Raw genomic sequence first — 115,343 nt, 5'->3', positions numbered from 1 at the left:
AAATTCATGGACGAACTGGTCGCCCGCTCGTCGCTGGTTATCGCGCTCTACGGGCGCTCGGGCGTTTCAAGCTGCGGCCACAACGATCATGCCGACCTGCTCGATGCACTGGAGGCGAAGGATGCGGCAAAGGCCCGTGCCTTGATGCTGCAGCACCTCGATCACATCGAGGCCGATCTCGACCTTCGCATGAAGGAAGGATTGGCGCTGAAGGATGCACTGGCACTTTGAGCGGCCACCATCCCCGCCTTTCAGACGGGGATAAGCGCCATGTCGCACTTCAGGCTGCGTAACGGCTGAGTGCCAGATCGTGCGTGTCTATCTCGGGCTTGTTCCCGCTGATGAGATCGGCAAGCACACGGGCCGAGCCGCAGGACATGGTCCAGCCAAGCGTACCGTGGCCGGTGTTGAGATAAAGATTGCTGTAGCGGGTGGAGCCGATGACAGGCGTACCATCCGGCGTCATCGGGCGCAGGCCGCACCAGAATTTCGCCTGGCTCTGGTCACCTGCGCCGCCGAACAGGTCTTCCACCGAATGGGCCAGAGTTTCCTGTCTTGCTGCGGGCAGATCCTTGCTGAAACCGGCGATTTCCGCCATGCCACCGGCGCGGATGCGCGAGCCGAGCCGGGTGATCGCCACCTTGAACGTTTCGTCCATCACGGTCGAAACGGGCGCGCGTTCCTCCTTCACGATCGGAACCGTGATGGAGTAGCCCTTGACCGGGTAAACCGGCAGGGTAAGGCCGAGCTGGCGGACGAATTGCGGGGAATAGCTGCCCAGTGCGGCGACGAAAATATCGGCTTCCACCAGCCCCTTGGTGGTCTCCACGGCCTTGATACGGCCTGCCTCTACGATGGGGCGCATGATGCCGGTATCGTAGATGAAGGTGACTCCCGCCTCTTCAGCCATGCGCGCAAGTTCGGTGGTGAACATGAAGCAGTCGCCGGTTTCATCACCGGGCAGGCGCAGGCCGCCGACGATCTTTTCCCTGGAAGGAGAAAGGCCGGGCTCGATGGCGGCGCAGCCTTCGCGGTCGAGAATTTCGAAAGGCACGCCACCTGCCGTCAGCACGTCCACATCCTTGCCGATGGCGTCGAACTGCTTCTGGGTGCGGAAAACCTCCAGTGTGCCCTGCATGCGCTGGTCGTATTCTATCCCGGTTTCGTCGCGCAGCGCCATCAGGCAATCGCGGCTATATTCGGCAATGCGCACCATGCGGCTCTTGTTGATGGCATAACGCGCCGATGTGCAATTGCGCAGCATCTGGCTCATCCAGCGCCACGCCGCCGGATCGGCGGTCGGGCGGATGATGAGCGGGGCATGCTTCATGAACAGCCATTTCATGGCCTTCATCGGAATGCCGGGCGCGGCCCATGGCGAGGAATAGCCGGGGGAAACCTCGCCGGCATTGGCAAAGCTGGTTTCAAGTGCTGCCGCCGGCTGGCGGTCGATCACCGTCACCTTGTGTCCGGCTTTGGCCAGATACCAGGCGGAGGTCACGCCGACGACGCCGGCTCCGAGGATAGTGACGTTCATGATCGTCTCACTTATGGCTGACAGATGTTGAAGCGACGGCCGGGGTTTCGCCCGGCTGAATATAATTGCGGCGGTAACGGCGTCCGAGGCCGGTCAGGATTTCATAGGCGATCGTGCCCGCATCCTCGGCAATGTCTTCCAGCGTCTGGTCAGGCCCGATCATCTGCACGAAGCTGCCTTGCGTCAATGTTCCCAAGGGCAGGGCGGATATGTCGAGAATGATGCTGTCCATTGAAACTCGACCAGCAATGGGCAGGCGAACGCCATTGTACCATGCCGCACCGCGATTGCTGAGCGATCGCGGCAGGCCATCGGCATAACCAGCCGCGATCGTCGCAAGCCGCGTCGGCCCGGCCGCTTCGAAAGAGCCACCATAACCGACCAGCGATCCGGCGGGAACTTCGCGGGTCTGAATAACGGCGACATCAAGCCGGACGACCGGTTTCATCGGGTTGGGACGGGTAACGGAGGGCGCGCCGCCATAAAGCGCAATGCCGGGGCGTAGCAGGGAGTTGTGATAGTCGTTGCCCAGAAAGATGCCGCCGGAATTGGAAAAACAGACGGATACATCAGGAAAAGCTGCAGCGGCTTTTCGCATCACAGAGAGTTGGGCGGCATTGGAGAGGTGATCCGGCTCGTCGGCGCAGGCGAGGTGGCTCATCACGAAGGCGATGTCGATACCATCAAGCAGTTGCGGCCGGGAGGCGAGGACTTCAAGCTCCTCGGGAGAGAGGCCGAGACGGCACATGCCGGTATCGATCTGCACTGCGGCGGGTAACGTGTTGCCAAGATTTTTGGCGTGGGCCGCCCATTGGGCGATCTGCTCGAGCGAATTCAGAACCGGTGTGACGGCCATGGCCGCGCAGGAGGTTTCGTTACCGGGCTGAAGCCCGTTGAGGACGAAAATCCGCGCTTCCGCTGAAAGACGCAGCCGGAGCGCCAGCGCTTCATCGATATGGGCGACGAAGAAATTCCGGCAGCCCGCTTCAAACAGCACCTGCGAGACGATATCCGCGCCGAGGCCGTATGCGTCAGCCTTGACGACCGCTGCCGTCTGCGATGTGGGTGCCATTGCCGCAAGCGCGAGATAATTATCGCGCAATGCGCCAAGATCGATGGTCAGATGGCCGCTTGCACCACCCGCTGCCTGCTGGCGGCTGATCTGCATGTCCATGGTCGTTCACCCTCATTTTTATCATATGAGAGTATTGCAACGATTGTCGAATTTCTTGGCTATTGTTCGAATAAGATGCGATAAAAATCAAATCTACGCAACTTTCATTGTCATATTGGAATTTTCTATGTCGTCACTCGACGCGACCGACCGGCACATCATCCGCCTGCTCCGGCTCAATGCCCGCATCAGCAATGCGAAACTTGCTGCGGAAGTCGGCCTTTCGGCCTCCGCCTGCCTTCGCCGGGTCGATATTCTGGAACGGGAGGGTATCATCCGGGGCTACACGGCGCTGACCAGCGGCCTTGCCGGCGGCGAGGTGATCTCGGTCATCGTGCAGATCACGCTCGACCGCCAGACGGAGGATTTTCTCAACAGGTTTGAGAACGCGGTGCGGCGTTATCCAGAAATCCGCGAATGTTACCTGATGACGGGCGGGTCGGATTATTTCCTGCGATGTGAGGCGGAAAGTGCGGGCGATTTCGAGCGCATCCATAAGGAGATTCTGTCGAAGCTGCCGGGTGTTTCGCGGATTCATTCGAGTTTTGCGATCAGGAATGTGCTGGCGACGCCGAAGGCGCGGTGAAGGCGGATGCGCAGAGCGTGGGGCTCACCCCCCTCTGTCCTGCCGGACATCTCCCCCTCAAGGGGGGAGATCGGGTGAGGTTTTCGCCTCGGTCCCCATTAACGTCGGTATCGCGATCTCGTCCGCCAACTAAAACGCCCGGGGCAGGCCACTTGTCGATCTCCCCCCTTGAGGGGGAGATGTCCGGCAGGACAGAGGGGGTAAGCCCTACGCTCCACTCTAACCTTCACCCCCACCATCGATAAAAATGATGCACCGGTCCCCGACCGTGCCCGACGGCAAGCCCCCGACCAGCGTCAAGCGCTCCATTCAGATAGTCCTTCGCAAGACCAACCGCCTCCGCCAGGTTATGCCCCATGGCCAGATGCGCGGTGATCGCCGCCGCCAGCGTGCAGCCGGTCCCATGGTCGTTTTTCGTGTCCACTCGCATAGCGGAAAGCGCCTGCACGGTGCCGTCTGCAAACAGATAATCCGTACTCTGCGGCCCGTCGCCATGGCCGCCCTTGATGAGCACGGCTTTCGCGCCCGCCTTCAGGATCATCTCGGCCTGACGGGTGATCTCCGCCTCGGTGTCTGCAATCGGCAACCCGGTGAGAAGCGCTGCTTCAGGCAGGTTCGGCGTGACGATGGTGGCGAGCGGCAGCAGGTCGCGCTGCAGTGTCTCGATCGCATCCGCATGCAACAGACGGTCGCCGGAGGTCGCAACCATCACGGGGTCGAGCACCACCGGCTGGGGCTGCTGCCGAAGCCTTGCAGCTATGGCCGCGATGGTTTCGATCCGCGATACCATGCCGATCTTCACCGCATTGACGGCAAGATCGGAAAAAACAGCGTCCATCTGCGCGACGATGGTGGCGACGGAAATATCCTCCACTGCCGTCACACCTTTGGTGTTCTGGGCGGTGATGGCGGTGATGACGCTGGCGGCATAGGCGCCGAGTGCCGAAAAAGTCTTGATGTCGGCCTGAATGCCCGCGCCGCCGCCGCTGTCTGAGCCGGCGATGGTCAATGCGATTGCTGTCATGACTGTCTCGCTTTCAGCGCTGCATCGACTGCCGCGCGGAAGTCCCTGGTTGTGCTGGCAATATCGCCTGCGCGGAAGATTGCAGAAATGACGGCGACACCATCCGCACCGGCAGCGATGACGTTCGGCACGCGGGCAAGATCGATACCGGCGATGGCGCCCACCGGCATGCCCGGCCGCAATTCGCGGAGCAGAGTGCGGAGCGTCGTAAAGCCGTCAAGGCCGACAGGCTTGTCTGGATTTACCTTGGAAACGGTTTCGAACACGCCACCAATGCAGGCGTAATCGGCGGGCATGGAGGCCGCCCGCTCGGCATCGGCGCGGTTCTTGACGGTGAGGCCGATGATCGCCTTATCTCCAAGGATGCGTCTGGCGGTTTTGGCATCCATATCATCGGCGCCGAGATGCACCCCGTCCGCGCCAGAGGCGAGCGCCACATCCACCCGGTCGTTGATGACCAGCGGCACGCCCGTGCCGGCAATGGCTTCGCGAATTGCGCTGGCGTTTTCGATCATCTCCCGCGTGGAGGCGTGTTTGTCGCGATATTGCAGAATGGTCGCGCCGTTGAGTGTGGCCGCCAGAGCAAGCTCGCCCAAGGGCGCAACATCGCCGAGGCTCGCATCGACCAGCGCGTTGAGACGGTAATCAACCTTGTTCATGCTCAATCCTCGCATGGTTTCTTATGTCTTCGCCGGAAATTTCTGAAAGAACATCCAGAAATGCCGGCTCGAATGTGCCGGGACCTTTGGCGTTTTTCGCTGCCAGTTCGGCTGCGACACCCGTGATGGCGAGGGCGGCGGCGGCGGCCGTCAGTGCGTCTTTTTCCACCGCCATGAAGGCGGCGATGACGCCACCCGATAGGCAACCCGTGCCTGTCACCTTCGCCATCCACGGGTGACCGTTGACGATTCTGACGCTCCTTGTGGCATCGCGCAGGTTATCGACAGGTCCGGTCTCTATCCTGATGGCGTTCGGAACAGCACCGATCAGGCTCATCTCAGCGCTGTTGCCGCGCACGATGGTGGGTCCAAGCGAGATCAGGTCACGCGCGAACGCCAGTCGCGATGGCGAATAGTCGCAATGCACGGGGTCCAGAATCCACGGCTTGCCAGTCGCGCGGGCGATCTCGACGGCAAATCGAATGACTTTTCGCCGGTCGGCGTCGAGCGTGCCGAGATTGATCGTCACCGCATCGGCTTTCGTGACGAAAGCACCGATTTCTTCGAGTGAGGTTGTCATCGAGGGTATGCCGCCGACAACGGTAATGCCGTCCGCGGTGAATTTCTGTACCACTGTGTTCATCAGGCAATGCACGCGCGGGCGCGTCTGCCTTACCCTTTCGAGGATCTCTGCGGCCTTCGCCGCAGTCGGAAAACTGTTTGCCATGGTTATTGCAACTCCACGGCAATGTCTTCCGCCGCCGGCGCCTGCTTGATCAGTTGCATGTCTTGCATGAAGGTGCCGAAGCGTGTGTAGCGGGCGCGATCGAGTGCGGCTGGACGTTTGGCGAAACGCGGCAGCGTATCGAAAAACGCCTGTTTGTTCAGCGCGTCGTCAAGGTTCGGATAGGCCTTGATGAAAAGCTGCCAGGATTCTTGCGGGTGGTTGGTGATGAAAATCGCCGCCTGCTCAACGGCCGAGAGAAAACGCGGCAGGCGGCTATCTTTCACGAGATCTCGATGGGTGACGAATATGAGCTCGTCATAGGCGGGCACGCCATGTTCCTCGGGGAAGAACGAGCGGCCTTCGTGGCCTTCAAGCTTCATCTGCGTCAGTTCGAAATTGCGGAAACCGCCAAGCGTGGCATCGACCTTGCCGGCGATCAGGGATGGCGAGAGTGAGAAATTGACGTTGACCAGTTCAACATCGTCCTTTGTCAGTCCCTCCTTCTCCAGCATGCGCTTCAGCATCGCATCCTCGAAACCGGAAACCGAGAAGCCGACCTTCTTGCCTTTCAGGTCCTTCAGGCTCTTGATCGGCCCGTCGGCCAGAACGGTGACGGTGTTCAGCGGGGTTTCCACCAGCGTGCCGAAACGGACGAGCGGCAGCCCTGCATCGTGGTCGAGATAGAGGTTCGGCTGATAGTGTACACCGATATCGGCCTGCTTTGCCGAGACCAGACGCGGTACGGCGGATGGGTCTGCGGGCGGAACCAGCTCAACGTCCAGCCCGGCATCTGCGAACAGGCCGCGTTCCTTGGCGATCACCATCGGAGCGTGGTCCGGGTTCACGAACCATTCCAGCAACACGGTAAGCTTGTCGGCCGCCTGCGATTGCACGGGCGCAAACACGCTTGCTGCCGCGACGACGAGGGAAAGAAGAGTTCGTTTCATGGTGCCGAAAGTCTCCGCAAATATTTGAAAGGAATGACGTGGTCTGTTTCTTTGGCCCAGGGGGCGAGGTTGGCCGTTGCCCGGTCGACGACAAGCCGCAGCAGCACCGCCATGACGGCGAGAATAGTCATGGCGGCGAACATTGTGTCGGTCTGCATGCGGGCATTGGACTGGATCATGACAAAACCGAGCCCGGCGGAGGCGCCCACCCATTCGCCAATGACCGCGCCGAGCGGGGCGAGCGGAGCTGCGACCCTCAGCCCGGAAATGAGTGCGGGAAGCGCCAGCGGCACACGCAGCCGGGTGAGGATTTGCCAGTGGCTCGCCTCCGTCAGCGAGGCGGCATCGAGGATTGTCCGATCCGTGCGGTTGAGGCCGTCGGTGAAGGCTGAAGCGACGGGAAAAAAGATGATGATCGCCGTCATGACAACTTTCGAGGCCATGCCGAAACCGAACCAGAGTACGAGAATAGGGGCCAGCACGAAGACCGGAAATGCCTGCAACACGAGAACCATGGGCCAGACGAGGCGGCCAAAACGCGGGACGGCGGCAATCGTAAAGGCAACGAGAATGCCGGCGGCAATGCCAGCCGCAAGCCCGACAGCCATTTCACCTGATGTCACCATGGCCTGTCCGAACAGGAAGGCTGGCTGGCGCAGGAGTGCTGCGGCAACATCGGCGGGCGAGGGCAGGATGTAGCGGGGCGGTGCAAACAGCCAGATGCCCAGCTGCCAGACAATCAGAATAAGAACGACGCCCTTCAGCGCATGGGAGGCACGCATCGGCCGGGACTCAGACGCAGCCGTACCGTATACGAAGGGAAGGATGTTTCATCATCATCGTTCGGTCTCCAGCTGTGGCGATCACGGAGATCCGGGCAAAGCGGAGAAGAGAAAGGGCAGTAACGCAAACGCGCTACAGTTTCCGTTCCTACGCCGGCATGACCCGGATCAGGTTCAAGGGTCCGGCTCATCGCCATCTCAGCACCGTCAGGTGCTCCCCTCGGAAGAGACTGTTTTGCTAGGAGGGTTTTGAAGTAATGTCAACTTTGAAAGTTAACGAGAATATTGGCGAATTTGCCGCGAACATATTAGTTATTGATTATATTAAGTTTATCAAAAATTAGTTATTTATTGAAACCGCTTTTCAATTCCGCTGTATTAGCTTCAGCTCCCAGATTGGTTGGGGGCGAACTTGAAAAACTTCTGGCGAGAGAAATCTGGAAATTTTGGCATTCTGACCGCGCTGCTCATGGTGCCTCTGTGCGGGGCTGCCGGTATGGCGCTCGATATTACGCGCGGCATGTCGGTCAAAGCCGATCTGCAGCAGGCAGCGGATTCCGCGGCTCTGGCGGCAGTCGCCGATATGTCCGCAAGTGTTCAGGCGGCAAAGAAGATGTCGGGGGACGGTGTCATTCCCGTCGGCAATGAAGAAGCCCGGGCATTCTTCGATGGCAATCAGCGCGGCGACGCGGACTACACCATTACCTCGGTCGATGTTTCGGTGATCAAGCACGGCAATGTGGTCGAGTCGTCCGTCAGCTTCAAGGCGTCGGTCAGCACGACCCTCTCAGGGCTTCTGGGGAAGGATTTCGTTTCGGTTGCCGGCACGGCCACGGCCAAATACGAAACGGAAACCTTCAGCGATTTCTATCTTCTGCTTGATAATACGCCCTCCATGGGAGTGGGCGCGACACCCACGGATGTTGCCACCCTGGTTGCGAATACTGGCGATAAATGCGCTTTTGCCTGCCACATCGTGAAGGACGGCGTGGCAGACCCGAACAGCTATTACTTCAAGGCCAAGAAACTCGGGGTTACGACGCGTATCGACGTGGTTGCCAAGGCAACCGCCAGCCTGATGGACACGGCAAAGTCCACGCGCAAAAGCAGCAATCAATATCGCATGGCCGTCTATACCTTCGGGGAACGGGCGGAAGATACCAAGCTGCTTGAGGTCGTTTCGCTGACATCGGATCTGGACGCAGCAAAGAAAAAAGCTGGTGAAATCAACCTGATGTCAATCCCCTATCAGGGATACAACAACGACCAGCAAACAGATTTCGACCGGGCACTGATCCAGATTGGAGATAAGGTCGGCAGTTCGGGCACGGGCGCAAGCTCGGCGAACCCGGATAAGGTTATTTTCTTTGTTTCAGACGGGGTGGGCGACAGTTACAAGCCGTCCTCCTGTACGAAAAAACTGACGGGAGGCCGCTGTCAGGAGCCGATCGACATCAAAGACTGTACGAAACTGAAGGAAAAGGGTTTTCGTATCGCGGTGCTTTATACCACCTATCTGCCGCTGCCGACGAATGACTGGTATAATAGCTGGATCAAGCCCTTTCAGGCGGAAATTGGCTCACGCATGCAGAGCTGCGCTTCCCCGGGTCTGTACTTCGAAGTCAGCCCGTCCCAGGGCATCAGCGACGCGATGACGGTGCTGTTCAAGAAAGCCATTACATCACCACGCCTGACGGGCTGATGGCCGTCTAGCTAGGCCTGTTAAAGCATCGGTTGAACGCCGCAATATCTGCGGCGTTTTTTGGAAATGGCCGGAAGGTGATGCTTCAAGCGATATTACGAAGCCGTTCAAATAACGCAGTAAAGCGCGTTTCAGCGCGGTAGAACACAGCCGGCTGGCCTATCGGAGCCTCCACGGTGATCTCGTGCCCGCCAAAATACCGCGCGCCACTCCAAAGATGCATCCATTCCCCATCGCCCGGAAGGTAAAGCGTGCGCTGCGTCTCCCCCGCCTTCCACACTGGTGCGACCAGCATGTCGGCCCCGTAGAGATAGCTGTCCTGAATGGCATAGGTCTGCCGGTCGTTCTCGTGATGCAGGAAAAGCGGGCGCTGTACCGGCAGGCCGTTTTCGGCCGCTTCAGTGGAAAGCGATTTCAGATAGGGGGCGAGTGCGACATAGATTGCCGTCATGCGGGCAAAATGGCCAAGAACGGTCTCGTCCTGATCGATCTGGAGATTGTCGCGCGGGCGATTGCCCTCATGGGTTCGCATGACAGGAGTAAAGGCTGCCATCTCCGTCCAGCGCATGATGAGTTCCGGGGTTCTGACATTGCCGAACAGGCTGGTATAACCGCCAATATCGGAATGGTGATAGGCATTACCGAGAAGACCGGAGGACAGCGCACCGCATATGACAGTGACGAGACCGTCATGGCGGGAGAAATCGACGGACTGGTCACCGCCCCACAGCAGCGGGCAGTGGGCTTGCACACCGGTAAAGCCCGCGCGCATGAAGAACAGCGCTTCGCCGGTTTTGCCGCGGCTTTCAACGGCCTTGGCGTTGACCTCTGCCCAGAGCGTCGGCCAGGCATTGTGCATCAGCTTGGCGTCGATGCCGTTCGATAGCGTGATGTCGATCGGCAGATATTCGCCGAAATCGGCCATCCAGCCGGAAAGGCCGAAATCAAGCATGTTCTTGCCGATGATCTCTTCGGAAAACCACTCGGCTGCGGCCGGATTGGTGAAATCGACCACGCCACAATCGAACTCGCCGAAATCCACGAGCGCCGTCTTGCCGTCCGCGCCGGTGGCGAAATAACCGGCCGCCTCCGCCTCCGGAAAAAGCGGGCCGTCGACGCAGAGATAGGGGTTCACGTATCCCAGAAAACGAATGCCCTGATCGGCAAGCTCGGCGATCTTCTGACGCAGATGCGGATAACGCGCCTCATTGGCCTGCCAGTCCCAGAATAGCCGGGCGCCGAAGGATGTCTGGCGAAGCCCCACCCAGTCCTCGCACCACAGGCCGGAGACCTTGGTTCCGGCAGCGCGGATTTTTTCCAGCCGGGCAAAGGAGTTGGCGCCATCCTTTAACCCGATGATCGCGCCGCTATAGACCCACCCCGGTAGTTCCGGCTGGCGTCCGAACCGCAGCGAGAGGGCGGAAACGATATCGGTGAAACGATCGCCAGTGAAAAACTCGATCCTTTCGGGGATCGCCCAGATCTCGACTTCGTGGAAATCTTCGTTGCGGAAATCGAAGACCGAATAGGCGCTGGTTTCCACATGCAGCGCATATTTGCGCGACGACAGATAGGTCGGCTGCGGGTAATTGGTGTTGTAATAATCGCCACCCGCCTTGCCGCTGACGTCAGCCTTGAAGGTGATTTCAGCGGTCTTGTCGCGGCCGACACCGGGTTCGGAGGTCCAGAGCGGAAAGCGGCGGCCGCGCATGTCGAAATAGGACATCTGTTCGCCACCGCCCCAGACATGTTCGTCCTCATCTGCGACGATCCGCAGCCACAGCCGATTGATGGTTTCATCCAGCGTCGTGACCCTGATGGCATTTCCATCCAGGGCCAGATGAAGGCGCGCGGCCTGCCCGGGTGCGGAAGACAGCGTAACGCTGTCGCCACTGACTTCGGCGTGGCGGAGCGCAGTTCGTTCGATGACATAGTCCTCGATATCGAAATTGCCGCGATACATATCCATCCGCTCCTTGCCCAAACCGGCGAAGAAAGCCGGGTTCTCAGGCGAATGAGAAAGAATGGTGTGGCTGCCAATCGCAAGCGTGAAGCCGTCTCTGGTCTTTTCGAATTGCATGACTGTACCTGTTTAACCCTTGAGACCGCCGGCGGTGAGACCGGAGACGACGCGCTCCTGAAAGATGACGATCAGGATCGCAACCGGGACGATGCCGACCACCAGCGCCGCCGAGATGACGGGCCAGGGGAAAGCGAACTCACCCTGGTAAAGCTGGATGCCGACCGGCAGCGTGCGCAGTGCCGGATTGGAATTGAAGGAGAGCGCCAGCAGGAATTCGTCCCAGGCGTTCACGAAAGCGAGAATACCGGCGGTGAAGACACCCGGCGCGCATAGCGGCACGACAACCTTGAACAGCGCACCGATGCGGGTGCAGCCATCAATCATGGCGGCGTTTTCCAGATCGCGCGGGATGCTTTCGAAGAAGGACACCAGCATCAGCGTGCAGACCGGCAGGGAGAGCACGGTGTAAGGCAGTATAAGAGCGGTCCAGCTATTGAGCAGGTTGAGCGCACGCATGATCTCGAACAGAGGCACCAGCAGCGTTACCAGCGGGAATGTAGAAACGGCGATGATGAGCGAGAGGATCAGCGCCCGGTACTTGAGATCGAGCCGCGCCAGCGCATAGGCTGCCAGCACCGAAATCAGAATTGTGAGTGCCGTGGAAAGCAGCGCGACCATGAAGCTGTTGAACAGGAAGAGGTGCAGCGGCTGGTCGGAAAAGGCCTGCATGTAATTGGCGAGCGTCGGCGCATGCGGAAACCATGTGATCGGTTTCACCGTCAGTTCCGCTTCGGTTTTCAGCGAGGTGAACAGGGTCCATATTGCCGGAAACAGGCCGTTGACCAGCAATATGGAGGCCGCAATGAAGCGCAGCGGCTTGCCGGAGAAGAAGGAAGACAGACCGGAGGAGGTCGCAACGGTGCTCATGGGATCAGTCCTTCGTCCTGATAATGCGGAGATAAACGGCGGTGACGCACATGGAGAGCGCAAACATCATGACCGCCAGTGCCGAACCGTAACCGAGATCGAGGAAGGAAACGGTGTTCTGGTGAATGTACATGGCGAGCGTCGTGGTTGATGTGCCGGGGCCGCCGCCGGTCATCATGTATGGAATATCAAAAGTCTGCAGCGCCGTAATCGTACGGAAGATGAGAGCAACGACGATCGAGGGTTTTAGGAGCGGTAGCGTGATCTCGAAGAACTGCCTGAGCTTGCCGGCGCCATCCACATCGGCGGCTTCATAAAGCGAGCGCGGAATGGTTTGCAGCCCTGCAAGGATCATCAGTGCCATGAAGGAGGAGGTCTTCCAGATGATGGTCAGGCAGATGGCTGCGAAGGCCCAGTTCGGCGAGTTGAACCAGATGATGCCTTCAAAGCCCAGCCGGTTCAGCACATCGTTGACCACGCCGTATTCGTAGTGGAAAAACCACGCGAAGATGAGGCCGGCGAACGACAGAGGCAGCGCCCAAGGGATGAGCAGCGACAGGCGCATCGGCCATTGCATCGAAAACGGCAGGTTGGCGAGGAGCGCAAGGCCCAGGCCCATGAACAGCGCTCCCGGCACCGTTATCAGCGTTATCAGCACCGTATTCCAGGTCGTTTCCCAGAAAATCGGGTCATCGAGCATCGCCGTGTAGTTTTCAAAGCCGATGAATTCCGCCGGCAGGCCTGATGTCAGCGAAAGGCTGAAAAACGAGGTGTAGACGAGACGCGCCACCGGATAGACGATGATAAGCGAAAGAAGAATGGCTGCAGGCGCCAGCAAAAGCACGGCAAGCGACCGGTCACCGAGATCGAGCCACCGCGTCCAGCGCGGCTGCGGTTTCTCGTCCACCCTGACCATTGTTCTCTCCGGCATCGTCACGTCTGCCACTCCCGCAACTGAATTCACGTCATCGTCTCCCGATCAGACCGGTTAAGTCCCGGCCCGTTTGTCGCGCCGTTCAGGCGATTTTCACTGGTTCGGCCAAACAGGCCGGCAACGGCATGTCCTGCATGCCGCCCCCGGCCACAGGGCTTAGCGCAATACGCGGCGCAGACGGCTTTCCATCTGCTTTGCGCCGTCTTCCGGCGACATCACGCCCGCAAGCACGCCATTGACGGTGGTGCGGATCGTTTCGCTGACCTCGTTGTAACGCGGTGTAACCGGACGGGCCTTTGCCGTTTCAACAACCGGTAGAGCATCCGCAAACCAAGGGATGGACTTGGTCACATCAGCATCCTTGTAGAGCGAGGCATAGGTGGGCAGCAGCGCGGCATTGATGGCTATGAACTTCGAAACATCCTGGCTGGACAGATATTCCACCAGTTTCTTGGCTTCGTCCTGCTGCTTGGAATAGGCGGAAACGCCGAATTCCCAGCCGCCGAGGCACGTCGTCTGCTCTCCGCCCTTGACGGCCGGCAACCGGGCGACGCCAACCTTGTCGTTCACTTGGGATTCCTTGCCCTGAAAATGGGTCCAGGCGTAGGACCAGTTGACGGCGAAGAGAACCTTGCCCGCCTGGAATTCCTTACGCGTGTCGTCGGTCGCCACTTCGGAAATGTTCTTCTTGGAAATGCCTTCGTCGACGAAGCTCTTCCAGAGCTTCAGCGAATCCACGGCCGCCTGATTGTCGAAATTCAGCTTGCCGTTTTTAACCAGCGACTTGCCTTCGCTCCAGTAGGGCAGCAGGAACGTGCATACCGCACCTTCGATGGCCTTACCCTGGAAGGAGAGGCCCTGAAGTTCGGGGTTCTTTTCGCCCTCCATCACCTTTTTTGAGGCTTCCTTCAGCTCATCCCAGGTGGTCGGCGGCTGGATGCCGTATTTGTCCAGCAAGTCCTTGCGATAGTAGAGGAACATGGAATCGGCGAACGCCGGCAGCGCCACGATCTTGCCGTTCACGGTGTTTGCTTCTGCATAGGTCGGCAGGTAGGCGGACAAGTCCTTGCCGGAGAAATCGCTGGTCCAGCCAGCGGTTGCGAATTGTGCGGGACGGATGACATCGAGCATCAGCACGTCAAGGCTCGAATCCTTGGCAGACATGACGGTGTTGAGATATTGCGCCTGCATTTCGGAGGTGTTACCGCCGGTCTCGATCACGACTTTCACGCCCGGCGTCTTCGCCTCATATTGATCGAGCGCCTTGCGCCACACGTCGGGTTGATGCTGGCTGGAAACGAAGATTTTGAGTTCGGCGTCGGCAAAGGCCTGTCCCGAAAAGCTGAGCATCGTTGCGCAGAGCGCCGCTCCCGTAAGGGCTTTGAATTTCATATTTTCCTCCCGTTATTGAAATCTTGAAGCCGGGCCGGTGGCGGCCCGATCCTGTCACTGAATGGAGCGTTCCGTCGTCACGTCGAACAGGTGCACCTTCGATGGGTCGAGGCCGATCTTCAGTTCCTCATTCGGAGCCGGTTTCATCTCTGGCGGCATTCTCGCCGTCAGCGCCGCATCACCGAGGGTGAAATGCACCAGCGTATCAGACCCCAAAGGCTCCACCACCTGCACCTTGACGGAGAGCTGTGTGTCAAATCCCCCGGCAGGACCGAAATGTTCAGGGCGAATGCCGACGATGACCTCCCGTCCATCGAGCGCCGTTTCACGGGACGGTCTGATTGCTGCCAGTGGAAGAGAGTTGCCGTCCGTAAATGTCAGCCTGTCGCCGGTCACTCTGGCGCGGGCGAAATTCATGGCAGGCGCACCGACGAAACCGCCGACGAACACGCTTTCCGGACGGTTATAGACCTCGTCCGGCGTGCCCACCTGCTCGATATCGCCGCCGCGCAGAATGACGATGCGGTCAGCCAGCGTCATCGCCTCCACCTGATCATGCGTCACGTAGATGATGGTGGTGCCCAGCTGCTGGTGCAGGCGCTTGATTTCCGTGCGAACCTGTCCGCGCAGTTTTGCGTCGAGGTTGGAAAGCGGCTCGTCGAACAGGAACACCTGCGGGCGGCGCACGATGGCGCGGCCCATGGCCACGCGCTGGCGCTGGCCGCCGGAAAGCTGGCCCGGCCGACGGTCCAGCAGATGGCTGATGCCCAGCATATTCGCTGCCTCATCAATGCTGGCATTGGCCTGCGAGGCGCTGACACCACGTACCTTCAGGCTGAAACCCATGTTTTCACGCACCGTCTTGTGCGGGTAAAGCGCGTAGTCCTGAAACACCATGGCGATGTCACGCTCGCGCGGCGGCAGTTTGTTGACAACGCGGTCGCCGATCATCACCTCACCGCCGCTGATGCTTTCCAGCCCGGCGACCATGCGCAACGTCGTGGATTTTCCGCAGCCTGAGGGGCCGACGAAAACCACGAATTCACCATCGTTGATTTCAAGGTCGATACCCTTGACGATGCGCAGGGCACCGTAACTCTTGTCCAGCTTGCGCAGGCTGACTGAAGCCATCTTTTCCTCCTCACGTCCGGGGCGTCCAAAATCCGATGAACGCAAACCCGGCATCAAACTTCAAATCCACGCATCGCTTTTCGAAAAAATCATCCCGATCGTCCGGCGATATCGTGGGACGGCCAAACGCCTGTCTCCCTAGGCCCGTGATATTACCTTTCGTCAAAAGGAAATCAATAGTGTATCAATTTTATTTCTGACAGAAATCAAAAACCGCCAAAGCTTTGATTTGTAGAAATATTTCAACGAAAACCCCTGCGTGGCAGGTCTCGGCTTCCTTGCCTGTGGTCAATTTTCTCTGTCCAAGTGGATCACGCGAATTTCGTGCGTTTTCAACGTATGCGTGAAACGTACCGTGCGACGGTGTGGTCGAACCATGTCCATGAGACTTCAGCCACGGCTCCGTCCTGACCCTGGCTCAGGCGAAGGACACGCGGCACCGACGCGCCGGGTTTCTGGCCGAATTGTGCAGGCGCCCATTCTGGCACTTCCCCGAGGTCGATGCGGTCTTCTGCCTTCGATATCCAGAGATTGAGGCGGGTGCGATAATAGAGATAGAGCGATTCCGACAGGTTCTCGATGGTAATCGTGTCGACATAGGAACCGTCTAGCCAGATCTCCTCGATTGCCGCCGGTTTCCCCGCGATACGCCTCAGGCGGCGGATGCGGTGGCCTTCCGGCGATGTGCCAAAGGCGGGCAGGGTGGATGGCTTGGCAAGGCGCGCAACATCCAGCACCTCCGCCGTTGGCAGGCCACCGCCCTCGATCATCTCCAGCCGGAAGAAGGCATAAACGCTCTGGGGATCGCTGACCGCGCGGATATAATTGCCGGAACCCTGCACACGCTCCAGCAGTCCACGCTCCTGCAACTCCGCAAGCGCCTTGCGAAGCGTGCCGACAGCAATGCCGAGATCGGCTGCCATATCCCTTTCGGGAGCAAGCTTTTCACCATCTGTCAGACGGCCCGCAGCGACTTCGCGCACCAGCATTTCGGCGATCTGCAAATACATAGGCAGGCTGCCGCCCGTGTGTTTCATGATTCTATCCCCTCCGCAAAACAAAAATTGATACATCATTGATTTACATATTTCTTGATGTTATGCAAGAAAAACGAGAGCGGCCTTGAGGAGGAATTGCATGACCGTCGTACCCGTTACATCCGCTGATCTCGATGCTGCCGAGGTCTCCTGGTTTTCTGCCCTTTGTTCCGATGATTACGCCTATCTGGGCGTGCCGGATGGCAGCCTGCGCTCCAGCTTCGAACATTGCTCGGATATCGTCAAAAAGGCCGAGGAACTCGGTTTTCGCAACATTCTCTGCCCCTCTTCCTATCAGGTCGGCCAGGACACGTTGAGCTTCGTGGCGGGTTGCGCTCCGATCAGTGACCGCATCAATTTTCTTGCTGCAATCCGTTGCGGCGAAATGCAGCCGATCATGCTGGCGCGTACGGTGGCGACGCTCGATCACATGCTGAAGGGCCGCCTGACGCTCAACGTCATCAGCTCCGATTTTCCCGGCGAGGTGGCTGACAGCGCGTTTCGCTACAAACGCAGCCATGAAGTCGTGCAGATTTTGCGCCAGGCCTGGACCCGTGACACGATTGACCATGACGGCGAGATATACCAATTCAAGGGTGTCTCCACCGAGCCTGCACGTCCGTACCAGCAGAATGGCGGTCCGCTGCTCTATTTCGGCGGTTATTCGCCGGATGCGCTGGAGCTGTGCGGCGCGCAATGCGACGTGTATCTGATGTGGCCCGAAACGAAAGACCAGCTCGCAGACCGCATGCGCGCTGCCCATGAGCGTGCCGCAGCCCATGGCCGCACGCTGGATTACGGCCTGCGAGTCCACATGGTCGTGCGCGATACCGAACAGGAAGCGCGTGAATATGCCGAGCATCTGGTTTCGAAGCTCGACGACGAATATGGCCAGCTGATCCGCAACCGCGCCCACGACAGCGGCTCACTCGGTGTATCGCATCAGGCGCGGGCCCGGGAACTGGCCGACAAGTTCGGTTATGTCGAACCCAACCTGTGGACCGGCATCGGCCGGGCGCGCTCCGGCTGTGGTGCAGCGCTCGTCGGCTCTACCGACAAGGTCCTTTCGGCGCTGGAGGAATACCAGAAAATGGGTATTCGCGCCTTCATCCTCTCGGGTTATCCGCATCTCGACGAGGCTGAACACTTCGGAACCAAGGTCCTGCCGCAAATGAAAACCTGCTCCCTGCCGCATGCATACGGCCGGGTGCCTTCTGAAACACCTGCCACGCCGCTGGGCAACGGGGAACGCCACTGATGGAACGTATCGCTCTTTCTGAAAACCTGGAACTTAGCCGCATCGTTTACGGCATGTGGCGCATCGGCGACGATGCTGATACTTCGCCTTCCCATGTACAGGCAAAGATCGAAGCCTGCCTGGCGCAGGGCATCACCACCATGGATCAGGCTGATATATATGGTGGATACACGGCGGAAGCCATTCTGGGTGCCGGCCTCAAGGCAGCTCCATCCCTTCGCGACAAGATCGAGATCGTGACGAAATGCGGCATCGTGGCGCCAGCCGGGCGTCACTCAGCCGCCCGCGTCAAGCATTACGATACCACGGCTGGCCATATCAACGCTTCAGTCGAGGCCTCCTTGCGTGACATGGGCACAGATCGTGTCGATCTGTTGCTGATCCACCGGCCCGATCCGTTGATCGATCCCGAAGAAACCGGCAAGGCGCTCGATGCACTGGTAGCTTCCGGCAAGGTCAAGGCCGTGGGCGTTTCCAATTTCCGCCCGTGGGATTTCGCCCTGCTGCAATCGGCTATGAGCAATAGGCTGGTTACGAACCAGATCGAAATGAGCTTGCTTGCTACCGATAGCTTCACCAATGGCGATCTGGCCTTCCTGCAGGAAAAGCGCGTTTCACCGATGGCATGGTCGCCGCTTGGCGGCGGTTCGCTGTTTTCCGGTGCGCATGGTGGAACCATGGCTGCCCTGCAGCGCATCGGCAACGAGCAGGGCGTCGATGCCACTGCCGTTGCCATCGCCTGGCTGCTGCGGCATCCGGCAAAGATCGTGCCCGTGCTCGGCACCAACAATATTCAGCGCATAAAAACGGCGGCCGATGCCCTGCGCGTCACCATCGACCGCCAGACCTGGTTTGAGCTTTACACACTTGCAATTGGAAGCGAGGTGCCGTGATGACAGTCGCAGAAGCGATCAAAATGCCGAATGAGCACGTATTTGTTCCCGGCGGCGAAAACAGCCGCAGCTTTCGCAATGCGCTCGGCGCTTTCACCACCGGCGTAACGGTGGTGACGGCAACGACGCCCGAAGGGCCGATCGGTATGACGGTCAACAGCTTCGCGTCGGTATCGCTCGATCCGCCGCTGGTGCTGTGGTCGCCTGCCAAAAATTCATCGCGCTATCCGGCCTTCAGCGGCGCAACGCATTTCGCCATCCATGTGCTGAGCGCAGATCAGGACGTGCTGAGCGCCCGCTTCACCCGCAACGGCCGCGCATTTGACGATCTTGACTGGGAAATCAACGACGAGGGCGTTCCGGTCATTCCGGGCACGCTCGCCCGTTTCGAATGCCGGCAGGCGGCAGCCCACGATGCGGGCGATCACACCATCATCGTCGGCGAAGTGCTGCGTGCCGCCCACCGCGATGGCGATCCCCTGTGCTTTTCAGGCGGAGCCTTCGGGCGGTTTTCAAAGCAGTAGGCAGAACGGGATTTTCCCGTTCGATCTCGGTAGAGATTTACTCCAGCCATCTGTTGCTTATTTAACGGAGCGCGCCTGTCGTGCTCCGTTTTTGTTTCGTCTGTCAGTAAAAACCACGCTTTGCGCTGTTCATACTGGAAATCATCTTTCAAACTGGCGTAGTTGATCTGATTCACAAAATGATTCGCTCGATCAAAGGAAGACCGCACGTCGCGCGGGTTAGGGAGACTGAATGTCCGCTTGTTTCTGCCATGTTTCGGAAGGGGAAACCTGTCCGACAGCAGAAATGTGCGCAGCAGCGCCAAGCAGGTTTTTCCCTGGTGGGGCAACGGGGCTTCTTGTCCTCATATCCTCACTTTTCACCGCGCCGGTTGTCGTCGCCGACACCTTGCAGTGGACAGGCTCTGACGGCGAAGACTGGGTTACCGCCTCGAACTGGGGTCCATCGCAACGTGTTCCCAATGCCGGCGATGAGGCGATCATCAATTCTTACGGTCCGATCATCAACATAGGAACAACCGCTGAAGTGCAGCAACTGGCGATAGGCAATGCTGCGGGCGCCGGCACGCTGGTGGTTCAGGGCGGCTTGCAGACGAAATCCGTCATTCTCGGAACGGCCAGCGGAGCGACCGGCTCCGCCACATTCAGCGGCGCAAACTGGGCGAATGAAAGTACCATCATTGTTGGTGGCGACGGCACGGCCACCCTTCTTCTGTCACACGGCACGACGGCATCGTCGGAAAACATCCATGTTGGCAAAAGCGGGACGGGAAGCGGCTCCGTCAAGCTCGACAACGCATCTACACTGAGGATCGCCGATACGGTTCTTGTGGGTTACAGCGATCCGCTATCTTCCGCAACTGGCGGAAACGGCTATCTGGATGTGCTTGGCGCCAGCGCGCTGCAAAGCGCCAAAGGCCTGCTGGCCAAAGATGCCACTACCGCAGGGACGGCCCTGGTGTCGGGTGCGGGCAGCCGCTGGACCATGTCGTCGGACCTCGTTGTTGGTGGTGCGGGCGTTGGCACGCTCACCATCACCGGCGGCGGCACGGTCACCAGCCGGACGACCACGGTCATCGCCGATCTGGCTTCTGCGGACGGAAGTTCCGTGACGGTAAGCCGTCTGGGCTCCGCGCTGCAAAGCGGCGGATCGCTCGTCGTTGGCAATTCGGGAGCTGCAACGCTTCTCGTAGAGGCCGCAGGGACCGTAACCAGTGGCGAGGCCATTGTCGGCCGCCATTCGGCAAGTGAGGCGACTGTCACCGGCGACGGCTCGAACTGGAGGACCGGCGACCTGCAGGTCGGCGGCGATGTCGCCGATCCGGGCGGTGCCGCCGGCAATGGTAAGCTCAACGTTATGGCGGGTGGCTCCGTTGATAGTACGACGGCGCGGCTTGGCGTTGTGGCGGGTGCAACGGGCGCTGCCGCCGTGGATGGGCAGGGCTCGGTCTGGACAGTCAACCGTGGCGATCTCGAGGTGGGTGTGAGTGGCACGGGTTCGCTGGCGGTTACGGGCGGCGGCCTTGTCGATGCAGCGAATATTATCATCGGAGCAAATGCCGGTGGTACCGGTTCCGCCCGGGTATCCGGTGCCGGCAGCAAATTGCAAAGCCGCGCCGATCTCAATGTCGGCCTTGACGGCAACGGTTCCATGACCGTCGAGGCCGGTGGCACGGTGGAAAGCCGCGACGGCTATGTTGCGGCCCATGGCGGTTCCACTTCCACCGTAACGGTGGCGGGCAACGGATCGAGCTGGGCGATGACCGGAACGTTTTTTGTCGGATACGGAGGCGGGACTACAGGAAATGTGTCTGTCAGCGCCGGCGGCGGTATCAAAGCTGCCAAGGTGATGCTCGGTGATCTTGCCGGTTCCTCCGGCACGATGACGATCACAGGATCGGGTTCGAACGTCACCGCTTATATCGACAACGGCGTTGTGAACTCCGGCTCCGTCGATGTGGGTTTTGAAGGTTCCGGAAGCTTGACCGTTACGAACGGCGGATCACTTGATGCCTATGATCTCTATGCGGGCAGTGCGGCGGGATCGAATGGAAACGTTCTGGTAAGCGGTGTGGGATCGCGCGTTGCGGTTGGCAATCTCATGGTCGTCGGCGATGCCGGAAACGGTTCCGTTGAGATAACCGGCGGAGCCTCGCTGGCTGCGCCCACTATTCTCATTGCCGCATCGGCGGGTTCCACAGGCGTGCTCAACATCGGAGCTGCCGCGGGCCAAACCGCCCGCTCAGCCGGTGCGTTAGAAGCGCGCACGATTGCTTTCGGTGCAGGCAACGGCAGCATCGTCTTCAACCATTCCGAGACCGGCTATATACTCTCAGCCGATATTTCAGGTGCGGGCAAAGTCGTTGCCGAAGCTGGCGTCACAACGCTTGGCGGCAATAACAGCTATTCCGGCGGCACCACGATTTCCTCCGGCACGCTGAAAGGCAACTCAAAAAGTTTCGGCTCGGGCGGCATCGCCAATGATGCGCAACTCGTTGTCGATGGTGCCGGCACGCTTTCCAATGCCATCAGCGGTACTGGCACCTTTGAAAAGACGGGCGATGGCAATCTGGTCTTGACCGGAAATAGTACCTATACGGGCACCACTGCGGTTTCCTCTGGAAAGCTCAGCGTCAATGGCTGGCTTGCAAGCGCTGTTTCGGTCGGTACCGGCGCGACACTTGGCGGCTCCGGCACCATCGGCGGCCTGACCGTCGGCTCGGGTGGCACGCTCGCGCCCGGCAATTCGATCGGCACGCTGGCTTCCACGGGCAGCGCAACATTTGCTAGTGGCTCTCGCTATGAGGTTGAAATCGACGCCGCCGGCAATTCCGACAGGCTTGCCGTGACCGGAACCATCACCATCGACAATGATGTCAGTCTTGTCGTTACGTCGCTGGCGAACCAAACTGCCTATAGCCTCAGCACCCGCTACACGATCCTGACGGCAACGGGTGGAATTACCGGTACGTTTTCAAGTGTCGGCGAAAATTTCGCCTATCTGACCGCAATGGTAGCCCGGAGTGCTGACGACGGCAGCACCTATCTTTCCTTCGCCCGGGCATCACCGGATGCCGGCTTTCTGGCCGCTGAAACATCGACGGCCAATGCGCGCGGGGCCGCCAACGCCATAGAGGCGCTTGGGGAAAGCTCGCCGCTCTACGAGGCGGCCGTGTTTCTGCAACAGGGCGAAACCCAATCCGCCTTCGCGCAGCTTGCCGGGGAAATTCATCCCTCGCTTGCCATGGCTTTGATCAACCGCAGCCAACTCACCCGCGATGTCATTCTCAACCGGCTGCGCAGTGCTTTCGAAGGTGTCGATGCGCGCCCGATCCTACCGGTCGCCTATGCTGAAGGCGGATCAAACCCGTTTGACATTGACGAGGGTTCACTCACGTTCTGGTCCAGTGGTTTCGGCTCTCGCGGCCGCACCGATGGTGATGGAAACGGCGCATCGGCCGACATGAAGGGCGGCGGCGTCCTCTTTGGTATTGACGGAGATTTGGCTGATGGCTGGCGTGCCGGGGTGGCCGCCGGATACGGCCGCGATGTGATCAGCCAGGGTTCTCCTGCGGCATCTGCTGACGTGGACGGCTACTATGTGGCGGGTTATGCGGGCAAAACAATTGGCCCTGCATCCCTGCGTCTTGGTGCAACCCACGCCTTTCAGGATGTCGAAACGCGCCGGGCGGTTTCCTTTTCAACATTGAAGGAGGACCTAACCGCTGGTTACGACGCTTCCACCACGCAGGTCTTTGCCGAAGCCGCCTGGCGGTTCGATTTCGATCTCACCCATATCGAGCCTTACGCCAATATCGCTTACGTGAATACGCGGACGGATGCTTTCCGGGAGATGGGCGGTATCGCCGCCGTCTCTTCGGGTGCCGTCAGCCACGACGAGTTTTATTCGACGCTCGGGGCGCGCATCAGCCGTGACATTGCGTTGGAGGGGATGCTTGGACGCGCGATGCTCGATATCGGGTGGCGTCATGCCTATGGCGATCCGATGATGGAGAGTGCACTGTTCTACGATGGTGGCAGTGCGTTTTCTGTGACAAGTGCTGCCATGGCGCGCGACGTGGCATTGATCAATCTGGGGCTTAGCTACAATCTCAACCCATCCGCGACCTTGACATTCCGTTACGGCGCGGTTTTTGGCGCGGGTCTTCTGGATCAATCTGCTTCAGCCCAACTTGGAGTTCGTTTCTGATGAAGCGCAGTCAAAACACGCTTTGGAAAACGGCTCTCACGGTGTTCCTGTCCGCCGGTTTGGTGGCGGGCGGTGCTCCCGCGCAAGATGCAGAAAAAAAGGCGGACGCGCCGTTGCGTGAGGTTCACGGGAGTTGGCAGCTTGCTTGCGTCGCGCCTGCGAAAAAAGATGATAATGACGCCAGTAAGCCGGTGGCGGAGACGGAAAAACCGCTCTGCGCCATCGCTCAGGTCCAGCTTGAGGAGAAGACACGCAAACTGGTCGTCTCCGTCGAGTTCCGGCTTGATGATGTCGGGACGCCGGGTAAGCTTTCCGGCACCGTGGTCATGCCTTTCGGCCTTGCCGTCACAAAGCTGTTTTCGGTAAAATCCGGAAATGTGCGGTTGCAGGAAGTTCAGGTCAGCACGTGTCTGCCCGTGGGCTGCATCGTTTCCTTCACGCCGTTCGTCGAACTTGTAACCGCGCTGAAGGCCGGACAAACCCTGACAATAGAGGCCCCCGATCTGCAGGGCCGAACGGTTTCGTTCCAGTTGCAGGGACAGGGATTTTCCGAGGCACTGGAGCGCCTCGGAAGCTTGCATTAGAGCATTTCCGGTAGAAACCGCATCGCGGTTTGTGTCCGGAAATGCGTATCTACGATCTATGCCGCGACGGAATCGGGTTCGCTGGCACTTTCCGGCTTTTGCGGTTCCGCGTGTTTTTTAGCCGATGTCTTGCGCGAAAACAGCCCGGTGAGGTAGGTACCCAACCTGTCCATTTCCACGAAGATGACCGGGGTGATGAACAGCGTCAGCAATTGCGAGACGATGAGACCACCGACCACGGCAACACCAAGTGGCTGGCGCAGTTCCGAGCTGGCGCCTGAGCCGAGGGCGATGGGCAGGGCGCCCAGCAGCGCGCAGAAGGTCGTCATCATGATCGGCCGGAAACGGCGCACGCAGGCTTCGTGGATGGCGCTGGTGGGCGGTTCGGCCTTTTCGCGGATCAGTTCCACCGCAACGTCGATCATCATGATCGCGTTTTTCTTGACGATGCCGATCAGCATCAACAGCCCGATCAGCGCAATGATCGAGAAATCCATGCCCATCACCTTCAGCGCCACCAGCGCGCCAAAAGCCGCCGCCGGCAGACCGGAAAGGATGGTCAGCGGGTGGATGAAGCTTTCGTAAAGCACACCCAGCACCACATAGATGGTCAACACCGCCGCAAGAATGAGGATGCCGGTATTGCCCTGGCTCTGCTGGAATATTGCCGCCGTGCCGCCATAGCTGGTGAACACGTCCTGCGGCAGGCCGATGGTGGTTTTGATCTGGTCAATACGGCTCGTCGCATCCGAAAGCGCCACGCCATCCGGCAGGTTGAAAGAGACGGTCGTAGAAACGAGCTGGCCCGTCTGGTTGATGGTCACCGGCGCCTGCGTGCGGGTGAGGGTGGCGAAGTTGGAAAGCGGAACCAGAACACCCGATTTTGCCGAGAGAATGTTGATGTCGCTCAGGAAATCGTCATTCCACTGTTTCGAGCTGTCGAATTCGACGATCACATCATAGCTATCACCGGTCGACTGGATTTGCGCCGCCGTATAACCGCCGAACGACATTTCCAGCGTCTTGCGCAATTGGTCGTTGGTAATGCCGAAGGCGGCTGCCTTTTCCGGGTCGACCGAAATCGTCGCCGCAATTGCGCCGTTCTGAGCGTCGGAATTGACGGCGGCGAATGTGCGGTCGCGGCGCATCGCCTCCATCAGCTTGTTCGACCATTCATTGGTCGCGTCGGCGTTCAGGCCCTGAATGACGAGTTGGTATTGGCTGGCGGAGCTGCGCCCGCCCAAACGTAAGCTTTGCTGGGGATTGATATAGGTGCGGATGCCCGCCACCTTCGATGTCGCCTGGCCAAGTTCCGCCAATACCTGGCTTAGCGGTGCACGCTCTTCCTTCGGCTTCAGCTCCACGAACATCGAGCCGTTATTCAGCGGGTTGCGGGAATTGCCGCCGACTGTAGAGGTCACATGCACCACGGCCGGGTTCTTGCGGATCTGATCGGCCACCTGCGCCTGAAGATCGCGCATCGCGGTATAGGAAATGTCCTCACGCGCCTGCGTCGACACGGAAAGGCGACCGATATCTTCCTGCGGGAAGAAGCTGGAAGGCAAAGTCTCGAACAGATAAAGCGATGCTGCAACCGACGCCAGGAATGCGCCCAGAACCACGCGGCGATGGGAAAGGCACCAGCCGACGGCCTTGCCATAGAGGCGAAGCGTGCGCTCGAAGCCGGCGTCGAACCAACGGATGATGGCCGGCGGTCTGGAGGAATGACCCGAAAGCCTTGAGGCGAGCATGGGCGTGACAGTCAGCGAAACCAGCGCCGACGCCATGATTGCCAGCGTTACCACCATGCCGAATTCGTTAAACAGCCTGCCGATCACTCCGCCCATCAGCAGAATGGGAATGAACACTGCAACCAGTGAGATGGACATGGACAGAATGGTGCCGCTGACTTCCGCGGCGCCCTGAAGGGCCGCCTCGCGCATTGTCAGGCCTTTTTCTTCGTGCAGTCGCAGGATGTTTTCCAGCATGACGATCGCATCGTCCACCACAAGTCCGACCGACAATGTCAGTCCGAGTAGCGAGATATTGTCGATACTGTACCCCAGAACATACATGGCCCCGAAGGCGGTAATCAGTGATAGCGGCACGGCAAGGCCCGGAATAATGGTCGCCGTCAGATGCCCGGTGAAGAGATAGATAACCGCGACCACCAGCCCGATGGTGAGGAGCAGCGTGAACTGTACGTCGGCAATCGCGTCCTTGATCGCGGTCGAGGCGTCATTCATGACGTTGATATTGACCGATGGCGGCAATTGCTGGCGCAGCGCAGGTAACTTGGCCCGGATGGCATCCACCACATCAACGGTGTTGGCGTCCGGCTGGCGCTGCACGGCAAGAACGATCGCCTGTTCGCCATCGAACCAACTGCCGGCATTGGGGTTGTCGATACTGTCGGTGACATTGGCGATATCGTCGAGATGGATGGAAGCACCGTTGCTTGTCGCCACCACCAGCGAGCGGAAGGCCGCCGCATCGGTGCGCTGGGTGTCTGCCTCTATCGTCAGGCGCTGGTTGTCGTTCTGCAACGCGCCCACGGGCACCTGATTGTTCGCCTGCGCGATGGCGGTTGTGACGGTATCGACGCCAAGCCCTCTTGCCTGAAGCTGCGAGGGATCGAGGCCAATGCGCACGGCATAGGTCTGCGCGCCGTAGATACTCACCTGCGCGACACCGGAAATGGTTGAAAGCAGCGGCGAGATGATATTCTCGGCGATTTCATCCACCTTGCTGGTCGGCATCTCCTTGCTGTTGATGGCAAGCAGCAGTACCGGCGCATCGGCCGGGTTGGTCTTGCGGTAACTCGGCGTTGTCGTCATGTTGCTTGGCAACTGCCGCTGTGCGCGCGAGATCGCCGCCTGAACATCTGCTGCCGCTGCGTCGATGTCACGGTTGAGATCGAATTGCAGCACGATGGAGCTGTTGCCCAGAGTGTTGGTGGCGCTGATTTCGCTGACACCCGGAATGGTCTCGAACTGCTTCACCAGCGGCGTGGTGACTGAGGTGGCCATGGTTTGCGGCGAGGCGCCCGACAGCGACGACGAAACGCTGATCGTCGGAAAATCGACTTTCGGCAGCGCAGCGACGGGCAACAGGCGGAAACCGGCAAGCCCGGCGAGCACGAGGCCGATGGCGAGAAGGGTGGTTGCGACGGGTCGGTTGATGCAGAAATTCGGGATCATGGGTTACCCACCTGTTCCTGCTGCGAAATATTGGCGGCCAGATTGGCGGCCGCGCCGCCCTTGTCCGAGAATTGCTCGACCACCTGTTGACCGTCGGCAAGTCCCGACTGGCCTTCGATGATCACATGCTCGCCGCCGGTGAGGCCGCTGGCAATGGCTGTCATATCGCCGTTGGAGCGGGCAACCTCCACGGTCGTCATATGAACACGGTGGTTGTCATCGACGGTGTAGACGAAATTACCCTTCGGCCCCGGCCGCACGGCAACCGTCGGCACGACGATCATCTCCGCGTCGGAGACGAAATGAGCCGTGACGTTGACGGACTGGCCGGGCCACAACAGCCCGCGATCGTTCTTGAATTCCGCTTTGGCAAGTACGGTACCGGACGTTTGGTCTACGACGTTGTCGTAAAAACGCAGCATGCCGCTCATGGGCTCGCCGCCGGTTGCCGCCGGGTCTACATCGACCGCCGTGTCCTTCTGAACGCCTTCGCGCAATTGCGGCAGGTAGCGCTGCGACAGGCGAAAACTGACAGAGATGGGATCGTATTTCGTGATCGTCACAATATTGATGCCAGCGCTGAGATAGGCACCGGGGCTGACGGTAACATCGCCCAGTCGCCCATCGAAGGGCGCACGGATCTCCATATGTTCGAGCGTTACCTGGTCGGAAGCAAGCGTCGCCTTGTCGGCATCGATTTTTGCGGCGGCGCTGTCCCTGGCTGCCCTTGCCTGATCCAGCACCTGCTGGGACTCTGCGCTCTGCTTGACCAGATTGGCGGCGCGCTGGAAGGCGGCTTCCGTCTGTTCCAGCGTTGCCTGATCGGCAGCGATATTGGCCTTGTCCTTGTCGACGGCTGCGCGGGCGATACGGTCATCCATCTTGAGGATCAGATCACCCGCCTTGATATGCTGGCCGTCCCTCGCGGAGATTTCCGTGACGAGACCGGCCTGAAGCGGCGCTATATTGGTGATGTCGGCGGCAACCGCCCATCCCGTCGCCGTAGCGTCCATTGGCAACGTCGCCTTGTTGACGGCGATGGTGCTGACGGTAGGCGGCCCGCCATTGCGCCGCCCGCCACCTTGCCTCTGGCCTGTCTGCTGGCCGGCTTGACCGTTCTGCGACGTCTGGCCCTTCTTGCCGGCAGATCCATCGGCCGTTGCCGTTTCTGCATGTGGCGAAACGCTGGCGAATTGTTTGAGATAGGGAATTCGATCAAGGGGCAGGCGATCTTTAAAATACCACGCGCCGGCGGCTGCGATGGCGAGAACGCTGAGGGCGGTCCAGAAACGTTTCATCTGACGGTTCCGCAAAATGAGAGCAATACATGTTTCCCGAACATGTTCGGTAAGCCCTGGGAGCAGCTTTAGCTCCCACAAGACACCCAATGCGCTGCAAAATCACCTTAAACTTTTGTAATGGCAGCGACGATGTCTGCCGTCATGTTGCCTTGCGAAACAAGGGTTGTGGCGGTTTTGGGCATGTGCCCGTCGCCGGGCTCGATGCACGGAACTTGACCCCAATCGTGACCAAAATAAAAAGCCGCCTCGTTTCCGGGGCGGCTTTGAACAGGAGCGGCGAGTTGCCGAGGGTCAGAACGCCCGGATGGCGTTGCGCGTCGCAAGCACATCCTCGGAGACGTTGCCGGCCGTTGCGGGAACGGAGCCGACGAGGTCCAGGAACTTGTAAAGTTCGGTTGCCTGCGAGTTGGTGACGTAGATGATATCGCGATCCTGCATCGGGAATTTCGTGGTGGCAAAGAAGGTTGAAGGATCGCGCAGGTTGGCGCGGAAGATGACCGGAACTTCCTGTCCCGGGAACTTCGACATGTCGATGCCAAGCTTCACGAGAAGATCGCGTTTGACGGTACGATAGACATAGACCTGCGCAGGGTCTGCGCGGGAGTCAAGCAATCCGCCCGCCTTGCCCAGTGCATCCGAGAGCTTCAGCGCGGCGTCCTCAAATTCGAAACGACCATTGAGGCCGGAGGCGCCGAAAGCGAGATAGGTGCGGCGTTCACGCTCCACCATGACCGTGTCGCCCGGAACCACATAGATGTTCTCGGAAGGCGTGCTGACAAGGTGATTGTAGTTGACGCGCGCGGTCTTGCCGCGACGGATCAGCGTGACATAGGATTCGATATTTGGGGCGCTGAGGCCTTTTGCATAGGAGATGACGTCGAGAACGCGGTCACCCGCTTCTGAAAGCTGGACCTTCGTCGGCTCCTTGACGTCGCCAAGCACCGATGCCTGTGCGGAGCGGCTGGAAATCTTGGTGATGAGGACCTGCGGTTCGATGGCCCGGTTGGCCAGACGCTCCTCGATCTCGCTCTGCACATCCTCGACATTGCGGCCTGTTGCGCGGATCTTGCCGGCATAGGGAACGCTGATATTGCCTTCCCGGTCTACCGTCTGGTTCGGCAGGCTGATGAAGTTGCCGGGACGGCTGCCCGCATCGTTTGGAATGAAAAGTCCGCCCGCCTGGCTTTCGAAGATTGCGACCTGCACCACGTCACCAACGCCCATCGGCAACGCCGGAACACCACCCTTGCCGCCGCCGAAACTGCCGAGCAGGGTAGCGGTGGTGGTATCGCCGACATAGTTCAGGACGGAACTGTTGATATCGATGAGAGCGTAGTCAACGCCCGCAGTTTTCTTTTTGTCCTTGGAACTGAATTTCACTGAAGCGTTGGATTCGATTGTTGCCGCATCGGGGCCTGATGCCGCGGTCACGGTGCACCCCGCAAGTGCTGCGGAGGCAAGCAGAATCGAAACATTCAATAAACGCATTTGGTCCTCAAAATAAATTTCGTCCGAAAAAAGAAACAAACCGGACATCGTATAGTTTTATAAAAATCGGCACTTCATATTTGACACCGGTAAATCAAATCTCAACCGGGCATTACATCCGTTCAGCAGAATCGTGTCACGAAATGTCTACGCTGGCATCAGGCTTATTGCCTAACTTAAGGCGATGCTTCAAGTTAAGTCGTCGCTCGATTGCGCCGGAAAATCCGTAACATTCACAATCTTCACGAACCCGAATGGCGTCAGTATCATCGTTCTTCTATATTCAATCGGACGGCATAATCACTGCGATTACCGCATAGCGCTAGTGCAGTTTTGTCACGCTTGCCCAGTTTCTTTCATGTTTGACTTAAAAACACGATAATTGGTTGTTTTAAAGTATCTTTTCCCCGCATCAGCGGCCGATCCTCAGTCTCCCCGGCTGGCCTGCGGCGCTGGTTTCACGCTTGCGGTGGGCGGAGGCCGGTAGCGCCAGCCACTCTTGGATCCCTAAGCGGATAGCGGCCATCTGTACGATGGCCGGTATGGCAACGCCGATAACGGTCGTGATCGCTAGCAAGCTCGCCATATCCGTGACGTGGAAAAGCTTCACCGCGACAGCTCGGCCAAAGCCTATAGCGATGATGTGCATGACATACACGCCGACGGATAACTGGCCGAGTGTCTTGAGCATCGACGAAATCGCGCTTTCGCGAATAACAAGCGCCTGCGAAATTGCGATAATCAGGAATATGCCGAGAATTGCGGATGGGAAAGGAAGCCGTTCGGGAATTTCGGTTTGCCACGAGAAATAGGTGGAAATCGCAAAGGCGACGAGAAGCGCGAGAAATGAGTGTACCGTGTATCGCCTCTGCCAAAAACCATATTGCTTGGCAACAGTGCCAAGTGTGAAATAGACGAGCCCATATGCGATATCCAACGGAACAGACTGGCTGTGCAGATAAAAAAGCGTGAAGAGGGCAAGCGCAAATGCCATGCGGACAATCGGAGGCACCTGAACGAAAATATATGATGCAAGTTGGCAGAAAAACAATGCGTAGAGAAACCAGAAGGGGCTGATCGGGTTCCACAGGATTTCGAGGACACGGGTGAAATCTATGGTCGTGTTAGTGAGACCAAAACGCCCCATAGCCACCATCAGACTGCCATGCAGAATTGACCAGAACAGATAAGGGTAAGCGATATTCTTTCCGAGTTTGGTAAGAAAATCTGTCGGGTCGACATTTTTTTCGGAGAAAAAAAGTCCAGACACGAAGAAAAAAAACGGCATATGGAAGGTGTAAATCGTATAGTCAATAAAGCCCATAAGGCTGAAGTGCGTCGGCATACCGGAAATACTCAAACCTCTTTCCGTGTGACCAAAGACAACCATAATTATGCCGAGACCCTTGGCTATATCATAGCTGTGATCACGCAACGCCTTATCTTTCATGAAAACACCTAATGTAAATTTTAAAATTATTTATAATTCAGTGAAATATTTAGTTGATGTGGATACAAAATTTATTATGAAATACTAATCGTGTATCGGAAGTATTGAATGAGATTAAAAATCTGCCTATTGTGGCAGCTGTATAAATATGCTTAATATTAAAAACTTGAAGATTCGTATTTGCCGAGTCCCGATCCTGGTGTTGTTATACGCTCCCTGAAGCGTAGCAGAAGTACGGGTAAAATTGCTTCTACCATCTGGACGTCGCGAATGTCCGATATGGTTTTGGCCAGTTCGTTATAAATAAGCGCGGCCTCCGTTATTGTAGACCGTGTAGGCGACTTTTGGCGACACTCCGCGAAGATCGTCTCGACCCGGTCGCTGATTTTTTGCAGCAGGGCAACGTCGTAGGCAAGCGTAGGTGCCGCTGGCGCCGTGTCAAACATGTCGCCCATACCGGCCACGAGCCAACTTATATTGATGCCGAACCGCTCACGATAGAGAGCCAAAACGCCAGCGTCGGGAATACGGTCGCCCCGTTCATAGTAACCAAGCATTGCAACTGTCAGGCCTAGTGCCTCAGCAAATGGCTCACGCTCGTCGAATTTTAGTGCTTCGCGGACCTCGGTCAGCCGTTTTCCCAACGGCGTCTTTGGCTCGACGCGTTTCCTGCTCATAATTCCGCATAAATATCACGATTTGGTATTTACTAGATACCAATTTGTGATATTCCTCTGTTTGTACAAAGACCAAATCACTCATGAGGTAGGCCGGTCAGGGCCGCCTCGCTCACAACGAGGAATCATTATGCACGGCGACTGCATTGCGGACAAGGCGACGGCGAGCCTGCGCTGGATAAGAGAAGGCCGGTGACGCCACTTGCTTTACCTATGGGTGTCTCTGTCGACGTCAACAGAGTATATCCAATATGGATATATTCGACCTTGAAAATTGCATGTCAGGCTCGTTCAGCCAGCGCGAAATTCACGGTATCGGCAAATTCTCGCAGGAAGCGTTCACTTGAAAAGCGGGCGGCGTTGTCGACACAGGCGTTCTTGTCGAAACTGTCGGAGTTATCGACAAACTCCTGCACCGCAGCGCAGATGGCTTCAGGCGTTTGCTCGCGGAAATAAAGACCGGTCGGCTGATTGGAGGCGCCGAGAGGAACAACGGTCTCTAGTACACCGCCTTTTCCATAGGCGATGACGGGTGTTCCCAGCGCTTGCGATTCAACCGGGACGATGCCGAAATCGTCTTCGGCGGCAAATACGAATGCCTTGGCTTCCGCCATGTATTTGTGAAGCTCGTCATTGCCGACGAAACCGAGGATCTCGACATTGGGAGTGGCGATTTCCTTGATGCGTTTCATGTCCGGGCCGTCGCCGATGACGACCAGTCGTCTGTCGGGCATTTTTGCAAAGGCTTCTACGATGAGGTGGACCTTCTTGTAAGGCACCAGCCGCGAAGCCGTGACGAAATAATCGCCTTTCAGGTCGGAAGGGGAGAGATGGGAAGTATCCACGGGCGGATAAATAACCGTAGAGTCGCGTCCGTAGCATTTGCGAACCCGGCTGCGAATGAATTTGGAATTGACCGTCATGAGATCGACGCCATTGGCGGTGCGGATGTCCCACATGCGAATATAGTGAAGAACGGCACGGGCGATCCACGAGGCGAAACCGCGACTAAGCTTCGATTCTTTCAGGTACTGGTGCTGGAGATCCCACGCGTAACGGATGGGGCTGTGAATATAGGAGACGTGAAACTGGCCGGGTCCGGTGATGACGCCCTTGGCGACGGCGTAGCTTGAGGAAATCACCAGATCGTAGCCGCTGAGATCAAATTGTTCGACGGCCAGCGGCATCAGCGGCAGATAGGAGCGATATTTTTTACGAGCGAAAGGCAGTTTCTGGATGAAGGAGGTGTTGACGGGCCTGCCACCGAGAAAGCCCCGGTCTCGATCGCTCATGAAATCGACAAGGCAATAGAGATCCGCGTCAGGATAGATCTCAAGAAGGTTGTGAAGCACTTTTTCGGCCCCACCTCTGTCGGTGAGCCAGTCATGCACGATTGCCGTCTTCATGATTTCCTCAATAATTTCAACGTAATAAAAATTTATAACCCGCCTTGGAATAAAGCTCGGCGGTTTAGAATATCTGGTCTGTCTGCAGCCCTTAAAAACACGGCTGGGAAGGCGAATAACGTAACGATTAATAAGAATGCGAGATTATGTCTGTCGTAATCTGGTCTTGGTCTGATCCTCAATAGCACTTTGTTCGCAAATGCGAAATATCAAAGCCTCTTAATTCCTCCTCTTCGTTTTCCAGTTGAAAGCCAGCCGTAGTTTCCGCAGTTTCGGCTGGCAGCAGCGGTGTTTACCGCGCGCCGTGGTTCGGGCGAAATAGCCTGTTTTCCATCGACTGATGTTCCGTTTCCGCCTCTTGCGAAGGCCCGTCTTCCATTTCGCCTGTCTTGGAAACCCTTCCTCGCTCCGCATTGTCATTGACAAGGCGTCTTATCGAGTTATTCTGTTATAAAGATTGATATAACATAATAATGGAACTCATAAGATCGGAACCAAGAGCTGGGAGCTTAACAATGAGACGTAAACTTGCATTTCTCGCCACTGCCGCTTTGATGCTAGCGCCGGGCGTGATGATGGCTGCGGAAAAGGGCGGTGTCATCAATGTCGCCACGATCGGCGAGCCGCCGACACTCGATCCCATGGCCTCGACGGCCGATCTCGTCGGCATTGTCACGCAACATATTTTTGAAACGCTCTACACCTTCGACAAGGGGTGGAAGGTGACGCCGCTTCTGGCGGAAAGCCTGCCTGACATCAGTGCGGACGGCAAAACCTACACGATCAAGCTGCGGAAGGGCATCAAGTTCCATGACGGCAGCGATATGACCTCGGAAGATGTCGTCGCCTCGCTTGGCCGCTGGATGAAGATCGCATCACGCGGAAAACAGGTCGCCGGTTTCATCGACAATATCTCCGCGCCTGATGCCGAGACGGTGACAATCACCCTCAAGCAGCCCTATGCGCCGCTGACCTCGCTGCTTGCTTTCAACAACTCCGCAGCCATCATTCTGCCCGCTGAAAAGCAGGCTGAGCCGATGACAGAATTTGTCGGCACCGGCCCTTATATGTTGAAGGAACGCAAGGCGGACCAATATATCCAGCTCGTCCGTTTCGACGGCTACAAGTCTCGTGACGGTGAAAGTGACGGATATGGCGGTGCGCGCCATCAGTATCTCGATGAAATCCGTTTCGTTCCGGTTCCCGATCCGAATACCCGTGTAGAGGCCGCTGTTTCCGGCCAGTATGACTACGTCGATTCCATTCCGGTGGAATCCTTCGCCAAGGTGAAGTCCTCCTCGGCCTCGCAGCCGTTGATGCTGAAGCCCTTCGGTTATCCGGTCTTTGTATTCAATACCAAGGAAGGTTTGTCTTCCAAGCTGGAGGTCCGCAAGGCGGTGACCGAAGCGTTGAACATGGAGGACATGCTGGCGGCGGCGTTCGGCAGCACGGATTTCTATGCGCTTGATGGCGCCTACTATCCGTCCAATTTCTCCTGGCATTCGGAAGAGGGCGTCGAAGGCAATTATAATGTCGGCAACCCGGAGGCCGCAGCCGAAAAGCTGAAGGCCGCCGGATATAATGGCGAGCCGTTGCGCATCCTCACCAGCCGTCAGTATGAGTTCCACTACAAAATGGCGCAGGTGGCAGCGGAGTATCTGAAGCTTGCCGGTTTCAAGGTGGATATGCAGGTGGTGGACTGGGCGACGCTGACGCAGCGTCGTGCCGACCCGAAGCTCTGGGATATCTACATCAGCCACAGCCCCTTCCTGCCGGAGCCGGCGCTGATTGGCGCGCTTTCCACAGGTTCGCCGGGCTGGTGGGACACGCCGACGCGCAAGGCGGCGGTGGACGCTTTCACCTCGGAGGCTGATCCGGAGAAGCGCGTTGCTCTCTGGGCCAAGGTGCAGAAGACGATCTATGACGAGCTGCCGCTCATCAAGATCGGCGACTTCAACGCCGTGGCGGCGAAGTCCAACAAGCTTGATGGCGTCGATCCGGCTCCCTGGCCCTATTTCTGGAATGCTTCGGTTACGAAGTAAGACCGCTCCGCACTCCGTGACCCCGGACTGAATCCGGGGTCCAGCGCGATCAAGTCTTTGACCGCAAGAGGACGCCTTCACCACGCAGACGCGCGGTGGCTGGATGCCGGATCAGATCCGGCATGACGGAGGCGGGAGTCTTCCAGCCATGAGCGCCGGGTTTACCGGCACTCGTCGACAACTCTGTTCAACCGTCGCCTGAGAGCGGCCCATCACGCGCTTCGGAGCATTCATACGTGATACGGTATATTTTCCAGAGACTTGCCGGAATGATCGTGGTGATGTTTCTCGTCGTCACCATCGTTTTCATCATCCTGCGCGTCACGCCCGGCGATCCGGCGGCGGTGATGCTCGGGCCGGACGCCTCGGCACAGGACATCGCTGAGTTGCGCACCAGACTTGGCCTAGATCAGTCGCTCGGCGTGCAATATGTCTACTATATCGGGCAATTGCTGCGCGGTGATCTCGGCCAGTCGATCTTCCTCAACATGCCGGTTGGATCGGCGCTTCTGGATCGGGCGGAACCGACCTTCTTCCTGACGATCTTTTCGCTGTTGATCGCCAGTGCCATCGCGCTTCCCATCGGCATCTATGCCGCTTACCGGCGCGGTTCCTTCGTGGATCAGGCAGCGACAACCATTGCGATGCTGGCGGCGAGCATTCCGAGCTTCTGGCTTGGCCTGATCCTCATGCAGTTCTTCGCTGTCCGGCTCGATATGTTCCCGGTGTCGGGATATGGCGGTCCGGGCGCAAGCTTCCTCGAGCGCATGTATCACCTGACCTTGCCAGCCATCGCACTCGGCCTCGTTTCTTCCGCCCTCATTCTGCGCTTTACCCGCGCCTCGATGCTGGATGTTCTCGGCGACGACTATGTCCGTACCGCCAGAGCCAAGGGCGTCAAGGAACCCCGGGTGGTGATGAAACACGCGCTGAAGAACGCACTCATCCCCATCCTCACCGTGCTTGGTCTCACCGCCGCCGTGCTGATTTCCGGCGCGGTCGTTACGGAAACCGTGTTTGGCCTGCCGGGCGTCGGCAATCTCGTCGTGTCAGCCGTCTTGAGGCGCGATTATCCGGTCATTCAGGGCGCGCTTCTCGTCATCGCCGGGCTTTACGTGCTCATCAATTTTGCCATCGACATGCTGTATCTGCTGGTCGATCCGAGGGTTCGTTACTGATGGCCGATATCACCTCCACCGCCCAGCCGGCGCGCAACCCGACCATCCTGTTCATTCGGCGTCTGTTGAAGCGCAAGACGGTCGCAGCAGGTCTGATCGTGCTGCTCGTCTTCGTGCTGCTCGCCGTTTTCGCGCCGATGATCGCGCCTTATTCGCCGTCGAAACTGTCGATCGTCAACCGTCTGAAACCGCCGAGCGAACTCTACTGGTTCGGCACCGACGAGTTCGGCCGTGACGTTTTTTCCCGTACCATCTTTGCGGGAAGGCTGTCGCTTCTGGTCGGGGCCGCCGTGGTGGCGCTGTCGGCGTTGATCGGCATCACGCTCGGCCTGCTTGCCGGTTTCTTCCAGAAACTGGATACGCCGATCGCGCGACTGATCGATGCCATGATGGCGTTTCCGGATATTCTGCTGGCCATCGCGCTAGTGGCCGCACTCGGGCCGTCGCTGACGACGGTAATCATTGCGCTTGCCGTCGTTTATTCGCCGCGCCTTGCCCGCATCGTGCGCGCCTCGACGCTGGTGATCCGGGAATTGCCCTATGTGGAGGCGGCCAAGGCGCTTGGCATCTCCACCTTCCACATCATGACGCGGCATGTGCTGCGCAATCTGATCTCGCCGATCCTCGTGCAGTGCACCTTCCTTTTCGCCAGCGCCATGCTGGCCGAGGCCGGCCTTTCATTTCTGGGGCTGGGTGTCAGCCCCGAAATTCCGACCTGGGGAACCATGATCTCCGCAGGCCGCCAATATATCGGCCAGGCGGACTGGATGACCTATTTCCCCGGCTTTGCCATCATTCTTTCCGTGCTCTCGCTGCAAATGGTTGGCGACGGACTGCGGGACATGCTCGACCCAAGACTGCGAAGGGATTTGTAATATGACGTCCGGTGAACAGGCAAAAACGCCTTTTCAAGCTCCCATTCTTCTCTCCAATGTGAAACCCGTCGGCTTCGAAAAGGGGGCGCCACAGGCCCAGACCGATATCCTGATCGGCGGCGATGGCAAGGTCGCGGCGGTTGGGCCTGCCCTTCAGGCGCCGACTGATGCGCAGCGCATCGACGCAAAGGGCGCATTCGTCTCGCCCGGCTGGGTGGATCTGCACGTGCATATCTGGCATGGCGGCACCGATATCTCCATCCGCCCGTCAGAATGCGGGGCCGAGCGCGGCGTGACGACGCTGGTGGATGCCGGTTCGGCGGGGGAAGCAAATTTCCACGGTTTTCGCGAATATATCATCGAACCATCGAAGGAACGCATCAAGGCCTTCCTCAATCTCGGCTCCATCGGGCTTGTCGCCTGCAACCGGGTGCCGGAACTTCGCGATATCAAGGATATCGACCTCGACCGCATCCTTGAATGTTATGCCGAGAACAGCGAGCATATCGTTGGCCTCAAGGTGCGGGCGAGCCATGTCATTACGGGTTCCTGGGGTGTTACGCCGGTCAAACTCGGCAAGAAGATCGCCAAGATCCTGAAAGTGCCGATGATGGTGCATGTGGGTGAACCGCCTGCGCTCTACGATGAGGTGCTGGAAATTCTCGGTCCCGGCGATGTCGTGACCCATTGCTTCAACGGCAAGTCCGGCTCCAGCATCATGGAAGACGAGGACCTGTTCAACCTTGCGGAGCGCTGCGCCGGGGAAGGCATCCGGCTGGATATCGGCCACGGCGGTGCATCCTTCTCCTTCAAGGTGGCGGAAGCGGCGATCGCGCGCGGCCTTTTGCCCTTCTCGATCTCCACGGATTTGCATGGCCATTCGATGAATTTCCCCGTCTGGGATCTGGCGACGACCATGTCGAAGCTGCTTTCGGTCGATATGCCCTTCGAAAATGTCGTCGATGCCGTCACCCGCAATCCGGCCTCCATCATCCGCCTCGACATGGAAAACCGCCTCGATGTTGGCCAGCGTGCGGATTTCACGGTTTTCGATCTTGTCGATTCCGATCTGGAGGCGACCGATTCCAATGGCGATGTTTCGCGTCTCAAGCGGCTGTTCGAGCCGCGCTATGCGGTGATCGGTGCGGAGGCCATTGCCGCCAGCCGTTATGTCCCAAGAGCGCGCAAGCTCGTGCGCCACAGCCATGGCTATTCCTGGCGCTGAACCGACTGGAGCGGCGGGGAGGGATGCTCTCCGTCTTCCGCAAAGAATAGGGATACCCGTCCCGGTATTATGAGGAATTCGCGTGAAACAGTCTTCGCTTGAGGCAGATGGGCGTCATTCGCCCTACGACCGGCTTGCCGCGCTCGGCATCTCGCTGCCGCCGCCACCGCCGCCGATCGCCAATTTCGTCACGCATGTGGTGGAAGGCAACATGCTCTATCTTTCGGGGCAAGGCCCGAGGGAGGAGAACGGACACCTGTACGCCGGCAAGGTCGGAGCCGAGATCGGGCTGGACGAGGCGTACCAGCATGCGCGTTTAACCGGCATCAATCTTCTTGCCGTCATGCATGAGGCGCTTGGGGATCTGTCGCGGGTGAAGAAGGTGGTCAAACTGCTGGGCATGGTCAATGCCGTCAGCGATTTCCGCGATCATCCAACCGTCATCAACGGTTGTTCGGATCTCTTCATCGATGTGTTCGGCGATGCGGGGCAGCACGCCCGCTCCGCCGTGGGGTTCGGTTCGCTGCCGGGCAACATCACCGTCGAGATAGAAGCCATCATCGCCCTTAGGGATTGAGGCCGTTCAATGGTTGCGCCAGCCCATCAGCTTCTCGATCCTTTCGGCCGAAACCCTGACCTGTTCGGTATAGTGGTTTTCGTCCGCCAGCACCTTCTGTTCCGGCAGCACGATGGAGATCGTCGCCACGCATTCTCCATTGGTGTCGCAGATCGGCGAGGCGATGCAGGCAACAGCGTAGTCGGATTCCGCAACCTGTATCGACAGCCGGTCACGGAACGCCGTGCCTGCCGATTGAGAAAGCGCTTCCGGGTTGATTTCCGCACGGCCGGTGGGCGATGTGCGGGCGCAGCGTTTGAAAAGCTCGACGCGCTCCTCTTCCGGCAGATGGCCAACGAGCAGGCGGCCGGATGCCGTCCAGTTCAATGGAACACGGGTGCCGACGCGCGAGGCAACCTGGAAATGGCTGGGGCCATCCGCCATGGCGAGCACCAGCATATGGTCACCGTCGCGACCGCAAAGCTGCACCGTCTCACCCGCATGGCGGCACAGATCATGCATTTCGTGGGTTGCGACACCCATGAAATCCAGCGAGCGGGCATAGGCAAGGCCGTAGTGATAAAGCCGTGCGCCGAGCCATATGTTACCTTCGGCGTTGCGCGCCAGCATGTTCTTTTCGATCAGATCGTCAACGATCACATAGACGGTGGAAAGTGGCGCCTTGATCGCCTTGGCAATGGCGTAAGCGCCAGCTGGCGATCCGGTTTCGTAAAGGTAATCAATCACCTGAAGAGCGCGATCAATGCCGCTGACACGCGAGCGCTTGGCCACCTTCGCGTCCGGGTTTTCCTCGGTCGCGGACAAGGCGTGTGAAGACAATTCGTCCAGTTTATGGGCGTCCAATTTCGGGCTCCTCATGAATTTTGAGAAGCTATTACATTATTATGGCATATATGTCGATGCCTATCGCATCGCAAAGACAGGAGAAAGACATGACCGAGGATATCAGAAGCAGGATCGGCCTTCGCCCGGTCATCAACGTCTCGGGCACCATGACGTCGCTCGGTGCTTCCATCGTCGTTCCAGAGGCGGTTGAGGCCATGGCGGCGATCCTGCCGCAATTCGTAGAGATCAACGATCTGCAGCGCAAGGCAAGCGCGATCATCGCGAGATTGACGGGCGGCGAGGCTGGTTTCGTCACTGCTTCCTGCTCTTCCGGCATCAGCCTTGCTGTTGCCGGCGCCATCACCGGCAACAATCTCCTGGCCATCGAAAAGCTGCCTGATATCGCACCGGAAAAGAACGAAGTGCTGGTGCAGATGGGGCATGTGGTGAGCTACGGCGCGCCGGTGGATCAGGCGATCCGGCTTGGCGGCGGCAAGGTGGTGCTGGTCGGGCAGGCCACATCGACCCATCGCTTCCACATGGAAAACGCCATCACCGAAAAGACGGCGGCGGCGGTCTATGTCATCTCGCACCATGTCGTGAATTACGGCCTGCTGCATCTTTCCGAATTCGTAGAGATCGCCCATGCCAAGGGTGTTCCGGTTATCGTGGATGCGGCGTCCGAATATGATCTGGAGCTGTTTCTGGCCACCGGCGCAGATATTGTCCTCTATTCCGGCCACAAGTTTCTCGGCGGCCCCACCTCCGGCATCGTGGCCGGAAGTAAGGAACTGGTGCGCCACGCCTTCCTGCAAAATATGGGCATTGGCCGCGGCATGAAGGTCGGCAAGGAAAGCATCTATGGCGTTATGGCGGCACTGGAAGCCTGGGAAAAGCGCGACCATGCCGGCATCCGTGAGCGCGAGACCGGATATCTCAATCTCTGGAAGGAAACGCTGGATGGCCGCCCGGGCGTGACCGCGCTCATCGAGCCGGATCCGACCAATAACCCGCTCGACAGGCTGCGCGTGATCATCGATGCCGAAGAAGCACATATCACTGCCTGGGACCTGACGACGGCGTTGGCCAGGGGCAATCCTCCCATCATCACCCGCGACCACGAGGTAGAGCATCGCTATTTCTATCTCGACCCATGCAATCTGCATCCCGGACAGGAAACCATCGTGGCGTCTCGTCTGGCCGAGGAACTGGACAAGGCGCGTGCCTCCAACGAGGTGATTGCAACACCTTTCGAAGACCGGAGCCGACACCGGTTCGACGGCATGCTGCGCTGGCCGGACTAGGCTTGACCGCTTGCGCCGCCAAAACCTAACGACAAGAAGGGAACGATCATGACCATGCCGCAGGCCGCACCCGTTGGTGCCGAAGATGCCGTACTTTCCGTCCGCAATCTCACCACGTCCTTTCACGTGGATGGCGGCTGGAAACCCGTGGTTCGTGATATTTCCTTTGATGTCGGGCCGGGTGAAACGGTCGCGATCGTCGGTGAAAGCGGTTCGGGTAAAAGCGTTACCTCCCTCTCCATCATGCGGCTGCTGGATCGTGAAAGCAGCAGGGTGGAGGGTGAAATCGTGCTTGGAGGGCGCAACCTGCTGTCCCTCTCCGAAGATGCCATGCGGCAGGTGAGGGGAAACGAGGTCGCCATGATCTTTCAGGAGCCGATGACCAGCCTCAATCCGCTGTTCACCATCGGCGACCAGATTTCCGAGGCCTTGTTATGCCACCAGCCGATGTCGAAAACCGACGCGAGGGCGGAGACGGTTCGGCTGCTCGAAAAGGTCCGTATTCCTTCAGCCGCATCGCGTTTCGATGAATATCCGCATCGCTTTTCCGGCGGCATGCGCCAGCGCGTGATGATCGCCATGGCGCTTGCATCCCGGCCGAAGCTGCTGATCGCCGATGAGCCGACGACCGCACTCGACGTGACCATTCAGGGCCAGATCCTTGACCTCATCAAGACGCTTCAGGAGGAGGAAGGCACGTCGGTTCTGTTCATCACCCATGACATGGGCGTGGTGGCTGAGATCGCCGATCGTACCGTTGTCATGTATCGCGGCGAGCAGGTGGAAGTTGGCGCGACCGCTGATATCTTTCATCGCGGCAAGCATCCCTATACCCGCGCGCTTTTGTCCGCCGTTCCGGTTCTGGGTTCCATGACGGGTCAAGAAAGACCGCTCAGGTTTCCCATCGTCAACACCACCACAGGCGAAACGCAGCAGCCGGCGCGGCCCGGCGATACCGTTGACGCGAGTGCCCAGCCGGTGCTCAAGGTAGAAGGGCTGACCAAGCGCTTCGATATTCACTCCGGCCTTTTGGGGCGGCTCAGCGGCCGCGTGCATGCGGTGGAGAATGTGTCCTTTGATCTCAGGGCCGGCGAGACATTGTCGTTGGTCGGCGAAAGCGGTTGCGGCAAATCGACCACCGGGCGCGCCATCATGCGGCTGATCGAGCCGGATGCCGGCTCAGTGATGGTTAATGGCGAGAATATTCTCGCCCTCGACAAATCAGGCATGCGCGAGATGCGCAAAACGGTGCAGATGATCTTTCAGGACCCCTATGCCTCGCTCAACCCGCGCATGACGGTGGGTGCGGCGATTGCCGAACCGTTTCTGGAGCACCGCATGGGAAACGCCCGCGAGGCAAAGGATGTTGTGGCCGATATGCTGGCGAAGGTCGGCCTTTCGCCCGATATGGCGGCGCGCTACCCTCATGAATTTTCCGGCGGCCAGCGTCAGCGTATCTGTATCGCCCGCGCGCTTGCGCTCCAGCCGAAGGTGATTGTCGCCGATGAGAGCGTTTCGGCGCTGGACGTTTCGATAAAGGCGCAGGTCATCAACCTGATGCTGGATCTGCAGCAAAGCCTCGATCTCGCCTTCCTGTTCATCAGCCATGACATGGCGGTGGTGGAGCGCGTCAGCCACCGGGTAGCGGTAATGTATCTCGGCGAGATCGTTGAAATCGGCCCGCGTGCGGCGGTGTTTGACAATCCGCAGCATGATTACACCCGCAAGCTGATGGCCGCCGTGCCGGTGCCGGACCCGGACCGCAGAAACACCCGGCGAAATGCCGCGAATGACGAGCTGAAAAGCCCGATCCGCGCGATCGATTACGTGGTGAAACCGCGTGAGTACCGTGAGGTCTCGCCCGGTCACCTTGTCGCCTGCTAAAGCGGGTTAAAGACCCGGTACATCGGATGTTGCGAAAGGCACGCGGTAACCGCGCCGGAAGGTTTCGCGCTGTCCGAGCTGGCGATACCATTGCTGTACCGCCGGAAAATCGTCGAGGTCAATTTTATGGCGCGCGAAACGCGAGACCCATGGCCAGATGGCGATATCGGCTATGGAAAAATCACCGGCGATGAATTCCCGGCCCGTCAGGCGCTGGTTCAGTGTGCGGTAGAGGCGCTCCGTATCCGAGGCGAAACGCGCCTCGGCAAAGGGTGCCTGTCCGGTATTGTAGGTCAGGAAATAATGGGCATAACCGAGTGTCGGGCCAAAATTGGCGGCCTGCCACATCAGCCATTCGGTGACTGCCAGCCGCGCAGCAGGGGAGGCAGGCAGAAGACGCCCGGCCTTTTCGGCGAGATAGATCAGAATCGCGTTCGATTCCGCTAGAACTGTGCCGTTATCGCGGTCGATGATTGCCGGGATTTTCGAGCCGGGATTGACGCGGGTATAGTCGGCTGAGAATTGTTCGCCTTTTTCAATGTCGATGGCGTGGCTGATATAGGGCAGGCCGAGTTCCTCCAGCGCAATCGAGATTTTCAGGCCGTTCGGGGTGATCCAGGTGTAGAGGTCGATCATGCTAATCGAACATCGCCTCATCTAGTGGCAAAGCTCGCCTGCCTTTCTTGCCGGTCACATCAGAAAGATCAGTATAAAGACCGCGCAATGTCGCAACGAGCTGGATGATGCGCGGGTCGGTGACGCGATAAATCACCTGTTTGCCTTCCCGCGAGCCCTCTATCACACCGGCATCGCGCAATTCGGCAAGCTGCTGTGAAAGTGTCGGTTGCTGAATGCCGAGTTCATATTCCAGTGCGGAAACGGAAGCCTCCGTTTTCATGAGATAACAGACGATGGCCAGGCGATTGGCGTTGGCGACAAGCTTTAAAAGCTCGCTCGCCTCCACCACGCTGCGGCAGATGAGATTGGAAACCGGTTTCGTCACGACTACAGGTCCATTTTTCAAACTATAAAAAAGTAAATTGTATTGCGATAAATTTCAATGGTTTGATTAGGCCGAGTTTGACCGTGTCAGGAAATTTTTTAAAATCTACAGGATTTATAGATTTCTCTTTCGCTTTCCCGCAGAGGATCGCCAAAACGTTCCTCGAAAACATTCTATAAAAAAGTAGATTGATTGAGAAATGAGGTGTCGACATGAAAATCGGGGTCCATCCGAACAATCTGCATTTGCGGCTCGCCCGGCTCTGGCCCGGCGCGTTTGATGAATTCGATCCGGAATTCGTGCCCTACCGCGAGGGGCGCGATACCGCAGCGCTTTTGGAAAAAGGCGAAATTCATTTCGGCGGCACGGGCTCGACGCCGCCAATCGAGGCGGATGCGCGGGGGCTTTCCGCAGCTTATATCGCTGCCTCGGCACCACGCCCCGCAAACGGCGCGATCCTCGTGCGGCGCGACAGCCCTATCCGCTCTGCGGCCGACCTTTCGGGAAAACGCATATCGCTGATTGACGGGTCTTTTCATACCTATCTTCTTGCGCGTAGCCTGGAAGGGGCGGGGCTTGGCCTTGCGGATGTAATACGCATCGAGAGCGGTGACAGCGATAGCCTGCGCGATCTCGTGGAAGGCCGCGTCGATGCCTGGGTGACGATGTCGCCACGGCTCGAAAAAGCCCTGACCCATGACGGGATCAGTCTTCTGGTCCATTGCGGCTCCACCATTCCCAACCGTTCGCTGTTCTGGACGCTTGCGCGTCACACTGTGGCGCTGGAACAACGCGATGCGATTGCCGCCGAACTGGACCGCGTTGGCCGCGCCGTCATGGCGGATATAGACAGAGCCGCGGCCCTTCTTGCCGCCGAGCCAGGCAGCGAAGGCGATGCGCAGTCCTGGGCAAAGGTGCTGCGCTCACGCGATCTTTCGGTGGTGCCCGCCGCCGAAAATATCCTTGCCGAACAGCAGGAGGAGGCCGATACGCTTTACAGGCACGGCCATTTCTCTCTACCGGTTCTGACCGGGCAGAGACCGGCCCCACAATCAGCCAGCGCGGGAGGCGACAGATGAACGTTTTCTGGTACATGTGCGCGCCCGATGGCGCCTATCCCTGGCAACCGGAAGGATCCCGCAAGGTTGATCTCGGTTATTACAAGCAGCTTGCTCTTGCTTATGATCAGCTTGGTTACACAGGCGCCCTGTTTGCCACCGGCGCGCATGATGTCTGGGTTCTGGCTGGCGCGCTGCTTTCCTATACCGAGCGGCTGAAGTTTCTGGTCGCGATTCATCCGGGTCTTGTCGCGCCAACGCTGCTCGCCAAGATGGCGGCGACGCTTCAGGAATTTTCGCGCGGACGCCTGCTGATCAACGTCGTCTCGGGCGATGCCAAGATGCTCGGTGCATATGGCATGACCATGCCGCATGACGAACGCTACGATATGGCGGATGAATATCTGCAGATCTGGCATCGTCTTTTTGCCGGTGAGACGGTCGATTTCAAGGGCCGCCATTTCCAGACCGAAGGCGCAAAGTTGGCACTGCCGGTGGGGCAAGGCATAGAGCCACCACCGCTATGGTTCGGCGGCTCTTCGGACAAGGCGATCGAGGTTGCCGCCAAACATGTCGAGACCTATCTTTCCTGGGGCGAAACGCCCGACCAGATCGGCGCGAAGGTCGATCTCGTCAAGGCGCGGGCGGAGAAACTCGGCCGTGAGCTAGAATACGGCATTCGCCTGTACGTTATTGTCCGCGATACGGATGAAGAGGCATGGGCCGCCGCCGCCGATCTTTACGGGCGCATGGACGAGCGTGCCATTGCAGCCAACCAGCGTTTCGTCGGCAAGACCGATTCCGTCGGCCAGCAGCGCATGACGGCGATGCATGGTGGACAGAAGCCTGAGAACCTGCGTGATCTCGAAATTGCCCCCAATCTCTGGGCCGGCATCGGTCTTGTCCGGCCGGGACCGGGCACCGCAATTGTCGGCTCGCCCGATACGGTCATCCGCACGCTGGAGGCCTATAAAAAGGCGGGCGTGAATACCTTTATTCTGTCCGGCATGCCATTGCTGGAACAGGCCTTCCGTTTCGGGGAAAAGGTTCTTCCGCGTCTTGATGTATCGCGGGAAGTCTCGTCAGCCAAACAATTCACCTGGTCGACTTTGTTCGACCGCGACCTCTCGGCAAAGGCATCGTAAACATGGCCTTCCGGGAGTGGAGAAAAAAGACATGACGGCTGGTCCGGCACCAACGATTGCACAACGGCGCATCGGCCCTCAGCGTGCGGCGGAGCGGACGCTTGCCGTTCTGGACAAGGCGCTTGGCGCGGTCGCCGCCGCAATCCTTGCGACTCTTCTCGTGGTGGTGCTGGTCAATGTCACCCTGCGTTATCTGTTTCACACCGGCTTCATCGGTGCGGAAGATCTCGGCATCTGGCTGCATGTGGCGATGATCGCGGTCGGCGCGCCGCTCAGTCTCAAAAGCGCGCTTGCCATGCGGCTCGATGTTTTCGTGCGGTTTTTGCCTGAGCGGTTCCATGCCGCCACCGAAGTTCTGGCGGATGCCTTCTCCTTCATCGCAGCACTGATCCTCGCCTTCGGTGGCGTTGAAATCGCGGCGATGCTGGGTGGTACGTCTCCGACGCTCGGTCTGCCGGAATGGGTGCGTTTTGGCTTTCTGGGTGCAGGCGGCGCGTTGATCCTTCTTTACCTGGCGCTTCAGCGTGTCAGTGAGGGCAAGACATTTGCCGTTCTAGTGTCTCTCACCATTGCAATTGCGGCCTATGTCGGCCTGCCGGAAGTCTTCGTAGATACGAGCCTGCCGCCCAGCCTGTTTCTGGCGCTGACGGCGGCGGTGGGGCTGGTGCTGGCAGCACCGCTCGCCCATGCCTTTCTCGCCGCAGCCTATGTGGCGATCGCCTTCGGCAGTACCTTGCCGGAGCCGGCCATCGTTTCCTCAACGGTAACAGGCATGTCGAAATTCCTGCTGCTCGCCATTCCCTTCTTCCTGCTGGCCGGAAGCCTGCTGACGGAATCGGGCGTTGCCAACCAGCTGGTTCGGTTCGCCGCCTCCATGGTTGGACACCGCCGGGCAGGGCTGGCGCAGACGACGCTGTTGACCAGCGTGCTGTTTTCCGGCGCATCCGGCTCCTCTGTCGCCAACGCCGCCTTCGGCGCTTCAACGTTCCAGCCGGAACTGGTCAAACACGGCTATCCGCCGGCGCAGGCGGGCGCGATCATCGCTGCAACGTCGGTGCTCGACAATGTCATCCCGCCCTCCATTGCCTTTCTCATCCTCGCAACGGCTACCAACCTGTCGGTGGGTTCGTTGCTGGTTGGCGGCTTTTTCGCCGGCGGGCTGATGGCGATCTGCCTTGCGGTGGCTATCCATTGGAGCGTGCGCAGCGTCGATACCCTGCCGCGCGCCACGGGCACGGAACGCTGGCGCTCGGCTATCGCCGCCATACCCGCCTTCGGTCTCGGCGTCATCGTGGTGGTCGGCATCCGCATCGGCGTCGTCACTACCACGGAGGCGGCCGCACTTGCCGCACTCTACACGCTGCTTCTCGGCTTCGGGTACCGGCTGGGCGCGGGGCGTATCTTCTCAACTTTCCGGCAATCAGCCGGTGAGGCGGCGGCCATCGGTCTCCTTATCGGCACGGCAGGCCCCTTCGCCTTTCTTCTGGCGGTCGATAATGTCTCCGGCCTCGTCACGGATTTCGTGACATTGCTTGGCGGCAGCAAGATCGCGGTGCTTCTGCTTTCCAACCTCATTCTGCTCGTGGTGGGGCTGGTGCTGGATATCGGCGCGGCCATCCTGCTGTTTGGACCGATCCTGTTGCCCGCGGCCGTTGCGGCCGGCATCGATCCCATCCATTTCGGCGTCATTCTCGTGGTCAACCTGATGATCCATGGCCTCACACCACCGCTCGGCATGCTGATCTTCGTCGTCAGCGGTGTCACCCGCATTCCGGCGACAGCGCTATTCCAGGCCGTCGTTCCCTATCTCCTATCCCTTCTCGTTTCCCTCGCCATTCTGTGCGCCTGGGCCATTGTCTTCTAAATCCGGGGTTTTATTCATGACTATTATCGATCGTCGCAATCTCCTGAAACTCTCCGCTGCGGGTGCGGCAGCACTTGCCACGCCCGCCTTCGTCCGCAACGCAAATGCCAGGACCCGTAACATTACGGTCGCCTCCCTGTTCGCGGACGACAAGCCAGAGACGAAAATCTGGGTGAAGATCAGCGAGCTGGTGGAGGCAAAGCTGCCCGGCCGTTTCCGCTTCAACATCGTCAAGAGCGGTGCGCTGGGCGGCGAAAAGGAAGTGGCGGAAAATATCCGTCTCGGATCGGTTCAGGCGAGCCTTTCCACGGTCTCTTCGCTCTCCGGCTGGGTGCCGGAACTGCAAATCCTCGATCTGCCCTTCCTGTTCCGCGATGCAGACCATGTGCGCAAGGTGGTGACGGGCGAGACCGGCAGCGAGCTGAAGACCAAGCTTGGCGCGCAGCAATTCGTGGCCGTAGACTTCATCAACTACGGCGCCCGCCATCTCCTGACCAAGGAGCCGGTAACCCGGCCAGAGCAGCTCAACGGCAAGAAGATCCGCGTCATCCAGAGCCCGCTGCACACCAAGCTGTGGAGCGCCTTCGGCACCACGCCGGTCGGCATTCCCATCACCGAGACCTATAATGCACTGTCAACCGGCGTAGCCGACGCCATGGATCTGACGAAGTCCGCCTATGCCGGGTTCAAGCTTTACGAGGTTGTGCCCTACATGACCGAGACCGGCCATATCTGGGCATCGGGCGTGGTTTATTATGGTGCGGCTTTCTGGAACCAGCTCGATGACGAAGAGAAGAAGGCCCTGACCGAAGCATCAAGCGAAGGCGCGCTCTATTTCAACCAGCTGATCGTCGAGGACGAGGCGAAGTCTGTGGAGCTTGCGATTTCGAAGGGCGGCAAGGTCTTGCAGCCCGAAGCCTTGGATGAGTGGCGCAAGGGGGCGCAGGGCGTCTGGCAGGATTTCGCCGGCACTGTCGGCGGCATCGAGAAAATACAGGCGATCCAGTCGGCCTGATACCGAAGCACTATTGTGAATGGGGAGGGCGCAGGAGCGCCCTCCCCATTTTTTTGATCAGCGGATATCCTGCGGCAGAACGTCCGAAGGAATATTCTGGTAGGAAACAGGGCGCGTGAAGCGGCGGATCGACATGGTACCGACCGAGGTCGCGCCGAAGTTCGTGGAAGCCGGGTAGGGGCCGCCGTGAACCATGGCTTCGGAGACTTCAACGCCGGTCGGGAAGCCGTTGGCGAGAACGCGGCCGGCCTTGCGCTCGAGGATCGGCAGCAGCTTGCGGCCGAGTTCGGCGTCACCTGCGTCAAGATGCATGGTCGCTGTCAGCTGACCTTCGAAGCTCTTTGCCACTTCGATCATTTCTTCAGCGCTGTCGACCGTCACGATCAGGCCGAGCGGTCCGAAGACTTCTTCGGCGAGCGCGTGGTTGGCAACCCAGTCCTTGCCCGAAACGCGGAACAGGTAAGGCGTTGCGTTACGCAGGTCGCAGGTGGTGGTCAAAACGTCGCGCACGCCGTTACCGGCTGCGATGCGGTCGCGACCGTCACGATAGGCAGCGGCGATACCGTCGGTCAGCATGACCTGCGGGCCGACTTCGGAAAGGGCCGCCCGTGCGGTTTCCGACACGGCATCCGCCTGCGAGGCAAGCACCACGGCAATGCCGGGATTGGTGCAGAACTGGCCAGCACCCATGGTGAGCGAACCTGCCCAGCCCTTGGCGATGGCTTCACCGCGCGCGGAAACGGCTTCCGGCAGCAGGAACATCGGGTTGACGGAACCGAGTTCGCCGAAGAACGGGATCGGTTCCGGACGCTGGGCGCAGAGATCGAACAGTGCGCGGCCACCGGCGAGCGAGCCGGTGAAGCCGACTGCCTTGATGCGCGGATGCTGGACGAGCGCGGAACCGACATCGCGGCGGCCGCCCTGGATCAGCGAGAAGACGCCGGGATGCAGATTGTGCTTCTTGACGGCGGCGAGAACGGCCTCGGCAATGATTTCACCGGTGCCGGGATGGGCGGAATGACCCTTGACCACAACCGGGCAGCCGGCTGCGAGAGCGGCGGCGGTATCGCCACCGGCGGTCGAGAAGGCGAGCGGGAAGTTGGACGCACCGAAGACCGCAACGGGGCCGATCGGACGCTGCATCAGACGGATATCCGGGCGCGGCAGCGGCTGGCGATCCGGAAGCGCTTCGTCGTGGCGGCGGTCGAGATAGTCGCCCTTGCGGATATGCGATGCGAAAAGGCGAAGCTGTCCGGTGGTGCGGCCGCGTTCACCCTGCAGGCGTCCTGCGGGCAGGCCGGTCTCGGACGTGCCGATTTCAGTGATGGCGTCGGCGCGGGCCTCGATCTCATCGGCGATGGTGTCGAGGAATGCGGCGCGCTCTTCGCGGGTCGTGTAGCCGTAGCTCCAGAAAGCCTCTTCGGCTGCTTCTGCGGCCGCATTCACCAGATCGACGGTGCCGACCGAAAAATCGAAAGCTTCGCCATGTGCAGGCTCGCTGCGGAATTTCGCTTCCGTGGCGACCCATTCTCCTGCAACCAGATGTTTGCCGTGCGGCTTGAAACTCATTGTGCTCTTCCCTGAAAATCTGATCCTGTGTGGAAAATCCACCCGATACCGTAAAACCGGACCGAAGGGCGACAGCCTGAAAGGCCATCAGCCGCGATCCTTGTCCGGTTGCCCTCTGCCTTAGCCCGAGTAAGGCTTCAGCGAAAGCCGGTTTGTGCAGTATCTGTCCAAAAAGTGTGATTTATTGGGCGGTGGAAGAAAAAGACGATCTTCCGTTTATGCGCGCAGCGCTCTATTGTGACGTCATGATGACAAATAGACTTCCGAAATACATCGCCTGGTCGGTTCTGCTGCTGATCGTGATCGTTACAGTTTGCCCGATCGGGCTTCGGCCGCATACGCTGACGACCGTCGGCATCGACCGCGCCGCCGCCTTTGCCTTCTGTTCGGCTGCCTTCGTGCTGGCCTATCCGCGTTACTGGCTTGCCATCATTGTCGCGGGTGTCGTGGCGGCTTTCGGCATCGAGGCGCTGCAATTTCTGTCGCCCACACGGCATCCGCATATGACAGATGCAGTTGTGAAAGCCGTTGGCGCCATTGCCGGTGGGCTTGCCGCCTTTTCGTATCTTCAATTCAGGACGCGATTGACCGCAAGCTAAGAGGCTGCCGGCGGCCAATCGTGTCGGCTTAATTCGCCTGCTTCGCCAATCCGAAACGGCCATGCGACAGCGTGCGCTCGATGCCGCGAAGCTCTGCCAGCCCCTTCAATCGGCCGATGGCGGGATAACCCGGCTGCGCCCCTCGCGTCAGGTCATCAAGGATTTCCTGGCCATGGTCGGGCCGCATCGGAATGGTGTGGTCTGCACGGCCCTCCGCACGACGGCGGGATTCTTCTGACAGAAGTGCTGCGATAACGGCGACCATATCCGTTCCACCTTCCAGATGCTCGTCCTCGAAGAAGGAGCAGGGCACGGTGTCCGTGTCGCGCGTGACGTTGCGCAGATGCACGAAATGGATGCGGTCTGCAAAACGGCTGGCGATGAAGGGCAGGTCGTTATCCGCCCGCGCGCCGAGCGAGCCTGTGCAGAGCGTAACACCATTGGCCCGGCTGTCGACTTGCGAGAGCATATGGGCGTAGTCGGACTCCGTTGAAAGAATACGCGGCAGGCCGAGCAGCGGCCATGGGGGATCGTCGCCGTGCGCGCAGATGTTGATGCCGACCTCTTCCGCGACCGGCGTCACTTCCGACAGAAAATCGATCAGGTTCTGCTGCAGTTTTTCGCGGTTTATGCCGTGATATGAGCGCAGCTTTTCGAGAAGCTGGCTGAGCGTGTAACCATCCGCCGAACCCGGCAGGCCCGCGCCGATATTACGTCCGAGTGCGGCGATCTTCGTATCCGGCATGTCGGCGAAACGTTTTGCCGCTTCCTCGATCAGCCACTCCGGATAATCGGCCTTTGCGTCGGGGCGTTTGAGAATGTGAATGTCGAAGGCGGCGAAATCGGAAAGGTCAAAACGCATGGCTTTTGCGCCGTGCTTCGTTTCCCAGCGCAGATCGGTGCGGGTCCAGTCCAGCACCGGCATGAAATTGTAGCAGACGGTGCGAATGCCCGTGGCGGAGAGGCGGCGCAGCGTCTCCTGCCAGTTGGCGATATGGTTTTTCCAGTCGCCCGTCTGGGTTTTGATCTCCTCGGAGACCGGCACGCTTTCCACCACGTCCCAATACAGCCCACCGGCCTTGATCGCCTCATGCCGTTTGGCGATCTCGTCCACCGGCCAGACATCGCCGGTGGCGATGTGGTGCAGCGCGCTTACGATGCCTTCCGCCCCTGCCTGAGCCGCATCCTGAACCGTGACCTTGTCCACCGGGCCGAACCAGCGCCATGTATGTCTCATTTTTTATCCTCAAACATCATTCTGCGGAAAATGTCAGCTGCACCTTGCAGGCGGCGGAGCGGTCTCCGGCCTGCTCGAATGCGACTTTCGCCTCTTCAAGCGGGAAGCTGTGGGAAATGATCGGCCGCACATCGATCCCGCGCGTGGAGATCAGGCCGGCGGCAATGGCGAATTCGTCGTGGAAACGCTGCGAGCCGCGCCAGAGGATTTCCTTGCCCACCAGCGCATTGAGCGGAATGGTTATGTCACCGGTGACGCCCACCTGCACGACAGTGCCGCGCGGACGTACACAGGCGAAGGCGGCGCGAAGCGCAGGTGCCGCGGCGGAGCAATCGAAAACGACGTCGAAATACCCCTTATTGTCCTGATAGGGTAAAAGTGCTTCTGCGTTTTTCGCGACATTAATGGTGCGGTCCGCCCCCATGGCGGGCGCGCGCTCCAGCGCCGCATCGGTCAGGTCGGTGGCGAGAATGATGCCGGCACCGGCATGGCGGGCGGCGGCAATCGTCAAGAGGCCGATCGGCCCGGCGCCCGTTACCAGCACCTTGGCGCCGGTCAGATCACCCGCTTGTGCGACGGCATGCAGGCAGACCGCAAGCGGTTCGGTGCAGGCGGCTTCGGCGGGCGAAGTGGTGTCTGAAAATGTCGCGCATTGTTTTGCGGGAACCACGAGCCGATCGCGGAACATGCCCTGTTCGTGCGGCAGGCGCATGGCGCTGCCCATGAAGCGCATATCGAGGCAATGGATCGGTTGGCCCTTCAGGCAGAAATGGCAATGGCCGCAAGGCTGCGAGGGATTGACGGCGACGAGCTGGCCGAGTGCGAGCCCGCTGACGCCTTCGCCCAGCGCCTGCACCCGCCCCGATGCCTCATGGCCGCAGATGATCGGCTCGCGCACCCGCACAGGCCCGAAGCCGCCGTCCTGATAATAATGTAGATCGGAACCGCAAATGCCGCCCGCCGCCATGGTCAGCAGCACTTCACCGGGGCCGGGCGCCTGCATGTCCTGCGTTTCGACGCGGATATCTTCACGGCCGTATAGACGTGCCACGCGTGTCTGCATGACGATGCCTCTCATCTTATGTGGATTGGATGAATGAAACCCGCGCGGCGAGCCGCGCGGGCAGTGCGTCGATTAGCGGATTAGGCCCATCTCGGTCGGCAGCCACAAGGTGATTGCCGGGATGAAGGTGATCAGCAGCAGCGCCACGAACAGCGGCACCAGCCATGGCAGAATGGCGACGGTCGTGCGCTCGACGGAGAGTTTCGCCACGCGTGAGAGCACGAACAACACCATGCCGAGCGGCGGATGCAGCAGCCCTATCATCAGGTTGAGGGTGATGATGAGGCCGAAATGCACCGGATCGATATTGAACTGCAGCACCAGCGGCAGCAGGATCGGTACGAGGATGGTGATTGCCGCAATCGTGTCTAGGAAGCAGCCGACGAACAGCATCAGCAGGTTGACCAGCAGGAGGAAAATCCACTTGCTGTCGGTGATCGTCAGGATCGCCGCCGATAGCAACTGTGCTGCCTGGCTGACCGTCAGAAGCCATGCGAAGATTGATGCCGCCGCAACGATGAAGAGAACCGATGCCGTGGTCTCTATCGTGTCGAAGGTCGATTTTGCCAGCGACTTGAACGTCATCGTTCGGTAACGGACAAGCCCGAGGAACAGAGACCACAACACGGCCGCGACAGCCGCCTCCGTTGGCGTGAACCAGCCCATCGTCATGCCGCCGATCAGGATCACCGGCGTCATCAGGGCCATCACGGCAGAGAAGTCGAAATACCAGTCGCAGGCGAGCAAGACCACCAGCACGATCAGGATCGACAGGTTAAGCGACAGGCCAAACAGCGTCAGGAGATAGATGCCGAGCGGCACCATCATGACGATGAGCACTTCAAGCGAAGCGCCGAAGATGGTTCTGAGGTTGAACGGCGTATCGGAACCCCAACCCTTGACGTAGGCGAAAACGGCAACGGTGATCATCATCAAAAGCGTCATGACGACGCCTGGAACGATGCCGGCCATGAACAGTGCGCCGATCGAGACGTTTGCCATCATGCCGTAGATGACGAAGGGCAACGATGGCGGAAAGATCGGCCCGAGCGTTGCGGAGGCGGCGGTGACGCCGACGGCCGCTTCGACCGGATAACCATGATCCTTCATGGCCTTGATTTCGATGGTGCCGATGCCGGCGGCGTCGGCGAGGGCCGTGCCGGACATGCCGGAAAAGATTACCGAGCCGATGATGTTGACCTGTGCCAGACCACCTTTCATCCAGCCGACCAACGCCACGGCAAAGGAATAGATGCGTCCCGTCACCCCCGCCGTGTTCATGAGATTGCCGGCAAGGATGAAGAAGGGAACGGCGAGAAGCGGGAAGCTTTCCACGCCCGCAATCAGACGCTGCGCCGCGATGATATCTGGCGCGACATTATACGAGACGATGTAGAGAAGCGATGCCGTGGCCATTGAAATGGCGACTGGCAGGCCGATCAGCATCAACAGAAGAAACGAGCCGATAAGAATAAGCATATGTTCAATCCCCCGCGCTCTGGAATTCTTCCGGCCGTTCCAGAACGGAATAGCCACGCTGCATATTGGCGATGAAGACCTGCACCGAACGGAAGAACATCAGGACGAAAGCGGCCAGAACCGTATAGAAAACGATGTTGCGCGGTAGGGCGACGGTGACCATTTCCTCGTCCGCGACGATTTCCAGATACCGCCACATCAGCCACGAGGTGTAGGCGAAGAACACGATGCGCAGCACGTCGACAAGGATCGACATGACGCGGGCAACCTGCGGCGGAACGTAGTGATAAAGCACATCCACCTGGATGTGGCGTGACATGCGCACGCACATGACCGAACCTAGAAACACCACGCCAATCAGGCAGTTGACGGCGATTTCTTCCGTCCAGGCATAGCTGTCGTTAAGCACGTAGCGGGTGAAGAATTGAAGGAACACGCAACCTGTCATCAGCCAGAAAAGGCCAAGCGTAACCCAGTCCTCGAAGGCGTAGACCTTCAGGTCGACTTCGGGCGGCGCCTCGTCAAACGTGTGGGCGAGTTCTTCAGGCGTGACCTGAGTATGAATTTCCTGCGACATTGAGATATCCCGTCTGGAGAGAAAGGGCGGTGCGGCAACGGAGGCCGCACCGGATCTTGGCTCACTTGACGGCGCGAATGGCTTCCCAGTCGGCCTTGTCGTAACCGAAGTCTTCGAACTTCACCTTCTCCATGACGTTCTTCTCAAAGTCCGCCTTGTCCACCTCTGCGACGTTCAGGCCGCGCTTTTTGAACTCTTCCACGAGGCTTTTTTCGCGTCCTTCGATTGTCTTCGTGGTCCGCACGGCGGCTTCCTGCATGACGTCCGTGAAGATTTTCTTGTCTTCATCGGAAAGCTTGGACCACAGGTTCTTCGAGATCACCGTGTTGAGGTGGTCGACGATGTGGCCGGTCAGCACGATGTTCTTCTGCACTTCGAAGAACTTCTTTGCCTCAATGGTGGTCAGCGGGTTTTCCTGTGCATCGACCGTGCCGTTCTGAAGCGCCAGATAGACTTCTGCGAATGCGATCGGCGTCGTGTTGGCGCCGCAGGCGCGTGGCATGGCGAGATAGGCCGGAACGTCGGGAACACGCATCTTCAGCCCCGCCATGTCGGCGCAGTTGGCAATCGGCTTGTTCGACGTGGTGTGGCGCGTGCCGTAATAGCTGACGGCGGCGATGTGGTTGCCGGTCTTGTCCTCGTAACCCTTGGCAAGACGCTTGAAGATATCACTCTTGGTATAGGCGATCAGATGGCTCGGGTCGCGGAAGATATATGGAAAATAGGTGACGCCGATCGGCTTGAAGTCACGTGCGGCAAAACTGGAGCCGGAGATGATGATATCCACCGTGCCGATCTTCAGGCCCTGGTTGATATCCGCTTCCTTGCCGAGCTGCGAGGCGGGGAATACATCCACCTTGTAGCGGCCGTCGGTGCGCTTGGCGATTTCTTCCGCAGCCCAGACCGAATCCGTGTGGAACGGTTCGGAGGTCTCGTAGACATGCGCCCATTTCAGCGTTGTTTGCGCCTGTGCCGCCAAAGCCGAAAGCAAAATGGCAGCGGTTGCACCCATCAAAGTCGACAATCTGATTTTCATTCTTAACTCCTCCCGAATTAAAGCCAGATTTCTGTTTTTCCCGTCGCCGGTTGCGGCGCGGTCACTATTCTCCGATCGTTTCCTCCCCGAAACTCTCGGAAAATCTCTTTTGCGACAGCGTCAGATGCTGGCGCATCGCCTCGCGTGCGCCTTCCGGATCGTTCGCCGCGATCGCGTCGCGGATCACCCGGTGTTCCTGAACGGCAAGAATCCATGTGTGAGGACCCTCGAAATAGCTGGCGAGCTTTTCGAAATAGGGCGAAAGGCTGCGCTCGTCATAGATCAGGCCGGTAAAGCGGTTCAGCGCCGAGTTGCCGATGATGTCGGCAATGGCGGTGTGGAAGGCGCGGTCCAGGTTGAGGGCCTGCGGCGAATTGTCGAGCGCCCCGGTCATGCGTTCGATGATGTCGTCCAGCCTGGCGATGCATTCAGACGTGGCAAGCCGCGCGGCCTCCTCGGCAATAGCGCTTTCAATGATGCAGCGCGCCTGCAGGATTTCGAATGGGCCGTGCGCGTCCGGTACGGGCGACTTTGCCTTGTTAGCCGTGCGGGACGTGCTCACATACACGCCCGAACCCATGCGGATATGGATATGGCCTTCCACTTCCAGAACGATCAGTGCTTCCCGCACCGTCGGGCGGGACACGCCAAAACGTTCCGCCAGATCGCGCTCCGCCGGCAGGCGCTGACCGTCCGTCAGTTCCCCGCTCTCGATAAGCAAGCGAATTTGTTCCGCGACCAGCCTGTAGAGGCGGCGCGGCTCCAGAGCCACAAACATGATGTCCTCCCAGCGCGAAAGTCTCCCCCCTTCGCGCAAGCGGTAAGATGGTCTTACCAATTTTATTAGGTAGGATTTATGCGGTGCTGTCAATTGGCCGCTAGAGGAAAACTACACGGCGAAAGACTGGAGACCGGTGCGGCAGGCTCGGCGCAATGGATTGGATTTTACGAAACGTGATTGATCCTCGGGACAGACCGGAGGATGACACCGCATGTTTGGGTTGGCTTTTCAGCCCTTGTTGCTTGTGAGCTTCAAGCCGCCGCCGTCGCCGATAGTGACGTCCAGCTCACCGTACCCACCGATCGAAAGGTGCGGCGTTTCGATGGGATGCGAATGAGTGGCGTTAATGACCACGACCGTGGCGCCCATGCTTTCCCCCGCCAGAATGCCGGCGGGCGCATCTTCGAAGACGATGCAGTCTTCAGGTGCGACGCCGAGCTTCGCAGCAGCCTTTCTGTAACCCTCCGGGTCAGGCTTGCCGTTCACAACGTCCTCGGCACAGATCATCACTGGAGGCGGTGTGAGGCCTGCCGCAGCCAACCGGAGTTCGGCAAGGGCGCGGGCGGCGGAGGTGACGATGGCCCATTTTCCGGCCGGCAGTTTCCCAAGAAATGCGGCTGCCTGCGGAATCTGGAGGATGCCGTCAACATCGTCCATTTCCTTTTGCAAAAGCATATCCGCCTGTTCCTGGATATCGAGGCCGGGAACTGCCTCGCGACGCACAACCTCGGATGCGCGCATGCCATGGATGCGCTGCAGGAAAGCCTCCGGCTCTATGCCGTTGTCTACGGCCCATTCGCGCCAGACCCGCTCCACCACCGCAATGGAATTCAGCAGCGTTCCATCCATGTCGAACAGGAAGGCGCCATATTCGCGCGAGGAGATCTGGGCGGTCGCCGGGACTTTGCTGTGCATCGCATTCTTCCGTTGGATGTGTCGGGTTGGCCTCGTGTCTATAGCATCGGCAGGCATAACGGAATCGTTTTTCCGCTCATCAAGCAAATGGCGACCCATCCGCCAGTGGCAGACATCGTGCCGGAATCGGGCAGTTTGCACGGACTGCGACTCGGGGCATGGTCAGGCAGGGGAGGCGGCGTCCGCATACGGTCATGCGGGCGTCAGGTTGCAGCAAGGATCAACTGCTATTGTGAGTTTTCGAAAGAAGTCAAAGTTCGCAAAATCAAAAGCTAAACGGAGCTTATGAATGTTGTGCATGAGATTTTTCGCAGCGGAATTCTCTTAACGAAACCGTCGTTTAAGGGGCGTTGTTAACCATTTGTTAACCATATTCGAGGTACCTAATTGTCAACGATTTGTTTACCAAGATGACCAAAGTGCTAACAGACCAGCGTTCGATCCGTATCAAAGGCCGCTCCTTCCTCGCGGTCGTTCTGTCCCCTGAAGCTCCGCTCGATCAATGGCTGGAACGGCTGGATGATCTTGCTGCACGTTCAGCCGGGTTCTTCCTGTCGCGTCCGGTGGTTCTGGATGCGTCTGAGCTGTCGCTGGACAAGGCAGGGCTGAAGGCTCTGCTGGCAGCGCTGACGGAACGTAATGTCGGCATCATGGGGATCGAAGGTGTTCGCCCCTCGATGATCGAGCCGGGCATGCCGCCGTCGCTGAAGGGCGGAAAGCCCGCTTCAGATGTCGAGGTCGAGCCCGTCGCCATTGCCGCCGAATTGCCCGAAGAAAAGCCGCGCGCTTCGGGCGAGGTTCGGGCCGTGGTCCAGTCGCTGGTCATCAACGAGCCGGTGCGCTCCGGCCAGTCGATCATGTTCCCCGAAGGCGATGTGACCGTCATCGGTTCGGTCGCCTCGGGTGCGGAAATCATCGCGGGCGGGTCGGTGCATATTTACGGGGCGTTGCGCGGTCGCGCCATGGCCGGTTCGCTTGGCAATGTTTCGGCGCGCATCTTCTGCCGCAAGCTGGAAGCGGAGCTACTGGCAATCGACGGCGTCTACAAGGTTGCCGAGGACATTGACGACAAGCTGCGCGGCCAGCCCGTTCAGCTGTGGCTGGAAAACGATACGATAAAGGCCGAAAAACTTGGCTGACGACATAGAGAAAACAACACAGGAACAGGAGAGCCGTATGGGGAAGGTAGTCGTTGTTACTTCCGGCAAGGGCGGGGTTGGCAAGACCACCTCGACCGCAGCGCTTGGCGCCGCATTGGCGCAGAACAAGCAGAAGGTCGTGGTTGTCGATTTTGACGTCGGACTGCGTAACCTCGATCTCGTCATGGGTGCTGAACGCCGGGTGGTCTACGATCTCGTCAACGTCATCCAGGGCGATGCCAAGCTGACGCAGGCGCTGATCCGCGACAAGCGCCTCGAGACGCTGTTCCTGCTGCCCGCCTCGCAGACACGCGACAAGGACAATCTGACGCCGGAAGGCGTGGAATGGGTAATCGCCGAGTTGAAGAAACATTTCGACTGGGTCATCTGCGACAGCCCGGCCGGTATCGAACGCGGAGCGACGTTGGCCATGCGCCATGCGGATGTGGCCGTCGTGGTCACCAATCCGGAAGTCTCCTCGGTGCGTGACAGTGACCGCATCATCGGCCTGCTCGATTCCAAGACGCTGAAGGCCGAACGCGGCGAGCGCATGGAAAAGCACCTGCTTCTGACGCGCTACGATTCGGCCCGTGCCGAGCGCGGCGACATGCTGAAGGTCGACGACGTTCTGGAAATCCTCTCCATTCCGCTGCTCGGTATCATTCCCGAAAGCACGGATGTGCTGCGTGCTTCCAACGTCGGTGCACCGGTTACGCTCGCGGATGCCCGTTGTGCACCTGCCATGGCTTACTTCGACGCTGCCCGCCGCCTGTCAGGCGAGGACATTCCGGTGGTCATTCCGGGCGAAAAGCGGGGTATCTTCTCCAAGATCTTTGCTAGGAGGGCTGCATGAGCATTTTCGGCCTATTCCGTAAACAAAAGTCGGCACCGCTTGCGCGCGAGCGACTGCAGGTGCTGCTTGCCCACGAAAGGGCGTCGTCGGGAACCGATCTCGTCGCCGTCCTCCGGGAAGAAATTCTCGCCGTCATCGCCAAGCATGTGCAGATCGATAACGATCGGGTGCATGTGAAGATGGATCGTGACGAGCACGTCTCCATACTGGAGATCGATGTCGAGATACCGTTGAGCGCCGACCTGCGCGCCGCGTGATGTTTTCTCCGAATACCGCCGCCCCTTGCAGGGCGGCGTTTTTCTTTACTCGGCCGTCGTATCGACCGGCATTCTAAATGCCTCGGCCAGATCGTCGGGAAGCGGGCGCTTGAGGTTTATGCCGTTCGGCGGGATCGGCGCGTTGAACCACTTGTCGTAGATCGCGTTGATTTCGCCGCTTGCATAAATTTTCCCAAGGGCTTCGTTGACGGCGTTCTTGAAGGCGGTGTCGCCCCGTCGGAGCATCAGGCCATAGGGTTGTGGTGGGGCGAGATATTCGTTCGAGATGGAATAGTCTTCTGGCTTGCCCGTTTCAGCGACGAAGGACCTCAGAAGAATATCGTCCATGACGAAGGCCGAGGCTCGATCTTCCGTCACCATGTCGAAACTGCCTTCCGTACTGTCATTTTGCAGGACGGCGATGTTCAGTCCCAGTTTGCGGTTAAGCACATTCAGCTGACTGATATTGATCGTTCCCGTCGTCACCACCACGGTTCGTCCGGCAAGATCGCTGACGCTTGTCATGTTGCTTGATTTCAGCGCGACATAACGCGTGCCGGTGATGAAGTGGCTGTAGGAAAACCACACTGCCTTGCGTCTTTCCTCCGTATTCGTGCTCGCCACGCATTCCATGTCGATTGTGCCGTCATTGAGAAGCGTGATGCGGTTGCTGGGGGTGCGCTTGACGAAATCGATTTTCAATTCCGGCAGGCCCAACTTCTTCTTGATGGAATCCGCCACCTTCAGGCACAGTTCGATGCTGTAACCGATCGGCTCCGGACCAATTCCCATATAGGAAAAGGGAAGATTTCTGTCGGCAAAGCCGAGCCGGATGGTGCCGGTTCTGGCAATGGTTTCGAGTGTAGGCGGTTGGGTCTCGTCGGCGGCTGCAATGGTGGGTAAAAGACTAAAAACCCCAAGCATGAGCCACAATGTCGATCTCTGCATCGCGCATCTCCAGCCAAAATTATCTGTCAAAACATTTTCATAAAATAGAGGTGGGGTTTTTACTCCCTCAGTCCCGGTATTCGCTCGGATGGTCATAGGCTTGTTTTAACGAGGCGGTCATCGGCAGGTTCAGGTTCATGCCATTGGGCGGAATGGGTTTGGTGAACCATTTTTCGTAAAGGCCGTGAATGGTGGGACCGGTGAAGATCTGCCGCAGGCTTTCGTTGACCGCCGCCTTGAAGGCCGGGTCGTTGCGCCGAAACACCAGGCCGTACGGTTCGGGTGCGCTCAGCGTTTCGTCCGAGAGCGCGTAGAGGTCGGGATTCTCCGATGTTGCCGCCAGCGCCGCCAGCAATATGCCATCCATGACGAAAGCAGAGGCCTTGCCGGCAACGACGAGTTCGAAGGCTTCCTCATTGGTTTTTGTGGGCATCACCGAGATATTTAGGTTCTTTTCGCGGTTCACCGCATTCAGCTGCTCGATGTTGACCGTGCCGGAGGCGGATGTGACGGAGCGTCCGGCCAGATCGGCAAGGCTCTTCAGATTGTCCTGTTTACGGGAGAGAAATTGCGTCGCGGTCATGAAATTCGGATAGGAGAAATCTACCATTTTCCGGCGTTCGCTGTTGTTGGTCGTCGCCGCGCATTCAATATCGATCTTGCCGCTACGGACGAGAATGAACCGGGTTGCGGGCGTGGCCTTTACATATTCAATGTCGAGTTTGTCCAGCTTCAGTTGCGTGCGGATGTCCTCGCTGATCGCGCGGCAAAGATCAGTCGAGAAGCCGGTCACTTCTCCATCCGGCAGCTGATAGGAAAACGGCGGTTCGGCCTCACGATAACCGATGCGGATTTTCGCGGTCTTGGCAATCTGCCGAAGCGTATCGCCTTCGCCGGCGGCCTGCACCGGAGTTGTGGGGATAAAGCATGTGAGGAAAAGGCAAAATACTGAAATGCGCATTTTATGTCCTTTTGGCTGTCAGCCGCGTTCTCAAATCGCTTTTTGTGGCGGGTAATAGGTTTCCTGCATCGGTCGCCCGACGTCGCTATATTCGTCGTTTCCGGTTTGGGCGATGACGGCACGGTTCTTGAGTATCCGGGCAAGCGGCGCCGGCTCGGCAAAATAATAGCCCTGTGCCTCGTCGCATCCGGAAAGCTTGAGGGCCTCGACCTGTTTCTTGTCTTCCACGCCCTCGGCGGTGACTTTCAGGCCGATCTGTTCTGCCATGTCGATGATGGTGTTGACGATGGCCGAGCACATTGGATTTTCCGGCAGGCCGGAAACGAATTCGCGGTCGATCTTGATCTTGTCGAAGGCAACATGCGTCAGCGTGCTCAACCCGGCATAACCGGTGCCGAAATCATCAAGCACGAGGCGGACGCCCATTTCCTTCAGCAGCTTTAAAGCCCTGGCGCTGTTGTCGCGCTCCAGCATTGCCGTTTCCGTCACTTCAAGCTCGAGCCGCTCGGCCGGGAAGCCGGAGGCTTTCAGCGCGCCGTCAACGATCGGGACAATATCGTCATTGCAAAGCTGCACGGCGGAAAGATTGACGGCAAGTCGGATATCCCTGGGCCAGGTCATGGCGTCCATGCAGGCCTGCGCCAAAACCCATTCGCCCAGAGGTTTGATGAAATTGTTTTCTTCGGCAAGCGTTATGAAGCGATCCGGCGTGATGATGCCAAGCTTGCTGTGCCGCCATCTGGCAAGGGCCTCGTAGGCGACAATGCGGCCGCTCTCCAGATTGACCACGGGCTGGTAATACAGCTCGAATTCGTGGTTTTCGAGCGCGGATTTCATGTCTATTTCGAGCGCGTGCTTGTGCTGCGCCGCCATGTCCATGCCAGGCTCGTAAAAGACAAAAAAGCCGCATCCCATGGATTTCGCCCGGTAGAGACCAAGGTCCGCATGTTGCAGAAGCTGGGTGGCGGAGTTGCCGTGATCGGGCGCGCAGGCGATGCCGATGCTGGTATCGACGCTTATATGGCTACCTTCGAGGCTGAAGCTGCGCGAGACCGCATGGACCACGCGCTTTGCCAGCGCGCCCGCATCCTCGCGACAATTATCGCTCACCGCTTGTATGATCGCAAATTCGTCGCCGCCGAGCCTGCTCACCATGTCGTTTTCACCGAGCACGGAGGAAATCCGCGAGGCCACGGCCACCAGCAGGGCGTCGCCTGCCGCGTGTCCCAACGTATCGTTGACGGCCTTGAAGCGGTCGAGATCGAGCAGCATGACGTTGAACGGCTGGCCTGACGTGGAAAGATGTTCGAGACGGTTCTCCAGCGTCTTCATCAAGAGCACGCGGTTGGGAAGCCCCGTCAGCGCATCGTGATGGGCCATATGTTCCAGTTGCTGCGCCATGTCGCGGATCTGCCTGAGCCGTCCACGTTCCAGAACGGCCTCCCGCAGGGTTTCGATGGCGGTGGCCATGTCGCCGATCTCGTCCCGTCGATCCTGAAACGGCGTGACGACATCGGTTTCCTCACGGGCGATCCTGAGTGTCGCCTGCACCAGCGCCGGAACGGGTTTCAGAAAATGCCTGGCAATCAGCGTCACGAGAACGCCGGTGACGGTCAGAACAACGATCAGGGCGACGAGCGAATTGTAGATGAGCTTGCGCTGCGCGCCATAAAGCGCGTCCGAACCGCCGATGCTGACGGCGACCGCGCCAATCGGCTTTTTCGTTTCCGTGCTGATGATCGGCAACAGGCCGATATAATGGCTTGAATCGCCAATCGTCGCAAAGCCGGTGGCAAAACGCGCGGCGACCGCATCTCTGGAGAAGATGGGATCGGTGGCAATCGGTTTTTCGGCGTCGTCGGTGGCGTTGTCGAAGGCCGCCGCGATTTGACGGAATCCGGAATCGGCCTCATCGTAGCGGAAAAGCCAGACGGCATTCTTGGTCTGCGCACCGATGAGGGCGAGAACGTCGCTGGGGTTGAAGCCGGTAACGAGGATGGAAGCGTCGTCGCCAATCGGCTTGTCGGTCAAGATGCCGTTCACCTGTCCGTCCGTGTCGGCGGTGACGCTGACATAGGTATAGATGCTGCGCAGGGTGGCGCTGGCAATCTGTGAATTGACGCGGGCCTGGTTGAGCCATTGCTCGCTGGCGGCGGCAACGAACATGTACCAGCCGACGAGCGCCCCGATGCTGTAGGAAAAGATCACGCCGCCGAGAAATATCAGGGTTATCTTGCTGGCGAGCGAACGCCGCCGCGAAAAGCGGCCCGGCACCGGCTGCGTCGTTGAGCGAAGCGTGTCACCGGTTTCAGTCTGTCTATCTATCCCCCGATAGGCAGTCTCTTCCATTCGCGATATTCCCCCGCGATGTCGCGTTATGATTGTTTTATGGAATTTTTATAGGGCATGTATTTCAATGGTGTCTGCTAAATAATTCAACAAAGTTTAGATGCGATTAAGAATTAATCCGTCTTTTTATAGTCGCCGCTTATATAAGGCGCCGAAAATATGTACCTCAGGTTGAAATATTCGATGGCTTGTGATGGGACATCGGCGCCAAATACGACGATGCATTGGGGCCTCTTTTCGCGCTCATCAACCGGGCTTTATGGTTGCAAGGGTACCGCGATTGACCTTGCCAAGCTGCCGATAAACGGCATGTTGTGCGTAACATGCCGGTTTCAGGGAACATATCATGGCTCACAAGAGCAAAAACATCGCGCAGCTTTCCATTCTCATCCAGAGCGGCCATCTTGATCCGCGCGCCTTGGCGGAAGAGACCCTTGATGCAATCGGGAAATCGGAAGACCGGGCGATCTTTGTCGGCTTGACGGCGGAGCGGGCCATGGCGGAGGCGGAAGGCGCCTTGAAACGCATTCGCGAGGGTCGATCCTGCGGCGTGCTCGACGGTATTCCGGTCGCCTGGAAGGACCTTTTCGATCTCGAAGGCACTGTGACCACGGCTGGATCGACGGTGCTTTCGAATGATGCGCCTGCGTCCCGTGACGCGGATGTGGTGAGCGCGCTGAAGGAGGCCGGGATGGTCTGCATCGGCCGTACCAATATGAGCGAGTTCGCGTTTTCCGGCCTTGGCATCAACCCGCATTACGGAACGCCGCGCAATCCCGCTTCCACGGATGGCCACCGGCTGCCAGGCGGCTCTTCTTCCGGCGCGGGTGTCGCGGTTGCGGCCGGTCTGGTGCCGGTGGCAATCGGTACGGATACCGGCGGATCGGTGCGCATTCCCGCCGCCTTCAACGGTGTGGTGGGGTACAAGGCGAGCCGCGGCCGTTACTCGATGCGCGGCGTCTATCCGCTGGCTAAAAGTCTCGATTCGCTCGGCCCGCTCACTCGCACTGTGCAGGACGCCGTGTGGGTAGATGCCGCCATGCGTGGCAAGGCGGCTGTTGATGCGGCGCGCACGCCTCTGTCCGGCTTGTCACTCGTCGTGCCGGAAACAGTGTTTTTCGATGGCATCGAGGAGGGCGTCGCGGTCGCTTTCGAGCAGGCAGTGGAACGGCTTTCCCGGGCCGGCGCTTCTGTACGGCGGCAGGCATTCCCGGTCTTTTCGCAATTATTCGATCTTATCAAGGAAAAGGGTGCGCTGGTAACGGCGGAAGCCTTCGCCCTGCACAAGGCGCGGCTGGAAGGTGCTGATGCGGCTCGCATGGACCCGCGCGTGGTTGCGCGAGCAAGACTGGGCGCAAATATCTCCCTGCCGGATTACATCGCCATTATCGAGGCGCGCGAACGCATGACGGCGGCTTTTTCGGGCATGATTGGCAAGAATGAGCTGCTGATATCGCCGACATTGCCTCATGTCGCGGCCAAGGTCGCACCGCTTGTGGAGAATGATGAGACCTTCTTTGCAATGAATGCCAAGACCCTGCGCAACACCCAGATCGGCAACTTCTTCGATCTCTGCGGCGTTTCCATTCCCTGCGGCACGGGTGAGGCGGGCATGCCCGTTGGCCTGCTGCTATCAGGCCTGCACGGCACGGATGACCACGTTCTGGGTGTGGCGATGGCTGCGGAAGAGATTATTCGGGGCTGATGATAAAGAAAAAGGCGGCCTTGTTTGGCCGCCTCTCAATGCACGCTTTAACGTGCCGCCCAGTTGGCGCCGCGGCGGAACATGGTTTTCATCTGCGGCACGGAAAACTCCTTGGCCTGATGGCCGAGCGCCGAATAGAAGACGCGGCCCTTGCCGTATTTGCGTTTCCAGACCACCGGCATCACTACACCGTCGATCCACCAAGCGTGGTCGCCGGTGAATTTTGTCGTCGCCAGCACCTCGTTGGAGGGATCGACATGCATGTAGTATTGCTCCGATGTGTAGGGGAAATCGGAAATCCCCTCCATCAACGGGTCGTCGGGGCGGGTGATGTTGACGTGATAGTCGATGATATTACCGGGATGGGCGACCCATTGGCCGCCGATCATGAACTGGTATTCGACGCAGTCGCGGAAACTGTCGCCTGCACCGCCATGAAAGCCGGCAATGCCGACGCCGTTTTCGACGGCGGCGGTGAGGTTCTTGATCTCTTCCTTCTCGATCTTCGACATTGTCACGATCGGCACGACAAGGCTCAGGTCATGCACGGACGGATCGGCAAAAGCCTCCGTGCTGTGCTCGACATAGACCTTGAAACCATCCTCTTCGAGAATGTCCTTAACGATGGTGGCGCATTCCTGCGGCTCGTGGCCGCTCCAGCCGCCCCAGACGATGAGTGCTTCGCGCATTTATTTCCTCCTCGGGATTATTTGCCGAGCTGGCCGTCGACCAGCGAAGTTTCGAGAGGAGCAGGGCGCTCCACCTCGGTGGTGATGGAAACGGTGGTGCCGCTGTCCGATGCCGTCTGGAAGGCCTCCATGACCTCCAGCACGTGCAAGGCAAGATCGCCATTGGCGCGGTGCGGGCGGTTTTCGCGGATCGCATGGGCCATGTCGGCCACGCCGATCGAGCGGTAGTTGCCGTCAGCATAGGGCGAAGACAGTGCCTGCGGCTCGAACTGGCCGCCCTTTTTCAGCAATTGCACCTCACCGCCGAAATGATTGGGGTCGGGCACGATCAATGTGCCTTCCGTTCCGTAGATTTCCAGCGGTACATGTTTGTGGCCCGCCACATCGAAGCTCATGCCCACCTGCACCACCGCGCCGTTCTTGAATGCCAGCACGCCGGAAACATGGGTGGCGACATGGACTGGGATTTTCTCGCCATTCTTAGGTTCGCTGGTGATGAGGCGTTCGTTGCGCGGCGCGATGGCGAAACCTGCCACCTTGGCGACCGGGCCGAACAGGTTGACGAGATCGGTGATGTAATAGGGTCCCATATCCAGCATCGGCCCGCCGCCGACTTCGTAATAAAAGGCGGGGTTGGGATGCCAGCGCTCATGGCCGGGGCACATGAAGGTAGCCGTTCCGCCAACCGGCTGGCCGAGCACGCCTTCGTCTATCAGGCGGCGCGCGGTCTGGTGCCCGCCGCCGAGGAAAGTGTCCGGTGCCGAACCGATGCGCAGGCCCTTTGCCTTTGCCGCGTCCGCAAGCCGTTTACCCTCCGCGAAATTGATGCCGAGCGGCTTTTCCGAATAGGCATGTTTTCCCGCCTCAAGTGCGCGCAGGCCCACCTCCACATGCGCCTTGGGAATCGTCAGGTTGACGATGATTTCCACGGAGGGGTCAGACAGAAGTTCGTCGATACTTCTTGCCTGAAAGCCGAACTCGTCTGCCCGCGCTTTTGCTGCGTCCTCGTTCATATCCGCCAGTCCGCGAATGTCGAGAATGGGAAACGACGCCATCGCCTTGAGATAGGCGCTGGAGATGTTGCCGCAGCCGATGATGCCGATACCGACCTTGTTCATGTGATTTCCTCCCGTAAATCAGAAATGCCTAAGCCCACTCTCAACCTTGCCGGCTAGAGCGCCGGCCCTGTCGTGTTCCATGGCGATTCGTAAAGCTCGTAAAGTGCGACGGCTGCCGCCCCCTGCGCCCACAGTTCGTCGCTTGCAACGTCGAAAACCAGCTCTGCGACGCCTGCCAGCGATGGCGGCACGGCGGCGTTGTAACTGTCGCGGATGCTGGTAATGAAGGGCTCGCCGAGCTCGAGACTGGAGCCGGTGATGATGACCCGTGGCGGCGCAAACAGCGTGACGATATTGGCAAGCGTCAGGCCAAGAGCTGCACCGGCGCGCAAGGCTGCCGCTATAAGATCGTTGTCTTCCGCCGCAATCAGCGCATGGGCATGCTGCATGCCGCGACCAAGCCTGATAGCTTCTGCAAAACGCCCGTCCACCGGGCGGGAACCGAGAATGGCGTTCTCGCCCGCCTGGCTCGCCAGCCGCACGGTTCCTTCACTGGCAAGGCCGGTCACGAGGTCGCCGAGATTGTGGCTGAGGCCGCCTGCACCACGAAACAGCTGGTTTTGATGCATCACGCCAAGCCCAAGTGTCTGCTCGAGCGAGATCAGCACCATGTCCTCCAGATCGCGCGCATGTCCGAACCAGTGATGGGCAAGCGTGATGGCGTGGGCGTCGCTTTCGATGATGGTGGGGGAATTCAGCCGTGAGGTCATTTCCTCGGCAAAATCGACGTTTACTTCCCGCAGGATAGGGCTGCTGCGGATCCTGCCGGTGCGATGTTCGATGACGCCTGGCAGGCCAAGGCAGACCATGTCCACATCTTCCAGCGACAGTCCGGCATCGACCACGCAACGCCGCACCCCGTCTTCCACCAGATCGGCAATGACGCCGATCGGTTGGCGGTCTACACGGATCGGCAGGGCGAGGGTGGACAGCACGTTGCCGCAAAAATCGGTGACGACGAAGACCATGCGGCTTGCCGCAATCTTGGCGCCCACCACGCGGGCCGCATCCGGGTTCAGCTCCAGCATCACCCGCGGCCTGCCGCGGGCGCCCTCCGTGCGGATATCGCCGATATGGCGGGTAAGGATAAGCCCGTCATCGAGCAGCGATGCGGTGATCGCGGATACGGTGGTGGTGGAAAGCTGCGTTCTTTCGCTGATTTCCACCCGGGAGATCGGTCCGTGGCGGCGGATGCTGTCCAGCACGCTTAGCCGGTTGATCGCGCGCATCAGTTCTGGGTCTGCGGTCTTCATGGGGTCCTGCTGCGATCAATGCCGGTTCGAAAACCAATTTATGTCGGATTGCGGATTAAATAACGGTGTGAGGGAGGGGTGTGTCAAGCCGTTCGCTCAAAAAATCAGCATGGCGCCTTGACAATAAGCGAATGCTAAGGTGAATTAATCCGCATTGGGGAATAAATGAGGAAATCCCCGAGGGAGGATCACGATCATGACGATTAGGCACGCAGGCGCAAGCCTGAGCGGCAGGCTGATAGGCTTTGCCACAACGACAAGCATTGCTCTCATGCTCGGCGCCGCAAGCGCCTCGGCCGCAACGGTCGTTAAATGGATGCATGTGGAGCTGGACCCGAAATCCGTGGCCGTCTGGGAGGAGATTGCCAAGGACTATGAGGCCAAACATCCTGACGTGGACGTGCAACTGCAGTTTCTGGAAAACGAGGCGTTCAAGGCAAAATTGCCTACCCTGCTGCAGTCCAACGACGTTCCCGATTTCTTTTATAGCTGGGGTGGCGGTGTTCTTGAAGAACAGTCCAAAACCGGTGCGCTGAAGGACCTGACGGAAGTTTTCGACGCCGATGGTGGCAAGCTGCGCCAAGCCTATAGCGCGGCCGCAATCGATGGTCTGTCGTTTGACGGCAAGGTCTGGGCCGTGCCTTACCGCGTCAGCCTCGTCAGTTTCTTTTATAACAAGGAGCTGTTTGCCAAGGCGGGCGTAAAGGCGGAAGACATCAAGACCTGGGACGATCTCGGCGCCACCGTCAAGAAAATCAAGGCAGCGGGCATCGTTCCGATTGCCGGTGGTGGCGGTGAAAAATGGCCGATCCATTTCTACTGGAGCTATCTCGTCATGCGCAATGGCGGACAGACCGTGTTCGACGCCGCCCGCAAGGGCGAGGGTGAAGGCTTCATGGTTCCCTCCATCATCAAGGCGGGCGAGCAACTGGCCGAGTTCGGCAAGCTCGAACCCTTCCAGCCCGGCTATCTCGGCTCTACCTGGCCCCAGGCGCTCGGCGTCTTCGGTGATGGCAAGGCCGCGATGATCCTCGGCTTTGACAATACTGAAGCCAACCAGCGCAAGAATGCCGGTGACGGCAAAGGCCTTGCGGCAGACAATATCGGTCGCTTCGCCTTTCCCGCCGTCGAAGGTGGTGCTGGCAAAGTCACTGACACGCTGGGCGGTCTGAATGGTTGGGCAGTTACGAAAAACGCTTCCAAGGAAGCGATCGATTTCGCGGCCTTCCTGACCAGCAAGGAAAGTGAAGAAAAGATGGCGGCTGCGGGCATGATCCTGCCGGTTGCGACGGGTGCGGATGGAGCGGTCAAGAACCCGCTGCTGGCGGATTCGGCCAAGCAGCTTGCAAGCTCTACCTGGCACCAGAACTTCTTCGACCAGACACTGGGCGCTGCCGTTGGCCGCGTGGTCAACGATGTCTCCGTCGAAATCGTTTCCGGCCAGATGAGCGCCGAAGAAGGCGCCAAGCAAATTCAGGATGCTTTCGAGCTTCGCTGATTTCGGTTCCATGACGGCGCCGCGCGGGACGCGGCGCCGCAGTATCTGCCTGAATGAAAGCGGATAGAGATGACGGATATTTCCATGACTTCTGCGTCCATACCGGCGCGCGGCGCGTCGAAGACGAAGCGCAAGCAAAGCTCGGTCGCGCATGACCGTGCGCTGACCCTGCTGGTCTTCCTTCCGCCCGCATTGCTGCTCTTTACCCTGTTTGTCATCCTGCCCATGGGCGAGGCAGCATGGTACAGCCTTTACCGCTGGAACGGTTACGGCACGCCGACCGATTTCGTGGGCTTGAAGAATTTCCAGGTCCTGTTCGGCAATGCCGCCTTTTCGCAGGCTCTGCTCAATAACGGCCTCATCATCCTGATTTCCGTGCTGATCCAGATCCCGCTGGCGATCTGGCTTGCCATGATGCTGGCGCACCGCCTTCCGGGCGTCGTTGCCTTTCGGCTGGTTTTCTTCCTGCCCTATGTCCTTGCGGATGTCGCGGCCGGCCTGATCTGGCGCTTCGTTTATGATGGCGATTACGGCCTTTTCGCTGCCATCTCCAATTTCTTCGGCTTCGCCAATCCTTACGTGCTGGCCGACAAGGATGTGGCGATCTACGCCGTGCTTGGCGTCATCGTCTGGAAGTATTTCGGTTTCCACATGATGTTGTTCATCGCCGGCCTTCAATCCGTCGACAAAAACGTGCTGGAAGCTGCCGAAATCGACGGCGCCTCCGGCTGGCAGAAGTTCCGATACGTCACCTTGCCGATGCTCGGCTCAACGGTGCGCCTGTCCGTCTTTTTTGCGGTGATCGGCTCGCTACAGCTGTTCGACATGATCATGCCGCTCACCGGCGGCGGTCCGTCCAACTCCACGCAAACCATGGTCACCTTTCTCTACACCTACGGCGTCATGCGCATGCAGGTGGGGCTTGGCAGCGCGGTGGGTGTCGTTCTCTTCGTTATCTGCGTGACGCTCGCCTTCGGTTACAAAAGGATTTTCATGCGCCATGACTGAACCATCCACTTCCGTCCGCATGCCGCTGCAAACAAAGCTCTATCTTTATATATCGCTGAGCCTGATCGCGGCCATCGTGCTCATCCCGCTTCTGACGACGGCGCTTGGCGGCTTCAAGACGCTGGGGGATCTGCGCGTCAACCCGTTCGGCTTGCCAGCCGAGTGGCAATGGGCCAATTACGGCGATATCCTCTTTGGCAAACGCTACTGGCTGCAGATATTCAATTCGCTGGTGATTGCGCTGTTGACGGTCTTTTTGACGCTGACCGTCTCTGCCATGGCCGCCTTCACCTTTGCGCATGTGAAGTTCTTCGGCTCGTCTTTCCTGCTGAATTACTTCCTGCTGGGACTGATGTTCCCGGCGGCGACCGCCATCCTGCCGCTGTTCATCCGCATCCGCGATCTCGGTCTGCTCGATACCTATTGGGGCGTGGTTCTGCCGCAGGTGGCTTTCGGGCTCGGCATGAGCATCCTTCTGTTTCGCAATTACTTCCGCAATCTGCCGGAAGAGTTGTTTCAGGCCGCTTTTGTGGATGGTTGCGGCTATCTGCGCTTCTTCTGGCACATTTCGATGCCGCTCTCACGACCCATCGTGGCGACGGTGGGGATCGTTTCCTTCGTCGGCAGCTGGAACAGCTACATTCTGCCGCTGATCATGCTGAACTCGGAATCGAAATATCCCTGGCCACTCGGCATCATGGTCTATCGCGGCGAATTCGGCACGGAATGGCAGCTCGTGCTCGCCTTCATCACGCTGACGATCCTGCCGACCGTCATCGTCTTCTTCCTCGCACAGAAACACATCATCGCGGGCCTGACGGCCGGTGCCGTCAAATCGTGACTTGAAAGGAGCAAAACATGGCTTCCGTCGAACTTAGGGATATCCGCAAGTCCTATGCCTCGCTCGATGTCATTCACGGCATCTCGCTCGATATAACCGATGGCGAATTCATTGCGCTGGTCGGGCCTTCGGGCTGCGGCAAATCTACCCTGCTGCGCATGATCGCCGGGCTGGAGGAAATCACCGATGGGGATATCCTCATTGGCGGCACCGTCGTCAATTCCATGACGCCGCGCGAGCGCAATATCGCCATGGTATTCCAGTCCTATGCGCTTTATCCGCATATGACGGTCGCCGAAAACATGGGCTTCAACCTGAAGCTTGCCGGGCAGCCGAAAAACGTCATCGATGAGCGCGTGGCGGAAGCCGCACGCATGCTCGATCTCGGCAAGCTTCTGGACCGCAAGCCCTCGCAGCTTTCTGGTGGCCAGCGCCAGCGCGTCGCCATGGGCCGCGCCGTGGTGCGCAACCCGGCCGTCTTCCTGTTCGATGAGCCGCTGTCCAATCTGGATGCCAAGCTGCGCGTGCAGATGCGTAGCGAAATCAAGGCTCTGCATCAGAAAGTAGGTACGACCTCCATCTACGTCACCCATGATCAGATCGAGGCAATGACGCTGGCCGACCGGGTGGTGGTGCTCAATCACGGCCGTATAGAGCAGCAGGGCACGCCGCTCGAACTTTACAAGACACCTGCCAATCTCTTCGTTGCCGCCTTCATCGGCTCGCCGGCCATGAACCTCATCGAAGGCGTGGTCGACGGCGAGGGCGATCAACCTGCCGCCCGGCTGAAGGACGGGACGGCGATCCGCATTGCCGCCTCAAGAAATGTCAAGCGCGGCCAGTCGGTGACGATTGGGTTGAGACCGGAACATATCGGTTCGACCGTCGGCGGCGATATTTCGCTGTCCGGCAGGACGGTGTTGGTCGAGCCGACAGGCGCGCAGACGCATGTGGTCTTCGAACTGGCGGGCGATCAGGTTACGGCGGTGGTGGATGGCGAGCAACTGGTCAAGGTCAACACCCCCTTTGCCGCCACCGTGCATCACGAGCGTGTACATGTATTCGACAGGGCAAGCGGTCTGGCGCTTTAGACGTGTTTCGTTTTTTAGTGGAATAACGAAATTCTCTCGCTCCCCGGCATTTGGGGCTTGTCTGAAAATTATGAGCGGTTAGCTTGGCAAATTGGGAGCCAAAGCGGTTTTACCGCTAAACTGTATCGATACAGGAGGAGATTTTTATGAAAACGATCAAGGGACCGGGTCTTTTTCTCGGTCAGTTTGCCGGTGATGCTGCGCCTTTCAATACATGGGACGGCATTACCAAATGGGCGGCAGAAAAGGGTTATGCCGGCGTGCAGGTTCCCACCTGGGCCGGGCAGTTGATCGATCTGAAAAAGGCCGCCGAATCCAAGGATTATTGCGATGAATTTGCGGGTGTCGCCCGCCAGAACGGCGTCGAGGTAACCGAGCTTTCCACCCATTTGCAGGGCCAGCTGGTTGCCGTTCACCCCGCCTATGACGAAGCCTTCGATGGTTTTGCAGCACCTGAAGTGCGCGGCAATCCGAAGGCTCGCCAGCAATGGGCGGTGGAACAGGTGAAGCTTGCCCTGAAGGCTTCGAGAAATCTCGGCATCAACGCACATGCGACCTTTTCGGGCGCTCTTGCCTGGCCCTTCATCTATCCGTGGCCGCAGCGCCCGGCCGGTCTGGTGGAAACCGCCTTTGACGAGCTGGCAAGACGCTGGACGCCGATCCTTGATTATGCCGATGAGCAGGGCGTGGATGTCTGCTACGAAATCCATCCCGGCGAAGATCTGCATGATGGCGTGACTTTCGAGATGTTCCTGGAGCGTGTGAAGAACCACAAGCGCGCCAACATGCTCTACGACCCGTCGCATTATGTGCTGCAATGCCTTGATTATCTTGACAATATCGACATCTACAAAGACCGTATCAAGATGTTCCACGTCAAGGACGCTGAGTTCAATCCGACCGGCCGCCAGGGCGTGTATGGCGGTTATCAGGGTTGGGTCAACCGTGCGGGCCGCTTCCGCTCGCTGGGTGACGGGCAGGTGGATTTCGGTGCGGTATTCTCGAAAATGGCTGCCAATGATTTCGACGGATGGGCAGTGGTTGAATGGGAATGCGCGCTGAAACATCCTGAAGACGGTGCCCGGGAAGGGGCCGAGTTCGTCAAGCACCATATCATCCGCGTCACGGAAAAAGCCTTTGATGATTTCGCATCTGCCGGCACCGATGATGCGGCCAACCGGCGCATGCTTGGGCTTTAAAAGCATTTCCAGGAAAAGTGTGAAGCCGTTTTCCGTGTGGGAATGCGCTTAGAAAATGCCGAGGAGACATTATGGCTATTGAAGGAAAGACAACCGACAAGGCGAACACGCGGATTCGCCTGGGCATGGTGGGTGGCGGTTCGGGTGCATTTATCGGCGGCGTTCACCGCATGGCCGCGCGGCTCGACAACCGCTTCGATCTCGTGGCCGGGGCCTTGTCCTCGACACCGGAAAAATCCCTCGCCTCCGGCCGCGAACTCGGGCTTGCTCCAGAGCGTTGCTATGGGTCATTCGAAGAAATGGCAGAGAAGGAAGCGCTTCGCGAGGATGGTATCGAGGCGGTAGCGATCGTCACGCCCAACCACGTACATTATCCTGCGGCGAAGGCGTTTCTGGAACGCGGCATCCATGTCATCTGCGACAAGCCGCTGACCTCCAATCTGGAAGATGCCAAAAAGCTGAAGGACGTGGCGGACAAGGCGGACGCACTATTCATCCTCACCCATAACTACACCGGTTATCCTATGGTGCGGCATGCGCGTGAACTGGTGGAAACCGGTGCGCTCGGGAACATCCGTCTGGTGCAGATGGAATATCCGCAGGATTGGCTGGCTGAGCCGTTGGAGCAGACCGGTGCGAAACAGGCCGTCTGGCGCACCGATCCGGCGCAATCCGGTGTCGGCGGCTCCACAGGGGATATCGGCACCCATGCCTATAATCTCGGCTGCTTCATTTCCGGTCTGGAAGCCGATGAACTGGCAGCGGATGTACATACCTTCGTGGAAGGTCGCCGTCTGGACGACAATGCGCATGTGATGCTGCGCTTCAAGCCAAAGGACGGCAAGCAACCAGCCAAGGGCCTGCTTTGGTGCAGCCAGGTGGCTGTCGGGCATGAAAACGGGCTGAAGGTCCGCGTTTACGGCGACAAGGCAGGCATCGAGTGGACGCAGGCTGATCCGAACTATCTCTGGTTCACGAAGCTTGGCGAGCCGAAACAGCTCATCACCCGCGGCGGTGCTGGCGCCGGTGCCGCGGCCGCGCGTGTCACGCGCATTCCCTCGGGCCATCCGGAAGGATATCTCGAAGCCTTCGCGACCATCTATACCGAAGCGGCACACGCCATCGAAGCCCGCCGCACCGGTTCGGAGCTCGACAAGGCGGTCACCTATCCGACCGTCGATGACGGTGTCAAAGGCGTTGCTTTTGTCACCGCCTGCATCGAATCCGGTAAAAAGAATGGCGGCTGGGTGAAGCTGTAAGATCGACATGGCGTCGCGGCGCATTTCTTCTCCCTTGGGGGGAGAAGGGCCGGATGAGGGGGCAAGCTCTCGGCATATCTCTGCCTGCTTCCCCTCACGACCCACCTGAAGACGTGATCAATTTGCGCGTGTCATCTGCTGCTGCATTCGTTCAGTCACGGGGCAACCGTCCTGTATTCTCGTCCAGGATGAGACGTTGAGTTTCATTTCGCAGCGCGCGAGATAGGAGCCGCCATCGACCCTCAGGCAGGATGTCTGGCCGAGTTCGAACATGACACCGCGATTTCGGCATTTGCAATTGTGGGCATCCGCCAAGGTGGGGATCAGGGCCAGGGCTAGACCAATTACGAGCACTCCAAAACGCATGGCTGAGGCTCCAAAAGACAGGCCACCAGATTATACCTGTCCGACGGTATAGTCAAAACAGCCACCTTCAACGATGCGCACCGCAAGGCCATAACAGGCTCGAACTCTCCTGCTTTCACCCGATCAAAATCGCCCTGATATCATTCACATTCGTCAGCGTCGGACCGGTAACGACAAGGTCGCCAACCGCCTTGAAGGCGGTGTAGCTGTCGTGTCCCACCAGCGACTGGCGCGGATCGGCACCGGCGTTGCGCATACGCGCAAGCGTATCGGGCGTCACCAGTGCGCCTGCCGCATCCTCAACGCCGTCTATGCCGTCGCTATCGCCGGCAATGGCCCAGATACCGTCTGCACCCTTCAGCGTCAGTGCAAGGCTCAGCAGAAATTCCGTGTTGCGCCCACCCTTGCCGGCCAGCCCTTTGCCGATCGTCACCGTGGTTTCTCCGCCGGAAAGCAGCACGGCCGGGCCTTTGACTGGCAGGCCCTTGCGGCTGGCGGAGAGGGCGATACCCGCCATCACCGCGCCGACATCCTTTGACTCACCCTCCAGCGAATCCCCGAGGATGAGCGGCGTAAGGCCAAGCCTCACCGCCTCGTCCGCCGCCGCCTGTAGGGCGAGCGAGGGTGTCGCGATCAGCCTGATGTCCTCTTCTATATCGCCTGTCTTCGGCGTTTCCTCGCCCTTTTCCAGCACTTTGCGCACATTCTCGGGAAGATCGAGCGCATAACGGGAGACGATTTCCCGCACATTGTTGATATCGCTCGGATCGGCAACCGTGGGGCCGGAAGCGATTTCGGAGGGATCGTCGCCCGGTACGTCTGAAATCAACAGCGAAACCACTCTGGCCGGTTTGGCGGCCAGCGCCAGTCGTCCGCCCTTTATGCGGGAGAGGTGCTTGCGCACGGCATTCATCTCGGAAATCGTCGCACCGCTGGCGAGAAGCGCGCGGTTGACGGCCATCTTGTCCGCAAGCGTCATGCCTTCGGCAGGTGCGACCATCAGTGCCGAACCGCCGCCGGAAATTAGCGCGATCACCATGTCGTCTGCGGTCAGCCCTTCAACGGCGGCAAGAATGCGTCTTGCCGCTTCCGCACTCATGTCGTCGGGCACGGGATGGGAGGCCTCGATGATTTCGATGCGCCCGGCCGGAACGGCATGACCGTAACGTGTTACGACGATACCGGAGAGGTTCACATCCGCCCAGGCCTTATCAAGCGCTGCGGCCATGGCAGCCGAGGCCTTGCCCGCGCCGACCACCACACACCTGCCCTTGGGCGGGTAAGGAAGATGATGTTGCAGCACCTTTGCGGGATCTGCACTCGCCACTGCCGCCATAAATATGCGGTTGAGGGCGTCTTTTGCGCGGAGATCGTTCCATGCGGTCATAGGTTCATACTCCGATCCAGAGGAAGCCGAGCGCAAACAATGCCGGCAAAGCCTGAATGAACAGGATTTTCATATTGGCGGTAATGGCGCCGAAAATGCCGGCTACCAGGACACAGGTGAGGAAGAAGACCTTGAAACTCAGTCCTTCATCGCCCTGCGTGAGCCCATAGATCAATCCGGCTGCCAGAAAACCATTGTAAAGCCCCTGATTGGCGGCAAGCACCTTCGTCTGTCGCGCAAAATCCGCAGAGAGGCCGAAGGCCTTGCGGCCGGCCGGCTTTTCCCACAGCAGCATTTCCAGAATGGTGATGTAAACATGGATGGCCGCAACCACGGCAATCAGAATGCTGGCGATCATCGGCGGTTTCCTCCAAACCCTGATGTCCGGCGCGTCAATTATCCGCAAAAAGGGAGAGGCCGACCGGATAATCCGTTTTAACGGTGGTACACATGGCCGCAAGGCCATAATCCCTCTCTTCCCGCGCAAACCTGTTGAAGAGCCGCACAGCATTGCTTGACTCTTTGCTGAAATAAGAACAAAACAGGAACAATAGAACTGAAAAACCGGAATTGAAACCTGTCATGCCATGCAAAAGCGCGCGGAACAGTTGCTCGTTGTCGAAGAGCTGCGTGAAAGGCTGGAAAGGATCGGTGGCGGTCCTCACCGCCTGCACGAGGCCTTGCCTTTTGGCGTGGATGCCATCGATCACCATTTGCCTGGAGGCGGGCTGAAGCTCGGTTGCCTGCATGAGGTGAGCGGCGGCGGCAATGGCGCCGCCGATGGTGCGGCAGCGGCGCTTTTTGCGGCCGGTGTGGCAGCAAGGCTGTCCGGCAAGGTCTTATGGTGTGTCACCCGCAGGGATCTGTTCATGCCGGGATTGACGCAGGCGGGCCTGTCGCAGAACCGGGTCATCATCGTCGAATGCCGCGATGAGAAAGGCGTGCTCGACTGTTTCGAGGAAGGCTTGCGCTGCAACGGTTTTGGCGCCGTGATGGGCGAGCTTGCGAAGTTGCCGATGAATGCCTCGCGACGGTTGCAACTGGCGGCGGAAACCTCTGGTGTCACCGGCATCGCCATCCGCCGCTTCCGGCACCCGGCCGATGCGGCGTTGTTTGGCGAGCCGACGGCCGCTGTCACCCGCTGGCGTGTCTCTGTCCGGCCATCTTCGCCCCTGCCGGTGCCGGGGGTGGGCAGGCCACGCTGGTTTCTGGAACTTTTGCGATGTCGCGGCGGCGAAAGCGCTGCATTTGAAGTGGAAGCCTGTGATGCAAAGGGTCGTCTCGCTTTACCTGCCGACATGGCCGACGGATCGCTACCGGCGTCTTTCGGGGCAGAACGCGCCGCCGGTTGAAAAGCCGCTGGTCATGATCGGCCGTCAGGGAAGCCGCCGCCTCGTGCTGGCACTGGACAAGGCAGCAAAGGCGGTGGGCATCCGGCCCGGTACACCCGTCAGCAAGGCGCAGGCTTTGGTGCCGGGTCTCGTTGTCGAGGATCTGGATGCGGCGGCGGATGCCCGCGCCCTGCAACAGCTCGCTTTTCATTTCCTGCGTATCTATGCCCCGATCGTCGCCGCAGATCCGCCTGATGGGCTGGTGCTGGATACGGCAGGTGCGGACCATCTGCACGGCAATGAGACGCTGATGTTGAGCGGCATGGTGAACCGCCTGCATGCCGCAGGCTTCGCCGCCCGCGCTGCTATTGCCGATAGCTGGGGGGCGGCCCATGCGCTTGCCCGGTTTGGCCGTAAGGAGATCAGCATCGTATCGCCGGGCGGGCAGCGGGCGGCGATCAGCGGGCTGCCTATGGCGGCGCTCAGGCTGGAGGAGCGTATCGTTTCCGGATTGAAGGTGCTCGGTTTTCGCACCATAGGCGAACTTGCCGAGGCTCCACGGGCGCCGTTGACCCTGCGTTTCGGCCCGGAAGTGGTCAGGCGGCTCACTCAGGCTTTTGGCGAGACTGGCGAACCTATCGAGCCGGTGCGCATTGCCGAACTGGTGGAGGTGCGCCGCGCCTTTCCCGAGCCGATCGCGGCGGCGGAGACAATTGCCCGCTATGTGCAAAAGCTGGTTGCTGAGCTTTGCGTCTCGCTGGAAAAGCGTGGCCTTGGCGCACGTCGCGTCGATCTTGTGCTGCACCGGGTGGATAGCGGCTTGCAGGCCGTGCGGGCCGGCACCTCCAGACCGGTGCGTGATGTCAAACAGCTTGTCCGGCTTCTGACCGACCGGATCGACACCATCGATCCCGGTTTCGGCATCGAGATGATGGTGCTGACCGCCACCCATGCCGAGCCGCTTGTCGCCGCGCAGGCCCGGTCCTCGCTTCTGGAGGAAGGGCGTGCGGAAATCGCCGATACGGTCGATGTCATCCTCAATCGCGGCCACAGGGTCTATCGTTATGCGGCGGTGGCAAGCGACGTGCCGGAACGTTCTCTTGCCAGCGTTTCGGCGCTGGCACCTGAGGATACCCTCGGCTGGCCTTGCCACTGGCCGCGCCCGGTCAGGCTTTTTGCAAGGCCGGAACCCATCGAAACTCTGGCGCTGCTTCCGGATCATCCGCCGCGTTATTTCATCTGGAAAGGCGTGCGCCATAATGTGCGGCGCGCTGATGGGCCGGAACGGGTGTTTGGCGAATGGTGGAAACGCGACCGCGAAAAGGCCGCCGTGCGCGATTATTTCACTGTCGAAAACGAAAGCGGCGAGCGCTTCTGGATTTTCCGCTCCGGTGATGGCGAACATACCGAGACGGGCTCGCAGGGCTGGTTCATCCATGGGGTCTTTGCATGACCACGCTGCGCTATGCCGAGCTTCAGGTGACCACGCATTTCTCCTTCCTGCGCGGTGCAAGTTCCTGTGATGAACTGTTCGAACAGGCAAAAAATCTCGGTATCGAGGCACTCGGCATCGTCGATCGCAATAGCCTTGCGGCCATTCCCCGCGCTTATGAAGCGGCCGATAATCATGGCATCCGGCTCGTCATCGGCTGCCGGCTCGATCTGGATGACGATCTTTCCGTGCTTGTCTATCCCATGGATCGCCCGGCTTACGGGCGGCTTTGCCGGCTGCTTTCCGTCGGCAAGAAGAGGGGTGGCAAGGGTAAGTGTCGGCTCACATGGGACGATCTCGTAGCTTATGGCGAAGGCCTTATCGTGGTGCTGCTCGCCGATCTGGCTGACGATCTCTGCGCGCTTCGCCTGCGCCGGTTGAAAGCCGCTTTTGCTGACCGGGCCTATATGGCGCTGAGCCTGCGAAGACGACCCAACGACCAGATGCGGCTTTTCGAATTGTCGAATATGGCTGCAGCCGCTGATGTGCCGACTGTTGTTACCAATGACGTGCTGTTTCATGTGCCCGAGCGTCGCATGCTGCAGGATGTCGTTACCTGCATCCGGCACAATTGCACCATTGACGAGGCGGGTTTCCGGCGCGAGCGGCATGCCGACCGCTATATGAAGCCGCCTCAGGAAATGCACCGGCTGTTTGCCCGCTACCCGGAAGCACTGGCCCGCAGCCTCGAAATCGCGAAGCGTTGCACCTTTTCGCTGAAGGAGCTGGTCTATCAATATCCTGAAGAGCGCAGCCTGCCGGGGCTGACGGCGCAACAGGCGTTGGAAAAGCTCGTCTGGGAAGCGGCGCCGGGGCGTTATCCGGATGGTCTGCCGGAGAAGGTCGAAAAGGCACTGCATCATGAGTTGGGGCTTATCGGCAGGCTGGAATATGCACCCTATTTTCTGACAGTAAATGCCATCGTCCAATTTGCACGGGGGGAAAATATTCTCTGTCAGGGGCGCGGCTCAGCCGCCAATTCGGTGGTATGTTATGTGCTCGGTATCACCGCCATCGATCCTCTCAAGGTTGATCTCCTGTTCGAACGTTTCGTTTCGGAAGAACGGCGCGAGCCGCCAGATATCGACGTGGATTTTGAGCATCAAAGGCGCGAGGAGGTCATCCAGTGGGTTTATAACACTTATGGTCGCGACAAGGCCGCGCTGTGCTCGGTCGTCACCCGTTATCGCGGGCGCGGGGCGCTGCGCGATGTCGGCAAGGTTCTGGGCCTGCCGGAAGATTTGACCAAACTTCTGTCCTCGCAGGTCTGGCGCTGGAGCGAAGGGGTGGGCGAAAAACAGGTGCAGGAACTGAACCTCAATATGGAGGACCGCCGCCTGAAGCTCGCCTTCGAGCTGGCCAACCAGCTTGTCGGCACACCGCGCCATCACAGCCAGCATCCGGGCGGCTTCGTTCTGACCCATGACCGGCTGGACGAGTTGGTGCCGATCGAACCCGCCGCCATGGACGACCGGCAGATCATCGAATGGGACAAAGATGACATAGATATCGTCAAATTCATGAAGATGGATTGCCTGGCGCTCGGCATGCTCTCCTGCATGAGACGCGGTTTCAACATGCTGGAGGAGCGCACGGGCGTTAAATACGATCTCGCCACTGTCCCACAGGATGATGACCCTACCTATGCCATGATCCAGAAAGCCGACACGCTGGGTACCTTCCAGATTGAAAGCCGGGCGCAGATGTCCATGCTGCCGCGGTTGAAGCCAAAGATATTTTACGATCTCGTCATTCAGGTCGCCATCGTTCGTCCCGGTCCCATTCAGGGCGATATGGTGCACCCCTATCTTCGTCGCCGTGACAAAAAAGAAGAAGAACATTATCCCAAAGAGGAGCTGAGAGGCGTGCTGGGCAAAACGCTGGGTGTACCGCTGTTTCAGGAGCAGGCGATGCGCGTCGCCATCGAATGCGCCGGTTTTTCACCCGGTAAGGCGGATCAGTTGCGTCGCGCCATGGCGACCTTCAAGAATGTCGGCACCATCTCCAAATTCCGTCAGGATATGATCGATGGCATGGTGGATCGTGGTTATGAGCAAGAATTCGCCGAACGCATCTTCAAGCAGCTGGAAGGATTCGGCAGTTATGGTTTTCCAGAAAGCCATGCGGCCTCCTTCGCGCTGATCGCCTATGCCTCCTCATGGCTGAAATGCCATCATCCCGATATTTTCTGTACGGCGCTTCTCAATTCGCAGCCAATGGGGTTTTACGCCCCGGCGCAGATTGTGCGTGATGCGCGCGATCATGGCGTGGAGGTGCGCCCGGTTTGCGTGAACAACAGCCGGTTTGATTGCACGCTGGAGCCCACGGGCAAGAAGAATGCGAATGGTAAAGAGCGCTACGCCGTGCGGCTTGGCCTGCGCATGGTAAAGGGGCTTTCCAACGATCATGCAGCAAAAATCGTCGCCTGCCGTCAGGATCGCGATTTCGTTTCCGTGGACGATCTCTGGCGGAGGGCAGGTGTTCCCGCCGCTGCCCTAGTCTGTCTCGCCGAAGCCGATGCCTTTCTGCCGTCGCTGTCGCTTTCCAGACGCGAGGCGCTGTGGGCCATCAAGGCGTTGCGGGATGAGCCGTTGCCGCTTTTTGCTGCCGCTGCCAGCCGGGAAAACGCTGTGGTGGATGAGCTTTCCGAACCCTCCGTCGCGCTGCGGCCCATGACTGATGGCGGCGAGGTGGTACAGGATTATGGCCATGTGGGGCTGACCCTGCGCGAACACCCCATGTCCTTCCTGCGGCGCGATCTTTCCCGCCGGCGCATCGTCAGCTGCGCGGAGGCGGTGCGCGTCCGTGATGGAACGTGGCTGGAAACCGCGGGGCTGGTTCTGGTGCGCCAGCGCCCAGGCTCGGCAAAGGGAGTGATCTTCATGACTCTGGAGGATGAGACGGGTATTGCCAATGCGGTTCTGTGGGTAAAGACCTTCGAAAAATACCGGCGCGTGGTGCTTTCCGCCGGCATGGTCGGTATTTACGGCAAGATCCAACGGGAAGGCGAGGTGGTGCATCTGGTCGCCCACCGGCTGACCGATCTGTCAGAGGCGCTGGCAAGCGTGGGTGAGCGCAACCACCCCTTTCCTCTGCCGCATGGGCGCGGCGACGAGTTCCACCACGGTATTCCGCCGGACGATCATCGCAACATCAGGAAACGTCCACCGCCTGCGACCCAGGATGGAGATGAGGTGGAGCGGATAAAGGTCATTTCCCGCAATTTCCATTAGAGCATTTCCAGTAAAAGTGCGTAGCGGTTTTACGTCCGGAAAATGCGTAAAAACAAAGAGATAGAGCGCGTCAAAAGTTTCCGTTTAAACCGGACGTGCTCTAAGATGCGCTCTATGCCGCATCTTCCAGACCAGATGTGTCCTTCCTGCGGAACTGGCTGGGCGGCGCGCCGATCACGCGTTTGAAGGCGCGGCTGAAGGATGCCTCGGAATCGTAGCCGAGCTTTTCCGCCGCCAACGTGACACGCATACCCTCGCGCAGCCACAGTCGCGCCTGATGCATGCGTACGCGAACGACATAACGGGCTGGGCTTTCACCCACCACACGGGTGAAGCGTTCTGCAAAACTCGAGCGGGATGCACCCATCAGGGAGGCAAGCTCTTCCACGCTCCAGTCTTTCTCGGGGGTAAGGTGGATCGCTGCAAGCACCCGTCCGAGTTCGGGATTGCGCACGGCGGCAAGCCAACCGCTGGAATCGCCGCAACCATATTCTACCCATGTGCGGATCAGTGTTGCCGTCAAGACATCGGCAAGCCGCGCCAGAATGCCACCGGCACCAACGCGGTTCAGTTCCACTTCGCGCGCCATGGCTTCCAGGAGATGCGGAATGGCCGGATCGCTTTTGGCGAGATCGCTGGTCAGCATCACATCCGGCATCAGTTGCAAAAGCGGATGCAGATTATCCATGTTGAAACGCATCGAGGCGGTAAAGGCTACCGTGTCGCCGCCGGCACCGGCACATTCCATGTCGAAAATGCCCTGACACACTTCCTTTTTACCGAACCGGTCGAAGAGGGCAGGCGTTACATCCTCGCCGCTGCCCAGCACATGGGCGTGGCCACGGGGAAGAAGCACTGCATCGCCGCACGTAAGCGTCAGCCATTCTCCGGAAGGTTTGCGTAATTTTGCCTGGCCCACGCCGATAAAATGAAACCGCGCCGCCTCCTGCTCGGGAAAGGCCGTCGCCCAGGGCGTTGCCATGCGGCAGCGGCCATATTCCACGCCGTCAAGCCGCAGACCACGCAGCATTTCCGTCAATGCATCATTCATGGCAACTCACAAATTCGGACGTTTGGTTAAGGAATGCGGATTTTTTAGCATGGAAACGCCGAGCTGTCACGCGTAGCTTACGACCATCGATTTGTGAGGCGACGCACCGGGCTCCCACCGGCTTCATCGTTTTGCCATTCCGTTTCAGGGCTCGTTCCCAGAATGCGCATCAGGAGATTTTCATGAATAACCGAACAATCAACGAACTTGAATATGCGCCACACAGACAAGAGCCGGATGCGAAGTGGGCGGCGGTGGTTTCGCTTTCGCTCGGTGTCTTCGGGCTGGTAACGGCGGAATTCCTGCCGGTCAGCCTTCTGACGCCACTGTCGACCGATCTCTCCATCAGCTCCGGCATTGCCGGCCAATCCATCACCGTCACGGCACTGGTCGCAGCGGTTGCCGGTCCCGGCGTCGTCATCGGCACGCGCAGCATTGATCGCCGGTGGACCCTGCTTGGCCTCACGACGTTGCTGATCATTTCCAGCACATTGGCCGCTTTTGCCAACGGTCTTTTCATGCTGTTTACATCGCGCGTTTTGCTTGGCATCGGCCTCGGCGGCTTTTGGGCCATGTCGGCGGCGCTGGCGCTAAGGCTTGTTCCGCTGGATAAGATGCCGCGCGCCATGGCCATCATCCTAACCGGCGTTTCGGTTGCCACCGTTTGCGCAGCCCCTGTCGGAGCGTGGATCGGCGCGACGCTTGGCTGGCGTGCGGCCTTTGCCGTCGCCGGCGTGCTGGGTGTCATCGCACTTGTCGTGCAGTTGCTCACCGTTCCCTCGCTGCCGCCGGCCGGTGCGCCCGGCCTGTCCACCATGTTCCGGCTATTGCAGCGCCCGCAGGTCAGGATCGGCCTTCTGACGACGCTATTCATCGTCGCGGGCCACTTCGCCGGCTTCACCTATGTTCGCCCCTTCCTCGAAGACGTGCCGCAGCTTGGCGTCGAAGCAATCTCGCTCGTTCTTCTGGCTTACGGCGTGGGCGGTTTTTTCGGTAATCTCTTCGGCGGCTTCCTCGCTGAGAAGAACACGGCATGGGCCGTGACGTTTGCCGCCACCCTGATTGCCGCATCCGCTTCCGTGCTGGTGATTGCCGGTGCATCTCCCGTTGTCGCTGGCTTTGCCATTGCCTCCTGGGGTTTCGCCTTCGGTGCGCTTCCTGTCAGCGTGCAGAGCTTCATCACCCGCGTCGCCTCAGACGAGGCCGAAAGTGCAGGCGCGTTGCTGCTCACCACCTTCCAGATCGCCATTTCCAGCGGCGCTGTTCTGGGCGGACTGCTGATCGACCTTCAGGGTGCGACGATGGTCTTCGTTTTCGTCAGCATTGCAGCACTCCTCGGCGCATCGCTCATGGCATCGCGCCGTGGCGTGGTGCCGCAGATTGAAGCGTCGCAGGGGTAAGATACTTGCCGGAAGAAAAAGGGCCCGCATCCGTGCGGGTCCGAATTTTATGATGAAAAGCCACCCCCTCCGTCATGCCGGCATCAGGCCCGGGGTGACAGAAGGGATGTCGATAGGCTTTTCGCCTTCAAGGCGTCTTGATTGCCTTTCGCGTCCGGTCCTTGCCGACCTCGATTACATGGCGCATGGCTTTCACGGCGGCGTCCGCATCACGGGCGGCGATGGCGTGCACGATCCGCAGATGGTTTGCGGCGATCTCGGCGATGGTTCCGGGCGACGAGGCCGGGGATGAAAGCTGGAATGAGATCGCAAGGGCGGCCTCGATCAGCCCGCTTGCCGAACGCATGAACGGATTGCCTGACATGTGCGCCACGGCGAGGTGGAATTCGAGATCGACCTTGGCGATGGTTTCCGGGGTATGCTGCGGATTGTCGAATTTGGCGGCAATCACATAAAGGGAAACGATATCGTCATTCGATGCCTGAAGCGCGGCAGCTGCCGCCGCCGCCGGTTCGAGCGCGAGGCGGATTTCCGCCAGATGTGTAACGAATTCCTGGTCTATCCCGGCTTCGCAGCGCCAGCCCAGCACATCCGGGTCAAAGAAGTTCCAGCTCGAACGGTCGAGAACGCGGGTGCCGACCTTTGCCTTGGGTTCGACCAGCCGCTTGGCCGCCAGCGTCTTCATCGTCTCGCGCAACACGGTGCGCGAGACCCCGAAACGGAGCGACAGTTCGGCATCGTTAGGCAGCAGGGATCCTTCCGCAATCCTGCCCGAGACGATGGCGCTGCCGAGTTCGGAGACCACATGCGCGTGGCTGTTCCGGCGTTTTCGCCCGCTTATCGTCGTTTCGAGCAGCCCCAATAAAGCCTCCGTGTTGGTTATGCCGGATGTGGTCCGGCCAGTCTCCTGTTTGAATACCAGATGATTGCGCGCTGCAACACGATGAAGACAAAAAGCAGCACGCCAATAACGATTTTGGTCCACCAGGATGACAGGGTTCCGTCAAAAACGATGTAGGTCTGGATCAACCCCTGGATCAGCAGTCCGACGAAGGTGCCCGCCACCAGCCCCATTCCACCCGTCAGAAGCGTTCCGCCAATGACAACAGCTGCAATAGCGTCCAGCTCCACGCCCACGGTCGCCAAGGAATAACCCGATGAGGTGTAGAGCGTGTAGACGATGCCGGCGAGGCCGGACAGGAACCCGGAAAGTGCGTAGATGCCGATTGTCGTTGTACCGATCGGCACACCCATCAGTTCGGCCGATTGCGGGTTACCGCCAAGTGCATAGACATTGGCGCCGAAGCGGGTGCGGCTGGCAATCAGCATGCCGGCGGCAAAGACGAGAAGCATGACAATAGCAAGTGCTGTCAGCCTGCCGCCGCCGGGAAAGCGGAAATAAAATCCCTGTATCGCATCGATGAAGGGATGCGAGATCGGTACGGATTGCGTCGAGATCAGATAGGCCGCGCCACGCGCCAGGAACATGCCCGCCAATGTCACCACGAATGGCGGGATCGACAGGAAGCGTATCATCGCCCCCATCATGCAGCCGAACAGCGTCGAGATCACGAGCACGATGGCGAAGGCCAGCAGCGGGTGAATATTATAGGTGCCGACCATGACAGCTACGAAAACGCTGGTGAAGGCGATGACGGAGCCGATGGACAGATCAATGCCACCCGACAGGATCACGAAAGTCATGCCAACGGCAGCGATGCCGAGAAAGGCATTGTCGGTCAATAGATTGCCGATCACCCGTGTCGACAGGATCGCCGGATATTGCAGCACGCAGAGAAGATAGGCGATGAGGAAGATCGTCAGTGTGGTGAGGAACGGAAGATTGCGGCTGTGGATCATCGCGCGGTACCTTCCTTGGTCATTCCGTTGGCGGTGGCCGGTTTTGCGTGTGGCTTTGGCGTTTTGACAAAGCCCAGAACCGCCATGATTGCCGGCGATTGCAGTGTCAGTACCACCATGATGATACCAGCCTTGATGATGAGGTTGAATTCCGGCGGGAAACCGGAGACCAGAATGCCGGTATTGATGGTCTGGATGATGAGCGCGCCGATCAGCGATGCGGTGATGGAGAAGCGGCCGCCATTCAGCGATGTACCACCGATCACCACCGCCAATATGGCGTCCAGTTCCAGCCACAGCCCGGCATTGTTGGCATCCGCGCCGCGAATGTCGGCGGTCACGATCATGCCGGCGATGGCCGCGCAGAGACCGGAAACGGCGTAGACGAAAAACAGCAGGAAGCGTGCCCGCACACCGGCAAGTGCCGCCGCGCGGCGATTGATGCCGGTTGCCTCAATCAGAAAGCCGAGCGCGCTCTTGCGCACCAGAAGGCCGATTACCAGCGCCGCCGCCAACCAGATGATGACGGGCAGGGGAATGCCGGCGAAGGAGCCGGAGCCGATGGCGGAAAAGCTGTCGTCGTTGAAGGTGAGAATGACACCTTCGGTGATGAGCTGGGCGATGCCGCGCCCCGCCACCATCAGGATCAGCGTGGCGATGATCGGCTGGATGTCGAGAAGGGCGACCAGCACCCCGTTCCACAGGCCGCAGGCAATGCCAACAGCAAGCGAGATGGCGATGACGGTTGGGATGGAATGGCCGTTGCTGATGAGTGTTGCCGCCACCGCGCCACAAATGGCGATAACAGCACCGATCGACAGATCGATGCCTTTGGTGGCGATCACCAGCGTCATGCCAATCGTCAGGAGCGCCACGGGTGCGGCACGCACGAGAATATCCATCAGACTGCCGTAAAGCCTGCCGTTCTGGAACGAAACATGCAGAAAGCCCGGCGAAACGATTGTAATCGCTGCCAGAATGACGAAGAGGGCGATCAGTTGGGGAGCAAGCCTTTTCAGGCGCCTTGTCACAGCCACCATCATGCCGCCTCCGTTCTGGCCGCATCCGCAATTGCCCGCATGATGTTGTCGGCCGTCACCTCGCCGCCCTTCAATTCGCTGACATGCCGGCGGTCGGACAGCACGACGACCCGGTGGGCAACGGCGGTCAGTTCTTCCAGTTCGGACGAGATGACGACGAGCGACATGCCCTCGGTGCAGAGTTTTTCGATCATTTTGAGGATTTCCGCATGGGCGCCGATATCGATACCACGGGTCGGCTCATCGAGGATCAGAAGCCGGGGATGGGTTGCAAGCCAGCGCGCCAGAATGGCTTTCTGCTGGTTGCCGCCGGACAGGAATTTTATCGGCCGGTCAGGATCGGCCGGGCGGATGTCCAGCGATTTGATGAAGCTTTCGGCCAGTTCCACCTTCTGCCGGCGCGAAAGCGGCCGCGCCCATCCCTGGCGGGCCTGGAGAGCCAGAGCAATATTGTCGGTCACGGAAAAGTCGCCGATGATACCGTCAGTCTTGCGCTCCTCCGGGCAGAAACCGAACCCGGCCGTGATTGCGGCTTCAGGCGAAGAAAGAGCGATGGTCTTTCCGTCTATCGTGGCCTTGCCGGTATCGGGCTTGTCGATGCCGAACAGCAGGAAAGCCGTTTCCGTTCGTCCCGACCCCAAAAGACCGGCGACGCCGACGATCTCTCCCGGACGAATGCCGAGGTCGAAGGGGGCGATGCTGCCGCGTTTGCCGTACCCCTCGAAACGGATCGGCGGTTCGCCCTCGGCAACCGTGTCGTCAGTGGCCTGATGCTCGTGGGTGATGTGCTGAAGCTCGCGACCAAGCATCATCGCAATGAGTTCGGACCTCGGCAGGTTGCCGATGTCGCGCGTGCCAACGAGGCGGCCGTTGCGCAGAACCGTCACCCGGTCGGCGATATCGTAGACCTGGTTTAGGAAGTGGGTGATTATGACGATGCCGATACCCCGCGCGCGCAAGTTCCGCAGCACACCGAACAGCATCTCGACCTCATGGGCATCGAGGCTGGCGGTCGGCTCGTCCAGCACCAGCACCTTGCCGGAAAGATCGACGGCGCGGGCAATGGCGATGATCTGGCGGATAGCCACGGAATAGCTGGAAAGCAGGGCGTTGACGTCGATCGAAAGCCCGTATTGGGACAGCAGCGCCTGCGATTGTCTCTGCATCGAGGCTCTGTCAATGAGCCCGAAGCGATGCGGTTGGCGGCCGAGAAAGAGGTTTTCGGCAACGGTCAGATTTTCGAGAAGGTTTACTTCCTGATAGACGGTGCCGATACCGAGGGCCTGCGCTTCGCCGACATTGGTGGGCGATATCTCGCTACCTTCCAGAAAGATGGAGCCGCTGTCGCGGTGGTAAACGCCGGTCAGTATCTTGATGAGTGTTGATTTCCCCGCGCCGTTTTCGCCGAGAAGCGCGTGAATTTCACCGCGCCCGAGCGAAAAATCGACGCCGTCCAGCGCCGTTATCCCGAGAAAGGATTTACCGATGGCGCGTGCTTCCAGAAGTGGTGCCGTTTCGGACATTGCGCAGGCCCTGCATGAAAGAAGCTGTGACGGAGCGGCACGCATGACATGCCGCTCCTTCCGAAGATAAGGGGTCTATTAGTAACCCAGACCCTTCTTCGCCTCGTAGACCTTCATCGGGTCGTCAGACGCTGTGTAGAGCTTGGATTCGGTCTGAATCCACTTCGCCGGTGCCTTTTTGTCTTTCAGATAGGCTTCGAGAGCGTCGAAGGCAGGACCGGCCATGTCAGGTGTCAGTTCCACCGTCGCATTGGCTTCACCGGCGGCCATGGCCTTGAAGATGTCAGGTACGGCATCGATGGACACGACCTTGATGTCGGATCCCGGCTTCAGGCCGGCTTCCTTGATCGCCTGGATCGCGCCGACGGCCATGTCGTCATTGTGAGCGTACACGGCACAGATATCCTTGCCGCCGCCTTCGGCCTTGATGAAGCTTTCCATCACTTCCTTGCCCTTGGTACGGGTGAAGTCACCCGTCTGTGAGCGCACGATCTTGATGTTCTTGTGCGAAGCGATGGCTTCTTCGAAGCCCTTTTTACGGTTGATGGCGGGCGAAGAGCCGGTCGTGCCCTGCAATTCGACAACCTTGCAGTCCTTCGCGCCGACATCCTTGACGAGCCAGTCGCCGGCAACCTTGCCTTCGTGAACCTGATCCGAGGTGACCGCGGTCAGGTAAAGATCATCCGGCGCTTCGATCTGGCGATCGAGCAGGATGACAGGAATTTTTTCTTCCTTTGCTTCCTTCAGCACGGCGTCCCAGCCGGTTGCGACGACAGGTGCGATCAGGATTGCATCGACGCCCTGCGCGATGAAGCCGCGAACGGCCTTGATCTGGTTTTCCTGCTTCTGCTGTGCGTCGGCGAATTTCAGCGTAACGCCGCGCTTTTCGGCCTGCTGCTTGGTGACAGTGGTTTCAGCGGCGCGCCATCCGGATTCGGAGCCGATCTGCGAGAAGCCGACGGTCAGCGATTGTGCGGAAACACTGGATGCAAGGCATGCGGAAACGGCGACAGTGATTGCCGCAAGAGCTTTTCTCATCTTATCCTCCCAGAAATGATGTCAGCGTGACGACGTCACTATGAGCATATAGTAATACTCTTGAAAAGGGGTTTTTTAGCGGATTTCCAATTCACGTCATGCCGATTTCGTGGAGGTGCAGCATTAAACAGTTATAAATCAATGGCTTATTGTGTGTATTCTAATTTCTGCGCCGTGCAAAACTCGCCCGCAATATAGTCTGATCCGGCTTGACAGGCCGCGCCGCTATCTAATAGTAATACAAATAAGCAAGTCAGGTCGTGACGGAATGTGGGGCCTCGGGTCAGTTACAATCCGGCAAGGCAGGGAGGGAAGAGGCCATTGCGCAACGTCGGTATGGTCGTAAACACCGAAAAATATTCGGCTAAAGCTGAAGAACGGCTCCAGGTCACTCGTCTGGCGCTCGTCTGTCGGTTATGCGTGCTTCCGAGAAGCTGATTCCATTTTCCTTGCGCACAACATAAGCTTGTCGCATTTCGTAATATTTTACCGTTGGCCACTTCCGGCTGGAGACCGCATCATGACCAAATCCGACAATCTGCCCGCAACCCAAGGCAAGCTTCGTTCGCGCGCGTGGTTCGATAACCCCGCAAACGCTGATATGACCGCGCTTTATCTCGAGCGTTACATGAACTTCGGTCTCAGCCAGGCCGAGCTTCAGTCCGATCGCCCTATCATCGGCATCGCGCAGACCGGCTCGGACCTTTCGCCCTGCAATCGCCACCATCTGGAGCTGGCGCATCGCCTGCGCGAAGGCATTCGTGAAGCGGGCGGCATTGCCATTGAATTTCCGGTGCATCCGATCCAGGAAACCGGCAAGCGCCCGACGGCGGGTCTCGATCGCAACCTCGCCTATCTCGGCCTCGTGGAAGTGCTTTACGGCTATCCGCTCGACGGCGTTGTTCTGACCATCGGCTGCGACAAGACCACGCCTGCCTGTCTTATGGCGGCGGCCACCGTCAACATTCCGGCCATCGCCCTTTCCGTCGGCCCCATGCTGAACGGCTGGTTCCGTGGCGAGCGCACCGGTTCCGGCACCATCGTCTGGAAAGCGCGTGAACTGCTGGCCAAGGGCGAGATCGATTATCAAGGCTTCGTCAAGCTCGTCGCTTCTTCCGCACCTTCCACCGGCTATTGCAACACCATGGGCACGGCGACGACGATGAACTCGCTTGCCGAAGCACTCGGCATGCAGCTGCCCGGCTCGGCCGCTATTCCGGCGCCTTACCGCGACCGTCAGGAAATCTCCTATCTCACCGGCCTTCGCATCGTCGAAATGGTCAAGGAAGACCTTAAGCCTTCCGACATCATGACCAAGGATGCCTTCATCAACGCCATCCGCGTCAACTCGGCCATCGGTGGCTCCACCAACGCGCCGATCCATCTGAACGGCCTAGCACGCCATGTCGGCGTTGAACTGACGGTCGATGACTGGCAGACCTACGGTGAAGACGTGCCGCTGCTCGTCAACCTGCAGCCGGCCGGTGAATATCTCGGCGAGGATTATTACCATGCCGGCGGCGTTCCGGCTGTCGTCAACCAGCTGATGACCCAGGGGCTCATCATGGAAGACGCCATGACCGTGAATGGCAAAACCATCGGCGACAATTGCCGTGGTGCCATCATCGAAGACGAAAAGGTCATCCGTCCCTATGACCAGCCGCTCAAGGAGCGCGCCGGTTTCCGTGTTCTGCGCGGCAACCTGTTCTCCTCTGCCATCATGAAGACGAGCGTGATCTCGGAAGAATTCCGCAAGCGTTATCTCTCGAACCCGAACGACCCGGAAGCCTTCGAAGGCCGTGCCGTGGTGTTCGACGGTCCGGAAGATTACCATCACCGCATCGACGATCCGTCGCTGAAGATCGACGCCAACACCGTTCTCTTCATGCGCGGTGCCGGTCCGATCGGTTATCCGGGTGCGGCAGAAGTGGTGAACATGCGTGCGCCTGACTATCTCTTGAAGGAAGGCGTCAATTCGCTGCCCTGCATCGGTGACGGCCGCCAGTCCGGCACGTCTGGCAGCCCGTCCATCCTCAACGCTTCTCCGGAAGCAGCGGCAGGCGGTGGTCTGGCCATCTTGCAGACGGGTGACCGCGTTCGTATCGATGTGGGTCGTGGTAAGGCCGACATCCTGATTTCCGGCGAGGAACTGGCCAAGCGTTACGAAACGCTCTCCGCCGAGGGCGGCTTCAAGTACCCCGATCACCAGACGCCATGGCAGGAAATCCAGCGCGGCATCGTCAGCCAGATGGAAACCGGCGCGGTTCTGGAACCGGCCGTGAAGTATCAGCGCATTGCGCAAACCAAGGGTCTGCCGCGCGACAACCACTAAGGCAGGGCCGTTTACGGCTCTTTGATGGAAAGGGGTTTGCCCTTTCCATCGTCATGCCCGGGCTTTGTCCAGAGCATCTGCAAATATTTGATTGTTCGAGATTTTGTAAATCCTCGGGTCAAGCCCGAGGATGGCGTTGCATGTTTAAAGTGTACGTCACGGATCGACTGTTTCACCGTGTTTGAGGCTACGCTGAGCACATTTCGGCTCAAGGCCGCAGGACGGGAAAACGACGTTTCAACCGCCCCGTCAGCCTGCGCTTAATAAATTAAATCACAGGATAAAGCGACCAGAAGAACAGTTCGTATTCCTGATCACGGTCGTCATCGTTGGACTGGTCGTCCGGTCTGCGTGGCGTCCTGTCCTGCAAATCCTTCTCGACCCGCTCGTTTATGGCGGGCGTTCTTCGGCCGATGCCAAAGAGGTCAAAGGAGAGCATGTTGAACCCTGCTACCATGGCCATTTCCCTTCTTCACGCGAGTTAACAGTGCGTTAAGTTTCGCGCGTTGCCATGATTTCGTCAAGATTGGCCAAGGAATTTGTCTACCATTTTTAACAACAATGGCGTGACTGACGTTCCGCCAGCACCCGATTTCGCGCAACGAACGTTTATCGGCGCTGTCAGAGACCCTTCTAGGAGGTGCCGGAATAGCTTTTTTCGGCCGCTTCCAGCGCGGAATCGGTATCTGCGGCATGGCCGAGGCTTCTCAGGGCGCTTGAAACAGCGGTGATATTGGCTTGCACCGAATCCGGGTTGGCGCGCCGGCCGGTGTGATTGAGCCTTATCAGCCGTTCCGCACCGGGACCGACACCGCCCGAGACATCCGCACCTTGCTCCCTGGACGCAGCCGCCAGAAATGCGTCGGCATCCACCGTGTCCGGCAAGATCGCTGTCGAAACCAGAGCAGACGCGTCAGTCTCCTCCACCCACGTCGGTATACCAAGGGCCCTGATGCCGTTACGAGTGGCTGTCGCCGCTCGTTCGTGGCGTTCATTGGCGGATGCCAGACCCTCTGCCTCTATCCGGTCGAGTGCCGCCTCCAGCGCATAGAATTCCAGCGGCGCAGGTGTTCCCGGGAGCGCGCCGCGGCCGGTATCGAGCCAGAGTTTCTTCTGGTCGAGAAGTGAAAGCATGGAGTTTTCAGGTGCATTGCCATGTGAAAGAAGTTTCCAGGCACTTTCGCTGACGGAGATGGCGGATAAGCCCGCCGGGCCTGCCAGCGCCTTTTGCGGGCCGATGACCGCAATATCTATGCCGAGCTGGTCAACCTCGAAGGCATGGCCGCCGATGGAAGCGACGGCATCGACGACCGTGACGATGCCTCTGTCTTTGGCGAGCGCGGCAATGGCGGGCAGGGGGTTGAGAATGCCGCTTGCGGATTCCGCGTGCACGATAGCGAGAAGATCAAAACCTGGCCCTTCGTCCAACGCTCTCTCGACCTCGTGAAGTGATATCGGCTTTGCCGGAGCGGTGGTCAGGTTGCGAACCGTTGCGCCACCACGCTCCAGCCAGCCCCCAAACCACGCGCCATAGGGACTAGTGACGATATTGAGCGCTCTCAGACCAGGCCGCGCGAGGCTGGTGGCCGCAGCTTCAAGCGCAAGCACTGCTTCCGCCTGTACCAGAAGCACATCGTTATTCGTGCCCATCAGCGCCGCCAGCCGGTCGGCGAGAGCGGCGTAACGGTCTGCTGGAAAGGCGGGCGGGTCGAGCAGCAATGCGTAATCCGGGGCGGGCATGTCTTATCCTTGCGTGGTGGTGGTCAGGCGCGGCGCAGCCTCGATCAGGGTTCTGGCGGTCGAGGATTGCGGCGTGGAAACGATGTTTGCTGTCCTGCCGATCTCGACGATCCGACCCGCCTCCATGATGGCGACGCGGTGGCAGACGGCGCGGATGACCGCGAGGTCGTGGGAAACGAAAATACAGGCGACGGCCGTCTCTCGCTGTATTTGGACCAGCAGTTCGAGAATTTGCCTGCGTACGGAGACATCGAGCGCTGAAACGGCCTCGTCCAGAATGAGAAGGGATGGTCTGAGTGCGATGGCTCTGGCAATTGCCACGCGCTGCCGCTGGCCGCCGGAAAGCTCGAACACCGAGCGGCCGGCATAGCTGGCGGGCAGCCCGACTCGCTCGAGAAGGCGGCGGATTTCCATCGGGCGTTCGCGTCGTTCGACGATGCGATGAATACGCAGCGGTTCGCCTATGGCATCCTCGACGCTGGCGCGCGGGTTGAACGCGCCATGCGTATCCTGAAACACCATCTGCATATGCCGCCGCGCCGCGCGCAGTTCGCCGCCATCAAGCGCCAGCCAGTCGCGATTTTCGAAACGGACTGTGCCTTCGTCGGCCGGGATCAGCCGCATCAGGATGCGTGCCAGTGTCGATTTTCCGCAGCCGGAGGGGCCGGCAAGCCCAAGCGTCTCTCCGGGCTGAAGCGAAAAGGATATATCGGACAGTGCTTCCACCGTGCGTGCGCCTGTCCGGTAGGTTTTCGAGAGGTTCTCTACGCTCAGAAGGGCTTCGTTCATGATGCGGCCTCATTGATCAGAGGCGGTGTCGAAAGGTCGAGATAGTCGGAGATCAGTGCGCGCGTATAGTCGTGCGCAGGCGCGGATAACACCCGCCTGGTGGTGCCGTGCTCCACCAGCCGTCCGGCATGCAGAACGGCGATCTCGTCGGCAAGGCCGGAAGCAAGACCAATATCATGGGTGACGAAGACCAGCGTTCTTTCTTCTTCACGCACCAGCCCATCCAGCAGTGCGGCAATGGCGGCCTGGCTTACCGTGTCGAGCGCGCTTGTCGCCTCGTCGGCGATCAGGATTGCGGGGTGCGCGGCAATGGCGGCTGCAATCGCCACACGCTGTCTTTGCCCGCCGGAAAGCTGGTGCGGATAGGCGCCGAGGAGATGGGTGGGATGCGGCAAACGCACCCGTTCCAGAAGGTCGCGGGCAAGATCTCGTGCCTGCTTCCATGAAAGGCCCAGATGCCGCACAGCGCCTTCCGCCACCTGTTCACCGATGGTGAGAACCGGGTTCAGCGTCGCACCGGTATCCTGAAAAATATAGCCGATATCGCGACCCGGCTGCGGCCTGTCTGTGAAAAGACCGCTGTCGCGGCTCCAGGAAATATCGCCGGAAACCCGTGCGCTCACAGGCAGAAGCCCGGCAATTGCCTTGGCGAGCGTCGATTTGCCCGAACCGCTTTCGCCGATGATCGCCAGCCTTTGTCCCTGCCGGATCGTCAGCGAAATATCCTGCAGTGCCGGTCCGTCGCCAGCCGCATAGCGGACGCTGAGATCGTCAATCCTGCAGAGTGCATTGCCGCTCATGGCGTTTCTTTCCTCGTCGCCATCGCTTTGTTGATTCCCTCCGCGAGAAGATAGACGCCGAGAACCGTGACCAGAAGACCGATGCCGGGGATGACGGAGAGAAACGCCGCCGAGCGCAGGACGTTGCGTCCTTCCGCGATCATCGAACCCCAGGTGACGATATTCGGATCGCCAAGGCCGAGGAAGGACAATGCCGCCTCGGTGAGGATAGCGGCGGCGACGATGATGGCGGCGAGCGCCAGAACCGGCGGCAGCGCATTGGGAAGTATTTGCCGAAACGCGATCTCCAGCGGATACATGCCGATGGCGCGGGCGGACTGCACGTAATCCCGCTCGCGGATACTCAACACCTGCGCCCGCATCAGCCGTGCTGGATCCGCCCAGGCGCCAAGCGCAATCGCAAGGATGACGAAGGGCATGGATGGGCCGATGGCGCTGACGAAGGCGAGCGCCAGAAGGAAATTCGGCACGATCTGGAAGGCGTCGGTAACACGCATCAGCGCCTCATCCACGAGTCCACCGGCAAATCCGGCAATTGTGCCGACGACGGTGCCGATCATGAGGGCGGCAGCGGCAGCGCCGATGCCGACGAGCAGGGATGCCTGCGCACCGTGGGCAAGTCCCGCCAGTACATCGCGGCCCAACCGGTCGGTGCCGAGGGGGGAGGCGGCGTCGGAGAAGGGCGCGATGAGCGGCTCACCGACGATCGACAGCGGGTCACCGGGAAACAGAAGGGGAGCGGCGAGCGCCGTCACAGCTAGCAGTGTCAGGATGATGGCACCTGCCGCACCTTCGAAACTGCGCAGGAGCCGGAGAGTGAAACTCATGTCTGTTGCTCCCCGCTGCCGATGCGCGGATCGAACACGGCATAGAGAATATCAACGACGAGATTGATCAGGATAACGAAAACGGCGCTTGTCAGAATAATGCCCATCAAGAGCGGTGTGTCGCGGCCGCTGACGGCTTCCTGTGCAAGCCGGCCAAAACCGGGAATGGCAAAAACGCTCTCGATCACCACGCTGCCGCCGAGCATGGTTGCCGCTTGCAGGCCAAGCACGGTGACGAGGGGCAGTGCGGCGTTGCGTGCGACATGGCGCAGCACGATCCGCCGTCTCGAAAGCCCCTTGGCCTTGGCGAAGAGCACGAAATCCAGCGGCCAGACCGCCGCCATGGCAGTACGCATGACGCGCAGGAAAAGCGCCAGATAGATCAGCCCGAGACTGGCGACCGGCAGGACAAGATGGCGGGCAATATCGAGCGCCCGTGCAAATCCCTGTTTTCCGGATGCGATGGTTTCGATGCCGGATGTTGGCAGCCACCTCAGTTGCACGGCAAAGACGATGGCGAGCACAAGGCCGAGCCAGAAGCCCGGCGTGGCGTAAAGCGCCAGCGACAGGGCCGAGAGTACCCGGTCGGTCAACCCGCCGGGACGGGCGCCCGCCAGGATGCCGAGCGCGGTGCCGATGACGAAAGCAAGTGCGGTGGCACTGCCCATCAGGAGCAGCGTGTTCGGCAGCCGTTCGAGGATTAGCCCCAGCACCGGTCGGTCAAACGCAAGCGACCAGCCGAAATCAAGTCGCAGCACCGAGCTGGCGTAAAGCCAGAAGCGGGCCAACACCGAACCGTTCAGACCATATTGCTCGCGCAGGGCATCCCGCAGTCCGGCGTCGCCGCCGCCGATGGAGACGAGATAGGCGTCAACCGCGTCACCGGATGCGTTTTCAAGCAGCACGAAGGTAAAGACCAGAACGATCAGCAGCACTGGAATGGCGCTGATCACCCTTCGCCGTAGCAATGTCGCCGCGCGCCTCACGGCGCTTCCTCAGGTGCCGACCACCGTATCCGCCCAGTTGGAAACGGCCCAGCGTGGATTGCTGGCGACGTGTTTGACAGTATCGCGCGCAACCGTGATGAAACCCCATTCGGCGACATTGATCAGCGGCAGATCGGCGGCGACCTGCTTCTGGAAATCCTTGTAGAGTACCGTGCGGGCTGCCGTGTCCACGGTTTCCGCCGCCTTGTCGATCAGTGCATCGAGCGCCTTGTTCTCATAGCCTCCCTGATTGGAGAAGCCGACGCCGGCTGGAATGCCGGAGCGCACGAGAATGGTGGTGGAGATCGCCGGATCGCCACGGAAGACCGGCGGCGCGATGGCGAGATCGAAGGCATGGTCGGTATAGACGGCCTTCTGGTGCGCGGCGGCATCATTGTTGACCAGCTCAGCATCGATGCCGATTTCCTGTAGCGCCTGGCGAAGATAGGAACCGAATTGCTTGGTTTCATTGAAGTAAGGTGCCGGCAGAAGCTTCAGTGAAAATCGCGTTCCGTTCGCTCCACGTGCATAACCCGCCTCGTCCAGCAGGGCGTTCGCCTTGGCGACGTCGAAATCGTATGTTTCAACGTCTCCCGTGTAAAACTGGGGTGCATTTTTCGGTACGGGGCCGGTCGATGCTGTGGCGTAACCGAGGAAGACCTTGTCGATGACGAATTTCTTGTCGATGGCGTGGGCGATCGCCTTCCTGACCTTGAGGTCGGCCAGCTCCTTGCGGCGGTGGTTGATCTCCACGACGAGCTGATAGGTGAGGGCTTCGTAACCCTCCGGGATGACCTTGATGCCCGGCTCCTTCGCGATGCGGGCAAGATCGGCAAGCGGCACGGCGGAAAAGGCTGCGAGGTGGATTTCTTCGGCTTCAAGCGCAGAAGCGGCGCCCGCCCGGTCGGGCAGAACGCGATAGATGATCTCATCGAGTTGCGGCTGGTTCTTGCCCCAGTAATTGGGATTGCGGGTCAGGCGGTAATATTCGCCGGGCTTATATTCCGCAAAAACGAAAGGTCCGGTGCCGACTGGTTTCGTATTGGCCGGATTGGTGGCGATATCGCTGCCTTCATAAAGGTGTTTCGGCACGACGCTGGTGACAACCGGCAAAGCGTTGCGGATGAGCTGGAAGGGTGTCGGCTTGGAGAAGCGGAAAATGGCCGTGTGGTCATCAGGCGTATCCACTTTTTCAAGATTGGCAAAGACCAGCCGCCCAAGGTTTTGCAGCGGCTTCCAAACCGAAAGTGCGGAAAAGGCCACATCTGCGGAGGTGAAGGGTTTGCCGTCATGCCAGGTCACGCCTTCGCGCAGCTTGAACGTGGCACTCAAACCGTCCTCCGATCCATGCCATTCCGTCGCAAGCCTTGGTTCCAGCCCGTCCCTGCCATTGAAGGAGGCTTCCGCCAGCGGCTCAACGATCTTGCTCGAGATATAGAACACGCCGTTGGAGGCAACGATGGCCGGGTTGAGGTTCTTCGGCTCCGAATCGGCCGCAACGATCAACCGCCCACCGGGCTTTGACTGCTGCGCGGCGGCAATGCCCGCAAGTCCGGTGGTTGCGGCAAGAAGGAGCGAGGTCTTGAGAAGCGAGCGGCGGGACAGGTGGACAGGCGACATGAGGTTCACTCCGGAATGAGGGCGGGCGGGCCTTTCCGCTGGGCCGCGGCCTGCCCGATCTTAAGACTGCAACCGCAGCAGTGTCCACGTTAATTCACGGGCTTTACAGCAATGATTTTACGTTGCGCGACCGCTTGCGGAAACAATATGCTTCAAGGCGCCACTCCCCTTTTCTTAAGCCGCGCCCGTTGCCGTAAAACGGCGATGAAAAACTGATTTAACGCAATAAATATAGAGGCTTGGAGTGCCGATTCCTTGCTGGTGCATGTCACGTCTCACCTGTGGCTAAAGCGAAATTCTGCCTGCGTGACCCGGTTTGGAAAGGGGTAATTAACCTTTATTTTCTATTTCAGGGAGACCGAAATATGTACGTTTATGATGAGTGTGCACGCTGCCATGAGCTTCTCCCGATCCAGATTCCAGAATTCGTCCAATAGCGTAGGGGAGGGGAGCGATAAGGCTCGTCATGCCGGCGACAAGGCCGTTGCCGGTCAGGAGCAGGCCGCGGCAATGAAGGCGGGTGTTGTGCCCCGGCCGAATGCCGATGTCAGCGCTGCGGACGCCATCGAAGGCCGCGCTGAAATGCCGGGCTGGCAGAATGCTTTCGTGCTTGGCCCGAATGTGCGTTTCACCCGCACGCCGGAAAGCGCCTTTAGCCGGCGCATGCCGGTCGAGACGCCGCATCTTGCGGAAGAGGAGGCACCCGCCGACATCCTGTCTGAAACTGCCGAGCCTGAGATGGTCGTGCAGCCGGAGGCTACTGTACAGGAGCCTGCAATTGCGACGGTCGTAAATTCGCCGGAGCCGCGCATTCAACCGCCACGCATGCCGTTTCTGCCGCAGCCGCCGGATGCGCGGGGCGCAAGGGCGCTGACCTACAAATTGCGACTGGAGCTTGCGCGCAAACAGGCGGAAGAAGCCGCTGCAGCAGCGCTGATGCCGCCTCAGCCGGTTGATGCAGCCGCCGTCTTCGAAGCGCCGGTACCGGGAACCGATTCACCTGTTCAGCCGCTGCCCGCCGCGTCGGTCGCATCTGTCGAACAGGTTGTAACGCCGCAGGCATCCATTCCCGCCTTTGCCGCCCATCTGCCGGATGAGCTTTTCTGGGAAGTGATGACGCTCGATCTGCCGGATGACGCCGGCGAAGGCCTTCCCGCATCTGCGCGCACCGTTCTCGCAAACCCGTTGCTGACGGCGCCTGCGATTGCCCCGACGCTGGCATCCGCATCTCCGGTCGCTCCGGCAATCCGGCTTTCGGCCGTACCGCCCGTCATCAGGATTCCGGGTGGTTCAGCGATCAGGCTTTACCGCGAAATCGGCGTGCATCATCCTGCAATTCCAGTCCCAACTCAGGTCGTTGAACCAGAGATCGCTCCGCAGCCGGTCGTGGAGACGGTCGCAGTTGCTGAGCCGCAGAGGCCTGTTGAGCAGGTTCAGCTGGCGGAAAGAGTCGTTGCCGAGCCGCGTTTCACGCCCCGCGCGCCCATCCAGGCCTCGCAGCCTATGTTCCGGGAAGCGCCGGTCTTTGCAGACGGCGAATATGAATACCCCTCCATCGATCTTCTGCAGCAGGCTCGCGTCCAGCAGACCACGACCATGACGCCGGAGGCGCTCGAGCAAAGCGCCGGCCTGCTGGAAAGCGTGCTGGAGGATTTCGGCATCAAGGGTGAGATCATCGATGTGCGCCCCGGCCCAGTTGTGACGCTTTACGAATTCGAGCCCGCTCCCGGCGTGAAGTCCTCGCGCGTTATCGGCCTGTCGGACGATATCGCCCGCTCGATGTCGGCACTCTCGGCGCGTGTAGCCGTCGTGCCCGGCCGCAATGTCATCGGTATCGAGCTTCCCAATCCGGTGCGCGAGACGGTCTATCTGCGCGAGCTTATCGAAGCGACCGATTACAGCGAGACCCGCCAGAAGCTGGCCCTTTGCCTTGGCAAGACCATTGGCGGCGAACCTGTCATCGCCGAACTGGCGAAGATGCCGCATCTGCTCGTTGCCGGTACCACCGGTTCGGGCAAGTCGGTCGCCATCAACACCATGATCCTGTCGCTGCTCTACCGGTTGAAGCCGGAGGAATGCCGGCTGATCATGGTCGATCCCAAGATGCTCGAGCTTTCGGTTTATGACGGCATTCCGCATCTTCTGACCCCTGTCGTCACCGATCCGAAGAAGGCGGTCATGGCACTGAAATGGGCCGTACGCGAAATGGAAGACCGCTATCGCAAGATGTCGCGTCTCGGTGTGCGCAATATCGACGGTTACAACGCAAGGGCCGCTGCCGCCCGCGCCAAAGGGGAGACGGTGTTCTGCAACGTGCAGACCGGCTTCGACCGCGCAACCGGCGAAGCTGTCTACGAGCAGGAGGAAATGGACCTCACCGCCATGCCCTATATCGTCGTCATCGTCGACGAGATGGCCGACCTGATGATGGTCGCAGGCAAGGAGATCGAAGGCGCGATCCAGCGTCTTGCGCAGATGGCGCGCGCTGCCGGTATCCATCTCATCATGGCCACCCAACGCCCCTCGGTCGATGTCATCACCGGCACGATCAAGGCCAACTTCCCCACCCGCATTTCCTTCCAGGTGACCTCGAAGATCGACAGCCGCACCATCCTTGGCGAACAGGGTGCCGAACATCTGCTCGGCCAGGGCGACATGCTGCACATGATGGGTGGCGGCCGCATCTCCCGTGTCCATGGTCCGTTCGTGTCGGACGAGGAAGTGGAAAAGGTCGTGGCGCACCTGAAGACCCAAGGTCGGCCTGAATATCTCGGTACCGTTACGGAAGACGCCGACGAGGCTGACGACGAGGCGGAAGAGGAAACGGCGGTCTTCGACAAGACATCGATGGGCGACGACGATAGCGACGATCTCTATGAAAAGGCCGTTAAGGTGGTGATGCGCGACAAGAAATGCTCCACCTCCTATATCCAGCGCCGCCTGTCGATCGGATACAATCGTGCCGCCTCCCTGGTCGAGCGTATGGAGCAGGAAGGCATTGTCGGTCCCGCCAACCATGTCGGCAAGCGCGCCATCATCGCCGGTGAGCGCGACACCTACGAGGCGATTGGCGGCGACGACTGATTGATCCATTCGGGGCGCGATATTCGATTGCAAAAACGCGCCCCGTGACTAGCTTGTGCGGCATGGATTCTGGAATCGGGAGGTTCCCCTGATGTCGCACAGCAATGAAAATATCACTGTCCTCGCAAGGCTGGATGAACTGGAGCGGTTTTGCCGTTCCGTTTTCCTGGCTGTCGGCACCGATGATGAAACCGCCGATGCGGCGACCCGCGCCATGATGCATGGCACACGGCTGGGCGTAGACAGCCACGGCGTTCGGCTTCTTGCTCACTACATCGCAGGACTTGAAGGCGGGCGTCTCAATCCGCGGCCGCAGATCAGCCGCGTGTCCGGCTTCGGCGCAGTGGAGACGATCGATGCCGACCATGCCCATGGCGCCCGCGCTACCTATGCGGCCATGGACAGCGCCATGGCGCTTGCTGGGAAATTCGGCATCGGCGCCGTTGCGATCAGGAATTCCTCGCATTTCGGCCCCGCTGGCGCTTACGTGCTGGAGGCGGCGCGGCAGGGGTATATCGGCATTGCCTTTTGCAACTCCGACAGTTTCGTGCGCCTGCATGACGGCGCGATGCGTTTCCACGGCACCAACCCCATTGCAGTCGGCGTGCCGGCAGCCGATGACATGCCCTGGCTTCTGGACATGGCCACCAGCGCCGTGCCCTATAACCGGGTTCTGCTTTACCGCAGCCTGGAACAGCAATTGCCGGAAGGAGTTGCGTCTGATGGCGACGGTATCGACACGCAGAACCCCAATGCCGTTGAAATGCTGGCTCCGCTGGGCGGTGCCTTTGGTTTCAAGGGAGCGGCGCTTGCGGGAATGGTGGAAATCTTTAGCGCCGTTCTCAGCGGCATGAAGCTCAGTTTCGATATCGCCCCAATGTCGGGGCCAGATTTTTCCAAGCCGCGCGGGCTTGGGGCCTTCGTCCTGGCGTTGAAGCCCGAAGCCTTCCTTGAGCGCGAAGTATTCGACGAGGGCATGAAACGCTATCTCGAGGTACTACGGGGATCGCCAGCGCGGGAGGACTGCAAGGTCATGGCGCCGGGCGATCGGGAATGGGCGGTAGCGGCAAAGCGGGAGAGGGAAGGCGCACCTGTCGATCCCGTCACGCGTGCTGCGTTTTCGGAACTTGCGGCAAAATTCTCGATCATTCCGCCCGCATATCACTAAGACGGGGCGTGTCGGTGACGGCGCTTGCCGCCGCCATCGCATCGTCAGGCGGGGCGCTGTAGCATTTTGGGCTGCGGGTAGGGGGTAGTCGCCACGTTCAGCCTTTCGGCGACGACCGGGCGTCCGATATAATAACCCTGCGCATAATCGATCTCGAGCTGGCGCACGAGCCTCAGCTGCTCTTCCGTCTCCACGCCTTCGATCAGGATCTTGTGGCCGCGATTGCGGATGAGACGGATCATGTCCTGCAACATCGCCCGGCCGCGGGGTGTCTTGCTGTCATGCAGGAAGGAGCGGTCAATCTTTACGGTATCGAAATCCGTCATCCGCAGCCAGGAGAGGCCCGCAAATCCGGTTCCGAAATCATCCAGCCATATATTGATGCCGAGCGTCTTCAGATCGTTCAGACAGCGTAATACATCCGAATGCATCTCCATATCCAGACCCTCGGTGATCTCGAAGGCCAGCCTGCCGCCGCCAATCCCCGCCTCAACGAGGATCGCTGCGACCGAAGTGGCAAAACCAGGATTCTTCAGCTGCATCGGCGATACGTTGACGCTGACCACCGATACCTTGTCATCGGCGAGTATCTGCCGGCAGGCGGTCTTTATGGTCCAGAGACCGAGCTCCATTATCGTGCCGGTGCGTTCGGCAATCGGGATAAAGGTGCCGGGCGAAACGGAGCCACCGTCGAGCAGGCGAAGCCGCATCAACGCTTCGGCTCCCGCCGTCTCGTTGGTCGATATGTTGAGGATCGGCTGATAAACGAGAGAAACGAGGTTTTCCGCGACAGCGATTTTCAGAAGTGCGGCGATATTTTCGGTTTCGTCGCTGGTCTGCGGATCGTCCGGATCGAACAGCTTCATGCAATTGCGGCCATTGGCCTTGGCAATATAAAGCGCCCGGTCGGCCTCGTTGATGATCTTTTCGAGCTTGCCATCCGGATTGGGACGGGTGAAAGACGCGCCAATGCTGACGGTGACGATGAAGGTTCCGTCCCGGCGCTGATCGTGCGAAAGCGACAGGTCTTCGACGGTGTGGCGGATGGTTTCGGCAAGCTCACCCACCTGCTGTCTGGACTTGAACGGAGCGAGTACGATGAACTCCTCACCGCCATAACGGCCGATGGAGGCGCCATGGTCGATGATCGCGTCCTGCAGGGCGTTGCCCACTGTCACGAGGCACTTGTCGCCTTCCTGGTGGCCATAGCGATCATTGTATTTCTTGAAGAAATCCACGTCGATCAGAAAGACGGCGAAACCTTCCCCCTTCTTGCTCCAATTGTCCCACAACAGGCGCAGATGCTGGTCGATGGCGCGGCGGTTCTGCAGGCCTGTCAGAGAATCGGTATTTGAAAGCCGCAACAGCGCCTGCCCGCGCTCGTCCGCCGCTTTCTGCTGGGCCTTGGCCTCCAGTGCGTTGAGAAAGACGTGGTAGCGTTCCCGGTTCAGGTTCCAGTTCACGTAAGAGGTGAAGACGAAGCAGGAGATATAGAAGGTGCCGAAAGCGAGCTTGTAGAACGCATCTTCGGGAAACTGCGTCGCCGCCAGAAAGTAGGTGACGAGAATGATGCCCGATGACACGAGCGAAAGATGGAAGCGGAAGGTGAAAAACAGATTGGCGCCCATCATGAAAATCGCCCCGAAAACCATGTAATAGGACATGTTTTCGAGATTGTCGGTCAAGAGCGAGGGCACAAGCCAGCCAATATAGCCCATGACGAGCGCAGTGGCGCAGGTGAGGTCAAGTGCGGCGGTGCTCGCGCCCATGCGCAATTGAATTTCGAGCGTCAGCAGGGACGTCAGGACGACGATAACTCTTGCGATTATGGTGTAAAAGGCGACGTCGGGCACCAGAATGATGTCGGTAATGGCAAATAGCAGATAGATGAAAACAGCCGTCCACAGGCCCCGCCTGATCGAACCCCGGCGGCTACGCTCGCCTTCCTGCTGGTAAAGGGCAAGAAGTTCATCAGAAAACCGGGCGTCCGGCCGCCGATATTCTTGCTGTCCACTCACCTCGCCTAACGTGTGCTTCATGCACTTTCCCATAGTGTTGCGTATACTTTATCAAGTAAATGCTTATTCGACCTTTGCGTGTACTTTCACGCTAAGCGCGATTTCCTGCCGATTTCTCTCCATGCGGGCGGAAACATGAAAAGCAAGAGCGCATCATACGCTCGCAACATTAAGTTTCACTAAATCGCGTATCCGCTTTCTCCTCCGGTCCACGAGTGTGACCAAAAAAATACGCTAATAAACTAATGTATCCCTACACTGCTCAAAAATCGAAAGCGAGTGGCCTTCCGTCTCCCAGAAACGTATAGTTAACAATGTGTTAATACTGGAGGCTGAAGTGAGGCAGGTAAAGAAAAGAAATCTGGACGGGGCAAGTCTGATCACTCCTGATACTGTCGCAAAAGAGATTTTTGCACGGAAAACGGAAGCGTTCGATGAGCATTTCGCAGTTGCGAAAGCAGAGATCGCGATCATTCTCGAATTGGCACAACAGCAGTTCGAAAATGGTGTTTCAGCACATGAGATAATACATCGAACGGCTGGCGCACTGCATGGCCTGCGCGAAAAGCTCCACTCAAGCGTGTGGGCTGAACTGATTCCTCTGGTGCAGAATCACTCCGTGTCGGACTATTTTCTGGAAGATCCCTTCACGCGCTGGTCGTTCGAAAAGCCGCGGGGCTATTCGGGCGATGCGCAGCTTCTCGACTTCATCTACGGTCACGACAGCGTTGCCGATAAGGTGAAGAACGCAACGCCGCTTGGCGCGGCTCTCTACGATTATACGAAGGACGCCAGCTCCTCGGTCGCTGTCCGCGAGCGGCGGGATTTGCTGACCCGGTTTGTTGACGAGGCTGCGGCCCGGCATGGAAGCGAAACGGAAATCCTCACCATTGCATCGGGACATCTGCGCGAGGCGGATGCATCCGTGGCCTTGAAAGAGGGCAAGATCCGGCGCTGGGTGGCGCTTGATCAAGATCCCCTGAGTGTCGGTTCCGTTGCCCGCGATTTCAACGGCGGCTGCATCGAGGCGATTGACGGTTCGGTGCGTGACATCGTCCTGCGTTCGCACGAGCTCGGCAAATTCGATCTGGTATATGCCGCCGGTCTTTACGATTACCTGAACGACAAGGTGGCGATCAAGCTCACGCGGCGCTGCATGGAGATGCTGAAGCCCGGCGGAATGTTCCTCTTCGCCAACTTCTCCGAAGACATTGTGGTCGATGGCTACATGGAGACCTTCATGAACTGGGCGCTGCTGTTGCGTTCGAAGGCGGATATGTGGCGGATCGTCAACGCCAGCGCCGATCCCGCAAGTATCGAGGCGGAGGTATTTTTCGGCGAAAACCACAATATCGTCTATGCCACGATGCGCAAAAAGGCCTGAGCCCAACCTCGTTTCGCATGTCCGCGCGAAATAGGCCGCCCGCATTTTACCATGCGGGCGGCAAGGCCTGTGCACGCCAATAATTATTTGATTAAACGTCGCTACAGGCCTAAGAATTCGCGCGAAATGCGTTGCAGAATGGAATGGCTGAAATGAAGAAATACTATTCGGATATGGGCGGTCTGCCGGGTCAGACGGAACTGCTGTCGAGCAAGGCTGTTTTCAAGACTGCCTATGCGGTCATCCCCAAAACCGTCATGTCCGATATCGTGACGAGCGTGCTCCCCCACTGGACCGGGACACGGGCCTGGATCATCGCCCGGCCGATGACCGGTTTTGCCGAGACTTTTGCGCAATATATCGTTGAAGTGCAGCCCGGCGGCGGCAGCGAGCGGCCGGAGCCAGACGCAAGGGCGCAAGCGGCGATCTTTGTCGTTGATGGTGAAATGACCGTGGAGTTTGAGGGCGTGCAGCATGCATTGCGGACCGGCTCCTTCGCCTTCCTGCCCGCCGGCTCGCGCTGGCAGCTGCGCAATTCCGGCACGGCACCGGTCAAGTTCCACTGGGTCCGCAAGGCGTTTCAGGCGGTGGACGGGCTGGAGCCGCCGCCGGCGATCTTCACGCATGAAGATGAACACGCTCTGTCGGCGATGCCCGATACGGACGGCAAATGGGCGACCACCCGGTTTATCGATCCCGACGACGTGCGTTACGACATGCACCTCAACATCGTCAGCCTGGAGCCGGGCGCTACCATTCCTTTCATGGAAACCCATGTCATGGAGCACGGTCTTTACGTGCTGGAAGGAAAGGCGGTTTACCGGCTGAACGAGGATTGGGTGGAAGTGCAGGCGGGTGATTTCATGTGGCTGCGCGCTTTTTGCCCGCAGGCTTGTTATGCAGGCGGGCCGGGCCGTTTCCGCTACCTGCTCTACAAGGATGTGAACCGCCACGTGAAGCTCTGGTAACGGGCGGAATCTTGGCGAAACCGAGATTTATCGCGCAATCCGTTGGCTTGCGCGATAAAGGCTTGCGTTGGATCGAATATCCCTAATAAATCCAGATATGCGGTCAGTCATCGCTGTCTCGCACGATTTCGGCATTCGGCATCCGCCCTTATTATCCTGAAGAAGACTGCCCGTATGATTGAAACGATCGATACCAATATCTTCAATCTTGCCCCTGTGGCGATGTGGATCGAGGATTTCAGCGAGGTGAAAAGCCAGTTCGATATCTGGCGGGCGCAGGGCGTCGAGGACATCCGGGCGTTTTTGCTGGAAGATCTGTCGCGGGTGGCGGCGTGCTCGCAGAAAATCCGCGTCGTGCAGGTTAATGCCAAGACACTTGAACTGTTCGAAGCGCGGGACAAGGCGCATCTGATCGATAATCTGCACCGGATTTTCCGCGATGACATGCTTGAAAGCCATGTGAACGAGCTTTCCGAGCTTTGGGCTGGAAAAACCGAATTCATCAGCGACGCCGTCAATTACTCGATTGGCGGAAAGCGGCTGGATATCCAGCTGCGCGGTGCGGTCATACCCGGCTACGAACAGACGCTCGGGCGGTTGCTGCTGACCACAGAGGATGTGACGGAACGTGAGGAGGCTCGCCGCAAGGAGCTTTTCAACCGCCGTTATGCTGAAGGCATGTTCCAACATTCGCCCGTTTCCCTGTGGGTGGAGGATTTCAGCCGGGTTCGGCGTCTGATCGAGGAGGTCAGGGAACGCGGCATCATCGACTTCCGGGTGTTCATGGATGTGCATCCCGAATTCGTGCGCCAATGCATGAGTGAAATCCGCGTGATCGACGTCAACCGGGCAACACTGGACCTGTTTTGTGCACCGGACCGTCAGGTTCTGTTGCAGCGGCTTGGCGATATTTTCCGTGGTGAAATGGAAAAGCCCTTCCGCGAACAGCTGATGGAGCTGTGGAACGGCAATCTTAACCATCATCGCGAAGTGGTGAACTACGCGCTGGATGGTTCAGAGCGGCACGTGCTGCTGCATTTCTCCGTTTTTCCGGGCCACGAACGCGACTGGTCACTGGTGCAGGTGGCGCTGACTGATATTACGGCGCGGAAAAAGGCGGAAGCCTATCTCGAATATCTCGGCAAGCACGATGTGCTGACCAAGCTGCACAATCGCGCCTTCTATTCGGACGAAATGAACAGGCTGGAACGCAGCACGATCCGGCCCGTTTCGGCCATCGTCATCGATCTCAATGGCCTCAAGGACGCCAATGACAAGCTAGGGCACGACGCAGGCGACGCGCTGTTGCGGCGCCTTGGCGAAGTCCTGAACGGTGTCGTTACCGCGCCGAACCATGCTGCGCGCATTGGCGGTGATGAATTCGCCATCCTTTTGCCCGGCGCAGACAAACAGATCGCCGCGGCGATGGTGGATACCATTTACGAACTGCTGAAGATCAACAACCAGTTCTACTCCAATGCGCCGCTTAGTCTTTCGCTGGGCGTGGCAACCAGCGAAGCCGGCGAGACGATGGAATCGCTGGTGCGCCGTGCCGACATGCATATGTACGAGCAGAAAAACGCCTATTACGCCGCGATGCGCAACAGGTCTGCCGACAACAGCGATACAACGAAGGCCTCCCCGCAACCGGAAGCCAGCTCACTGAAGCGCCTTCTCTAGCCACAGGCATCTCGTGGGTGCCTTGCCTCACTGAGGATTTCCAACGCTCTGCGGGACCATGGCCGCCTATTTTTTAGCCTTTAGGCGCCATCGTCCTGGTCAAATTTGAGTGTATTCTAAAAGACCAGCGAAATTTGCTTTACGTACCTCAAAACGGACGTTAGCTTCTTCCCAAGAGCTTTGGGAGGAGTTCGCGCATGATGATTTCAAGTAAAATCGAGGGGCAAGATCCGTTCATTCGCACCGGGTACCGGTGACGACACATGGCTTTTGCTGAGGAATCTCCAGATCAGGTCCTTATACGGACTGTCGGGTTGTCCAAGTCTTTCGGTCCCGTCCAGGTTCTGAAGGATATAGAGATTGCCGTGCGCGCCGGTGAAGTTCACGCCATCATTGGCGAGAACGGGGCTGGCAAATCGACGTTGATGAAACTGCTTGCGGGCAATGAGAAGCCTTCGAGTGGGGAAATCAGGATCGATGGCGAGGCAGTTACGTTGAGCGGACCTGTCGACGCCGAACATCGCGGCATCGTTCTCGTGCATCAGGAAATATTGCTGGCCCCGGATCTGACGGTGGCTCAGAACATCTATCTGGGCCGCGAATTGTGCAAAGGCCCGATGATGGACGACCGCGCCATGCGTGCCGGCGCCCTGAGGGCTATCACCGATCTCGGCGGTACGATCGATCCCGATGCCGTCGTCGGCAGCCTGTCGATTGCCCAGCGCCAGCTGGTGCAGATAGCCCGCGTTCTGCTCGTGCCGCATCGCGTCGTCATTTTCGACGAGCCGACCGCAAGCCTCACGCCCATTGAAACCGATGCGCTGTTGAACGTTATCAGGGACATAAGGGCAAAGGGCGTGGCCGTGCTCTATATTTCGCACCGCCTGCCGGAGGTGAAGGAGATTGCCGACCGTGTGACCGTTCTGCGCGATGGCAGGTTGGTCGGCTCCCACCCAATATCGGCGCTTGAGCCCGCCGATATGGCGCGGTTGATGGTGGGACGCGATGTCGCCAAGCTCTATCCGGACAGGAACGCCGGCGGCGAGCACGAGCCTGTCTTACAGGTGGAGCATTTCACCGTTCCCGGCTATGCGCAGGATGCCGGTTTCAGCCTGCGAAAGGGCGAAATCCTCGGTTTTGCTGGTCTCGTCGGCGCGGGCAGAACGGAGCTTATGGAGGGCGTGCTTGGCCTGCGTCCAGGGCGGGGGACGATCCGCCATCTCGGAAAGCCTGTGCATTTTGCAAAGGCGGAAGACAGTCTGAAGGCCGGTATCGTTTATCTGAGCGAGGATCGGAAGGGCAAGGGATTGCTGCTGACGAAGGACTTGCGGGTCAATCTCACACTCGCCTCGCTGAGGAAATTCAGCCGCCTGTTCCAGATCGATATCCGTCGAGAGAAGGCAGCGCTCGATGATGCGGTGCGTGATTTCGATATTCGCACGGGAAGTAAGGACTTGCTCGCGGGCCAGCTGTCCGGCGGTAACCAGCAAAAGCTGCTGCTCGCCAAGATGATGCTGCTCGATCCATCGATCGTCATCATCGACGAGCCAACACGCGGCATCGATATCGGCACCAAGGAACAGATCTACCGTTTCATAGCAAAGCTTGCAGACGAGGGCAGGTCGATCATCGTTGTGTCCTCGGAGATGCCAGAACTGATCGGCATCTGCGACCGCGTCCTTGTAATGCGCTCCGGCAGGATCGTCGGCGAGGTGACGGGGGAACGCATGACCGAAAACGATATCGTGGCACTCGCGACTGGCGTGCACACGCAGGAATTCGCCTGAGGGCTGATGTCCCGGCAGATTGGCCTGAAGAAAAGACAATTGAGGGGAAATATGACTGAGGCCGCACTTGATAACGGCAAAACGCCGAAGACCTCGAAAGACTGGGACCTGCGCGCCGTTGCGCCCTTTGTGGCGCTGGCTTTGCTGCTGGTTCTCGGCGCCGTCGCAAATCCGAATTTCATCGGCATCGACAATCTGCTGAACGTGGTTACCCGCAGCGCCTTCATCGCCATCATTGCGCTCGGCGCCACCTATGTCATCACATCCGGCGGACTTGATCTCTCCGTCGGCGCGATGGTGGCTTTCGTTGCCAGCCTGATGATCCTGTTCATGAACAGTGGCGTTATTGCCAATCCGCTGGTGATGCTACTGGCCGCCATGGCGCTGGCTATCGCCATCGGCGCCGCTTGCGGGCTTGCAAACGGCCTCATCACCACCATCGGCCGCATCGAGCCCTTCATCGCCACGCTCGGCACCATGGGCATTTATCGTGGGCTGACCACCTGGCTGTCGCAGGGTGGCGCGATCACGCTGCGCAACCCGGAAATCCAGACGCTTTATCGCCCGGTCTATTTCGGCAATGTGATCGGTGTGCCGGTGCCGGTCATCGTCATCTTCGTCACTGCCGCCATCGCCGCTTTCGTGCTTTACCGTACCCGTTACGGCAGGCATCTGACGGCGGTGGGTTCCAGCGAGGATGTGGCGCGTTACTCCGGTATCTCGGTCGTTCGCGTCCGCACGATTGCCTATGTGGTTCAGGGGCTTTGCGTCGCCGTTGCCGTCCTGCTTTACGTGCCGCGTCTTGCCTCCACCTCGGCCACTACAGGCATGTTGTGGGAGTTGCAGGCCATCACTGCTGTCGTCGTCGGTGGCACGGCGCTACGGGGTGGTGTGGGCCGCATCTGGGGTACGATTTGCGGCGCCTTCATTCTGGAAATCGTGGGCAACATCATGATCCTGTCGAACTTCGTCAGCGAATATCTGATCGGTGCCATTCAGGGCGCGATCATCATCATCGCCATGCTGGTGCAGCGTTCGCTCAGCCGCAGATAGCCGGACGATCGATGAGACATCTGGCCGCGCAATCTGGGGCATGCGCGGTTTAAACAGGAGGAACGCCCCGGTCTTGGGAGGAAGAGACTATGCGTAGAAAATTCATCGGCGTGGCATTTGTCGCGCTGGCTGCCGTTCTTGCGGGTTCTGCCCATGCGCAGGAGAAGAAGGTAACGATCGGGGTATCCATTCCGGCGGCCGACCACGGCTGGACGGCGGGCGTCGTTTACCATGCCGAACGGGTGGCAAAGCTTCTGATGAAGGAGCATCCGGGTCTGAACGTCATCGTCAAGACCTCGCCGGATGCCGCCAACCAAGCAAACGCGCTTCAGGATCTTGCCGTGCAGGGGCTGGACGCACTGGTCGTGCTGCCGTCTGATCCCGATCCGCTCGT

At 59.1% G+C, this 115,343-nt stretch carries 97 protein-coding genes and 1 riboswitch (2 of these 98 only partly in view); of the genes, 44 read left to right on the top strand and 53 right to left on the bottom strand.

Translation table 11 applies throughout. The features are described from left to right. Positions 1–231 carry the end of a GntR family transcriptional regulator gene (locus ACQZ6D_RS10080; RefSeq protein WP_025595694.1) on the top strand. 480 nt of this gene lie to the left of the window's left edge, so only the last 231 of its 711 coding nucleotides appear in the window; the start codon falls outside the window, past its left edge; the stop codon is at positions 229–231. A gap of 49 nt (positions 232–280) precedes the next feature. On the opposite strand, the gene ACQZ6D_RS10075 is transcribed toward ACQZ6D_RS10080, so the two are convergent. After that, positions 281–1,537, bottom strand: coding sequence for a D-amino acid dehydrogenase (locus ACQZ6D_RS10075; protein ID WP_448729900.1), 1,257 nt, complete (start codon positions 1,535–1,537; stop codon positions 281–283). A gap of 7 nt (positions 1,538–1,544) precedes the next feature. Next, entirely contained in the window at positions 1,545–2,711 is a 1,167-nt protein-coding gene (gene alr / locus ACQZ6D_RS10070) for an alanine racemase (RefSeq protein WP_448729899.1), read from the bottom strand. Positions 2,712–2,838: 127 nt separating this feature from the next. Here alr and ACQZ6D_RS10065 point away from each other — a divergent pair, with 127 nt between their 5' ends. Then, complete coding sequence (locus tag ACQZ6D_RS10065; protein ID WP_003500727.1) at positions 2,839–3,297, top strand: Lrp/AsnC family transcriptional regulator; 459 nt, start codon at positions 2,839–2,841, stop codon at positions 3,295–3,297. Positions 3,298–3,523: 226 nt separating this feature from the next. On the opposite strand, the gene thiD is transcribed toward ACQZ6D_RS10065, so the two are convergent. Genes thiD through ACQZ6D_RS10040 form a run of 5 tightly spaced genes read right to left on the bottom strand, consistent with a single transcriptional unit; the run spans position 3,524 to position 7,436 of the window. Beyond that, positions 3,524–4,321, bottom strand: a complete 798-nt coding sequence (gene thiD / locus ACQZ6D_RS10060; protein ID WP_112355442.1) for a bifunctional hydroxymethylpyrimidine kinase/phosphomethylpyrimidine kinase — start codon at positions 4,319–4,321, stop codon at positions 3,524–3,526. Next, positions 4,318–4,980 (bottom strand): thiamine phosphate synthase, encoded by a 663-nt coding sequence (thiE, locus tag ACQZ6D_RS10055; protein ID WP_112296445.1) that lies wholly within the window; start codon positions 4,978–4,980, stop codon positions 4,318–4,320. Before thiE ends, thiD begins: the two co-directional genes overlap by 4 nt. Continuing rightward, the gene (locus tag ACQZ6D_RS10050) at positions 4,967–5,707 is read right to left on the bottom strand and encodes a hydroxyethylthiazole kinase (RefSeq protein WP_112402010.1); all 741 of its coding nucleotides are present in this window, start codon (positions 5,705–5,707) and stop codon (positions 4,967–4,969) included. Before ACQZ6D_RS10050 ends, thiE begins: the two co-directional genes overlap by 14 nt. Before the next feature lie 2 nt (positions 5,708–5,709). Continuing rightward, positions 5,710–6,654 carry an ABC transporter substrate-binding protein gene (locus ACQZ6D_RS10045; protein ID WP_162694079.1) on the bottom strand — a complete coding sequence of 315 codons (945 nt, stop codon included), beginning with the start codon at positions 6,652–6,654 and terminating at the stop codon, positions 5,710–5,712. Next, positions 6,651–7,436: an ABC transporter permease gene (locus ACQZ6D_RS10040; RefSeq protein ID WP_112296444.1), complete on the bottom strand. Its 786-nt coding sequence runs from the start codon at positions 7,434–7,436 to the stop codon at positions 6,651–6,653. Before ACQZ6D_RS10040 ends, ACQZ6D_RS10045 begins: the two co-directional genes overlap by 4 nt. Before the next feature lie 128 nt (positions 7,437–7,564). Continuing rightward, a riboswitch (TPP riboswitch) is annotated at positions 7,565–7,667 on the bottom strand. Between the two features lie 181 nt (positions 7,668–7,848). On the opposite strand from ACQZ6D_RS10040, the gene ACQZ6D_RS10035 reads away from it, so the two are divergent. Next, positions 7,849–9,138, top strand: a complete 1,290-nt coding sequence (locus tag ACQZ6D_RS10035; RefSeq protein ID WP_448729898.1) for a TadE/TadG family type IV pilus assembly protein — start codon at positions 7,849–7,851, stop codon at positions 9,136–9,138. Between the two features lie 85 nt (positions 9,139–9,223). Here ACQZ6D_RS10035 and ACQZ6D_RS10030 read toward each other — a convergent pair whose 3' ends face one another. The 6 genes from ACQZ6D_RS10030 to ACQZ6D_RS10005 all read right to left on the bottom strand — a co-directional run bounded on the left by ACQZ6D_RS10030 (position 9,224) and on the right by ACQZ6D_RS10005 (position 16,582). Beyond that, positions 9,224–11,218, bottom strand: a complete 1,995-nt coding sequence (locus ACQZ6D_RS10030) for an alpha-glucosidase (RefSeq protein ID WP_112402011.1) — start codon at positions 11,216–11,218, stop codon at positions 9,224–9,226. Between the two features lie 12 nt (positions 11,219–11,230). Continuing rightward, positions 11,231–12,088, bottom strand: coding sequence for a carbohydrate ABC transporter permease (locus ACQZ6D_RS10025; RefSeq protein WP_448729897.1), 858 nt, complete (start codon positions 12,086–12,088; stop codon positions 11,231–11,233). Positions 12,089–12,092: 4 nt separating this feature from the next. After that, on the bottom strand, positions 12,093–13,004 hold the full coding sequence (locus ACQZ6D_RS10020) for a carbohydrate ABC transporter permease (RefSeq protein WP_003510821.1): 912 nt from the start codon (positions 13,002–13,004) through the stop codon (positions 12,093–12,095). Between the two features lie 174 nt (positions 13,005–13,178). After that, positions 13,179–14,414 (bottom strand): ABC transporter substrate-binding protein, encoded by a 1,236-nt coding sequence (locus ACQZ6D_RS10015; protein WP_448729896.1) that lies wholly within the window; start codon positions 14,412–14,414, stop codon positions 13,179–13,181. 54 nt (positions 14,415–14,468) lie between these two features. Continuing rightward, entirely contained in the window at positions 14,469–15,545 is a 1,077-nt protein-coding gene (locus ACQZ6D_RS10010; protein WP_003510819.1) for an ABC transporter ATP-binding protein, read from the bottom strand. Between the two features lie 332 nt (positions 15,546–15,877). Then, positions 15,878–16,582 carry a GntR family transcriptional regulator gene (locus ACQZ6D_RS10005; RefSeq protein WP_003510818.1) on the bottom strand — a complete coding sequence of 235 codons (705 nt, stop codon included), beginning with the start codon at positions 16,580–16,582 and terminating at the stop codon, positions 15,878–15,880. 100 nt (positions 16,583–16,682) lie between these two features. On the opposite strand from ACQZ6D_RS10005, the gene ACQZ6D_RS10000 reads away from it, so the two are divergent. From ACQZ6D_RS10000 to ACQZ6D_RS09980, 5 genes are all read left to right on the top strand, one after another. Continuing rightward, a complete protein-coding gene (locus ACQZ6D_RS10000) occupies positions 16,683–17,840 on the top strand; it encodes an LLM class flavin-dependent oxidoreductase (RefSeq protein WP_003510817.1) in 1,158 nt (385 codons plus the stop codon). Then, complete coding sequence (locus ACQZ6D_RS09995) at positions 17,840–18,733, top strand: aldo/keto reductase (RefSeq protein WP_065687744.1); 894 nt, start codon at positions 17,840–17,842, stop codon at positions 18,731–18,733. Before ACQZ6D_RS10000 ends, ACQZ6D_RS09995 begins: the two co-directional genes overlap by 1 nt. Then, positions 18,733–19,257 carry a flavin reductase family protein gene (locus ACQZ6D_RS09990; protein ID WP_013761544.1) on the top strand — a complete coding sequence of 175 codons (525 nt, stop codon included), beginning with the start codon at positions 18,733–18,735 and terminating at the stop codon, positions 19,255–19,257. Before ACQZ6D_RS09995 ends, ACQZ6D_RS09990 begins: the two co-directional genes overlap by 1 nt. Before the next feature lie 232 nt (positions 19,258–19,489). Continuing rightward, positions 19,490–23,467, top strand: a complete 3,978-nt coding sequence (locus ACQZ6D_RS09985; protein WP_448729895.1) for an autotransporter domain-containing protein — start codon at positions 19,490–19,492, stop codon at positions 23,465–23,467. Then, positions 23,467–24,051: an invasion associated locus B family protein gene (locus tag ACQZ6D_RS09980; RefSeq protein ID WP_065687742.1), complete on the top strand. Its 585-nt coding sequence runs from the start codon at positions 23,467–23,469 to the stop codon at positions 24,049–24,051. The genes ACQZ6D_RS09985 and ACQZ6D_RS09980 overlap by 1 nt, the downstream gene beginning before the upstream one ends. A 56-nt stretch (positions 24,052–24,107) precedes the next feature. On the opposite strand, the gene ACQZ6D_RS09975 is transcribed toward ACQZ6D_RS09980, so the two are convergent. The 6 genes from ACQZ6D_RS09975 to ACQZ6D_RS09950 form a co-directional block, all read right to left on the bottom strand. Further along, positions 24,108–27,251, bottom strand: a complete 3,144-nt coding sequence (locus ACQZ6D_RS09975) for an efflux RND transporter permease subunit (protein WP_448729894.1) — start codon at positions 27,249–27,251, stop codon at positions 24,108–24,110. Beyond that, positions 27,248–28,549: an efflux RND transporter periplasmic adaptor subunit gene (locus ACQZ6D_RS09970; protein ID WP_111789803.1), complete on the bottom strand. Its 1,302-nt coding sequence runs from the start codon at positions 28,547–28,549 to the stop codon at positions 27,248–27,250. The genes ACQZ6D_RS09975 and ACQZ6D_RS09970 overlap by 4 nt, the downstream gene beginning before the upstream one ends. A gap of 294 nt (positions 28,550–28,843) precedes the next feature. Continuing rightward, positions 28,844–30,040 (bottom strand): polysaccharide biosynthesis/export family protein, encoded by a 1,197-nt coding sequence (locus tag ACQZ6D_RS09965; RefSeq protein ID WP_013761539.1) that lies wholly within the window; start codon positions 30,038–30,040, stop codon positions 28,844–28,846. Between the two features lie 412 nt (positions 30,041–30,452). Then, positions 30,453–31,490, bottom strand: a complete 1,038-nt coding sequence (locus ACQZ6D_RS09960; protein WP_081308478.1) for an acyltransferase family protein — start codon at positions 31,488–31,490, stop codon at positions 30,453–30,455. A gap of 158 nt (positions 31,491–31,648) precedes the next feature. After that, on the bottom strand, positions 31,649–32,167 hold the full coding sequence (locus tag ACQZ6D_RS09955) for a helix-turn-helix domain-containing protein (protein WP_013761537.1): 519 nt from the start codon (positions 32,165–32,167) through the stop codon (positions 31,649–31,651). A 281-nt stretch (positions 32,168–32,448) separates the two neighbouring features. Beyond that, complete coding sequence (locus ACQZ6D_RS09950; RefSeq protein WP_003510798.1) at positions 32,449–33,573, bottom strand: glycosyltransferase family 4 protein; 1,125 nt, start codon at positions 33,571–33,573, stop codon at positions 32,449–32,451. 515 nt (positions 33,574–34,088) lie between these two features. Between ACQZ6D_RS09950 and ACQZ6D_RS09945 the strand changes: the two genes are divergently transcribed. The 5 genes from ACQZ6D_RS09945 to ACQZ6D_RS09925 all read left to right on the top strand — a co-directional run bounded on the left by ACQZ6D_RS09945 (position 34,089) and on the right by ACQZ6D_RS09925 (position 39,470). Continuing rightward, complete coding sequence (locus ACQZ6D_RS09945) at positions 34,089–35,615, top strand: ABC transporter substrate-binding protein (protein ID WP_026330678.1); 1,527 nt, start codon at positions 34,089–34,091, stop codon at positions 35,613–35,615. A 236-nt stretch (positions 35,616–35,851) separates the two neighbouring features. Further along, positions 35,852–36,793: an ABC transporter permease gene (locus ACQZ6D_RS09940; protein ID WP_065659511.1), complete on the top strand. Its 942-nt coding sequence runs from the start codon at positions 35,852–35,854 to the stop codon at positions 36,791–36,793. Next, positions 36,793–37,668: an ABC transporter permease gene (locus tag ACQZ6D_RS09935; protein ID WP_019564634.1), complete on the top strand. Its 876-nt coding sequence runs from the start codon at positions 36,793–36,795 to the stop codon at positions 37,666–37,668. Before ACQZ6D_RS09940 ends, ACQZ6D_RS09935 begins: the two co-directional genes overlap by 1 nt. A gap of 1 nt (position 37,669) precedes the next feature. Continuing rightward, positions 37,670–38,893: an amidohydrolase/deacetylase family metallohydrolase gene (locus ACQZ6D_RS09930; RefSeq protein ID WP_065659510.1), complete on the top strand. Its 1,224-nt coding sequence runs from the start codon at positions 37,670–37,672 to the stop codon at positions 38,891–38,893. Between the two features lie 82 nt (positions 38,894–38,975). After that, positions 38,976–39,470, top strand: coding sequence for a RidA family protein (locus tag ACQZ6D_RS09925; protein WP_013761533.1), 495 nt, complete (start codon positions 38,976–38,978; stop codon positions 39,468–39,470). A gap of 6 nt (positions 39,471–39,476) precedes the next feature. Here ACQZ6D_RS09925 and ACQZ6D_RS09920 read toward each other — a convergent pair whose 3' ends face one another. Continuing rightward, positions 39,477–40,313: an IclR family transcriptional regulator gene (locus tag ACQZ6D_RS09920; RefSeq protein ID WP_188352032.1), complete on the bottom strand. Its 837-nt coding sequence runs from the start codon at positions 40,311–40,313 to the stop codon at positions 39,477–39,479. Between the two features lie 89 nt (positions 40,314–40,402). Here ACQZ6D_RS09920 and ACQZ6D_RS09915 point away from each other — a divergent pair, with 89 nt between their 5' ends. Both ACQZ6D_RS09915 and ACQZ6D_RS09910 read left to right on the top strand, forming a co-directional pair. After that, positions 40,403–41,599 (top strand): aminotransferase class V-fold PLP-dependent enzyme, encoded by a 1,197-nt coding sequence (locus ACQZ6D_RS09915; protein WP_113048353.1) that lies wholly within the window; start codon positions 40,403–40,405, stop codon positions 41,597–41,599. A gap of 48 nt (positions 41,600–41,647) precedes the next feature. Continuing rightward, a complete protein-coding gene (locus ACQZ6D_RS09910; protein ID WP_448729893.1) occupies positions 41,648–43,483 on the top strand; it encodes an ABC transporter ATP-binding protein in 1,836 nt (611 codons plus the stop codon). A 6-nt stretch (positions 43,484–43,489) separates the two neighbouring features. Here the strand turns inward: ACQZ6D_RS09910 and ACQZ6D_RS09905 are convergent, their stop codons facing one another. Together ACQZ6D_RS09905 and ACQZ6D_RS09900 are read right to left on the bottom strand one after the other, a co-directional pair. Beyond that, entirely contained in the window at positions 43,490–44,119 is a 630-nt protein-coding gene (locus ACQZ6D_RS09905; RefSeq protein WP_003510777.1) for a glutathione S-transferase family protein, read from the bottom strand. Between the two features lies 1 nt (position 44,120). Further along, positions 44,121–44,486, bottom strand: a complete 366-nt coding sequence (locus ACQZ6D_RS09900) for an ArsR/SmtB family transcription factor (RefSeq protein ID WP_065687737.1) — start codon at positions 44,484–44,486, stop codon at positions 44,121–44,123. A 212-nt stretch (positions 44,487–44,698) separates the two neighbouring features. Between ACQZ6D_RS09900 and ACQZ6D_RS09895 the strand changes: the two genes are divergently transcribed. The 4 genes from ACQZ6D_RS09895 to ACQZ6D_RS09880 are packed head-to-tail and all read left to right on the top strand — an operon-like array spanning position 44,699 to position 49,568. Beyond that, entirely contained in the window at positions 44,699–45,565 is an 867-nt protein-coding gene (locus ACQZ6D_RS09895) for an ABC transporter substrate-binding protein (protein WP_038493977.1), read from the top strand. Continuing rightward, a complete protein-coding gene (locus ACQZ6D_RS09890; RefSeq protein WP_448729892.1) occupies positions 45,562–46,689 on the top strand; it encodes an LLM class flavin-dependent oxidoreductase in 1,128 nt (375 codons plus the stop codon). The genes ACQZ6D_RS09895 and ACQZ6D_RS09890 overlap by 4 nt, the downstream gene beginning before the upstream one ends. 31 nt (positions 46,690–46,720) lie before the next feature. Further along, the gene (locus ACQZ6D_RS09885) at positions 46,721–48,553 is read left to right on the top strand and encodes a TRAP transporter large permease (RefSeq protein WP_038493975.1); all 1,833 of its coding nucleotides are present in this window, start codon (positions 46,721–46,723) and stop codon (positions 48,551–48,553) included. A gap of 16 nt (positions 48,554–48,569) precedes the next feature. Next, positions 48,570–49,568 carry a TRAP transporter substrate-binding protein gene (locus ACQZ6D_RS09880; RefSeq protein WP_003510767.1) on the top strand — a complete coding sequence of 333 codons (999 nt, stop codon included), beginning with the start codon at positions 48,570–48,572 and terminating at the stop codon, positions 49,566–49,568. A 57-nt stretch (positions 49,569–49,625) separates the two neighbouring features. On the opposite strand, the gene ACQZ6D_RS09875 is transcribed toward ACQZ6D_RS09880, so the two are convergent. Continuing rightward, positions 49,626–51,137, bottom strand: a complete 1,512-nt coding sequence (locus ACQZ6D_RS09875) for an aldehyde dehydrogenase (NADP(+)) (protein WP_013761523.1) — start codon at positions 51,135–51,137, stop codon at positions 49,626–49,628. 245 nt (positions 51,138–51,382) lie between these two features. Between ACQZ6D_RS09875 and ACQZ6D_RS09870 the strand changes: the two genes are divergently transcribed. Next, a complete protein-coding gene (locus ACQZ6D_RS09870; RefSeq protein WP_034501960.1) occupies positions 51,383–51,736 on the top strand; it encodes an antibiotic resistance protein VanZ in 354 nt (117 codons plus the stop codon). Between the two features lie 28 nt (positions 51,737–51,764). On the opposite strand, the gene uxuA is transcribed toward ACQZ6D_RS09870, so the two are convergent. The 7 genes from uxuA to ACQZ6D_RS09835 all read right to left on the bottom strand — a co-directional run bounded on the left by uxuA (position 51,765) and on the right by ACQZ6D_RS09835 (position 58,824). After that, positions 51,765–52,973 carry a mannonate dehydratase gene (gene uxuA, locus ACQZ6D_RS09865; protein ID WP_111851524.1) on the bottom strand — a complete coding sequence of 403 codons (1,209 nt, stop codon included), beginning with the start codon at positions 52,971–52,973 and terminating at the stop codon, positions 51,765–51,767. Positions 52,974–52,989: 16 nt separating this feature from the next. Then, on the bottom strand, positions 52,990–54,036 hold the full coding sequence (locus ACQZ6D_RS09860; RefSeq protein WP_111827614.1) for an L-idonate 5-dehydrogenase: 1,047 nt from the start codon (positions 54,034–54,036) through the stop codon (positions 52,990–52,992). Positions 54,037–54,108: 72 nt separating this feature from the next. Then, a complete protein-coding gene (locus ACQZ6D_RS09855; RefSeq protein WP_115062632.1) occupies positions 54,109–55,515 on the bottom strand; it encodes a TRAP transporter large permease in 1,407 nt (468 codons plus the stop codon). A gap of 4 nt (positions 55,516–55,519) precedes the next feature. Further along, positions 55,520–56,092: a TRAP transporter small permease gene (locus tag ACQZ6D_RS09850; RefSeq protein WP_013761519.1), complete on the bottom strand. Its 573-nt coding sequence runs from the start codon at positions 56,090–56,092 to the stop codon at positions 55,520–55,522. 61 nt (positions 56,093–56,153) lie between these two features. Continuing rightward, a complete protein-coding gene (locus ACQZ6D_RS09845; RefSeq protein WP_013761518.1) occupies positions 56,154–57,128 on the bottom strand; it encodes a sialic acid TRAP transporter substrate-binding protein SiaP in 975 nt (324 codons plus the stop codon). A gap of 64 nt (positions 57,129–57,192) precedes the next feature. Then, complete coding sequence (locus tag ACQZ6D_RS09840) at positions 57,193–57,906, bottom strand: FadR/GntR family transcriptional regulator (RefSeq protein WP_112201038.1); 714 nt, start codon at positions 57,904–57,906, stop codon at positions 57,193–57,195. A 231-nt stretch (positions 57,907–58,137) separates the two neighbouring features. Further along, positions 58,138–58,824, bottom strand: a complete 687-nt coding sequence (locus tag ACQZ6D_RS09835) for an HAD family hydrolase (protein WP_448729891.1) — start codon at positions 58,822–58,824, stop codon at positions 58,138–58,140. 410 nt (positions 58,825–59,234) lie between these two features. Here ACQZ6D_RS09835 and minC point away from each other — a divergent pair, with 410 nt between their 5' ends. The 3 genes from minC to minE are packed head-to-tail and all read left to right on the top strand — an operon-like array spanning position 59,235 to position 61,073. Then, entirely contained in the window at positions 59,235–59,963 is a 729-nt protein-coding gene (minC, locus tag ACQZ6D_RS09830; protein ID WP_003510754.1) for a septum site-determining protein MinC, read from the top strand. A 37-nt stretch (positions 59,964–60,000) separates the two neighbouring features. Next, the gene (gene minD / locus ACQZ6D_RS09825) at positions 60,001–60,816 is read left to right on the top strand and encodes a septum site-determining protein MinD (protein WP_003510752.1); all 816 of its coding nucleotides are present in this window, start codon (positions 60,001–60,003) and stop codon (positions 60,814–60,816) included. Next, complete coding sequence (minE, locus tag ACQZ6D_RS09820) at positions 60,813–61,073, top strand: cell division topological specificity factor MinE (protein ID WP_003510750.1); 261 nt, start codon at positions 60,813–60,815, stop codon at positions 61,071–61,073. Before minD ends, minE begins: the two co-directional genes overlap by 4 nt. A gap of 45 nt (positions 61,074–61,118) precedes the next feature. Here minE and ACQZ6D_RS09815 read toward each other — a convergent pair whose 3' ends face one another. The 3 genes from ACQZ6D_RS09815 to ACQZ6D_RS09805 all read right to left on the bottom strand — a co-directional run bounded on the left by ACQZ6D_RS09815 (position 61,119) and on the right by ACQZ6D_RS09805 (position 65,331). Further along, positions 61,119–62,021, bottom strand: coding sequence for an amino acid ABC transporter substrate-binding protein (locus tag ACQZ6D_RS09815; RefSeq protein ID WP_003510747.1), 903 nt, complete (start codon positions 62,019–62,021; stop codon positions 61,119–61,121). Between the two features lie 67 nt (positions 62,022–62,088). Beyond that, positions 62,089–62,982: an amino acid ABC transporter substrate-binding protein gene (locus ACQZ6D_RS09810; protein WP_060642281.1), complete on the bottom strand. Its 894-nt coding sequence runs from the start codon at positions 62,980–62,982 to the stop codon at positions 62,089–62,091. Between the two features lie 30 nt (positions 62,983–63,012). Further along, complete coding sequence (locus tag ACQZ6D_RS09805; protein WP_003510743.1) at positions 63,013–65,331, bottom strand: EAL domain-containing protein; 2,319 nt, start codon at positions 65,329–65,331, stop codon at positions 63,013–63,015. Positions 65,332–65,677: 346 nt separating this feature from the next. On the opposite strand from ACQZ6D_RS09805, the gene ACQZ6D_RS09800 reads away from it, so the two are divergent. Next, positions 65,678–67,036: an amidase gene (locus tag ACQZ6D_RS09800; protein WP_003510741.1), complete on the top strand. Its 1,359-nt coding sequence runs from the start codon at positions 65,678–65,680 to the stop codon at positions 67,034–67,036. A 47-nt stretch (positions 67,037–67,083) separates the two neighbouring features. Here ACQZ6D_RS09800 and ACQZ6D_RS09795 read toward each other — a convergent pair whose 3' ends face one another. The 3 genes from ACQZ6D_RS09795 to ACQZ6D_RS09785 are packed head-to-tail and all read right to left on the bottom strand — an operon-like array spanning position 67,084 to position 70,096. Beyond that, a complete protein-coding gene (locus tag ACQZ6D_RS09795) occupies positions 67,084–67,725 on the bottom strand; it encodes a ThuA domain-containing protein (RefSeq protein WP_003510737.1) in 642 nt (213 codons plus the stop codon). 17 nt (positions 67,726–67,742) lie between these two features. Beyond that, positions 67,743–68,843 (bottom strand): Gfo/Idh/MocA family protein, encoded by a 1,101-nt coding sequence (locus ACQZ6D_RS09790; RefSeq protein WP_065687731.1) that lies wholly within the window; start codon positions 68,841–68,843, stop codon positions 67,743–67,745. A 53-nt stretch (positions 68,844–68,896) separates the two neighbouring features. Further along, a complete protein-coding gene (locus tag ACQZ6D_RS09785) occupies positions 68,897–70,096 on the bottom strand; it encodes an ROK family protein (protein WP_448729890.1) in 1,200 nt (399 codons plus the stop codon). Between the two features lie 196 nt (positions 70,097–70,292). Between ACQZ6D_RS09785 and ACQZ6D_RS09780 the strand changes: the two genes are divergently transcribed. From ACQZ6D_RS09780 to ACQZ6D_RS09755, 6 genes are all read left to right on the top strand, one after another. Then, complete coding sequence (locus ACQZ6D_RS09780) at positions 70,293–71,594, top strand: ABC transporter substrate-binding protein (protein ID WP_065687730.1); 1,302 nt, start codon at positions 70,293–70,295, stop codon at positions 71,592–71,594. A gap of 69 nt (positions 71,595–71,663) precedes the next feature. Beyond that, a complete protein-coding gene (locus ACQZ6D_RS09775) occupies positions 71,664–72,602 on the top strand; it encodes a carbohydrate ABC transporter permease (protein WP_003510729.1) in 939 nt (312 codons plus the stop codon). Further along, the gene (locus tag ACQZ6D_RS09770; RefSeq protein WP_003510727.1) at positions 72,595–73,443 is read left to right on the top strand and encodes a carbohydrate ABC transporter permease; all 849 of its coding nucleotides are present in this window, start codon (positions 72,595–72,597) and stop codon (positions 73,441–73,443) included. The genes ACQZ6D_RS09775 and ACQZ6D_RS09770 overlap by 8 nt, the downstream gene beginning before the upstream one ends. 17 nt (positions 73,444–73,460) lie before the next feature. After that, positions 73,461–74,534, top strand: coding sequence for an ABC transporter ATP-binding protein (locus tag ACQZ6D_RS09765; protein ID WP_003510725.1), 1,074 nt, complete (start codon positions 73,461–73,463; stop codon positions 74,532–74,534). Positions 74,535–74,680: 146 nt separating this feature from the next. Continuing rightward, positions 74,681–75,733: a sugar phosphate isomerase/epimerase family protein gene (locus ACQZ6D_RS09760; protein ID WP_003510723.1), complete on the top strand. Its 1,053-nt coding sequence runs from the start codon at positions 74,681–74,683 to the stop codon at positions 75,731–75,733. A 71-nt stretch (positions 75,734–75,804) separates the two neighbouring features. Beyond that, entirely contained in the window at positions 75,805–76,992 is a 1,188-nt protein-coding gene (locus tag ACQZ6D_RS09755; RefSeq protein WP_013761506.1) for a Gfo/Idh/MocA family protein, read from the top strand. 117 nt (positions 76,993–77,109) lie between these two features. Here ACQZ6D_RS09755 and ACQZ6D_RS09750 read toward each other — a convergent pair whose 3' ends face one another. From ACQZ6D_RS09750 to ACQZ6D_RS09740, 3 genes are all read right to left on the bottom strand, one after another. Then, the gene (locus ACQZ6D_RS09750; RefSeq protein WP_038493930.1) at positions 77,110–77,358 is read right to left on the bottom strand and encodes a hypothetical protein; all 249 of its coding nucleotides are present in this window, start codon (positions 77,356–77,358) and stop codon (positions 77,110–77,112) included. Positions 77,359–77,473: 115 nt separating this feature from the next. Then, positions 77,474–78,745, bottom strand: coding sequence for a glycerate kinase type-2 family protein (locus ACQZ6D_RS09745; protein WP_065687728.1), 1,272 nt, complete (start codon positions 78,743–78,745; stop codon positions 77,474–77,476). A 4-nt stretch (positions 78,746–78,749) separates the two neighbouring features. Further along, positions 78,750–79,103, bottom strand: a complete 354-nt coding sequence (locus ACQZ6D_RS09740) for a DUF1304 domain-containing protein (protein WP_065687727.1) — start codon at positions 79,101–79,103, stop codon at positions 78,750–78,752. On the opposite strand from ACQZ6D_RS09740, the gene ACQZ6D_RS09735 reads away from it, so the two are divergent. The 4 genes from ACQZ6D_RS09735 to ACQZ6D_RS09720 all read left to right on the top strand — a co-directional run bounded on the left by ACQZ6D_RS09735 (position 79,090) and on the right by ACQZ6D_RS09720 (position 84,801). Then, positions 79,090–79,263, top strand: coding sequence for a hypothetical protein (locus ACQZ6D_RS09735; RefSeq protein WP_003510714.1), 174 nt, complete (start codon positions 79,090–79,092; stop codon positions 79,261–79,263). The two genes, ACQZ6D_RS09740 and ACQZ6D_RS09735, sit on opposite strands and share 14 nt — an antisense overlap. Positions 79,264–79,332: 69 nt before the next feature. Continuing rightward, positions 79,333–80,097, top strand: a complete 765-nt coding sequence (locus ACQZ6D_RS09730; protein WP_112682658.1) for an ImuA family protein — start codon at positions 79,333–79,335, stop codon at positions 80,095–80,097. Beyond that, a complete protein-coding gene (locus ACQZ6D_RS09725; protein WP_065687725.1) occupies positions 80,012–81,529 on the top strand; it encodes a Y-family DNA polymerase in 1,518 nt (505 codons plus the stop codon). Before ACQZ6D_RS09730 ends, ACQZ6D_RS09725 begins: the two co-directional genes overlap by 86 nt. Next, positions 81,526–84,801, top strand: coding sequence for an error-prone DNA polymerase (locus ACQZ6D_RS09720; protein WP_448729889.1), 3,276 nt, complete (start codon positions 81,526–81,528; stop codon positions 84,799–84,801). Before ACQZ6D_RS09725 ends, ACQZ6D_RS09720 begins: the two co-directional genes overlap by 4 nt. Before the next feature lie 112 nt (positions 84,802–84,913). Here ACQZ6D_RS09720 and ACQZ6D_RS09715 read toward each other — a convergent pair whose 3' ends face one another. Continuing rightward, complete coding sequence (locus ACQZ6D_RS09715) at positions 84,914–85,852, bottom strand: AraC family transcriptional regulator (protein WP_003510708.1); 939 nt, start codon at positions 85,850–85,852, stop codon at positions 84,914–84,916. A 182-nt stretch (positions 85,853–86,034) separates the two neighbouring features. On the opposite strand from ACQZ6D_RS09715, the gene ACQZ6D_RS09710 reads away from it, so the two are divergent. Further along, positions 86,035–87,252, top strand: a complete 1,218-nt coding sequence (locus ACQZ6D_RS09710) for an MFS transporter (RefSeq protein ID WP_003510707.1) — start codon at positions 86,035–86,037, stop codon at positions 87,250–87,252. Between the two features lie 127 nt (positions 87,253–87,379). Here ACQZ6D_RS09710 and ACQZ6D_RS09705 read toward each other — a convergent pair whose 3' ends face one another. From ACQZ6D_RS09705 to ytfQ, 5 genes are all read right to left on the bottom strand, one after another. After that, a complete protein-coding gene (locus ACQZ6D_RS09705; protein WP_013761497.1) occupies positions 87,380–88,114 on the bottom strand; it encodes a FadR/GntR family transcriptional regulator in 735 nt (244 codons plus the stop codon). Positions 88,115–88,131: 17 nt separating this feature from the next. Beyond that, complete coding sequence (yjfF, locus tag ACQZ6D_RS09700) at positions 88,132–89,112, bottom strand: galactofuranose ABC transporter, permease protein YjfF (protein ID WP_081308475.1); 981 nt, start codon at positions 89,110–89,112, stop codon at positions 88,132–88,134. After that, entirely contained in the window at positions 89,109–90,152 is a 1,044-nt protein-coding gene (locus ACQZ6D_RS09695) for an ABC transporter permease (protein ID WP_003510702.1), read from the bottom strand. The genes yjfF and ACQZ6D_RS09695 overlap by 4 nt, the downstream gene beginning before the upstream one ends. Next, positions 90,152–91,675: a sugar ABC transporter ATP-binding protein gene (locus tag ACQZ6D_RS09690; protein WP_035251439.1), complete on the bottom strand. Its 1,524-nt coding sequence runs from the start codon at positions 91,673–91,675 to the stop codon at positions 90,152–90,154. The genes ACQZ6D_RS09695 and ACQZ6D_RS09690 overlap by 1 nt, the downstream gene beginning before the upstream one ends. A gap of 78 nt (positions 91,676–91,753) precedes the next feature. Continuing rightward, positions 91,754–92,713, bottom strand: coding sequence for a galactofuranose ABC transporter, galactofuranose-binding protein YtfQ (ytfQ, locus tag ACQZ6D_RS09685; RefSeq protein ID WP_003510698.1), 960 nt, complete (start codon positions 92,711–92,713; stop codon positions 91,754–91,756). A gap of 520 nt (positions 92,714–93,233) precedes the next feature. Here ytfQ and ACQZ6D_RS09680 point away from each other — a divergent pair. Beyond that, complete coding sequence (locus tag ACQZ6D_RS09680) at positions 93,234–95,045, top strand: IlvD/Edd family dehydratase (protein WP_003510695.1); 1,812 nt, start codon at positions 93,234–93,236, stop codon at positions 95,043–95,045. Between the two features lie 268 nt (positions 95,046–95,313). Here the strand turns inward: ACQZ6D_RS09680 and ACQZ6D_RS09675 are convergent, their stop codons facing one another. The 7 genes from ACQZ6D_RS09675 to ACQZ6D_RS09645 all read right to left on the bottom strand — a co-directional run bounded on the left by ACQZ6D_RS09675 (position 95,314) and on the right by ACQZ6D_RS09645 (position 101,807). Continuing rightward, the gene (locus tag ACQZ6D_RS09675) at positions 95,314–95,508 is read right to left on the bottom strand and encodes a hypothetical protein (protein ID WP_013761494.1); all 195 of its coding nucleotides are present in this window, start codon (positions 95,506–95,508) and stop codon (positions 95,314–95,316) included. 170 nt (positions 95,509–95,678) lie between these two features. Then, positions 95,679–96,785, bottom strand: a complete 1,107-nt coding sequence (locus tag ACQZ6D_RS09670; RefSeq protein ID WP_448729888.1) for a pyridoxal-phosphate-dependent aminotransferase family protein — start codon at positions 96,783–96,785, stop codon at positions 95,679–95,681. Between the two features lie 3 nt (positions 96,786–96,788). Further along, positions 96,789–97,574, bottom strand: coding sequence for an ABC transporter ATP-binding protein (locus ACQZ6D_RS09665; protein ID WP_448729887.1), 786 nt, complete (start codon positions 97,572–97,574; stop codon positions 96,789–96,791). Next, on the bottom strand, positions 97,571–98,374 hold the full coding sequence (locus tag ACQZ6D_RS09660; RefSeq protein ID WP_448729886.1) for an ATP-binding cassette domain-containing protein: 804 nt from the start codon (positions 98,372–98,374) through the stop codon (positions 97,571–97,573). Before ACQZ6D_RS09660 ends, ACQZ6D_RS09665 begins: the two co-directional genes overlap by 4 nt. Further along, positions 98,371–99,201, bottom strand: a complete 831-nt coding sequence (locus tag ACQZ6D_RS09655) for an ABC transporter permease (protein WP_448729885.1) — start codon at positions 99,199–99,201, stop codon at positions 98,371–98,373. Before ACQZ6D_RS09655 ends, ACQZ6D_RS09660 begins: the two co-directional genes overlap by 4 nt. Beyond that, positions 99,198–100,187 carry an ABC transporter permease gene (locus ACQZ6D_RS09650; RefSeq protein ID WP_112152917.1) on the bottom strand — a complete coding sequence of 330 codons (990 nt, stop codon included), beginning with the start codon at positions 100,185–100,187 and terminating at the stop codon, positions 99,198–99,200. Before ACQZ6D_RS09650 ends, ACQZ6D_RS09655 begins: the two co-directional genes overlap by 4 nt. A gap of 9 nt (positions 100,188–100,196) precedes the next feature. After that, on the bottom strand, positions 100,197–101,807 hold the full coding sequence (locus ACQZ6D_RS09645; protein WP_035199376.1) for an ABC transporter substrate-binding protein: 1,611 nt from the start codon (positions 101,805–101,807) through the stop codon (positions 100,197–100,199). 375 nt (positions 101,808–102,182) lie between these two features. Here ACQZ6D_RS09645 and ACQZ6D_RS09640 point away from each other — a divergent pair, with 375 nt between their 5' ends. Together ACQZ6D_RS09640 and ACQZ6D_RS09635 are read left to right on the top strand one after the other, a co-directional pair. Beyond that, the gene (locus ACQZ6D_RS09640) at positions 102,183–104,891 is read left to right on the top strand and encodes a DNA translocase FtsK (protein WP_448729884.1); all 2,709 of its coding nucleotides are present in this window, start codon (positions 102,183–102,185) and stop codon (positions 104,889–104,891) included. Positions 104,892–104,982: 91 nt separating this feature from the next. Then, positions 104,983–106,059, top strand: coding sequence for an Ldh family oxidoreductase (locus ACQZ6D_RS09635; RefSeq protein ID WP_019564593.1), 1,077 nt, complete (start codon positions 104,983–104,985; stop codon positions 106,057–106,059). Between the two features lie 44 nt (positions 106,060–106,103). On the opposite strand, the gene ACQZ6D_RS09630 is transcribed toward ACQZ6D_RS09635, so the two are convergent. Continuing rightward, complete coding sequence (locus ACQZ6D_RS09630) at positions 106,104–108,098, bottom strand: putative bifunctional diguanylate cyclase/phosphodiesterase (protein WP_019564592.1); 1,995 nt, start codon at positions 108,096–108,098, stop codon at positions 106,104–106,106. A 316-nt stretch (positions 108,099–108,414) separates the two neighbouring features. Between ACQZ6D_RS09630 and ACQZ6D_RS09625 the strand changes: the two genes are divergently transcribed. The 6 genes from ACQZ6D_RS09625 to ACQZ6D_RS09600 form a co-directional block, all read left to right on the top strand. After that, a complete protein-coding gene (locus ACQZ6D_RS09625) occupies positions 108,415–109,461 on the top strand; it encodes a class I SAM-dependent methyltransferase (RefSeq protein WP_448729883.1) in 1,047 nt (348 codons plus the stop codon). A gap of 143 nt (positions 109,462–109,604) precedes the next feature. Continuing rightward, positions 109,605–110,429 (top strand): bifunctional allantoicase/(S)-ureidoglycine aminohydrolase, encoded by an 825-nt coding sequence (locus ACQZ6D_RS09620; protein WP_065659479.1) that lies wholly within the window; start codon positions 109,605–109,607, stop codon positions 110,427–110,429. A 174-nt stretch (positions 110,430–110,603) separates the two neighbouring features. Beyond that, positions 110,604–112,109: a sensor domain-containing diguanylate cyclase gene (locus ACQZ6D_RS09615; RefSeq protein WP_112153957.1), complete on the top strand. Its 1,506-nt coding sequence runs from the start codon at positions 110,604–110,606 to the stop codon at positions 112,107–112,109. A gap of 263 nt (positions 112,110–112,372) precedes the next feature. Continuing rightward, on the top strand, positions 112,373–113,896 hold the full coding sequence (locus ACQZ6D_RS09610; protein ID WP_112153956.1) for a sugar ABC transporter ATP-binding protein: 1,524 nt from the start codon (positions 112,373–112,375) through the stop codon (positions 113,894–113,896). Positions 113,897–113,947: 51 nt separating this feature from the next. Then, complete coding sequence (locus ACQZ6D_RS09605; RefSeq protein WP_025595778.1) at positions 113,948–114,949, top strand: ABC transporter permease; 1,002 nt, start codon at positions 113,948–113,950, stop codon at positions 114,947–114,949. Positions 114,950–115,038: 89 nt separating this feature from the next. Then, on the top strand, positions 115,039–115,343 hold the 5' end (the start) of the coding sequence (locus ACQZ6D_RS09600) for a substrate-binding domain-containing protein (RefSeq protein WP_003510665.1). Its footprint extends 649 nt past the window's final position; the window shows 305 of its 954 coding nt (coding positions 1–305); it begins with the start codon at positions 115,039–115,041; its stop codon lies beyond the right edge, outside the window.

It is taken from the genome of Agrobacterium sp. 22-3639C2, assembly GCF_053522105.1.
This window is presented reverse-complemented; position numbering and strand designations above follow the sequence as displayed.

Coding starts and splice junctions, on each gene's coding strand:
- ACQZ6D_RS10075 (WP_448729900.1), bottom strand. CDS start 1,537: ATGAACGTCACTATCCTCGGAGCCGGCGTCGTCGGCGTGACCTCCGCC.
- alr (WP_448729899.1), bottom strand. CDS start 2,711: ATGGACATGCAGATCAGCCGCCAGCAGGCAGCGGGTGGTGCAAGCGGC.
- ACQZ6D_RS10065 (WP_003500727.1), top strand. CDS start 2,839: ATGTCGTCACTCGACGCGACCGACCGGCACATCATCCGCCTGCTCCGG.
- thiD (WP_112355442.1), bottom strand. CDS start 4,321: ATGACAGCAATCGCATTGACCATCGCCGGCTCAGACAGCGGCGGCGGC.
- thiE (WP_112296445.1), bottom strand. CDS start 4,980: ATGAACAAGGTTGATTACCGTCTCAACGCGCTGGTCGATGCGAGCCTC.
- ACQZ6D_RS10050 (WP_112402010.1), bottom strand. CDS start 5,707: ATGGCAAACAGTTTTCCGACTGCGGCGAAGGCCGCAGAGATCCTCGAA.
- ACQZ6D_RS10045 (WP_162694079.1), bottom strand. CDS start 6,654: ATGAAACGAACTCTTCTTTCCCTCGTCGTCGCGGCAGCAAGCGTGTTT.
- ACQZ6D_RS10040 (WP_112296444.1), bottom strand. CDS start 7,436: ATGCGTGCCTCCCATGCGCTGAAGGGCGTCGTTCTTATTCTGATTGTC.
- ACQZ6D_RS10030 (WP_112402011.1), bottom strand. CDS start 11,218: ATGCAATTCGAAAAGACCAGAGACGGCTTCACGCTTGCGATTGGCAGC.
- ACQZ6D_RS10025 (WP_448729897.1), bottom strand. CDS start 12,088: ATGAGCACCGTTGCGACCTCCTCCGGTCTGTCTTCCTTCTTCTCCGGC.
- ACQZ6D_RS10020 (WP_003510821.1), bottom strand. CDS start 13,004: ATGGTCAGGGTGGACGAGAAACCGCAGCCGCGCTGGACGCGGTGGCTC.
- ACQZ6D_RS10015 (WP_448729896.1), bottom strand. CDS start 14,414: ATGAAATTCAAAGCCCTTACGGGAGCGGCGCTCTGCGCAACGATGCTC.
- ACQZ6D_RS10010 (WP_003510819.1), bottom strand. CDS start 15,545: ATGGCTTCAGTCAGCCTGCGCAAGCTGGACAAGAGTTACGGTGCCCTG.
- ACQZ6D_RS10005 (WP_003510818.1), bottom strand. CDS start 16,582: ATGAAACACACGGGCGGCAGCCTGCCTATGTATTTGCAGATCGCCGAA.
- ACQZ6D_RS10000 (WP_003510817.1), top strand. CDS start 16,683: ATGACCGTCGTACCCGTTACATCCGCTGATCTCGATGCTGCCGAGGTC.
- ACQZ6D_RS09995 (WP_065687744.1), top strand. CDS start 17,840: ATGGAACGTATCGCTCTTTCTGAAAACCTGGAACTTAGCCGCATCGTT.
- ACQZ6D_RS09990 (WP_013761544.1), top strand. CDS start 18,733: ATGACAGTCGCAGAAGCGATCAAAATGCCGAATGAGCACGTATTTGTT.
- ACQZ6D_RS09985 (WP_448729895.1), top strand. CDS start 19,490: ATGTCCGCTTGTTTCTGCCATGTTTCGGAAGGGGAAACCTGTCCGACA.
- ACQZ6D_RS09980 (WP_065687742.1), top strand. CDS start 23,467: ATGAAGCGCAGTCAAAACACGCTTTGGAAAACGGCTCTCACGGTGTTC.
- ACQZ6D_RS09975 (WP_448729894.1), bottom strand. CDS start 27,251: ATGATCCCGAATTTCTGCATCAACCGACCCGTCGCAACCACCCTTCTC.
- ACQZ6D_RS09970 (WP_111789803.1), bottom strand. CDS start 28,549: ATGAAACGTTTCTGGACCGCCCTCAGCGTTCTCGCCATCGCAGCCGCC.
- ACQZ6D_RS09965 (WP_013761539.1), bottom strand. CDS start 30,040: ATGCGTTTATTGAATGTTTCGATTCTGCTTGCCTCCGCAGCACTTGCG.
- ACQZ6D_RS09960 (WP_081308478.1), bottom strand. CDS start 31,490: ATGAAAGATAAGGCGTTGCGTGATCACAGCTATGATATAGCCAAGGGT.
- ACQZ6D_RS09955 (WP_013761537.1), bottom strand. CDS start 32,167: ATGAGCAGGAAACGCGTCGAGCCAAAGACGCCGTTGGGAAAACGGCTG.
- ACQZ6D_RS09950 (WP_003510798.1), bottom strand. CDS start 33,573: ATGAAGACGGCAATCGTGCATGACTGGCTCACCGACAGAGGTGGGGCC.
- ACQZ6D_RS09945 (WP_026330678.1), top strand. CDS start 34,089: ATGAGACGTAAACTTGCATTTCTCGCCACTGCCGCTTTGATGCTAGCG.
- ACQZ6D_RS09935 (WP_019564634.1), top strand. CDS start 36,793: ATGGCCGATATCACCTCCACCGCCCAGCCGGCGCGCAACCCGACCATC.
- ACQZ6D_RS09930 (WP_065659510.1), top strand. CDS start 37,670: ATGACGTCCGGTGAACAGGCAAAAACGCCTTTTCAAGCTCCCATTCTT.
- ACQZ6D_RS09915 (WP_113048353.1), top strand. CDS start 40,403: ATGACCGAGGATATCAGAAGCAGGATCGGCCTTCGCCCGGTCATCAAC.
- ACQZ6D_RS09910 (WP_448729893.1), top strand. CDS start 41,648: ATGACCATGCCGCAGGCCGCACCCGTTGGTGCCGAAGATGCCGTACTT.
- ACQZ6D_RS09905 (WP_003510777.1), bottom strand. CDS start 44,119: ATGATCGACCTCTACACCTGGATCACCCCGAACGGCCTGAAAATCTCG.
- ACQZ6D_RS09895 (WP_038493977.1), top strand. CDS start 44,699: ATGAAAATCGGGGTCCATCCGAACAATCTGCATTTGCGGCTCGCCCGG.
- ACQZ6D_RS09890 (WP_448729892.1), top strand. CDS start 45,562: ATGAACGTTTTCTGGTACATGTGCGCGCCCGATGGCGCCTATCCCTGG.
- ACQZ6D_RS09885 (WP_038493975.1), top strand. CDS start 46,721: ATGACGGCTGGTCCGGCACCAACGATTGCACAACGGCGCATCGGCCCT.
- ACQZ6D_RS09880 (WP_003510767.1), top strand. CDS start 48,570: ATGACTATTATCGATCGTCGCAATCTCCTGAAACTCTCCGCTGCGGGT.
- ACQZ6D_RS09875 (WP_013761523.1), bottom strand. CDS start 51,137: ATGAGTTTCAAGCCGCACGGCAAACATCTGGTTGCAGGAGAATGGGTC.
- ACQZ6D_RS09870 (WP_034501960.1), top strand. CDS start 51,383: ATGATGACAAATAGACTTCCGAAATACATCGCCTGGTCGGTTCTGCTG.
- uxuA (WP_111851524.1), bottom strand. CDS start 52,973: ATGAGACATACATGGCGCTGGTTCGGCCCGGTGGACAAGGTCACGGTT.
- ACQZ6D_RS09860 (WP_111827614.1), bottom strand. CDS start 54,036: ATGCAGACACGCGTGGCACGTCTATACGGCCGTGAAGATATCCGCGTC.
- ACQZ6D_RS09855 (WP_115062632.1), bottom strand. CDS start 55,515: ATGCTTATTCTTATCGGCTCGTTTCTTCTGTTGATGCTGATCGGCCTG.
- ACQZ6D_RS09850 (WP_013761519.1), bottom strand. CDS start 56,092: ATGTCGCAGGAAATTCATACTCAGGTCACGCCTGAAGAACTCGCCCAC.
- ACQZ6D_RS09845 (WP_013761518.1), bottom strand. CDS start 57,128: ATGAAAATCAGATTGTCGACTTTGATGGGTGCAACCGCTGCCATTTTG.
- ACQZ6D_RS09840 (WP_112201038.1), bottom strand. CDS start 57,906: ATGTTTGTGGCTCTGGAGCCGCGCCGCCTCTACAGGCTGGTCGCGGAA.
- ACQZ6D_RS09835 (WP_448729891.1), bottom strand. CDS start 58,824: ATGCACAGCAAAGTCCCGGCGACCGCCCAGATCTCCTCGCGCGAATAT.
- minC (WP_003510754.1), top strand. CDS start 59,235: ATGACCAAAGTGCTAACAGACCAGCGTTCGATCCGTATCAAAGGCCGC.
- minD (WP_003510752.1), top strand. CDS start 60,001: ATGGGGAAGGTAGTCGTTGTTACTTCCGGCAAGGGCGGGGTTGGCAAG.
- minE (WP_003510750.1), top strand. CDS start 60,813: ATGAGCATTTTCGGCCTATTCCGTAAACAAAAGTCGGCACCGCTTGCG.
- ACQZ6D_RS09815 (WP_003510747.1), bottom strand. CDS start 62,021: ATGCAGAGATCGACATTGTGGCTCATGCTTGGGGTTTTTAGTCTTTTA.
- ACQZ6D_RS09810 (WP_060642281.1), bottom strand. CDS start 62,982: ATGCGCATTTCAGTATTTTGCCTTTTCCTCACATGCTTTATCCCCACA.
- ACQZ6D_RS09805 (WP_003510743.1), bottom strand. CDS start 65,331: ATGGAAGAGACTGCCTATCGGGGGATAGATAGACAGACTGAAACCGGT.
- ACQZ6D_RS09800 (WP_003510741.1), top strand. CDS start 65,678: ATGGCTCACAAGAGCAAAAACATCGCGCAGCTTTCCATTCTCATCCAG.
- ACQZ6D_RS09795 (WP_003510737.1), bottom strand. CDS start 67,725: ATGCGCGAAGCACTCATCGTCTGGGGCGGCTGGAGCGGCCACGAGCCG.
- ACQZ6D_RS09790 (WP_065687731.1), bottom strand. CDS start 68,843: ATGAACAAGGTCGGTATCGGCATCATCGGCTGCGGCAACATCTCCAGC.
- ACQZ6D_RS09785 (WP_448729890.1), bottom strand. CDS start 70,096: ATGAAGACCGCAGACCCAGAACTGATGCGCGCGATCAACCGGCTAAGC.
- ACQZ6D_RS09780 (WP_065687730.1), top strand. CDS start 70,293: ATGACGATTAGGCACGCAGGCGCAAGCCTGAGCGGCAGGCTGATAGGC.
- ACQZ6D_RS09775 (WP_003510729.1), top strand. CDS start 71,664: ATGACGGATATTTCCATGACTTCTGCGTCCATACCGGCGCGCGGCGCG.
- ACQZ6D_RS09770 (WP_003510727.1), top strand. CDS start 72,595: ATGACTGAACCATCCACTTCCGTCCGCATGCCGCTGCAAACAAAGCTC.
- ACQZ6D_RS09765 (WP_003510725.1), top strand. CDS start 73,461: ATGGCTTCCGTCGAACTTAGGGATATCCGCAAGTCCTATGCCTCGCTC.
- ACQZ6D_RS09760 (WP_003510723.1), top strand. CDS start 74,681: ATGAAAACGATCAAGGGACCGGGTCTTTTTCTCGGTCAGTTTGCCGGT.
- ACQZ6D_RS09755 (WP_013761506.1), top strand. CDS start 75,805: ATGGCTATTGAAGGAAAGACAACCGACAAGGCGAACACGCGGATTCGC.
- ACQZ6D_RS09750 (WP_038493930.1), bottom strand. CDS start 77,358: ATGCGTTTTGGAGTGCTCGTAATTGGTCTAGCCCTGGCCCTGATCCCC.
- ACQZ6D_RS09745 (WP_065687728.1), bottom strand. CDS start 78,745: ATGACCGCATGGAACGATCTCCGCGCAAAAGACGCCCTCAACCGCATA.
- ACQZ6D_RS09735 (WP_003510714.1), top strand. CDS start 79,090: ATGCTGGCGATCATCGGCGGTTTCCTCCAAACCCTGATGTCCGGCGCG.
- ACQZ6D_RS09740 (WP_065687727.1), bottom strand. CDS start 79,103: ATGATCGCCAGCATTCTGATTGCCGTGGTTGCGGCCATCCATGTTTAC.
- ACQZ6D_RS09730 (WP_112682658.1), top strand. CDS start 79,333: ATGCAAAAGCGCGCGGAACAGTTGCTCGTTGTCGAAGAGCTGCGTGAA.
- ACQZ6D_RS09725 (WP_065687725.1), top strand. CDS start 80,012: ATGCAAAGGGTCGTCTCGCTTTACCTGCCGACATGGCCGACGGATCGC.
- ACQZ6D_RS09720 (WP_448729889.1), top strand. CDS start 81,526: ATGACCACGCTGCGCTATGCCGAGCTTCAGGTGACCACGCATTTCTCC.
- ACQZ6D_RS09715 (WP_003510708.1), bottom strand. CDS start 85,852: ATGAATGATGCATTGACGGAAATGCTGCGTGGTCTGCGGCTTGACGGC.
- ACQZ6D_RS09710 (WP_003510707.1), top strand. CDS start 86,035: ATGAATAACCGAACAATCAACGAACTTGAATATGCGCCACACAGACAA.
- yjfF (WP_081308475.1), bottom strand. CDS start 89,112: ATGATCCACAGCCGCAATCTTCCGTTCCTCACCACACTGACGATCTTC.
- ACQZ6D_RS09695 (WP_003510702.1), bottom strand. CDS start 90,152: ATGGTGGCTGTGACAAGGCGCCTGAAAAGGCTTGCTCCCCAACTGATC.
- ACQZ6D_RS09690 (WP_035251439.1), bottom strand. CDS start 91,675: ATGTCCGAAACGGCACCACTTCTGGAAGCACGCGCCATCGGTAAATCC.
- ytfQ (WP_003510698.1), bottom strand. CDS start 92,713: ATGAGAAAAGCTCTTGCGGCAATCACTGTCGCCGTTTCCGCATGCCTT.
- ACQZ6D_RS09680 (WP_003510695.1), top strand. CDS start 93,234: ATGACCAAATCCGACAATCTGCCCGCAACCCAAGGCAAGCTTCGTTCG.
- ACQZ6D_RS09675 (WP_013761494.1), bottom strand. CDS start 95,508: ATGGCCATGGTAGCAGGGTTCAACATGCTCTCCTTTGACCTCTTTGGC.
- ACQZ6D_RS09670 (WP_448729888.1), bottom strand. CDS start 96,785: ATGCCCGCCCCGGATTACGCATTGCTGCTCGACCCGCCCGCCTTTCCA.
- ACQZ6D_RS09665 (WP_448729887.1), bottom strand. CDS start 97,574: ATGAACGAAGCCCTTCTGAGCGTAGAGAACCTCTCGAAAACCTACCGG.
- ACQZ6D_RS09660 (WP_448729886.1), bottom strand. CDS start 98,374: ATGAGCGGCAATGCACTCTGCAGGATTGACGATCTCAGCGTCCGCTAT.
- ACQZ6D_RS09655 (WP_448729885.1), bottom strand. CDS start 99,201: ATGAGTTTCACTCTCCGGCTCCTGCGCAGTTTCGAAGGTGCGGCAGGT.
- ACQZ6D_RS09645 (WP_035199376.1), bottom strand. CDS start 101,807: ATGTCGCCTGTCCACCTGTCCCGCCGCTCGCTTCTCAAGACCTCGCTC.
- ACQZ6D_RS09640 (WP_448729884.1), top strand. CDS start 102,183: ATGATGAGTGTGCACGCTGCCATGAGCTTCTCCCGATCCAGATTCCAG.
- ACQZ6D_RS09635 (WP_019564593.1), top strand. CDS start 104,983: ATGTCGCACAGCAATGAAAATATCACTGTCCTCGCAAGGCTGGATGAA.
- ACQZ6D_RS09630 (WP_019564592.1), bottom strand. CDS start 108,098: ATGAAGCACACGTTAGGCGAGGTGAGTGGACAGCAAGAATATCGGCGG.
- ACQZ6D_RS09620 (WP_065659479.1), top strand. CDS start 109,605: ATGGCTGAAATGAAGAAATACTATTCGGATATGGGCGGTCTGCCGGGT.
- ACQZ6D_RS09615 (WP_112153957.1), top strand. CDS start 110,604: ATGATTGAAACGATCGATACCAATATCTTCAATCTTGCCCCTGTGGCG.
- ACQZ6D_RS09610 (WP_112153956.1), top strand. CDS start 112,373: ATGGCTTTTGCTGAGGAATCTCCAGATCAGGTCCTTATACGGACTGTC.
- ACQZ6D_RS09605 (WP_025595778.1), top strand. CDS start 113,948: ATGACTGAGGCCGCACTTGATAACGGCAAAACGCCGAAGACCTCGAAA.